Raw genomic sequence first — 114,440 nt, 5'->3', positions numbered from 1 at the left:
CCGCCGACGTAGGCCAGCACTGCCGGCAGTGCCTCCGCCGTAGCGGGCAGTTCGGCACCATGTGCATACCCATGGAACAGCGCGAAGCCGCCGACGATGGCCATGCCCGCCATCGCGGACAACTTCGCGCGTGCCGCCACCAACAGGCCGATCACCAGCAGCGATGCGGCAATCATCGGCTCCACGGCCGGCAGCGTCACGCCACCGAGACCGAGCGCGGCGCCAACCAGCATCATCGCGACGAACGCGAACGGCAGTCGCAGCAGATCCATCTTCGATGTGCTGTTATCGAACGATCCCTTCGGCGATGCAGCCAGGGCGCTCCACACGCCCACGGCGGCCATCGCCAGCAAGTGGTCGGCACCCGTGAACGGATGCGCGAGGCCCGCGAACAGGCTGGCGCTAACGGTGGCGCCATCATGGCCTGGATGGGCGAAGGCCGATGCAGTAGCGAGAGTCAGCGTGGCGCCTGCGGTCAGGTGCGAAAAAATCCGGCGCGAGGAAAGCATGCGGTGCATAGGGTTCAACCTCTTCTTGTTGGATGCGGTTCAGATAATCGGACAGTCGATCAATCAGACAATCGGGTGATGCACGGTGACGAGCTTGGTGCCGTCCGGGAACGTGGCTTCCACCTGGATTTCGGGAATCATTTCCGCCACGCCATCCATGACGTCTTCGAGCGCCAGCACCTTGGTGCCTTCGTGCATCAACTCGGCCACGGTGCGACCATCACGTGCGCCTTCCATGATCGCGGCGGTAATCAGCGCAATGGCTTCGGGATAGTTGAGCTTGAGTCCGCGCGCGCGGCGGCGTTCGGCCAGCAGCGCAGCGGTGAAAATCAGCAGCTTGTCTTTCTCGCGTGGCGTCAGTTCCATATCGGCTTCCGTTCGAGTGTTCTTGTTGTTTGCTTGTTTGGGGCTTCGTCGTGTTCAGGTGGCCCAAAGCCGCAGCGGCCGTGCAGGCACGCCGTGGATCGGCATGCGCAGCATTTGCCAGCTATCGATCATCAGATTTCGCACCGCTTCCATGTCGCGTCCCAGCACGCGCATCAGCAGCATCGGCATCGATGCGCCGCGTGCTGCCAGGCAGGTAACACCGGCGCGCAGATCGGGGCGATATGGCAGGCGCTCGGCCAATGATTCGGCGAGGTCTTGCGTAGCGCCCTGTCCCACCGCCCACAGCGTGCCAAGGATCGGCAATCCATCCATACCCGCCACGGCGCCGCGCAGCGGCGATGCCGCATCGAAATGCGATTGCTCGATCCACAGCGGGTGTTCGACACCGCCGATCCGTGTATCGAGCCAGAGCGAGCCGCTGGCCCATCGCTCACCGGACGCCAGGCGTCCCAGCACGACGGCATCCCAGCCAATGGCACTACCGCCCTGCGCAACAGTCACGTCCGTGGCAATGCGCGCGCGGGCATCGTCAAAGACGATGTTCTCCTGCGGCAGCCAGTCGATCTTGCCGCCTTCGGCCACGTCGATGCGCACCTGCTGCGCCGCATCGCGTCCCGCCGACTTGTACCACTTGGTGGCACCGGGCGTCGCCAGCACGGCGTGCGCGTTGGTGCCGACTGCAATGTCGATATCGAGCAGGTCACCACCCGCCACGCCAGCCGGCGGATGCAGCACCACGCCATGGCAGATATCCCCTTCGGGATACAGCGGCTTCTGCACGCGTAGCGGCCCCTCATGGCGACGCTCGACCATGGCGGTCCGGCCCGCACGCACGGCAAAGCGCAGGCACAGGCTGGCGTGCCAGGCCGATGGCAAGGCGAGCGAAGAAGGAAAGTCAGGGTGACGCATGAAGGGGGGCGTGAGTGCGAGAAGATACGCCGAGGCGTTGGCGCAGATCATAGCGCGCAGCCGCCCTCACCGGAAGGTGGCTGTGCGCTGTTCGACCTTGTCGTGCCTACACCGCAATCAGCTCGCGTACGCCGTCCTGTTCCATCGTCGCGCCCGCGCCCTTTGCCACCACTTCGCCACGGCTCATCACCACGTAGTGATCGGCCAGATGGCGCGCAAATTCGTAGTACTGCTCCACCAGCAGCACGGTCATGCCGTACTCATCCACCAACAGACGCAGCGCACGGCCAATGTCCTGGATGATCGATGGCTGGATGCCTTCGGTGGGCTCATCCAGAATCAGCAGCTTGGGTTCGCTCATCAGCGCGCGGCCAATGGCGAGTTGCTGCTGCTGGCCACCCGAGAGGTCGCCGCCACGACGTTGCCGCATCGTGCGCAGCACCGGGAACAATTGATAGATGCGGTCCGGCACGCCATTGGGCTTGCCGCGGCTCGCCGCGCCGATCAGCAGGTTCTCCTCGACCGTGAGACGCGGAAAAATCTCGCGCCCCTGCGGCACATACGCGAGCCCCGCCGAAACACGTTCGTAAGGCGCCTTCTTCTCCAGCGCCTTGCCGTCCCAGCTCACGCTGCCGCTGCGCGTGGGCACTACGCCCATCAGGCATTTCAGCAGCGTGCTCTTGCCTACGCCATTGCGGCCCAGCAGTGTGGTCAGCTTGCCATGCGGTACGTCGAACGAGACGTTGCGCAGGATGTGGCTGCCGCCGTAGTACTGATTCAGTGCATTGACCTGCAGCATCGTTATCTTCCCAGGTAGGATTCGATCACGCGTTCATCGCGCTTCACCGCATCGAGCGTGCCTTCCGCCAGCAGGCTGCCTTCGGCGAGTACCGTGACCTTGCCTTTCTCGCCAGCCAGCGCAGCCACGAACTCCATGTCGTGCTCGACCACCATCATCGAGCAGCTGCCGCGCAGGCTGTTCAGCAGCCCCGCCAATTGCATCGTTTCCTCATCGGTCATGCCGGCCACGGGTTCATCGAGCAACAGCAACTGCGGTTGCTGCATCAGCAGCATGCCGATCTCCAGCCGCTGCTTCTGACCATGCGAGAGCAACCCAGCCGGACGATAGGCCTCGTCTTCCAGACCCGTCAGCGCCAGCGTTTCCTCGATACGGCGATGGCCCTCACCCGTCAATCGTGCGCGCAGCGACGACCACCAGCGCTTGTCGCCTTTCATCGCCAGTTCCAGGTTTTCCCACACCTCGTGTTGCTCGAACACGGTGGGCTTCTGGAACTTGCGCCCGATGCCGGTCTGCGCGATCTTCGGCTCGGTCATGCGCATCAGGTCGATGGTCTGGCCCAGGAACACGCGGCCCGTGACGTTGGCGTTGCGCGGCCCGGTCTTGCCGGTGATGACGTCCATCATCGTCGTCTTGCCGGCACCGTTCGGCCCGATCACGCAGCGCAGTTCGCCGTGATCGATCGACAGCGACAGCTTGTTCAGTGCGCGGAAGCCGTCGAACTGGACAGTCAGGTCTTCCACGTAGAGGATCGGTCCGTGCGTCGTGTCGATGACGCCCGGTTCGAGGATGCGGCCCAGCCCGGTGGCATCGCCGCTCTCCGCTTGCTCCACTCCCAACGCGGCGTTCATGCCTTGCTCCCTTGTTGCGGTGCTGGTACGGACGCATCCGTGTCCGCATCGATTGGCTTCGCAGGCTTGCGCATCGCGCGCAGGCGGCGGACCAGACCCACCACGCCATCGGGCAGGTACAGCGTCACGAGCACGAACATCGCCCCGAGCAGGAACAACCAGTATTCGGCGAAGTAAGCGGTGAACATCGTCTTGGCACCGTTGACCAGGAACGCTCCAATGATCGGACCAATCAGCGTGCCGCGTCCGCCCACCGCTACCCACACGGCCATCTCGATCGAATTGGCCGGAGACATTTCGCCCGGGTTGATGATGCCCACCTGCGGCACGTACAGCGCGCCAGCAATACCGCACAGCACTGCCGAGAACGTCCACACGAACAGCTTGTAGCCGAGCGGGTTATAGCCCGAGAACATCACGCGCATCTCCGCATCGCGCACGGCCGTGACCACGCGACCGAGCTTCGACGTCACGATGTAGCGGCACGCGATGAAGCCGCCGATCAGCGCGAGGAACGTCAGCACGAACAGCGCGGTACGCGTTTCCGGCGCTGCCACTGCATAACCCGCAATGCGCTTGAAGTCCGTGAAGCCGTTGTTGCCGCCGAAGCCCGTCTCGTTACGGAAGAACAGCAGCATCGCCGCATACGTGAGCGCCTGCGTGATGATCGACAGGTACACGCCCTTGATGCGCGAGCGGAACGCAAAGAAGCCGAACAGCCACGCCAGCACGCCCGGCACCAGCACCACGAGCAGCAGCGCGTAAGGCAGATGCTCGGTGCCATGCCAGAACCACGGCAGTTCCTTCCAGTCGAGGAACACCATGAAGTCGGGCAGGTCGCTCTTGTACACGCCTTCGCGGCCAATCGACCGCATCAGGTACATGCCCATCGCATAGCCGCCCAGCGCGAAGAACAAACCATGGCCGAGGCTCAGGATGCCGCAGTAACCCCACACGAGGTCGAGTGCGATGGCTGCCAGCGCAAAACACATGATCTTGCCGATCAGCGTCAACGCGTAGGCCGAGAGATGCAGCGGATGGCCTTCCGGCAGCATCAGCGCGCAGATGGGCACACCAATGCCGACGATGATCGTGAACGCCACCAGCAGCGTCCAGATGCGGCCAGAGAACAGGGGCTGGCGCTCGGGAACGGCGAGCCGGAACGCCTTGCCGGATTTCGATTGGAAACTGGACATGTCAGGCCTCCGCGCTGCGCCCTTTGAGCGCGAAAAGTCCTTGCGGGCGCTTCTGGATGAAGAGCACGATCAGCACGAGGACAAAGATCTTGGCCAGCACCGCGCCGTAGAACGGCTCGATGAACTTGTTGATGATGCCGAGGCCGAACGCGCCGACGATGGTGCCGGCCAACTGGCCTACCCCGCCGAGCACCACGACCATGAACGAGTCGATGATGTACGCCTGCCCCAGGTCCGGCCCCACGTTGCCGATCTGCGAGAGCGCGCATCCGCCCAGCCCTGCAATACCGGCACCGAACGCGAACGCGTAGCTGTCCACCTTCCACGTACGCACGCCCACGCAGGCGGCCATCGTGCGGTTCTGCGTCGTCGCACGCACGAACAGACCCAGACGCGTGCGATTCAGTACAGCCCACGCCACAGCGACCACGCCCAGCGCGAACAGGATGATGACCACGCGGTTGTACGGAATCACGAGACCAGCCATGGCCTCGAATCCGCCGCTCATCCACGAAGGATTCGCCACCTCAACGTTCTGCGCACCGAAGATCGTGCGCACGGACTGCTGCAACAGCAGGCTGATACCGAACGTGGCGAGCAGCGTTTCCAGTGGACGGCCATACAGATGGCGCAGCACGATGCGCTCGATCGCAAAGCCGACCAGACCGGCCGCCAGGAACGATGCCGGAAGCGCCGCCACCAGATACCAGCCGAATGCCTCGGTCGGCATGAAGGCACGGAACAGCGTCTGCACCACATAGGTGGCATAAGCGCCGATCATCAGGAACTCGCCGTGCGCCATGTTGATGACGCCGATCAGGCCATACGTGATCGCCAGGCCCAGTGCAGCGAGCAGCAGCACGCTGCCGAGGCTCAGGCCCGCGAACAGGTTGCCCACCACTTCCGCGCGACGCTCGTTGCTGCGCAACTGATCGAGCGCCTGCTGCGCGGCCACGCGTACGCCTTCGTCGGGCTCCTTGTACTTGCCCGCCTCGTCCTTCTCAACGAAGGGCGTCAGCTTCTGGCGTGATTGCGGATTGCTGTCGGCAGCCAGGATGCGAATGGCTTCGATGCGTGCATCGCGCGTGGCACCTGGACCTTCGGCCAGCACCGTGCTGGCCCAGATCACGTCAAGGCGCGCACGCAGGCCCGCATCGGCCTCGGCCTTGCGCGCCGCTTCCACCGCTTCACGCGTGGCGCTTTCCGGTTGATCGAACAGCGTGTTGATGGCCTGCGTCCGCACGGCGATATCGGGCGACTGCAGCAGCAGGCTGCTCGACGCGCTATCGACAATCGAGCGCAGGCTGTTGTTCAGTGTCAGGGACTCCAGCTCATCGGGCTTGACCGTGACCGGTTGCCCCGTGATGGCGTCGAGCGTTTTGTCACCCTCGGTACGCACCATGCCGACCGACGGTGCAAACTGCAGCGCATCGTCCTGCAGCGCTTTGAGAATCGGTCCGGCCTGCGCTGCCGGCGCCTGCGTGATCCTGGTCAGCGCGGCGGTCTTGGCGTCGAAGTCGTCTTCGGCCAGCGGTTTCAGGTCGGCCTGCGTCAGCGGCGTGGCCGCCCATAGTGGGGCAGCGGCCAGCAGCAGCACAGCGAACATGGCGCGCAGCCATGAACGGATGTCGGGTCGGTGCATTCAGGAGCCTGTTGATAGCGCGATATGTCGCGTCTTGTGTGTAGAAGATGTCCCGCAGCGGCGGTTTGCTCCCCTCTCCCGCGAGCGGGAGAGGGGTTGGGGGTGAGGGCATGGCGGTGCAAGCTGCCGATATCGCGTCTTGAACTGCTGGCCCTCACCCCCACCCCTCTCCCACTTCATGGGAGAGGGGAGCGCATAGCAAAGGGCAACGTGTTAATTGCTAACCTTGTCCGCCTTGCCTTCGTTACCCGCGATGAACGGGCTCCACGGCTGGGCGCGGATCGGCTTGGCGGTCTTCCACACCACGTTGAACTGACCATCGCCCTTCACTTCGCCGATCATCACGGGCTTGTAAAGGTGGTGGTTGTCGCCCATCGTCAGCGTGAAGCCGTCCGGCGACTTGAAGGTCTGGCCGTACATGGCGGCGCGCACCTTGTCCGGGTCCGTGGTGCCGGCCTTCTTCACGGCCTGTGCCCACATATGGATGCCCACGTACGTGGCTTCCATCGGATCGTTGGTCACGCGCTTGTCAGCGCCGGGCAGGTTGTTGGCCTTGACCCATGCCGCCCATTGCTTCTTGAACGCATCGTTCTCCGGGTTCTTCACCGACATGAAGTAGTTCCATGCGGCCAGGTGGCCCACCAGCGGCTTGGTGTCGATACCGCGCAGTTCTTCCTCGCCCACGGAGAACGCCACCACCGGCACGTCCTTGGCCTTCAGGCCCGCGTTGCCCAGTTCCTTGTAGAACGGCACGTTCGAGTCGCCGTTGATCGTCGAGATCACGGCCGTCTTGCCGCCTTGCGAGAACTTCTTGATGTTGGCGACGATGGTCTGATAGTCGCTATGACCGAACGGCGTGTAGACCTCTTCGATATCCTTGTCGGCCACGCCCTTGCTCTTCAGGAACGCGCGCAGGATCTTGTTCGTGGTACGCGGGTACACGTAGTCGGTGCCCAGCAGGAAGTAGCGCTTGGCACCGCCGCCTTCCTTGCTCATCAGGTATTCCACGGCCGGGATGGCCTGCTGGTTCGGCGCGGCACCCGTGTAGAACACGTTCTTCGACATTTCCTCGCCCTCGTACTGCACCGGGTAGAACAGCAGCGAGTTCAGTTCTTCATAGACCGGCAGTACCGACTTGCGCGATACCGAGGTCCAGCAGCCGAACGTCACGGCAACCTTGTCCTTGGTGATCAGCTGGCGTGCCTTCTCGGCGAACAGCGGCCAGTTCGATGCGGGGTCCACCACAACGGGCTCGAGCTTGCGGCCCAGCACGCCACCGCTCTTGTTGATCTCGTCGATCGTCATGAGCGCCACGTCCTTCAGCGACGTCTCGGAAATGGCCATCGTGCCCGACAGCGAATGCAGGATGCCGACCTTGATCGGTTCCTTTGTCTGCGCCATCAGCGGGCTGGTACCGATCATCGCTGCGGCGGCTACGGCCGTCAGCTTCAGCATGTCACGTCGTTTCATTGCAGCTCCCAGTTCGTCCGGTTTATGTGTGTTGGCAGGGACTACGCACCCCGGGTGATGCTTCTGCAACTAGCGTGCCAATGCCGCGAACGCCGGCAATCCCTTGCCAGGCAACGCCTGCGTGACAAATCAGCAATGGGAAAACGGCCGCGCACCAGGACGGTGCCGGCGCGACGAAGCGGAAACGACGAGTGACTGCACCGGAACCGTGCAAGGCCCCGGGTGCGTGCATGGGCGCGTGCGCCCGGTGCCTGACGCACCAATGGGCACCATCGACACAAAAAAACGGGACCCGCTGGGGGTCCCGTTTCTCAAACAGCGGCGAGGATGCTTACTTGCTCATCCACGGCATCATGTTCGCGTTCATGTTGTGCATGATCCAGAGCGAACCGGCCAGCACGATGAACAGGATCAGGGCCGTGAACAGCAGGGCCATCACGTTCCACTTCTGTCCGTCCGAACCGTCCAGATGCAGGAAGTACTTCAGGTGCACGACGATCTGCACCACAGCCAGGCCCAGGATGACCCACAGCATGGTGGCGCGGTCCATCGTACCGTCCATCACGATCTTGAACGGGATGGCCGTCAGGATGACCGCCAGCACGAAGCCGATCACATACGACTTGACGCTGCTGTGGCCGTGCGAGGCGCCGTGGGCGCCGGTAGCGTGTTGCTGTGCCATTTACATTGCTCCCATCAGATAGACGACGGTGAACACACCAATCCAGACCACGTCCAGAAAGTGCCAGAACAGGCTGAGGCAGTTCAGGCGCTTGGTCACGGTAGGCGTCAGCCCCTTCTTCGACAGTTGGTACATGAGTACCAGCATCCACAGCATGCCGCTTGCAACGTGCAGACCGTGGGTGCCCACCAGCGTGAAGAACGAGGACAGGAATGCGCTACGGCTCGGACCGGCACCTTCATGAATCAGGTGCTTGAACTCGTAGATTTCCATGCTCATGAAGGCAGCGCCCAGCAGGAACGTCACGCCCAGCCAGAACATCACGCGGCCGCGCTGCTGGTTCTGCATCGACACCATGGCAAAGCCGTAGGTGATCGACGACACCAGCAGGATGCCGGTTTCCACCGCCACGAAGTTGAGATCGAACAGCTCCTTGCCCGACGGGCCACCCGCCACTTCGCCGCGCAGGACGGCGTAAGCGGCGAACAGGCACGCGAACAAGATGCAGTCGCTCATCAGGTACAGCCAGAAACCGAAGACGGTGTTCTCGCTGGTGTCGTGATGCGCGTGGTCGTGCGACTCGTCGTGCGAGTGCGCATGCGCGGGGGCTTGCGCCCCGAAGCGGTCAAGAACTTCTGTCGACATGGTTATCAGCCCTGCGCAGCGACGCGCTGCTGGTAGCGGGTTTCGATCTGCTCGACCTCGGCGGCCGGCACGTAGTAGTCGATGTGGTCATCGTTGGCGCGGCGGATGAAGGCCACGATCATGCCAACCAGACCCACGGCGGCGAGCCACCAGATATGCCACGTCAGCGCGAAGCCCAGTGCCAGGCTCCATGCACCCATGTAGAAACCGGCAGCCGTGTTCTTCGGCATGTGGATCTGTTCGAAGCCATCGGTGCGCATCGTTTCGCCACGGGCCTTCATGTCGGCAAACGCGTCCAGGTCACGCACCACCGGGGTGTGCGCGAAGTTGTAGAACGCGGGCGGCGACGACGTTGCCCATTCCAGCGTACGGCCACCCCACGGATCGCCCGTGACGTCGGCCAGCTTCTTGCGGTCGCGGATCGACACGATGATCTGCAGCACCTGGAAGCCGATACCCATGGCCACGAACACCACGCCCACCACGGCCAGATGCAGCCAGGGCGTCCATTCCGGATTGTCGGTGTGGTTCAGGCGACGGGTCATGCCCATCAGGCCCAGCACGTACAGCGGCATGAAGGCGAAGTAGAAGCCCACCAGCCAGCACCAGAAGGCGCACTTGCCCAGACGCTCGTTCAGCTTGAAGCCGAACGCCTTCGGCCACCAGTAGGTGACGCCGGCAAGGTAGCCGAACAGCACGCCGCCGATGATCACGTTGTGGAAGTGGGCAATCAGGAACAGCGAGTTGTGCAGCACGAAGTCGGCAGCCGGTACAGCCATCAGCACGCCGGTCATGCCGCCGATCACGAACGTGACCATGAAGCCCAGCGTCCACAGCACCGGCGACGTGAATTCCACGCGGCCACGGTACATCGTGAACAGCCAGTTGAAGATCTTCACGCCCGTCGGGATCGAGATGATCATCGTCGTGATGCCGAAGAACGCATTCACGTTCGCACCGGAACCCATCGTGAAGAAGTGGTGCAGCCACACGATGAACGACAGGACCATGATCGCGCTGGTGGCGTAGACCATGCCCTTGTAGCCGAACAGCTTCTTGCGCGAGAACGTGGCAATGATTTCCGAGAAGATACCGAATGCCGGCAGCACCAGGATGTAGACCTCGGGGTGGCCCCAGATCCAGATCAGGTTCACGTACATCATGGCGTTACCGCCACCGTCGTTCGTGAAGAAGTGCATGTCGAAGTAACGGTCCAGACCCAGCAGCGCCAGCGACACCGTCAGCACCGGGAAGGCTGCCACGATCAGCACGTTCGTGCACAGCACGGTCCACGTGAACACCGGCATGCGCATCAGGGTCATGCCCGGGGCGCGCATCTTCAGGATCGTCACCAGGAAGTTCACGCCGGTCAGCAGCGTGCCCAACCCTGATATCTGCAAGGACCAGAGGTAGTAGTCCACCCCCACGCCCGGGCTGTAATCCAGGCCCGACAGCGGCGGGTAAGCCAGCCAGCCGGTCTTGGCGAATTCGCCAACGCCCAGCGACACGTTCACCAGCATCGCGCCGGCCACGAACAGCCAGAAGCTCAGCGTGTTCAGGAACGGGAAGGCCACGTCGCGCGCACCGATCTGCAGCGGCACCACGAGGTTCATCAGGCCCGTCATCAGCGGCATGGCCACGAAGAAGATCATGATCACGCCGTGCGCCGTGAACACCTGGTCATAGTGTTCGGGCGGCAGGAAACCGGTGGAACCATTGGTTGCCACGGCCAGTTGGGTACGCATCATGACCGCGTCGGCAAAGCCGCGCAGCAGCATGATCAGCGCCACCAGCGAGTACATCACGCCAATGCGCTTGTGGTCGACCGAGGTAATCCACTCGGTCCACAGGTAACCCCACTTCTTGAAATACGAGATCGCACCGAGCAGCGCCAGCCCACCAAGGGCGACGCAGGTCAGTGTGACCATGATGATCGGCTCATGAAACGGAATCGCCGACAAACTCAATTTGCCAAACATCATTGCTCCTAGATTTGCGCGCCCACGGCCGGGGTGGCCGGCGTGGTCAGGGACACACGCTCTTCGCCGAGCGTGTTACGCGACGTGCAGACCGGACCGCCTTCAAAACCTTCGCGGGCGACCGCACGGCCGTCGTGGCCCATGTACTGATGCAGGATGTCGGTGAACAGACCGTCTTCGACGCGGCCGAAGTACGTCACCGGTTCTGCTTCGCTCGGCTTCGCCAGGACCTTGTAGTCCTCCGAGCCAAGCTGCTTGCTGGACGCGCGCACCTGCTCCACCCACTTGTCGAACTCGAAGTTCGACATGGCGATGGCCTTGAATTTCATGCCCGAGAAGCCGCCGCCGCTGTAGTTGGCGGACATGCCGTCGTACGTACCGGCTTCGTTGGCGATGAGGTGCAGCTTGGTTTCCATCCCGGCCATGGCGTAGATCTGGCTACCCAGGCGCGGGATGAAGAACGAATTCATGATCGAATCCGACGTGATCTTGAAGTTCACCGGCGTGTTGGCCGGAAACGCGAGCTGGTTCACCGTCGCGATCTTCAGTTCCGGATAGATGAACAGCCACTTCCAGTTCATTGCCACGGCTTCCACCTGGATCGGCTTGACGTTGGATTCCAGCGGCTTGTACGGGTCGAGGTCGTGCGACGACTTCCACGTGATGATGCCCAGCGCGATGATGATCAGGCAGGGGATCAGCCACACCACCACTTCGATGCGGGTGGAGTGCGACCAGTCGGGGTCATACGTGGCCGACGTGTTGCTGGCGCGGTACTTCCACGCGAACACGAAGATCAGGACGATGACCGGCACGACGACCAGGAGCATCAGCCAGGTGGCGATCAGGATGATGCCCTTGATGTCCACGCCGACTTGCCCCTTGGGGTTCATCAGTGCGAAGTCGCAGCCGGCCAGCAGGAGCAGGCCAAGGCAAGGCAGGAACCGCATCAGGCGCGGCAATGTTGGTGTCTTCATGTCACGACGGTCTGGTTGTGTCACGCCTGTGCACAAGCGTGGCACCGCCACCTATTGCACAGGGCAACAGGCAGGCTGGGCTGGGGAAAACCGGGGACGTGTCCAAAGCTGGCGCTGCGGATGGGGCGATGCAAACGCCGGCGGACCATGCGGCCGGGCAACGCCATGAGCGCGGCTGGACAGCAACTGACGACTGCGTGCGCGAAACGCCGGGGGCGGGATGCGTGCGCTGAGGTAACCGACTGCCTGAACTGCGATCGTTCCCGGTTCGGAGCAGCCACCGGGAGAAGCGTTGTTTAACGATGCCCACGCGATTTACGCCTGCTTTTGACCGCCTCGCCAGCGCAGCGGGAACGGTCTCCGAGCGGATATCGCATTACATAAAACATCGTTGGCCGCGAATGTACCGCAACGCAACATTCCGGGTAAACCCAAACACAACGGAAACACTGTTCTTTTTATCGGACAATGTTCACAGGTGTCGCACAGAGGAAACAGTCACGCCGTGATCCGATGTTTTGCTCGGAATCTTCTGGACAAATGAAACGGGCCGCGTTCTAGCGGCCCGTACTTTTCGATGCAGCGAGTGCTTACGAGTAGCGCCGGCTGATCGATTCTGCCACGCAGACCGGGCGGTCACTGCCCTCGCGCTCGATCGTGACTTCCCACGTCGATTGCGCGCCGGTCAGGCCGTTCGGCGTCGGATCGAGCCGCTCCACCTTCAGCAGCTTCACGCGACCGCGCAGGCGGCTACCCACCGGCACCGGCGCGGTAAAGCGCACGCGGTTCAGCCCATAGTTGACGCCCATCTTGACGCCTTCCATGTGGATGGCATTCGCCATCAGTTGCGGCAGCAGCGACAACGTCAGGAAGCCGTGCGCCACCGGCGCGCCGAATGGCGACTCCCGCTTGGCACGCTCCACATCCACGTGAATCCACTGATGGTCGCCGGTCGCTTCCGCAAACAGGTTGACCTGCTGCTGCGTGATCTCGAACCAGTCGCTGACGGCCACTTCCTGGCCCTGAAGACCCTCCAGCTCTTCCAGCGATGCAATGGTGCGCATATTCCTTGTCTCCTGATTTTGTTGATGGCCTGGGGCTTACGCCGGGCGGCGCTTGTACATGCCCATGCCCTTGACCGTGCAAACGACCTCGCCCTTCTGGTTGCTGCCGACCCACTGGGTCAGCACCACGCCGCGGTCCGGCTTCGAACCTGACGGGCGCGCTTCCAACACCTTCAGCACGGCGGTCAGCGTGTCGCCTGCGTAGACGGGCTTGAGCCAGCGGACCTCGTCCACACCGGGCGATCCCATGCTGGTCGAGCGGTCGCCCATCGACTGTACCAGCAGACGCATGATGATGCCGCACGTCATCCAGCCACTGGAAATCAGGCCGCCGTAGATACTCTGCTCGGCGGCGGCCTTGTCGATGTGGAACGGCTGGGGGTCATACTGCCTGGCAAACGCGACGATCTCTTCCTCGGTGACGTGATAGCTGCCGAGCGCGATCTCGCTGCCAACGACATAGTCTTCGAAATACATCTTGTCGGACATGGGGGCTCCAAAGCAAAAAACCGCGCTCGGGGTTTCCGGCGCGGTTCAGGGTCATGCTATCGATCAGGCGGCTTCCTGGAAGCCCGGCTGACTGGCGAAACGGCCCAGGTGATGGTCCACGTCGCCAAACGTCGTGTTGATGAACGTCAGCCGCTTGAACATGTGCGCGGCCGGCATTTCATCGGTCACGCCCATGCCGCCGTGAATCTGCACGGCCTCCTGGCCCACCGAGCGGGCCGCCTGCCCCACGCGTGCCTTGGCGGCGGACACGTAGCGACGGCGTTCTTCGGGGCTGGCCTCGTCGAAACGCGCTGCGGCCAGCAGCGTGATCGAACGCGACTGCTCGGCATGGATGAACATTTCCACCATGCGATGTTGCAGTGCCTGGAAGCGCGCGATGGGCACCCCGAACTGCTGGCGCGTCTTGGCGTAGTCCAGCGTCGTGGCGTTCAGCGTGTCGAGGATACCAACCGCTTCCGAGCACAGCAGCACTGCCGCATAGTCGGCCGTGGCTTCGAGTACATCCCAGCCCTTGCCTTCCGTGCCCAGCAGCGTGGCCGGTGCGTCCTGGAACGTCACGTCCGCGGCATGCAGGTTATCGAGCGTGCGATAGTCCTGCACGGTCACGCCAGCGCCGTTCGTATCGACGAGGTACAGCGAGATGCCGTCCTGATCGCGCTGCGCACCGCTGGTACGCGCCGACACCACGAGCTTGTCAGCCTGCGCGCCATGCACCACCACGGTCTTCTTGCCATTGAGCTTGCCGCCCTTGGCCGTCACGCGCACGTTGTTCAGTTCATAGCGCGACTGCTGCTCGCCGAATGCCGTGGCCAGCTTCACTTCGCCGCCTGCCACCTGTTCCAGCAGCGCTTCCTGGCCACCGGCCAGCTTCAGCGCCTGCGCGCCGACGACGGTTGCCTGGTACGGCTCCACCACCAGACCACGGCCCAGTTCCTGCAGCACCACCATCATGTCGACGGCCGTGCCCGAGAAACCGCCTTGTTCTTCCGGCACCGGCAGTGCCGTCAGGCCCAGTTCGACCAGTGCGCCCCATGCGTTGGCGCCGTAGCCCTGTTCGGACTTGATGTTCTTCTTGCGCGATTCGAAGTCGTAGCTTTTTTCGACGAAGCGGCGGATCGCATCGGCCAGTTGCTTCTGTTCGTCGCTGAGATTGAAGTTCATGTCGCGTGTCTCCTCACAGCCCCAGAATCATCTGGCTGATGATGTTCTTCTGAATTTCGTTGGAACCACCGTAGATCGACGTCTTGCGGTAGTTGAAGTAGTACGCTGCCAGCGGCGCGGCATCGTCGTAGCCGGTGACCGTATGGGCCTGCTCGCATTCGAGGTAGGCCGGGTCGAACGGCATGGCATACGGGCCGGCGGCTTCCACCATCAGCTCGGTCAGCATCTGCTGGATTTCGGTGCCCTTGATCTTGAGCATCGATGCCTCGGGACCGGGGCCCTTGCCAGCGGCTTCGCTCGACACCACGCGCAGCACGGTGATTTCCAGCGCCATCAATTCGATTTCCAGCGCGGCCACCTTGTTGGCGTACACCGGATCTTCGAGCAGCGGCTTGCCGTTCTTTTCCTGCTGGCGCGCCACGCGCTTCAGGAAGCCCAGTTCGCGCTTGGATGCGCCCACGCGGGCAATGCCGGTACGCTCGTGGCCGAGCAGGTACTTGGCGTACGTCCAGCCGCGGTTTTCCTCGCCAACGCGGTTTTCCACCGGAACCTTCACGTTGTCGAAGAACACTTCGTTCACTTCATGGTCTTCGTCGAGCATGATGATCGGACGCACCGTGATGCCCGGCGTCTTCATGTCGATCAGCAGGAACGAGATGCCTTCCTGCTTCTTGGCCTCGGGGTCCGTGCGTACCAGGCAGAAGATCATGTCGGCGTGCTGGCCCAGCGTCGTCCAGGTCTTCTGACCGTTGACGATGTAGTGCTTGCCATCCGAAGTCAGTTCCGCCTTCGTCTTGACCGAAGCCAGGTCCGAACCGGAGCCCGGCTCCGAATAGCCCTGGCACCACCAGTCGGTGCAATCCAGGATACGCGGCAGGTAATAGGACTTCTGCTCGGCGTTGCCGTACTTCATGATCACGGGCGCGACCATCGCCACGCCGAACGGCAGCACGCCGGGCGCGCCGACGCGGGCATTTTCCTCATCCCAGATATGGCGCTGCGTGGCGTTCCAGCCCGTGCCGCCGAAGTCCACCGGCCAGTGCGGCGCGGACCAGCCCTTCTTGGCCAGCGTCTTGTGCCAGAGCACGAGATCGTCGCGGCTGGGGCGGCGGTGGTTGAGAACCTTTTCGCGGATATCCGCAGGCAGGTTGGCCTCGAGCCAGCTGCGCACTTCCTGACGGAAGGCGTTGTCGGCTTCCGAGTAGTTGAGATCCATGCCCGTCTCCATGATGTGCCGGCGCTGGCGCCGGCCGTTTGTTTTACCTCGCGCATCGCTGCGCTGGATAAAACCGGGCACAGGATGCTTGTTCAGTGGGCCGTCTGCTTCAATGCGTCCGGCACGAGGAGCGGAAAGGTGTCGATGCCTTCGTCGGCCAGCGCCTGCGCATCCTCGGGAGTGGCCGAGCCGCGAATGCCGCGCTCGGGTGCCTCCTGATAGTGGATGCGCCGCGCTTCTTCCACGAATCGGTCGCCCACGTCCTCGGTCTGTGCCATCACCTGCCGCACGGCTTTCAGGTAGGTGGCCTGCAGCGCTTGCATCAACTGCTGCGCATCGGCCGGCCCTGCCTCGCCCTGGCGGGATTGCGTCGGCGCCGGCTTCGCGGTCGCACCCGAAAGATTCAGGCGCGGCGCGCTGGGCAGGCGGCTGACCGCATGGTCGCCACAGACCGGACATTGGACGAGATCGCGTGAAAGCTGCGATTGCGCATCTTCCTCCGAGGCAAACCAGCCCTCGAAACGATGGTCTTGCGCACAGCGCAGGTCTAGCACCTTCATGATCTTTCCAGCCCGTCGGGGCAATGTTAGCCGTGAATCGAAATTTTGTGAACGGTCGTGCTAATTTATTTCTCGACCGTTGTCGCCTGGCAGGACGTGTTCGCGACACATCTCCGCCTGCAGCAGCCTAACTGGGCGCCAGGCCTTGGAAAATCAAGGGAAAACCCTCCCCAGCCCTTCCTCAACCCGTCACCCGGTTCGATGAAGCAGGCGGCTCGGTCTGCTCGCCGGGCACCCACGTACCCGAGATGATCTTCTCCAGCCAGAACGCGCCGATGATCGTCTTCACATCGGTAATACGCCCCTGACGTACCCAGTCGATTACCTGACCGACCGGCGTGACGAATGTCTCCAGGAACTCGCCATCATCAAGCTTCGACTCGCCAGCAGACAGATCGCGCGCCAGGAAGATGTCTATGAATTCGGTGGAATAGGAAATCACGGGATGGATGCGCGTCAGGTAGTCCCAGCGCTTCGCCGTGTAGCCGGTTTCTTCCAGCAACTCCCGTTCCCCGCAGCGCTGCGCACCCTCTTCCGGGTCGAGCTTGCCAGCCGGGAATTCGAGCATGACCTCGCCCACCGGATAGCGGAACTGGCGCTCCATCAGCACGGTGCCGTCGTCGAACAGCGGGATCATCATCACCGCGCCCGGATGCAGCACGTACTCGCGCCCGGCCTGTTTGCCATCGGGCAGGCGGACGATGTCTTGTTTGAGCGTCAGGAATTTGCCGCGATGGATCGTCGCGGATGCGACGGCTGTTTCCCGAAGATGCGCATCAGCCGGCTCGGAAGCGTCGGACTGGTTGGCGGGAAATGCGGCGGAAGAAACTGCTGCGGATGTCTTGTCGGACATGGACGCTCCGGATAAGGCACGGTCCCGGAGCGTCAGGGTGTGGCCGCGTCAGGCCGTGCGATGTTTGACGAGGTATTGCCAGGTGAAGCCGGGAAAGGCAAACACCAGCATCATGCAGCCCGTGATCGCGTAGAACTGCCAGCCCTGCGGGAAGGTGTTGCCAAGGCTGGCTTCCACCGCAAGACCGGCGAGACCCGCCAGCACGTACCACGTGAAGAGTTCCACCAGGCGCAGCCACAGCGGCTTGCGGGCCCATTTCAGGCCAATCGCCGCGAACAGGCGCTGGTTGACGAACGGCAGGTTGGCACACACCAGTGCCAACAAGATGACAAACCAGCCGCCTGCCGAGGAACTCATTGCATCACCTTATAGCGTTACGTTGCTTACGACGCCAGTGTCGCACGGATGGCCTCGTAGCACAGGCTCATCAGTGCCGCCGGGAAGATACCCAGCAGGATCACGGCCAGCCCGTTGAGGCTCAGCATCGCACGCACGCCGCCCGACGCTTCCAGCGGCTCTTCGCCAGCCGGTGCATCGAAGTACATCAGCTTGACGATACGCAGGTAGTAGAACGCGCCGATCAGCGAGAACAGCACGGCCACCACGGCCAGCCAGCTCATGCCCGCCTTGACCACGGCCTGCAGCACGGCCAGCTTGGCGTAGAAGCCCACGGTCGGCGGAATGCCGGCCATCGAGAACATCATCACCAGCATCAGGAAGGCGAACCACGGATGACGGCGCGACATGCCCTTCAGGTCTTCCAGCGTTTCCGCCTCGAAGCCCTTGCGGGTGCGGATCAGGATCAGGCCGAACGTGCCGAGCGTGGTCAGCATGTACGTGATCGAGTAGAACATCGACGAGCTGTACGCGTTGGCCGCGCCATCCACCTTGTTCGCCACCACGCCGGACAGCATGCCCAGCAGGATGAAGCCCATGTGCGAGATGGTCGAGTACGCCAGCATCCGCTTCAGGTTGGTCTGCACGATCGCGGTCAGATTGCCGATCACCAGCGAGGCAATCGACAACACCACCAGCATCATCTGCCAGTCGGTGGCCAGCGGCAGCAGCCCTTCCACCAGCACGCGCAGGATCAGCGCGAATGCGGCAACCTTCGGACCCGCCGCGATCAGCAGCGTCACGGCGGTCGGCGAACCCTGATAGATGTCCGGAATCCACATGTGGAACGGTGCGGCACCGAGCTTGAACGACAGGCCAGCCACGATGAACACCACGCCGAAGGCCAGCATCGTCGTGTTGACGCGGCCCGACTCCACCACGCGGAACACTTCGCCCAGGTTCAGCGAACCCGTGGCGCCATACATCATCGACATGCCGTACAGCAGGAAGCCCGAAGCCAGCGCACCCAGCACGAAGTACTTGATGGCCGATTCCGACGTCACGCGCGAATCGCGGCGCAGCGCCACCAGTGCATACGACGACAGCGACAGCAGTTCCAGACCCAGGTACAGCGTCAGGAAGTTGTTGCCGGTAATCATCACGATCTGGCCGCCCAGCGTGAACAGCGCCAGCATGTAGAACTCGCCGGCGAACATGTCGCGGCTACCGAGGTAGTGGCGCGTGTAGACCAGCGTCAGGAACATGCCCAGCGCGCAGAACGCGGACAGCACGTTGGCCATCGGGTCGATCACGACCAGGTTGGCGAACGCGTAGTGCGTCTCGCCGTTGGCCGCGTTCAGGCCGAACCACACCGTCAGGACGAGTGTGACCAGCAGCGAAAGCGGGTACGCCAGGCTCGAGCGGTTCTTGCCGCGTGCGAGGTCGATCCAGTTGATCGCCGCGATGGCGACCGCCAGGAAAATGATTGGCGCCACCGGGGCCAGGCTAGAGGACGATTGCATGTTTATTCTCTCCCCCGCTTACAGCTTGGACTGTGCCACGTGGGACAGCAGGTTCACCACCGATGCGTGCATCACGTCGGTGAAGGGTTTCGGGTACAAGCCCATATACAGCGTCAGGATGGCCAGCAGACCCAGCATCACGAACTCACGCTTGTTCAGGTCCAGCAGTTCGCGCACATGCTCGTGGACGATGTCGCCGAAGATCACGCGCTTGACCATCCACAGCGAGTACGCCGCGCCCAGGATCAGGGCCGTGGCAGCCAGCAGGCCAATCCAGAAGTTGAACTTGACCGCGCCGAGGATAACCATGAACTCGCCCACGAAGCCCGACGTCGCCGGCAGGCCGCAGTTGGCCATGGCGAAGAACACCGAGAACGCCGCGAACTTCGGCATCACGTTCACCACACCGCCGTAATCGGCGATCTGGCGCGAGTGCACGCGGTCATACAGCACACCGATACACAGGAACATCGCGCCCGAAATGAAACCGTGCGAGATCATCTGCACGATACCGCCTTCGATACCGATGTCATTGAAGATGAAGAAACCGAGCGTCACGAAACCCATGTGGGCAATCGACGAGTACGCCACCAGCTTCTTCATGTCGGCCTGGACCAGCGCCACGAGACCGATGTAGATCACCGCGATCAGCGAGATCGTGATGATGAACGGTGCCATGTAGTGGCTGGCGTCCGGCGCGATCGGCAGCGAGAACCGCAGGAAACCGTATGCACCGAGCTTCAGCATGATCGCCGCCAGCACCACGGAACCGCCGGTCGGCGCTTCCACGTGGGCGTCCGGCAGCCAGGTGTGCACCGGCCACATCGGCACCTTCACGGCAAACGCCATGAAGAACGCCAGGAAGATCAGGATCTGCTCTTCGAACGACAGCTTGGCCTGGTGCCAGGTCAGGATGTCGAACGTACCGGTCTTGTTGTACAGGTACAGCAGCGCAACCAGCGTCAGCAGCGAGCCCAGCAGCGTATAGAGGAAGAACTTGAACGCAGCGTACACGCGGTTCGGACCACCCCACACACCGATGATGATGTACATCGGGATCAGCGTGGCTTCGAAGAACACGTAGAACAGCATGCCGTCCAGCGCGCAGAACACGCCGATCATCAGGCCGGACAGGATCAGGAACGCGGCCATGTACTCGGCCACGCGCTCGGTGATCACTTCCCAGGCCGAGATCACGACGATCACGGTGATGAACGCGGTCAGGACCACGAACCACATTGAGATGCCGTCCACCCCGAGGTGATAGGCGATGTTGAAGCGCTCGATCCAGTTCGCCTGCTCGACGAACTGCATCGCAGCCGTGGACGTATCGAAGTGAAGGACCAGCGGCAGCGTGACGACGAAGCTGGCGATGGCGCCGAACAACGACATCCAGCGCACGAAGCACTTGCTGTTGTCGGAGCCGAACATCAATACCAGCAGGCCGAAGAAGATAGGCAGCCAGATTGCGAAAGACAGAACCATTTCTTTGTTTTCCTTACTTGGTGCCTATCACTTGGTGCCTATCACGCCAGTGACCGTCAGCGTCAGGAGCACCAGCATGCCGAGGATCATCGCAAAAGCGTAATGGTAGATGTAGCCAGACTGGATGTAGCGGCTGGCTGCGGCAAACGATGCCACCACGCGGGCCGAACCATTGACGAACAGTCCGTCAATGAAGCTCTGGTCGCCGCCCTTCCACAGGCCCGTACCCAGCAGGCGTGCGCCACGGGCGAACACGGCCTGGTTGAATGCGTCCATGTAGTACTTGTTGTCCAGCAGCGTGTAGATGCCCGAGAAGCGTTGCTTGATGGCAGCCGGAATGTCCGGGCGCTTCATGTAGAAGAACCACGAGAGCACCACACCGGCAATGGCCAGCCACAGCACCGGGGTCTGCAGCGAGTGGATCGCCATCGGCACCCAGCCATGGAACATTTCTTCCAGTTCCTTCATGGCGTGATGGTTCTCGCCGACGAAGATCACGTCCTTGAACGCCACACCGTGTTTGAAGAACTCGCCGAACAGCATCGGCTCGATTGCGATGGCACCGATGATGACCGACGGAATGGCCAGCAGCACCAGCGGCAGCGTCACCACCCACGGCGACTCGTGCGGCTTTTCGCCAGCGGCCAGGCCATGGTGATGGTCGTCGTGCGCATCTTCCTCATCGTGATGATCGTCGTGACCGTGGCCGTGCGCGTCAGCCTTGCCCCAGCGCTCTTCCCCGTGGAACACCAGGAAGTACATGCGGAACGAGTAGAACGCGGTCACGAACACGCCAGCCAGCACGGCGAAGTACGCGAAGCCAGAACCCGCCAGATGCGACTCGGCCACGGCCTCGATGATCGAATCCTTCGAGTAGAAGCCCGAGAAGAACGGCGTACCGATCAGCGCTAGCGAACCCACCAGCGACGTGATCCACGTGATGGGCATGTACTTGCGCAGGCCGCCCATGTTGCGGATGTCCTGATCGTGGTGCATGCCGATGATCACCGAACCCGCGCCGAGGAACAGCAGCGCCTTGAAGAACGCGTGGGTCATCAGGTGGAACACGGCCACCGAGTAGGCCGAGGCGCCCAGCGCCACGGTCATGTAGCCCAGCTGCGACAGCGTGGAGTAAGCCACCACACGCTTGATGTCGTTCTGGATGACGCCCAGGAAGCCCATGAACAGCGCGGTGATCGCGCCGATGACCAGGATGAACGACAGCGCGGTGTCCGACAGTTCGAACAGCGGCGACATGCGCGACACCATGAAGATGCCGGCGGTCACCATGGTTGCCGCGTGAATCAGTGCCGAGATCGGGGTCGGGCCTTCCATCGAGTCAGGCAGCCAGACGTGCAGCGGGAACTGTGCCGACTTGCCCATCGCGCCGATGAACAGGCAGATGCAGGCAACGGTGATCATCAGCCAGTCGGTGCCCGGGAAGATCACTGCGGCCAGTTGCTCGCGCTGGGCGAACACGTCCGTGTAGTTCATGCTGCCGCTGTACGCCAGCAGCAGGCCAATACCGAGGATGAAGCCGAAGTCGCCCACGCGGTTGACCAGGAACGCCTTCATGTTCGCGAAGATCGCGGTCGGACGCGTGTACCAGAAACCGATCAGCAGGTACGAGACCAGGCCCACAGCTTCCCAGCCGAAGAACAGCTGCAGGAAGTTGTTGCTCATCACCAGCATCAGCATCGAGAAGGTGAACAGCGAGATGTAGGCGAAGAATCGGTTGTAGCCGGGGTCACCCTGCATGTAGCCGACGGTGTAGATGTGCACCATCAGCGAGACGAAGGTGACAACGACCATCATCATCGCGGTCAGCGAATCGACCAGGAAGCCGATTTCCAGCTTCAGCGTGCCGATCGTCATCCATTCGTACACGGTGGCGTTGTAGCCCGCGCCGTCCATGACGTCACGCAGCACCAGCAGCGAGAGCACGAACGCGATGGCCACGCCGAGGATGGTCGCCGTGTGAGCCGCGATCCGGCCGCCGCGCGTCTCGGATGAGAACGTGCCGAAAAACTTGGTACCGAACAGGCCGGCTATCGCAGCGCCGGCGAGCGGCGCCAGCGGAATCGCCAGCAGCAGGTTGGGGTTGAGCGTGGTTGCCATAGGACGCTTATTGGTGTGCGGTCAGGGAGCAGTCTTGGTTCTTGTCGAGGACGTTCATGTCAGCCCTTGAGGGTATCCATGTCGTCGACGTTGATCGTGTCCAGGTTACGGAACAGCACGACCAGGATTGCCAGACCGATTGCCGACTCGGCGGCGGCCACCGTAAGGATGAAGAAAACGAAAACCTGTCCGGCCAGGTCGCCCATGTAATGCGAGAAGGCGACAAAGTTCATGTTGACCGCAAGCAACATCAGTTCGAGTGCCATCAGCAGCACGATGACGTTCTTGCGGTTCAGGAAGATGCCAACGATGCTGATCGCAAACAGGATGGCACCGAGCACGAGGAAGTGGGCGAGAGACAACACAGCGAATTCTCCGGGCTTAGTTCTTGTTGGCGGAAGCCGCGGCGTCCGCTTCGGCCCGGCCCTCGGCCGGCATTTTCACCATGCGCACGCGCTCGTCGCGACGCACGCGCAGCTGGGCGCCCACGTCCTGCGCCTTCACGTCCTTGCGGCGGCGCAGCGTCAGGGCCACGGCGGCAATGATCGCCACCAGCAGGATGATGCCGGCCACTTCGAAAGCGTAGATGTAGTCGGTGTAGATCAGCTTGCCCAGTGCCGCAGTGTTCGAGTAGTTCGGGTCTTGCGAGCCGGCTGCCGCCACTGCGTTCGTGGTGCCGATGAAGTTGCGCACCAGCACGATCGCCATTTCGGCAATGATCAGCGCGCCCACGATCGAGGCCATCGGTACGTAGGTCCAGAAATCGCGGCGCAGGTGTTCGATGTCGATATCGATCATCATCACCACGAACAGGAACAGCACCATCACCGCGCCGACGTAGACCAGCACCAGCAGGATGGCAAGGAACTCTGCCTTCAGGATCATCCAGATCGCCGCGGCCGTGAAGAACGCGAGGACGAGGAACAGTGCCGAATGCACCGGGTTCTTCGCCGTGATGACTTTCAGTGCGGATAGCACCAGCACCAGGGCAAAGGCATAGAAGATGGCTGTCGTGAGTTCCATGGTCCTTATCGGATCCTCTCTGGGCCGCGCTGCCCGGGCTTCCCGTGACGGGTCGCCTGCATGCCGCGCGGCATCCTTCCGTTGGCCCCTTGCGGGACCGATTCAATGTCGTTGGCAGGGTGCATCGCCATTGGCGACTGCCCCGCCCTGCTTCAATCTGCTTAGCGGTACTTCGCGTCCGCAGCCTTGGCCGCCGCGATCTGCGGTTCGTAGCGGTCGCCCACGGCCAGCAGCATGTCCTTGGTGAAGTACAGGTCGCCGCGCTTCTCGCCGTGGTACTCGAGAATGTGCGTTTCGACGACCGCGTCCACCGGGCAGGCTTCCTCGCAGAAACCGCAGAAAATGCACTTGGTCAGATCGATGTCGTAGCGCGTGGTGCGGCGGGTGCCGTCGTTACGCACATCCGATTCGATCGTGATGGCCATGGCCGGGCACACCGCTTCGCACAGCTTGCATGCGATGCAACGCTCTTCCCCATTGGGATAGCGACGCAGTGCGTGCAGGCCGCGGAAACGCGGCGACATCGGCGTTTTCTCTTCCGGGAACTGGACGGTGATCTTCCGGGCGAAGAGATAGCGGCCGGTCAGTGCCATGCCCTTGAAGAGTTCCTTCAGGAGCAGGCTGTTGAAGAAGTCCTTGATGGCGAGCAGCATGACGATTGCTTCCTAAGTATTTCCGCGCGGCGCGCCCTGCCCCATCGGGCGGCGCGCCGTCGCCAGACCCATCAGGGCCAGATGTTCCACGGCGACTTGATCCAGATCGCCACAATGATCAGCCACGCCACGGTCAGCGGAATGAAGATCTTCCAGCCCAGACGCATGATCTGGTCATAGCGGTAACGCGGGAACGACGCACGGATCCAGATGAAGACCGACAGCAGCAGGAATACCTTGAACACGAGCCAGAAGAAGCCCGGGATCGCATTGGTGATCACGCTCGAGAACGGCGGTGCCCAGCCTCCGAGGAACATCAGCGAGGTCATCGTCGAGATGATGATCATGTTGATGTATTCGGCCAGGAAGAACAGCGCGAACGTCATGCCCGAGTACTCGATCATGTGCCCGGCCACGATTTCCGATTCGCCTTCCACCACGTCGAACGGGTGGCGGTTCGTTTCCGCCACGCCCGAGATGAAGTACACCAGGAACATCGGCAGCAGCGGCAGCCAGTTCCACGACAGCGCGTTGATGCCCATGTTCGCGAAGTAGCCGGTGTTCTGGCTGTTCACGATGGCCGACAGGTTCAGGCTGCCGGAGACCATCAGCACGGTCACCAGCGCGAAGCCCATCGCGATTTCGTACGACACCATCTGCGCAGCAGCGCGCATGGCACCGATGAACGCATACTTGGAATTCGACGCCCAGCCAGCCAGGATCACGCCATAGACGCCCACCGAGCTGATGGCCATCACGTACAGCAGACCGGCGTTCACGTCGGCCATCACCACTTCGGCCTGGAACGGAATCACGGCCCAGACTGCCACCGCGGGCATCAGCACCATCAGCGGCGCCACCAGGTACATGCCCCGGTTCACCATCGACGGGAACATGACTTCCTTGAGCAGCAGCTTCAGCACGTCGGCAATCGGCTGCAGCAGGCCCAGCGGACCCACGCGGTTCGGGCCGATACGGACGTGCATCCAGCCGATCAGCTTGCGTTCCCAGAGAATCAGGTAAGCCACGCACAGCAGCACCGGCACGACGATGACCACGGCACGGACCAGGATCCAGATCAGCGTCCAGGCGCTGCCGAAGATGGCCTGGCCTTGCGAGGTAATGAGATCGATCATGTAGCTCTCTCGCTCTTCTTATACGGTCGCCGTCGCGGGCGCATTCTGCCCGGCCGACAGGTCGATGGCTTTTTCCACGGCGACGTTGCCGAACAGCGCACCCAGCGTCGCGGCAGCCACGGTAGCGGCAGGCACGCGCACGGTGTTCGCCGGCAGCGTCTTTTCCAGCGCCGCGGGCAGCACCACACTGGCGCCATCCTGCGTCACGCGCACCGGGTCACCGGCCTGCACGCCCAGCTTATCGAACAGGTCCTGCGACAGCGCCACCTGCATCGCACGGCGCGCGGCCGCGGTCAGTTGCAGCGATTCGGCCCGACGCACGATCGGATCGGCGTGGTAGATCGGCACATCGGCAATGCGCTCGATACCGTTGGCGGCGGCTGCCGTCACGCGGATCGGTGCATCGGTGGCGTTATTCAGCTGATCCGCGACCAGCTTCGTCAGCGCGGCATCACGCACGGCTTCGGCGGTCTCGAATTCGAAACCCGGCACGTCCAGCAGGTTGCCCAGCACGCGCAGCACCTTCCAGCCCGGACGCGTTTCACCCAGCGCACGTACCACGCCGTTGAAGCTCTGGGCACGGCCCTCGGCATTCACGAACGTGCCAGCGGTTTCGCTGAACGGTGCGATCGGGAGAATCACGTCTGCATACTGCAGTGCGGCGTCCGAACGGAACGGCGACAGCACCACGACCGTACCGGCCTGCTGCAGCGCGGCCAGGGACTTGCGGGCATCGGCCGAATCAAATTCCGGCTCGGCGTTCAGCACGATGTAAGCGCGGCGCGGCGTATCCAGCATCGCCTGCGCATTGGCACCACCCTGCTGCGGCAGCGCACCGGCGATGTAACCGCCGACGGTGTTGGCAGCTTCGGTCAGGAAGCCCAGCGTTGCGCCCGTTTCCGTGGCGATCCACTGTGCCAGCGCGTGCAGCGCCGAGAATTGCGGGTGACGCACGGCTTCGTTGCCGAGGAACACGGCACGGCGCTCGCCCGACATCAGCGAATCGGCAGCCGCCTTGGCAGCGTCGCCACCATCGAAACCATCGGTGCCAGCCGGAGCGGCCACTCCCTTGGCGGTGGCCACGGCGCGGGCGATACCTGCCAGCGCGGCGGTCCAGCCCGACGGTGCCACGTCGATACGTGCGGCCGTCATCAGCAGATCTTCACCGCCAGCGCCCAGCACGGTAACGCGGGCACCCTTCTTGACAGCCTGACGCAGACGCGAGGCCAGCAGCGGCTGGTCCTTGCGCAGCGAGGCGCCGATAACCAGCGCGCGTTGCAGCGTGGTCACATCAGCGACCGGCATGCCGAGCCACGGCGCGCCCTTCACTGCTGCCGAGAAATCGGTCTGACGCAGGCGGAAGTCGATATTATCGCTGCCCAGGCCACGCACGAGCTTGCCCAGCAGGAACAGCTCTTCAAGCGTGCTGTGCGGGCTGGCGATGGCGGCGATCTGGTCGGCGCCATGGTCACGCTTGATGCTGGCGAGACCATTTGCCACGTATTCGAGCGCGGTCTGCCAATCCGTTTCCATCCACTGGTTGCCCTGCTTGAGCATCGGGCGGGTCAGACGGTCAGCGCTGTTCAGGCCTTCGTAGGCGAAGCGGTCCTTGTCCGAGATCCAGCATTCGTTGACCTCTTCGTTCTCCAGCGGCACCACACGCATCACACGTTGGTTCTTGGTCTGGATCACGAGGTTCGCACCCACGCCGTCGTGCGGGGACACCGACTTGCGGCGTGCCAGTTCCCACGTACGGGCCGAGTAGCGGAACGGCTTGCTGGTCAGCGCGCCAACCGGGCACAGGTCGATCATGTTGCCGGACAGTTCCGAATCCACGGTCTGACCGACGAACGTCGTGATTTCCGAGTGCTCGCCACGGTTCAGCATGCCCAGTTCCATCACGCCGGCCACTTCCTGGCCGAAACGCACGCAACGGGTGCAGTGGATGCAGCGGGTCATCTCCTCCATGGAGATCAGCGGGCCCACGTTCTTGTGGAACACCACGCGCTTTTCTTCCTTGTAGCGCGACTCCGATGCACCATAACCCACGGCCAGATCCTGCAACTGGCATTCGCCGCCCTGATCGCAGATCGGGCAGTCGAGCGGGTGGTTGATCAGAAGGAATTCCATCACGGACTTCTGGGCCTTGACGGCCTTTTCAGAGTTCGTGAACACCTTCATGCCTGGCGTCACCGGGGTGGCGCAGGCGGGCAGCGCCTTGGGCGCCTTTTCCACTTCGACCAGACACATGCGGCAGTTCGCCGCGATGGACAGTTTGCGGTGGTAGCAGAAGTGGGGGATGTACGTGCCCAGCTTGCGGGCCGCTTCCATCACGAGGCTGCCTTCCGCAACCTCTACCTTCTTGCCGTCGATCTCGAGTTCAACCATGTTCTGCCACGCTTCAGGAATGGGCCGGGACCATGCACTGCTTGTGTTCGACGTGATACTCGAACTCTTTCCAGTAGTGCTTGAGCATGCCGCGTACCGGCATCGCCGCGGCATCGCCGAGTGCGCAAATCGTGCGACCCATGATGTTTTCCGCGACGTTATTGAGCAGGTCCAGATCTTCCTGGCGGCCTTCTCCGTGTTCAATGCGATTGACCATGCGATAGAGCCAGCCGGTGCCTTCACGGCACGGCGTGCACTGGCCGCATGATTCTTCAAAATAGAAATACGACAGACGCAACAGCGACTTGACCATGCAGCGCGTCTCGTCCATGACGATCACGGCGCCCGAACCCAGCATCGAGCCGGCCTTGGCAATCGAATCGTAGTCCATGGTCGAGGCCATCATCAGGTCCGCCGGCACCACCGGCGCCGACGATCCACCCGGGATCACCGCCTTCAGTGCCTTGCCGCCGCGCATGCCGCCCGCGAGCTCCAGCAACGTGGAGAACGGCGTACCCAGCGGAATCTCGTAGTTGCCCGGACGCTCGACGTCACCGGAAATCGAGAAGATCTTGGTGCCGCCGTTGTTCGGCTTGCCGATCTTCAGGTACTCCTCGGGGCCGACTTCCAGCAGGAACGGCACCGCGGCGAACGTCTCGGTGTTGTTGATCGTGGTCGGCTTGCCATACAGGCCGAAGCTCGCCGGGAAAGGCGGCTTGAAGCGCGGCTGGCCTTTCTTGCCTTCCAGCGATTCGAGCAGCGCCGTTTCCTCGCCGCAGATGTACGCGCCATAGCCATGGTGCGCATGCAGCTGGAAGTCGAAGCCCGAACCCAGGATGTTGTCACCCAGGAAACCGGCGCGGCGCGCCTCTTCGAGGGCTTCCTCGAAGATCTTGTATTCGTTCCAGATCTCGCCGTGGATGTAGTTGTAACCCACGGTGATACCCATCGCATACGCGCCGATGGCCATGCCTTCGATCAGCGAATGCGGGTTGTAGCGGATGATGTCGCGATCCTTGAACGTGCCCGGCTCGCCCTCGTCGGTATTGCAAACGAGGTACTTCTGCCCCGGGAACGTACGCGGCATGAAGCTCCACTTCAGGCCGGTCGGGAAGCCCGCACCGCCGCGGCCACGCAGGCCCGATGCCTTGACGTCCGCGATGACCTGCTCGGGGGGCACCTTGCCCTCGAGAATGCGGCGCAGCTGCTTGTAGCCGCCGCGCGCGACGTAGTCCTCGAGGTGCCAGTTCTTGCCGTCCAGGCCAGCCAGGATCAGCGGCTTGATGTGACGGTCGTGCAGAGAGGTCATGTTACTTGTCCCCCTTGGCGGCGGCTTCTGCCTTGAGCTCGTCGACGAGTTCGTCGAGTTTTGCATCGCTCATGAAGCTGCACATGCGGGTGTTGTTGACGATCATCACCGGCGCATCGCCGCAAGCGCCCATGCACTCGCCTTCCTTCAGCGTGAAGCAGCCGTCGGCGGTCGTCTCGTTGTAGTCGATCCCGAGCTTGCGCTTCAGGTATTCGCCCGCCCGGTCGCCGCCAGACAGCGCGCAAGGCAGGTTCGTGCAGACGGTGAGCTTGTACTTGCCCACCGGCTTGGTGTCATACATGTTGTAGAACGTGGCCACCTCTTCCACCCACACGGGCGGCATGTCCAGGTAGCTGGCGACGAACTGCATGACATCGGGGGAAACCCAGCCCACTTCGCCCTGGGCCACGGCGAGTGCCGCCATCACGGCCGACTGTTTCTGGTCGGTCGGATATTTCGCGATCGCGCGATCGATTTCCTTGAGAGCTTCTGCTGATAGCATGGTCATTGCAGTAATACGGCAGAGCCGCGCGTTTGGCGCCACTCCACTGGTTTGCAGCCGTCGCTGCCATGTTCTGCCGGCCCGGACGCCTGAAGCGTCCTCGCCGATCCGTTGCAGGCACCGCCTGCCGCCACCGCTACCGCCGGGGCCGGCCGAACACGCCCGGATCGTCGTCCGGGCAACGGCCTGTGACGGGATACTTGCCGGTTACCGGGTATCCCTTAGCGGTCGATCTCGCCGAACACGATGTCCTGCGTACCGATGATCGTGACCGCGTCCGCAATCATGTGTCCCCTGGCCATCTCGTCGAGCGCGGCCAGGTGTGCATAGCCGGGAGCGCGGATCTTCAGGCGGTACGGCTTGTTCGCACCGTCGGAAATCGCATAGATCCCGAACTCGCCCTTCGGATGTTCCACCGCTGCGTAAGCCTCGCCCGGCGGCACGTGCATGCCTTCGGTAAAGAGCTTGAAGTGGTGGATCAACTCTTCCATGTTCGACTTCATGTCCACCCGCGACGGCGGTGCCACCTTGTGGTTCTCGGTGATCACCGGACCCGGGTTGCGACGCAGCCAGTCGATACACTGCTTGATGATCCGGTTCGACTGGCGCATCTCTTCCACGCGCACCAGGTAACGCGAATAGCAGTCACCGGTCGTGCCCACGGGGATGTCGAAGTCGAGCTGGTCGTACACTTCGTACGGCTGCTTCTTGCGCAGATCCCACTCGATACCCGAACCGCGCAGCATCGGACCGGTAAAGCCCATCTGCAGCGCACGCTCCGGCGTCACCACGCCGATATCCACTAGACGTTGCTTCCAGATACGGTTATCGGTCAGCAGCGTCTCATATTCATCGACATATGTCGGAAAACGGTTCGTGAAGTCCTCGATGAAGTCCAGCAACGAGCCCGAACGGGCGTCGTTCATCACCTTGATGGCCTTCTCGTTGTGCACCTTGGACGCACGATATTGCGGCATCGTGTCAGGCAGGTCACGGTAGACGCCGCCCGGACGGTAGTAGGCCGCGTGCATGCGCGCACCCGACACCGCCTCGTACATGTCGAACATGTCCTCGCGCTCGCGGAACGCGTAGAGGAACACCGCCATCGCGCCCACGTCGAGTGCGTGCGAGCCGATCCACATCAGGTGGTTCAGCAGGCGGGTGATTTCGTCGAACATCACGCGGATGTACTGCGCGCGAACCGGCACCTCGAGGCCCAGCAGGCGCTCGATTGCCATCACGTAGGCGTGTTCGTTGACCATCATCGACACGTAGTCGAGGCGGTCCATGTAGGGAACGTTCTGGATCCAGGTCTTCTGCTCGGCCAGCTTTTCAGTGGCACGGTGCAGCAGGCCGATGTGGGGATCGGCGCGCTGGATGACTTCGCCATCCAGCTCAAGCACCAGGCGCAGCACGCCGTGGGCTGCTGGGTGTTGGGGACCGAAGTTGAGTGTGTAGTTCTTGATATCTGCCATGACGCCGTTCTCAGTGCTGCGTGCCGCCGTATGCGTCCTCGCGAATCACGCGCGGCGTGATTTCGCGCGGTTCGATCGTCACCGGCTGGTAGATGACCCGCTTCTGTTCCGGGTCGTAACGCATTTCCACGTAACCCGAGACCGGGAAGTCCTTGCGGAACGGATGGCCGACGAAACCATAGTCGGTCAGGATGCGGCGCAAGTCGTTGTGGCCTTCGAACACGATGCCGTAGAAGTCGAACGCTTCGCGCTCGAACCAGTTCACGGAATTCCAGACATCGTTGAGCGACGGCAGCACCGGCATGTCATCGTCCGGCGCGAACACACGCAGGCGCAGACGCCAGTTGTGCGTCACCGAAAGCAGGTGCGTGACCGCGGCAAAGCGCGGGCCGGCCCAGGTGCCTTCGGCATATTCGGAATAGTCCACGCCGCACAGGTCGACGGCCTGTTCGAAGCGAAGCGACGGATCATCGCGCAGCATCAGGGCCGCTTCGAGATAGTCGGCAGCCTTCACGACCAGCGTCAGTTCGCCGACTGCCTCGCTCAGGCTCTGGATACGCTTGCCCAGCACCTTCTCGAGCGCAGCCTTGAGGGTATCGAGTTTCGCCATGTCAGCCCTTGCGCGCGATGGTGTTGGTGCGCTTGATCTTGTTCTGCAGCTGGATCACACCGTAGATCAGCGCTTCCGCCGTCGGCGGGCAGCCCGGAACATAGATATCGACCGGCACGATGCGATCGCAGCCACGCACCACCGAATACGAGTAGTGGTAGTAGCCGCCGCCATTGGCGCACGAGCCCATCGAGATTACCCAGCGCGGTTCCGCCATCTGGTCATAGACCTTGCGCAGCGCGGGCGCCATCTTGTTGCATAGCGTACCGGCCACGATCATCACGTCCGACTGACGCGGCGACGGGCGGAAGATCACGCCGAAACGGTCCATGTCGTAGCGGGCGGCGCCGGCGTGCATCATTTCCACTGCACAGCAGGCCAGACCGAAAGTCATGGGCCAAAGGGAACCCGTACGGGTCCAGTTGATCAGCTTGTCAGCGGTCGTCGTGACAAAGCCTTCATTGAGAACGCCTTCGATTGCCATTTCACATCACTCCCAATCGAGCGCGCCCTTTTTCCAGATGTAGACGAAGCCCACGATGAATTCCAGCAGAAACACGCCCATGGCGATGAATCCCGGCCAGCCGATGTCCTTGAGGGCAACGCCCCAGGGAAACAGGAAGGCAGTTTCGAGATCGAACAGGATAAACAGGATGGCGATGAGGTAATAGCGCACGTCGAACTTCATGCGCGCATCCTCGAACGCTTCGAAACCGCACTCGTAGGGAGAGAGCTTCGCTGCGTCAGGCTTGTAGGGACCGAGGATCCGACCGATGGACATCAGTACTCCACCGAGCACGATGCCAAAGAGGATAAAGACGAGGACGGGGAAGTAGGCTTCGAGAGTCAAGGTACGGCCAGCCTTATCTGGAATGTTGTCAACAGCACCAGCTAGCGGCGACCTGTTGCCCACCCCAGGCGCCATCCCGTCATAGCTACGGCGCCGCCTTGCGGACTGCCGGACAGTCCATGCAATCCCTCCGCATTGCTGCATCAATGGGAATGCACGAACTTCCGATCAAGTTTTTTGGTGCCGACGGCGAGACTCGAACTCGCACAGCTTTCGCCACTACCCCCTCAAGATAGCGTGTCTACCAATTTCACCACGTCGGCTGGGGGAGAAACAATATTGCCTTGCGCCGGGTTTTTCAGGCCCTACGAAGCTGGGTCAGAAGAGTCTTTCTTCTGGCTTTCGCCCCGCGCTGGGGAATCGTTTCAAGCCTTGCATTCTAACTCATGATTCCTGATTTGTTCAATGCACAACCACAAATAAAATCAGGAATCCGCGAACTCAGTGTTCGATTATTGCGCAGACTTAGCGCTTACTTCGGTACTGCGGGACCAGCGGGTGCCGACGCGCCATTGGCTGCCGGTGCCGAGGCAGCAGGCGCGGACGCCGCTGCCGGTTGTTGTGCCGCGCCCATGACGCCAAGCGAGGCCTGCGGCTTGTAGTTGCCAAGCAACGTCAGTCCCAGCGTACACACGAAAAACAGCGCCGCGAGGACGGCCGTGGTACGCGACAGGAAGTTGGCCGAGCCCGAGGCGCCGAACAGACTGCCCGACGCACCGGAACCGAACGCCGCGCCGACGTCCGCACCCTTGCCATGCTGCAGCAGGACGAGGCCGATCACGCCTAGCGCGGACAGGACCTGCACAACGACCAACAAAGTCTTGAAGATTGCCATTTGGTTAAATTCGTTTCGTACTTGCCTGATCAGACAGTCGCATCCGGCATTCAGGCTTTGCCGATAGCGAGGAAATCATCCGCCTTCAGCGAGGCACCCCCAATGAGGCCCCCGTCGATATCGGACATCGAAAACAGTTCGACGGCATTGTCGGGCTTCACGCTGCCGCCGTACAGGATGGCCATACGCTCGGCCACAGCCACGTTCTTCGCCGCCACCTGGGCGCGCAGCGCCGCGTGTACGGCCTGCGCCTGGTCGCTCGAAGCGGTCTTGCCCGTGCCGATCGCCCAGACAGGCTCATAGGCCAGAACGATCTTGCCAAGCTGGTCGATAGACAACGCATCGAGCACAGCCTGCAGTTGACGACCCACTACCGCTTCGGTCTGGCCGGCTTCGCGCTCGGCCAGCGTCTCACCGACACAGACCACAGGCACGATGCCCGATTCCAGCGCACGCAGCGCCTTGGCAGCAACGGCCGCATCGGATTCGCCGTGATACGTGCGGCGCTCCGAATGGCCCACCAGCACATAGGTGCAACCGAACTCGCTCAGCATCGGTGCCGCGACTTCGCCAGTAAAGGCGCCGCGCGTCTCGGCCGACACATCCTGAGCACCCCAGGCCACCTGGGAACCCGTGAGCAGCGACTGGCACTGGGCAAGATAGGGGAACGGTGCGCAAACCGCCAGTTTCGCCTTGGCGGGTGCTGCCTTGATACCTTCGAGCAAAGCCGCGTTGGCGGCCAGGCTGCCGTGCATCTTCCAATTGCCGATGACCAGCTTTTGTCTCACAACGGTCTCCCCCTTGAATCAAACCCGCTATTGTAGCGTGGTCAAGGGGGTGCCGCCAGCAGCGGGCAGACAATTGCGGAAGACGCCACGCCGGGCAGCACCGCCGGCGTGGCACCGCACGCTTACCAGGTAAGCACGATCTTGCCGATATGCTCGCTCGACTCCATCAGCCGATGGGCGTCGGCCGCCTGCTCCGCAGGGAACACCTTGTGGATGACGGGCTTGATCTTGCCGGCAGCCAGCAGCGGCCAGACGTTATGGTGCAACGCTTGCGCAATGGCGCCCTTGAACGAAGCCGGACGCGGACGCAGCGTGGAACCCGTGATCGTGATCCGGCGACGCAGGATATCGCCCAGCGGAATCTCGGCCTTGCTGCCACCGAGCAGCGCGATGATGACGATGCGGCCGTCGTCGGCAATGCACGACAGTTCGCGCGCCAGATACGAGCCCGCCACCATGTCGAGGATCACGTCAACGCCCTTGCCTTCGGTCAACGCCTTGACCTCGGCCACGAAATCCTGCGTCTTGTAGTTGATCGCGTGGTCGGCACCCAGGTCTACGCATGCCTTGCACTTGTCATCGCTGCCTGCCGTGACCAGGACCTTGAAGCCCATCGCCTTGGCAACCTGGATGGCCGTTGTGCCGATGCCGCTCGAACCGCCCTGGATCAGCAGCGTCTCGGCCGCGCCGCGCGGACCCTTGCCGAGCAGGCCACGATCGAACACGTTGCTCCATACCGTGAAAAACGTCTCGGGCAATGCGGCAGCCTCGATATCGCTGAGTCCTTCAGGTACGGGCAGGCACTGCTCGATCGGCGCGGTGCACAGCTCGGCGTAACCGCCGCCCTGGACCAGCGCGCACACGCGATCACCCACCTTGAGGCCAAAACGATTGGCGGGATTCGACAGGTCACCGCCCACCACTACGCCTGCCACCTCCAGGCCCGGCAGATCGGATGCGCCCGGCGGCACGGGATAGTTGCCAGTGCGCTGGAACACATCGGGGCGATTGATACCCGCCGCCGCAACGCGGATCAGGATCTCGCCTGCCTTCGGCTCCGGGTCGGGGCGCTGGGCGGGTTGCAGGACCTCTGGGCCGCCGTATTCGCGGATCTCGATGGCTTTCATGATGACTCCTCATTAATGGCGATGTCGATGCACGCGCGAACCTCTGCGCGCGGCATGCAGGAAATGGCTGAGCGGCAGTGTAAACAAAAAAGCGGCTGGACATCGCCAGCCGCTTTCATGGGTACTGCTACCTCGGGATCAGCTTACTGCTGCTGTTCCGGCGAAGCCGGCGCATCGCCTTGCGGGTTGATCGGGCTGATGCTGCCACCCTCTTCCGCCAGTGCCGCCTTCAGCGACAGACGCAGACGACCCTTCTCGTCAGCCTGGATCAGCTTCACGCGAACCTGCTGGCCTTCCTTCAGCCAGTCCTTGATGTCCTTCACGCGCTCGTTGACGATCTCCGAGATATGGAGCAGACCGTCCTTGCCCGGCAGGATGTTCACGATGGCGCCGAAGTCCAGCAGCTTCAGCACGGTGCCCGGGTAGATCTTGCCCACTTCAGCTTCCGCGGTGATGCCTTCGATGCGACGCTTGGCTTCCGCCATGCCTTCGTTCGAGGTCGACGCGATGGTGATCGTGCCGTCTTCCTGGATGTCGATGGACGTGCCTGTTTCCTTGGTCAGCGCCTGGATCGTCGAACCACCCTTGCCGATCACTTCGCGGATCTTGTCCGGATGGATCTTCATCGTGATCATGCGCGGTGCGTGCGCCGACAGTTCCGTGCGAGCATGGCCCATGGCGTCCTGCATCTTGCCCAGGATGTGCATGCGGCCTTCGCGCGCCTGCGCCAGTGCCACCTGCATGATTTCCTTGGTGATGCCCTGCACCTTGATGTCCATCTGCAGCGCGGTGATACCAGCATCGGTACCTGCAACCTTGAAGTCCATGTCGCCCAGGTGATCTTCGTCGCCCAGGATGTCGGTCAGCACGGCAAACTTGTTGCCTTCCAGGATCAGGCCCATGGCCACACCAGCCACGTGCGCCTTCACCGGAACGCCGGCGTCCATCAGTGCCAGGCAGCCGCCGCAGACCGAAGCCATCGACGACGAACCGTTCGACTCGGTGATTTCCGAGACCAGGCGGATCGTGTACGCGAACTCGTCTTCCTTCGGCAGCACCGGGATCAGTGCGCGCTTGGCCAGACGGCCGTGACCGATTTCGCGGCGCTTCGGGCTACCCACGCGACCCGTTTCGCCGGTGGCGAACGGAGGCATGTTGTAGTGAAGCATGAAGCGGTCGCGGTACTCGCCAGCCAGCGCGTCGATGATCTGCTCGTCGCTGCGGGTGCCCAGCGTGGCCACTGCCAGTGCCTGGGTTTCGCCACGCGTGAACAGCGACGAACCGTGGGCGCGCGGCAGCACCGACGAGCGAATCTCGATCGGGCGCACCGTGCGCGTGTCGCGGCCGTCGATACGCGGCTCGCCGGCCAGGATCTGGCCACGGACGATCTTCGCTTCGAGGTCGAACAGGATGTTGCCGACTTCCACCTTCTCGGCCTCCACACCGGCTTCGGCCAGCTTCGTCTGCACCGAGGCGTAGATTTCCTTGAGCTTGGCGCTGCGTGCCGACTTCTGGCGCAGTTGATAGGCTTCCTGCAGCAGCGGCAGGCCGATCTCGCCGACCTTGGCGATCAGGGCTTCGTTCTTGGCTGCCGGAGCCCAGTCCCACTCGGGACGGCCGCCTTCGCGCACGAGTTCGTGGATCGCGTTGATGGCGATCTGCGATTGCTCATGGCCGTACACCACACCACCCAGCATGATCTCTTCCGACAGCTGGTTGGCTTCCGATTCCACCATCAGCACGGCGCGCTCGGTGCCGGCGACGATGAGGTCCATTTCCGACGTGGCGATCTGCGGGCGGGTCGGGTTCAGCAGGTACTGGCCGTCCTTGTAACCGACACGGGCGGCGCCCACCGGGCCATTGAACGGAATGCCCGACACGGCCAGCGCGGCCGACGAAGCGATCAGGGCCGGGATGTCGGCCGGCACTTCCGGGTTGATCGACAGCACATGGATCACCACCTGCACGTCGTTGTAGAAACCTTCCGGGAACAGCGGACGCAGCGGACGGTCGATCAGGCGCGACGTCAGCGTTTCGTTTTCCGACGGACGGCCTTCACGCTTGAAGAAACCACCGGGGATCTTGCCGGCTGCGTAGGTCTTCTCGATGTAGTCGACGGTCAGCGGGAAGAAGTCCTGGCCCACCTTCGGGCTCTTGGCTGCCACCACGGTGGCCAGCACCACGGTGTCTTCGATGTCGACGATCACTGCGCCAGACGCCTGGCGGGCGATTTCGCCAGTTTCCATGCGGACCTTGTGCTGGCCCCACTGGAATTCCTTGACGATCTTGTTGAACATGGTCATGAGCGTTCCTTGATTACTTGCTTTGCCGGCCGTCAATACTGATACGGCCAGCTGGCGCCTGCGCTCGCAGCGGCAGGCGAACTGCCGGAGTCGCTCCGGACCTCAGTCTCAGGGAAGTGCTATGCCATTCCATCGCGCCACCGTCCGCATTCTGACGATGTACTACGCGATGGAATGACACAAAACCCCGTTTCCTTGGCCGGCTCCGGTGTCACGATGCTTGGAAAAGCACGATAAAGAGCGAGGTAACTTACTCCGTCGCACCGTGGGATGCAACGGCGCCAGGCCCTGTCGCCCAGCCAAATAGTGCAGCAAAGATTACATCAACACTCGCCGGGCACCAGCAAACGCCCGACCAGAAAAGCAAAATGCCTGCCTCAGCATTGCTGACGCAGGCATTGCGGCCTCACGTGAAATCGTGCGCAAACAGCTTTCGCAGGATTCGTGCTGCCATCCGCAGACCTTACTTGCGCAGGCCCAGGGCTTCGATCAGGGCGCGGTAACGATCAGCGTCGTTGGCCTTGAGGTAGTCCAGCAGACGGCGACGACGGCTCACCATGCGCAGCAGACCGCGGCGGCTGTGGTGATCCTTCATGTTGGCCTTGAAGTGGGGGGTCAGTTCGTTGATGCGGGTGGTCAGCAGAGCGACCTGGACTTCGGGGCTACCCGTGTCGTTGGCGCCGCGGGCGAACTTCTGAATGACTTCAGTCTTGTTGATGTTGGCAAATGCCATGATGATTTCCCTTGACTTGCGAACGCTGCAGCGCGGGATGCGCCACTTGCGTCGTGCCTTGTAAAAACTTGGCAACCGCCGCCCTGCCCCCGCACATGGCCGGGATCGAACGACAGCCGCGCATTATAGCTGAAAACCGCCGCCCGGCGAGCATCCAATGTGCCGGGGCCTGTCAGCGGGCCGGCGGGCGCTCCATGCGGCACGTGGTCGGCAGCGTGGTCTGCGCCGATTTGAGCCGCTTCACCGTGCGGAATCCATAGCCCGAGCCTTCGTTGTCGAACCGCACCTCGCCGCCCTGCTTCGCCATGACGGACACGTAGAGCGGTTGCAGCACCTGATGGTCGTCGGCGCGGATCGTCGCCTCATGGAAGCCGTTGGTGAAACGCATGTTCTCCAGCGCATATGCCACGGCCACGGCATCGGTGGTGCCGGCCTGCTCGATGGCGCGCGCCAGCATCTCCACCATCATCTGCATCCGCAGATGCACGTAGTCGTCGCGCGGATCGGGATAGCGCTTATGGAAAGACTGGTAGAACGCATCGGACGCGGCACCACCCACGTTCGGGTGCCACTCGGCCACGGCCAGCACGCGGCCCACGCCGGCATCGCCCATGGCCGCAGGCGCGCCGAGGCCGTTGCCATAGAACGTGTAGAAGCGCGCACTCAGGCCGCCTTCGCGTGCGGCCTTCACCATCAACGTCAGGTCGTTACCCCAATTGCCCGTGATGACCGCGTCGGCGCCGCTGGCCTTGATCTTGGCGATATACGGCGCGAAGTCCTTGATCTTGCCGATCGGGTGGAATTCATCGCCCACGATCTGGATGTCCGGGCGCTTGGCCGCCAGCATCTCGCGCGCCGAGCGCGCTACCTGATGGCCGAAGCTGTAGTCCTGATCGATCAGATAAATCTTGCGCACCGCGTGCTCGGTACGAATGGTATCGGTCAGCGCCTGCATGCGCATGTCTGCGCTGGCGTCGAACCGGAAGTGCCAGAAGCTGCAGTTCTCGTTGGTGAGCGAGGGATCGACGGCGGAATAGTTCAGGAACAGCACCCGCGCATCGGGCTGGCGCTGATTGTGGCGGTTGATCGCCGAGACCAGTGCGCCGGCCACGGCCGAGCTGTTTCCCTGCAAGACGAACGGAATACGCTTGTCCACGAGACTGCGGAACTGGATCAGGCTTTCATCGACGTTTCCCTTGCTGTCGAATGTCACCAGTTCCAGCGGATGACGGCCATCGGGTAGCTTCACGCCACCCTTTTCGTTGATACGCTCGATGGCCAGCCGCAGGTTGCGCACCACGGCTTCGCCGGCGTTGGCAAACGAGCCGGACAGGCCATCGATCATCCCGAGCTGGATCGGTTTGCCCTGGCTCCCCGACGCAGGCACCTGCGCGTGAACACCCGCCGCCAGGCAGATGAGCGCTGCCCCAACCCAGGCACCCAGCCCGCGCTTCCCAAATCCGACCATCGACATACTCGCCATACTCCAGTGTTGCCGTGCAATCCCCAACCAAGACGCGCGATGTTACGGCAGTTGGCACCGATGCCGCAACGACACGGAAATCGACGAATTCCTATGTGATTGCGAGAGTTTGCGAGATTTAAAACGGAAAAACCGCCCTGCCACGCTCGATAAGCGCCGGGGGCGGTCCATGATGGACGGGCTTTCTGGGCCCGGCCATCCCATCGCAAGATTCCGAATCAGATCTGCGGATTGATCTTCTGCACAGCCTTGTCGTGCAGCTTGTTCAGTGCAGCCAGGTAAGCCTTGGCCGACGCCGCCACGATATCGGGGTCGGTGCCCACGCCGTTGACGATGCGGCCCGCCTTCGACAGTCGCACCGTGACTTCGCCCTGTGCTTGCGTACCGGCGGTGATGGCGTTCACCGAGTACAGCACGAGTTCTGCGCCGCTGCCGACCTTGCCTTCGATCGCATGCAGCGTGGCATCCACCGGACCATTGCCCTCGGCCTCGCCAACCTGCTCGGTGCCATCGGCGTTGAACACCACGCGGGCATGCGGACGCTCGCCGGTTTCCGAGCGCTGCGACAGCGACACGAAGCGGTAGTGCTCGTTGGCATGCTCCTGCTCTTCGTCGGACACGATGGCCATGATGTCTTCGTCGAAGATCTCGGCCTTCTGGTCCGCCAGTTCCTTGAAGCGCGTGAACGCGGCATTGATCTCGGCTTCGCTTTCCAGTTCGATACCGAGTTCGTGCAGGCGCTGCTTGAACGCATTGCGGCCCGAGAGCTTGCCCAGCACGATCTTGTTGGCAGTCCAGCCCACGTCTTCCGCACGCATAATTTCGTAGGTATCGCGCGCCTTGAGCACGCCGTCCTGGTGGATGCCGGACGCGTGTGCAAACGCGTTGGCGCCTACCACGGCCTTGTTCGGCTGCACCACGAAGCCGGTCACTTGCGACACGAGCTTCGATGCCGGCACGATCTGCGTGGTGTCGATGCCAACATCCATGTTGAAGTAGTCGCGGCGCGTCTTGACGGCCATCACGACCTCTTCAAGGCTGGTATTGCCGGCGCGTTCGCCCAGGCCATTGATCGTGCATTCGATCTGGCGCGCACCGCCGAGCTTCACGGCAGCCAGCGAGTTGGCCACGGCCATGCCGAGGTCGTTATGGCAATGTACCGACCACACCGCCTTGTCCGAATTCGGAATGCGCTCGCGCACCGAGCGGATCAGTTCCGCATAGCCTTCCGGCACGGCGTAGCCCACGGTGTCCGGCAGATTGATCGTGGTGGCGCCTTCGGCGATCACACCTTCCAGCACACGGCACAGGAAATCCATGTCCGAGCGGCTGCCGTCTTCCGGCGAGAACTCGATGTCGTCGGTGAACTGGCGTGCGAAGCGCACGGCCAGGCGGGCCTGTTCGTACACCTGGTCCGGCGTCATGCGCAACTTCTTTTCCATGTGCAGCGCCGACGTGGCGATGAACGTATGGATTCGGAACGAGTTGGCCGGCTTCAATGCCTCGGCGGCACGGGCGATGTCCTTGTCGTTGGCGCGAGCCAGCGAGCAGATCGTCGAGTCCTTGACGACCTGGGCGATCGAGCGGATCGCCTCGAAGTCGCCGTTGGAACTGGCAGCAAAGCCGGCCTCGATCACATCGACCTTCAGGCGTTCCAGCTGACGCGCAATGCGAATCTTTTCTTCGCGGGTCATGGATGCGCCGGGCGACTGCTCGCCATCGCGCAAGGTGGTGTCGAAAATGATGAGTTTGTCAGACATTTGTGGAGCTCCTGGGCTGTGCCTTATGTGCTGCTGTATCCGTACCACCGCGTGCCGCATTCCGTACACCGGGCATTCGGTCAGAATGCAAAACGCCCCGGCGTGCATCGATGCAGGCCGGGGCGTTTGAAAATCCTGGTGATTTCCGCGCTAGGGCGAACTGACGATCCCTTAGCGCGCGCGCGACCCGACCTGACGGCCTAGTAGGCCACCTAGAACGGTGCGAGCGATGAGGATCTGGCGCGAAATCATGTCGGCGACTATAGCCGGTTTGCAGCGAGCTTGCAACCAGCGCGTTAACCGAACCAGATTCACTTCGGCGGGATGCGCAACTTCTGGCCCGGGTAGATCTTGTCCGGATGCGACAGCATCGGCCTGTTCGCTTCGAAGATCTTGTTGTACTCGGCGCCATTCCCGTAGGCCGCCTGCGAGATCGCCCACAGCGTATCGCCCTTCACCACCGTGTGCCATTGCGACTCGGCCGTTTCCACGTTGACAGACATCTTGTCTTCCACTGACTCGACGCCCTCGACGTTACCCGCGCACAGAATGATCTTCTCGCGCGTGGCCTGGTCCGGCGCCACGCCAAACACGGTGACCTTGCCCTGCGACCCATCGACGGTCACCGTCAATCCAGTCGCACTCAGGCCCATCTGCGCGATATACGCCTCGATGGCGTCACCGGCTGCCCGATTGGCAGCTTCTGCCTTCTCGGCTGCACCGGGATCTGCCTTTGCCGCTTCCTGCGCCGCCTTGGCCTCGCCCTTGCCGAACAGCTTCTCGCCAGCTTCCTTGATGAAGTCAAACATGCCCATGACGTTCTCCTTGATGTGGAACGGACTACGAACTAGTGAAACAGCCATCAAAACAAAAAAGGGCGCTCAAGAGCGCCCTTCATCGAAACAACTTAATCATCCTTGCCGACGTTGCCACCAACCCCTGCCGTCCGCGACTTGCGAACACCCCCGGGATCGCCATGGATCGAACGCCAGGCCCACAGGATATAGCCCGAGATCGCATACGCAACGAACAGGCCGAACAGCGCCACGGGCGGGTCCGACGAGACCACCACGAACAGCACCAGCACGAGCACCATCATGCCGAACGGCACGCGAAACCGCACATCGAGTGCCTTGCCGCTGTAGAACGGTGCGTTGGACACCATCGACAACCCGGCATACATCGTGATCGCGAACGCCGCCCATGGCATCCACAACTCCTTGACGGGCAGTTTGTTGTCGATCGCCAGCCAGACGAAACCCGCGATCAGCGCGGCAGCCGCCGGGCTCGGCAGTCCCTGGAAGAATCGCTTGTCGACCACGCCGATATTCGCATTGAAGCGCGCCAGGCGCAGCGCCGCGCAGGTGCAGTAGACGAAGGCCGCAATCCAGCCCCATTTACCCAGGTCATGCAGGATCCACTCGTACATGACCAGCGCCGGCGCCACGCCGAACGATGTCATGTCGGACAAGGAATCGTACTGCTCGCCGAAGGCACTCTGGGTGTTCGTGATACGTGCCACGCGGCCGTCCATGCCGTCGAGCACCATGGCCGCGAAAATGGCGATGGCCGCCACGTCGAAGCGCATGTTCATCGCCTGCACGATGGCGAAGAATCCGGCGAACAGCGCCGCGGTAGTGAACGCGTTGGGCAACAGGTAGATGCCGCGCCGGCGCGGTCGCACGTACTCGATGTCGTGTTCGTCGTCGGCGTCCGCGTCGTAGCCTTCGGCCTCGTTGCGTAGCTGGTTATGACGGAACGGACGCAGATGCGTCACGTTGCCGTTGCTGACGCGTTTGTTGCGTCGATTGAAGGCACCCATGCGAGGTCTCCTGTGCGGACGTGTCCGTGGCCGTTCAGGCCTGGACGTCCAGCTCGGCCAACACGGTCGAGGACGCCGACACCTTCTCGCCGATCGTCACGCGCGGGCGCGCATCCACGGGCAGGTACACGTCAACGCGCGAACCGAAACGGATGAAGCCGTAACGCTGGCCGCGCGACAGCGTATCGCCAACCTTCGTATAGCAGAGGATGCGGCGCGCCACCAGGCCGGCAACTTGCACCAGCGTGACGAGCTGGCCGTCGGCTGCGCGCCGAATGACCACGGCGTTGCGTTCGTTTTCGAGCGAAGCCTTGTCCAGATCGGCGTTCACGAACTTGCCCGGGAAATATTCGAGCTTCTCGACCTTGCCGTCGAGCGAGGCGCGATTCGAATGCACGTTGAATACGTTCATGAACACGCTGATCTTCAGCGCCTCGCGGCCAGCGTACGGATCCATGGTCTTCTCGACCACCACGATACGGCCATCGGCCGGTGCCAGGATCGCGTTGGGCGCCGAGGGAATCGGGCGCGGCGGGTCCCGGAAGAACTGCAGCACGAAGACCGTGATGATCCACAGCGGCAACGCCCACCAGAAACCCGCGCTGACCTGGACCAGCAGCGAGATGATGAATGCGCCGGCCAGGAATGGCCAGCCTTCACGGGCGATCAGCGGATGAGGATAGTTCATGCAAGCATTGTTCTGTTGGTCGCGCGGTTTTTGCAAACCCTGTCGACAGACCCGGTGCGGATTGCTGCACGCACGCGGAATCGGGCTGTCGATGCGAAATATAAGAAAGTTTCAGGCCAGCGCCTGAAAAAGTCCGACAAGGATAACAAAAAGCCGCCCGGTCTCCGCCGAAATGTCTCCCTGATATCAGGGGACTGGCGGCGAACCGGGCGGCTGAGGCGTTCCGCAAGGCACCCGGCCGTCCGGCCAGGGCCCGCTTTCTGCCTGTCCTGCTTAGTTCTTCGACTGGTCGACCAGCTTGTTCTTGGCGATCCACGGCATCATCGCGCGCAGCTTGCCACCCACTTCTTCGATCTGGTGCTCGGCCGTCAGGCGACGACGCGAGATCAGCGTCGGGGCGCCTGCCTTGTTTTCCAGCAGGAAGCTCTTGGCGTATTCGCCGGTCTGAATGTCCTTCAGGCACTGCTTCATGGCCTTCTTGGTCTCTTCGGTCACGACGCGCGGGCCGGTGACGTACTCGCCGTATTCGGCGTTGTTCGAGATCGAGTAGTTCATGTTGGCGATGCCGCCTTCGTAGATCAGGTCGACGATCAGCTTCAGTTCGTGCAGGCACTCGAAGTACGCCATTTCCGGCGCGTAGCCGGCTTCCACCAGCGTCTCGAAACCAGCCTTGATCAGCTCGACGGTGCCGCCGCACAGCACGGCCTGCTCGCCGAACAGGTCAGTTTCGGTTTCTTCGCGGAAGTTCGTCTCGATGATGCCGGCACGGCCGCCGCCGTTGGCGGTGGCGTACGACAGGGCGATGTCACGGGCAGCGCCGGACTTGTCCTGATGCACGGCGATCAGGTGCGGCACGCCGCCGCCTTGCGCGTACGTCGAGCGCACCTTGTGGCCCGGGGCCTTCGGGGCGATCATGATCACGTCCAGGTCGGCACGCGGGATCACGGCACCGTAGTGCACGTTGAAGCCGTGGGCGAAGGCCAGTGCTGCGCCTTCCTTGGCGTTGTCGTGCACTTCGTTCTTGTACACGTCGGCGATCTGCTCGTCCGGCAGCAGGATCATGACCACGTCGGCGCCCTTCACTGCCTCGGCCACTTCCTTCACTTGCAGGCCAGCATTGACGGCCTTGTTCCACGACGCGCCGCTCTTGCGCAGACCGACCGTCACGTTGACGCCCGAATCCTTCAGGTTCAGTGCGTGGGCATGGCCTTGCGAGCCGTAGCCGATGATGGTGACGTTCTTGCCCTTGATGAGGGAGAGGTCAGCGTCCTTGTCGTAAAACACTTTCATGATGGTTCCTTCAATTTCTCAAATCTTCGTATTAGGTGGCGGCGGGACGCAACGGCTGTTCGATAACGTGGCGCCGCGCCGCTTCGGGATACTGCTGTCGGCTTGTGGCCGTGCTCTGTTGCCGGGGGCGCCGGTCAGACCTTCAGGATGCGCTCGCCACGGCCGATGCCGGACCCGCCCGTACGGACGGTTTCCAGGATCGCGGTGCGGTCGATGGCATCGAGGAACGCATCCAGCTTGCCGCCGTTACCGGTCAGCTCGATGGTGTACGTCTTTTCAGTCACATCGATGATGCGGCCACGGAAGATGTCGGCAGTGCGCTTCAATTCCTCGCGCTCCTTGCCCACGGCACGCACCTTGACGAGCATGAGCTCGCGTTCGATGTGCGCACCTTCGGTCAGGTCGACAACCTTGACCACTTCGACCAGCCGGTTCAGATGCTTCGTGATCTGTTCGATCACATCATCCGAGCCAGTGGTGACGATGGTCATCCGGGACAGCGACGCATCTTCGGTGGGCGCCACCGTCAGCGTCTCGATGTTATAGCCGCGTGCAGAGAACAGGCCCACCACGCGCGACAGCGCGCCGGGTTCGTTTTCCAGCAGGACCGAGATAATGTGTCGCATCACAGGTCCTCCACGCCAAGCAGCATTTCGGAGATACCCTTGCCGGCCTGGACCATCGGCCACACGTTTTCCGTGGGGTCCGTCTGGAAGTCCAGGAACACGGTGCGATCCTTGAGTCGGAAGGCTTCGCGCAGCGCCGGTTCGACGTCAGACGTCTTCTCGATACGCATGCCGATGTGGCCATAGGCCTCCGCCAGTTTCACGAAGTCCGGCAGCGCAGTCATGTAGGAATGCGAGTAACGGTTGTCGTACTCGATTTCCTGCCACTGGCGCACCATGCCGAGGTAGCCGTTGTTGAGCGAGCAGATCTTCACCGGGGTGTCGTACTGCAGGCAGGTCGACAGTTCCTGGATACACATCTGGATCGAGCCTTCACCGGTGATGGTGACCACTTCCTTGTCCGGAAACGCCTTCTTGATGCCCATGGCGTACGGCAGGCCCACGCCCATCGTGCCCAGGCCACCGGAGTTGATCCAGCGGCGCGGCTCGTTGAACTTGTAGAACTGTGCAGCCCACATCTGGTGCTGACCCACGTCCGAGCAGATGAATGCATCGCCCTTCGTCAGTTCCCAGATCTTTTCCACCACGTATTGCGGCTTGATGATCTCGGAATTGCGGTCGTACTTGAGGCAGTCCACCGAACGCCATTGCTCGATCTGGTCCCACCACTTCGCCAGCGCCTCGCGCTTCGGCTTGGCGTCGCTGGCCTTGATCTGGGCGATCAGTTCCTGCAGCACGTCCTTGACGTTGCCGACGATGGGAATATCCACCTTGACGCGCTTCGAGATCGACGACGGGTCGATGTCGATATGAATGATCTTGCGTGCCTGCGACGTGAAGTGCGCCGGGTTGCCGATCACGCGGTCATCGAAGCGTGCGCCGATGGCAATCAGCACATCGCAGTTCTGCATGGCCATGTTGGCTTCATACGTGCCGTGCATGCCGAGCATGCCGACGAACTGCTTGTGCGAACCCGGGAACGCGCCCAGGCCCATCAGCGTGTTGGTCACCGGGTGGCCCGTCAGGGCTGCCAGCTCGCGCAACTCTTCGCTGGCGTTGGCCAGTACCACGCCGCCGCCCGAGTAGATGTACGGACGCTCGGCGCCTTGCAGCAGCGCCACGGCCTTGCGGATCTGGCCCGAGTGACCCTTGTTGACCGGGTTGTAGGACCGCATGTCCACGGCCTTCGGGTACTCGTAGTTGCAGGCGTTGCGCGACACGTCCTTCGGAATGTCGACGACCACGGGGCCGGGACGGCCCGTTGCGGCGATGAAGAACGCCTTCTTGATCGTCGCGGCCAGATCGCGCACATCCTTCACGAGGAAGTTGTGCTTGACGATCGGACGCGTGATGCCGACGGTATCGCATTCCTGGAAGGCGTCCTGGCCAATGGCGTGGGTCGGCACGTTGCCGGTGATCACCACCATCGGGATCGAGTCCAGGTAGGCCGTGGCAATACCGGTCACGGCATTGGTCACGCCCGGACCCGAAGTCACCAGGGCAACGCCGACCTTGCCGGTCGCGCGGGCATAGCCGTCAGCGGCATGCACGGCGGCCTGCTCGTGGCGGACCAGGATGTGTTCGAATTTCGTTTGCTTGTGGAGCTCGTCGTAGATATACAGCACTGCGCCGCCGGGGTAGCCCCAGACGTACTCGACGCCTTCTTCGGCAAGTGCATTGACGAGGATTTCCGCTCCGATCATTTCTCGGGCGGAGGATGAATTGCTATCTGCGTGGGAAGTTTCCGCGCTGTGCATGTTCATTTTCCTTTGCAATTTTCGGCAAAAAATTGTTTGGATGCTCTCTGCCGGGCTTGTGGCTCGGGTTCAAGCGGTGCGCGTCTGCATGAGAAGACCGCCTTATAAGCGGTCTGATGAGACAACCACTGATGTCGTGTGAACCGCCGATGATACTGCAAGGCTGCGACGCAATAAAAGAACTTTTTGCACTGCCGCACCAGCGCGGCGCATGAACGCCACACCGGCGCCCGCTGCGGAGGCAGCCTTCATGTCTGCACTTGAATACAGCAGTGGCCGAAACGACCTGTTTTTTGCTAGCATCGCAGACATCTTCGGTGTGCCAAAGGACTTGGACGGCACATTCGACCCGGCATCCCCGCCCAACTGCTGTTTCTGCCTGCATGGCCACCGACAAGGAACTCTCCGATTTTCTCGCCAGTGTGGAGCGCCGCGCCTTCAAGCAGGCCGTATTCGCCGTGCGGGATGACGAAGCTGCACTGGACATCGTGCAGGACGCCATGATCAAGCTGGCGGAGAAGTACGCCGACAAAAGTGCCGCGGAGCTGCCGCCCCTGTTCCAGCGCATCTTGCAGAACACCATCCACGACTGGTTCCGCCGCCAGAAGGTGCGCAATACCTGGGTGACCTTGTTCTCCAACCTTCGCGACGAGCGCGAAGGCGACGACAGCGACCTGCTGGAGACGCTCGAGGCCGAATCCGGCACCCAGATGTCCGAGAGCAGCGCCGACAAGGTGGAGCGCGCCCAGGTCATGCACATCATCGAACAGGAAATACAGCGACTCCCCACGCGTCAACGCGAGGCTTTCCTGATGCGTTACTGGGAGGATATGGACGTGGCCGAAACGGCAGCCGTGATGGGCTGCTCGGAGGGCAGCGTCAAGACGCACTGTTCCCGTGCAACTCACACACTGGCGCAAGCCTTGCGTGCGCGGGGGGTCCGACTATGAGCAGAAACGAACGAGATATTCACGAACGGCGCATTGCGCACCAGATCCGCCTGGCACTCGATGCCTCTGCGGATGCCGTGCCGCAAGACATTTCCGACCGGCTGGCCGCCGCGCGGCGGATGGCGCTGGCCGCCCGAAAGACCGAGGCACCTGCCCATGCACCGCAACTGGCCATGCCGGGCGCGCCGCGCGGCTTCGCCTTCGAAGACGAGGGCGACACGCCCCTGCACCGTGCTGGCGCATGGATGCGCAAGCTTGCACTGGTCTGGACACTGGTGGCGCTGGGCGCGGGCCTGCTGGGTATCTATCGCTGGCAGGAACAGAAACGCGTCGAGGAACTGGCCGATGTGGACGCCGCGATGCTGCTCGACGACCTGCCGCCCTCGGCCTATGCCGACCAGGGCTTCCACGTGTTCCTGAAGCGCGACCGCGACCAATAGGATGGCGCGCATGATTCTCCGGACCGCCGCGCTCCGTCGCCGGCTTGCCGCACTTTGCGTAGCAGGCACGGCGATGGCTGCACTTGGCATCGATGCCGTGGTCGACACCGCGCGTGCACAGGGGCCCGCCGCCAGCCAGCCTGCAGCGCGCCCCGTCGTCAATGCCCATCCGACGTGGGCCGAGCTGACCCCGTCGCACCAGAAGGTCCTTGCCCCGCTGCAACCACTCTGGGACACGATTCCCGAACTGAACCGCCGCAAATGGCAACGCATTGCGGACCTGTATCCCCGGCTCAAACCCGAGGAACAGGCCAGGCTGCAGGAGCGCATGACCGAATGGGTCAAGATGACACCGCAGCAGCGTCGCCTGGCGCGCGAGAACTACCAGATCACGCGTACCTTGCCGCAGGAGAAGAAGTCCGAGGCATGGGATCGCTACCAGCAGTTGCCTGACGACCAGAAGAAGAAGCTGGCCGCCGCCGAGAAAGTACCGGGCCGTCCTGGCGCGGTGAGTGCCCTGCCCTCCGGCAAGCGCCCGTTGCCGGAGTCGGCACGCGCATCGCAGCATCACGGCAGGAAGGCAGCGAGCACGCCCGAGGCCGCGCCCGCATCGGTGCCGGCCGCCGATGCGGTGGCCGCCGCGTCGGCGCCAGTGGCCCCGGCCCCCGTGTTGCCGGCATCGGCTGCCACGGCGGCCGTCGCACCGCCGCAGTCCGAAGGGCTTGCCCCGCCCGTCACGGGCGAGGCCTCCACTGACTTCAACCGGTCAGAACCGACGCGTTAACTTTCCGGTTGCCCGGCCAGGATTTCCGAACGGTTCCGCAGCACCGGCTAGCCGTACTGGCTTGCCGCGATTCCGCCATCCACGCACGCTTGGCATAATGGCCGCTTACCCTGCTGCCTAGCGCCATGCCTGCCGCCACTCCAACCGTGTCCCACCCCTCGCCCGCCGCCACGCCGCGTACACCGCCGGTGCGCCGCCGCCTGTTCTGCATGCTCTACGACGGCGTGCTGCTGTTCGGTGTCCTGATGGCCGCCAGCGCGCTATACGTGGCTGTCCAGCCCGCCCTGCATCGGATCGGCATCGATCACCCCTACGTGCGGCAGGCTTGGGTCTTTGCCGTGCTGGCGTTCTATTTCTCCTGGTTCTGGCAGCGCAGTGGTCAGACGCTGGCGATGCAGACATGGCGTATCCGCGTGGAAAACGCATCGGGTCTGCCGCCGCGCTGGCCGCAGGCATTGCTGCGCTTCGTACTGGCGTGGCTGTGGCTGCCGCCCGCCGCCGCCGTGGGTCACGCCCTCGGTCTGACCAAGGGGCCGTTCGTCGGTGCGCTGGCAGTGGGCCTGCTGATCTGGTTGTCGCTGGCGTGGCTCGATCCGCGACGCCAACTGCTGCATGACCGACTGGCTGGCACGCGCCTGATCGACCTTCGGCCGCAACAGCCGTGAGCCTCACGGCCGCCGCCCTGCGACGCGTTGCCGTGACCTTGCAGGTAGCTGCCATGGCCTCACTGGCCGCGTGGCTGATCCTTTCGGCCGGCTGGACCGTCCCTGTGGCCCTGGTGACAGCCGTCCTTGCCGTGCTCGGGGCATTCGGCCTCAGCATCGCCTTGGCATTCGCGGCCACGCTCGCTGGCGTAGGTATTGCACCGGAACAACGTCCCCCGCTTCCGACCGATGCGCCGCATTGCCAGCCGCTTGGCATCCCCGCGGCGATGCGCGGATATCTGACCGAGTACCGCGCAGTCTTCCGCATGTTCAACTGGCTGCAGCCGTTCCGCTCGCGCCTGGACTTTGCACAGCCGGCCCGCCCCCTGCCTGACGCACCGCACGTGCTGATGGTGCATGGATACGGTTGCAATCACGCGATCTGGCTGGACATGGCCCCCGCGCTCGCGGCGGCGGGATATCAATGTGAGGGCATCGACCTGACGCCCGTGCTGGGCGATATCGACGACTATGCGGCGCCGTTGCTGGCCCGCATGCGAGAGATGGCCGCACGTACGGGACATCCACCGCTGCTGGTCTGCCACAGCATGGGCGGACTCGCCGCGCGGGCCGCGCTGGTGCTGGCGGCGCGCGATGGTTCCACACCGCCCAGCACAGGCATCGTCACACTGGGCAGCCCTCACCATGGTTGCGCGCTGGCGCGCTTTGCCGGTGGCCGCAACGCCTGGCAGATGCGCTGGCAGAGTCCATGGCTGGCCGCGCTGGCTGCCGCCGAAACGCCCGCGATGCGCGCGCATATCGTTTCGGTCTTCAGCTGGCACGATTCGATTGCGGGTCCACCTGGCACCTCGTGGCTGGAAGGCGCTCACCATGTTGCGCTCGACGGCATCGGGCATGTTGCACTACTGCGCCATCCCCGTGCAATCGAAGCCACGCTCGCAGCACTGGCCCAATTGCGCGCGCAAAACGCCCCGGTCCAGCAAGCCTGATTTCCCCCGACGATTTCATGTGACATTCATGTTTCCGTCACGGCTCCGTCATGCCGCGCTGGCTCAATGCAGCCATCGCCGACACCGGGGCCGCCATGCAAGCCATCCGATCTACACGCGGTAGTGTTTCGCGGCTCGCGCAACGCCTGCGCGGCAAGCCCGACGTGGCACTCCCGATATCTGCCCAGATGTCCGCCGCCTTTGCGGCCTTCATGCCGCCGCCCGTAGACCTGCCTGCCGACACCCCCACCGCACACGCCGCGCTGCATCCGGGCGATAGCGCCGCCTGCCGCTCCACCGCCGACAACGAATCGCCGATGCATCGCTACCGGGCGATCTGGCTGTCCGACATCCACCTCGGCACGCCAGGCTGCCAGGCCACCTACCTGCTCGACTTCCTGAAGCACAACGACTCCGACGTGCTGTACCTCGTGGGTGACATCATCGACGGCTGGCAGTTGCGCCGAGGGTGGTACTGGCCGCAAAGCCACAACGACGTGGTGCAGAAGCTGCTGCGCAAGGCACGCAAGGGCACCGAGGTCATCTACGTGCCGGGCAACCACGACGAAGCCGCGCGCCAGTTCGACGGCATGGCGTTTGGCGATATCACCGTGCGCGAGGATACGGTCCACGTGACCGCCACCGGCAAGCGGCTCTGGGTGGTGCACGGCGACCTGTTCGACGGGGTGGTACAGCATGCCAAGTGGCTCGCCCATCTGGGTGACTCGCTCTACACGATGATCCTGGCGCTGAACCGGCACTTCAACCGCGTGCGCGCCCGGCTCGGCTTCGAGTACTGGTCGCTTTCGCAATACCTGAAGCATCAGGTCAAGAACGCAGTGAGCTACATCAACTCGTTCGAACACGCGATGGTGGACGAAGCGCGCCGACGCGGCTGCGATGGCGTGGTCTGCGGCCACATCCACAAGGCCGAGATCCGCGAGGTGGACGGCCAGCTCTACTGCAACGACGGCGACTGGGTGGAAAGCCTCTCCGCACTGGTGGAGACCATGGAGGGCGAGCTGAAGATCATCTACTGGACAACGCTGATCGATCCGCCCGAGCCGGTCAGCCGTCGTCGCCGCCGCAGCGCAACAGTCGCCGCCTGAGCGGCATCCCTTCCGTGGTACCGCTGCGATGGCCAACGTGCGCAGCGATACCACGCACCCCACGCATCCCCAACATCCGGCCTGAACCGCCGCAAGGAGTCTCCCGATGAGAGTCATGATCGTCACCGATGCCTGGGAACCGCAGGTCAACGGCGTGGTGCGCACCCTGAAGTCCACGCGCCGCGAACTCGAGGCCATGGGCCACACGGTGGACCTGCTCACACCGCTGGAATTCCGCACGGTGCCCTGCCCCACCTATCCCGAAATCCGCCTCTCGATCCTGCCATCGGGCCGGGTGCGCCAACGCATCGAACAATTTCGCCCCGAGGCGCTCCACATCGCCACGGAAGGCCCGCTCGGCCTGGCGGCACGCGCATATGCGATGAAGCACCGCCTGCCATTCACCACGGCCTACCACACACGCTTTCCGGAGTATGTGCAGGCACGCTTCGGCATTCCGCTGGCATGGACCTACCGCTTCCTGCGCTGGTTCCATGGACCGGCGCGCGCGGTCATGGCACCCACGCCGGTCGTGCTTGACGACCTGCAGCACTACGGCATCACCAACGGGGTGCTGTGGACACGCGGCGTGGATCTCGATGTCTTTACCGCGCAGCGAGCAAACGTTTTAAACACGGCGCATCCGATCTTCCTCTACGTGGGTCGCGTGGCAGTGGAGAAGAACGTCGAGGCCTTCCTGCAACTCGACCTCCCCGGCTCCAAATGGGTCGTGGGGGATGGGCCGGCCCTGGCGGCACTGAAGTCGCGGTATCCGTCTGCAAACTATCTGGGCGTGCTCAAACAGCCAGAACTGGCAAAGGTGTATGCTTCCGCAGATATTTTCGTGTTCCCAAGCCGGACCGATACGTTTGGGTTGGTTCTACTCGAAGCGCTGGCCAGCGGCCTGCCCGTGGCGGCTTATCCGGTGACGGGGCCGATCGACGTGCTCGGCGACAGCCCGGCTGGCGTCATGCACGAAGACCTGCGGGAAGCCTGCCTGGAAGCCCTGCGCATCGACCGCGCAACGGCCCGCGCGCATGCCGAGAAATTCTCCTGGCGCGCGGCATCCGAGCAGTTCCTCGCGCACCTGCGTCCGCTGGCACCCCAGGCGGGCGGCACCGACAACCCGGTACAACCCGTCGCACCCGATCATGGCCAAGTCTCACCCCACGCAACCGCGAGATCCGTCGCTGCCTCGGCCGACCACCGCCCGAACGGCGGCTGAAGTGGACGCCGACTACTCCGTAGAAAAGAATCCCCACAAGGGCAATCGCGGCTTGAGCCGGGCGTGGCATGCGGGTATCAACTCGCTGTCGGGCCTGCGCTTCGCCGTGCTGGAAGAAAGTGCGTTTCGCCAGGAACTGACGCTGGTGGTCATCCTGGCGCCGTGCGCGTTTTTGCTGCCGGTATCGATCGTGGAGCGCGTGCTGCTGCTCGGTACGCTGCTGCTGGTACTGATCGTGGAACTGCTGAACTCCAGCGTAGAGGCAGCCATCGACCGGATCTCGCTGGAACGCCACAGTCTCTCGAAGCGCGCCAAGGATTTCGGCAGTGCGGCGGTGATGCTGGCGCTGGTGCTGTGTGGCGGGACGTGGCTGGCGATTGGCGGACCACACCTGGTGCACTGGGTGGGAGCGCTGCTGAAATAGGATCAGCAGCGCCGCGTCAGGGCGCCGTCAGGTTTTCTCGCGCCCCGCCTGCCATTTGTCGACGTGTACGCGCGGCGCCGCCGCGAGCTTGCCGATCAGGTCTTCGGCGCGATCCGATACATGCAGCATGTCGGCGTGTACCTGTTTCAGGAATCCCTCGCCCACGGCGTGGTTCAGGAAGGCCAGCATCCCATCGTAGAAACCCGCCACGTTGAGGAGCCCCACGGGCTTGTCGTGATAGCCGAGCTGGGCCCACGTAAAGGTCTCGAACAGTTCCTCGAAGGTACCGACTCCCCCCGGCATGGCGATGAAGGCATCGGAGCGGTCGGCCATCATCTGCTTGCGCTCGTGCATATTGCGCACGACGTGCAGTTCGGTCAGGCCGCGATGGCCCACCTCTTTCTGCATCAGCGCATCGGGGATCACGCCGATGGCCGTACCGCCGTGTGCCATCACGCTATCCGCCACGATCCCCATCAGGCCGACCTTGCCACCGCCGTAGACCAGTGCCAGACCTTGCTCGGCCATGCGCTGGCCCAGCGTTCGGGCGGCCTCGGCATACTCCGGCCGGAATCCCGGGCTGGAGCCGCAATAGACGCAGATCGATGTCATCGTGCTCGTGCTCACTTGCGCTCCTTGTCGGCACGGGCCTTGTCGTCAGCGGCCTTCTGCGTGGCGTAGTCGCGCGCCAACTGGTCGAACGCCTCGCGCGCCTTGCCGCGCAGGTAGGGCGCGAGGATCGAGAAGATGTGATAGCTGGAGCCGTGCAGATAGCCGCGAATCTGTTCGGGATCGTTGTACTGGCGCGGGTGCTGCACGAACTGGAAAGACAGCCAGTACGTGGCGATCACGACGATATTGGTGCAGACCGCATCCACCTGTTCCGGCGTGGCATCCATGTCGCCGTCTTCCTGGAACTGGCGGCAGATCTCCAGCGCGAAGCGCTTCTTCTGCTCGACGATGCGCTTGAAGTTGGTCTCCAGCATCCGGTTGCGCGCCAGCAGGTCGTTGATGTCGCGGTACAGGAAGCGGTAATTCCACAGGAACTCGGACATGTACTGCAGGTAGTCCCAGCTCTCGCCCAGCGTAGCCTTGTGGTCCTCCGGCATCCTCAGGCGGCGCTCCATCTCCTGCTCGAAGCGCACGAAGATGGAATTGATGATGTCGTCCTTGTTGCGGAAGTGATAGTAGAGGTTGCCGGGACTGATCTCCATGGCCTCCGCGATCGTCGTGGTGGTGACGTTCGGTTCGCCCAGTTCGTTGAACAGGCGCAGCGAAACATCGAGAATGCGGTCCCGGGTACGACGCGGGCCAGTTTGCGGCTTGGCTTCCATGGATATCTGGACAGAACTTCGATCGGCAGGATTGGGATTATAAGCACAGCGGCCCACCCGCCCCGATTGGGCGGCGCCAAAGGCACGCGGCACTGCGCAGCTAGAAACGCGACCCCGGCTGCTTCAGGAAAGCCGCTTCCTCTTCCGAGGTTGCACGCCCGACCACCGCGTTGCGGTGCGGGAACCGCCCGAAACGGGCGACGAAGTCCCGATGCTTCTCGGCCCACTCCACCACATCGACGGCACCCGCCGTGTCCTCCCGCAGTGCCGTAAATTCCCGTACCGAGATGTTCTGCTGCGCCATGTCCTCTGCATGCTCGAACGGCAGATAGCAGAACATGCGGTGCCATGGCGTGGGCATTTGCCGATCCCGGCCATCGGCCAGCAGGCGTTGTGCCAGCGTCAGCGCCTGGGCGTCCGTGGCAAAGCTGCGCGCGTCGCCGCGGAACATGTTGCGCGGGAACTGGTCGAGCAGCACGATCCGCGCGCAAGCGCCGGCCGGGGTCACAGACCAGTCATCCGGGGCGCCGTCATGCGCGGCCTGCCAGTCGGCAAGAAACCTTGTGCGGATTTCCGCATCGAACGCATCGGACTTGATGAACCACTCGCGCCGCGTCTGATTCCACACATTGGAGCCGGGCAAGCCGAACCAGAAATCGAGGACGGCTTGCGCGGCGGCGGGAATCCTCGACGTTTCAGCGCTGGACATTGCGCATCCAGTCGGCCGTCTGAAACAGCGCCTGCATCAGCCGCATCTGCAGCGTCTCGGGCACGTTGACATCCTGCATCGCCAGCGCCATGCAGCGCATCCACTGGTCGCGCTCGCTCGTGCCGATCTCGAAGGGTAAATGGCGTGCGCGCAGCTTCGGGTGGCCAAAGCGGTCGATGAAGTAGTTCGGGCCGCCCAGCCAGCCGCACAGGAACCAGAACAGCTTGTCGCGCGAACCGTCGAGCGTCGGCGGATGCAGCGCCCGCAGGCCGGCGAACTCCGTCTCCAGGTCCATCAGGTCGTAGAAACGGTCCACGAGTTCGCGCACGCGCGCCTCGCCGCCCAGCAGTTCGTAGGCGGTGATTTCCTCGCGCTGTTCGTTGTTGTCGTTATTGTCGTTGTTGTCGTTGTTGGTGGTGTCGTCACTCATGGCTGGCTCAATTCACATCGCGCAGCGTGGCCAGTGCCGGTTGGCGCAGCACCTCGCGCAAACCCAGCCAGCCGCCCGCAAAAGCGCACAGCATGCCAGAAACCACGCCCACGGGCAGAATCCACGCGTTGAAACGGTAGGGGAAGTCGAACACGAACTGGGACAGGCCCCAGCCCACGGCGACGGCGCCCAGGCTGGCCAGCAGCCCGGCCAGGCCGCCCACAACGAGAAACTCCGCGTACTGGGTCTGCCGCACCATCGCCGCGGACGCGCCCAGCGCCTTGAGCAGGCCCGCGTCGCGCTTGCGTTCGTCGCGCGCACCGGACAGTGCTGCGTACAGCACGGTGACACCGGCCAGCAGCGTGAAGATGAACAGGAACTCCACGGCGGCGATGACCTGATCGAGCACGCCCTGAACCTGACGCAGGATCAGGTCCGTATTGACCACAGTGATATTCGGAAAGGCCGCAGTGAGCTTGTTGCCGAGTGCCGCCTGGGCAGGCGGCAGATGGAACGCCGTGATGTACGTGGCTGGCATGTCATGCATCCGGGCCGTGGGCAGGATGACGAAGAAATTGACGCGCATCGAACCCCATTCGAGCTTGCGCAACGACGTGACCGGCGCTTCCACGGTCTGGCCCGCTATGTCGAAGCGCAGCGTATCGCCCAGCCGAATGTTCAGGGTCTTGGCGATGCCCTCTTCCACCGAGGCCCCACCATTGCCCTGACCCAGATCCCATTTACCCGCCACCACCTCGTTGCCTTCCGGCAGCGCGTCCATATACGAAAGATTGAACTCGCGCTCCACCAGTCTGCGCGCACGGTCCTCGCGATAGCTATCGGCCTGCACCGCGCGCTCGCCAATCTGGATCAGGCGGCCGCGCACCATCGGGAACAGCCTGTCGTCCACGCCGCTACTGGCCAGCATGTCGCGCAGCGGCTCGCGCTGGTCGGGCTGGATGTTGATGATGAAGCGGTTCGGCGCATCGGCCGGCGTGGCGTTGCGCCACGAATCGATCAGGTCGTTGCGCGTCATGCCGAGCAGCAGCAGCGCCATCAGTCCCACCGCCAGCGCCACCGTCTGCAGCACCGTTACCCCCCGGCGCCGCTCCAGCACGGCCAGCGCAAAGCGCCATCCCACGCTGCCGCGCGCCCGGCCACGCATGGCGCGCGAGAATGCCAGCAGCAGCACCAGCGCCAATACGGCGAACACCGCGCCCGCGCCCACGAAGCCGCCTGCCGTGGTGATGCCGAGTTTCACATCGCGCGCGGCCACCAGCAGCAGCGCCACGAAGGCGACCAGCCCCAGCGCATAGGCGATCCACGCCGAAACGGGCGGCGGACCGATGTCACGCCGTAAGACGCGCAGCGGCGCGACGCGCGTGAGCGCAAGCAGCGGCGGCAGCGCAAACCCCACCAACAGCACCAGCCCGGCCGCCATGCCGACAAGCGCCGGCACCAGCGAAGGATGCGGCAGCGAAACCTGCAGCACGCCGCCCAGCGACTTGAGCAGCCCATAGTGCGCGGCGTAACCAATCGCCACCCCGACCAGTGCACCGCCCAGTCCCAGTAGCAGGAACTCGATGCCGAACGCAGCCAGGATCTGTCGCCGCGACAGGCCCATGCACTTGTAGACCGCGCAGGCGTCGGTGTGGCGCTGCATGTACCGGCGCGCGGACATTGCGATGGCCACGGCGGCGATCATCGCCGACAACACCGCCACCAGCGACAGGAACCGCTCGGCGCGGTCCAGCGTGGCACGCATCTGCGGCTGACCCGATTCGAGCGATTCCACATGCATGTTGCGCAAATGCTTCTGCTCGATCTCGTCGGCGGCCCACTTCTGGTACGCCTGCCCTGCGGCATCGGGGCCCGCCACCAGCAGGCGGTACGTCACGCGGCTGCCCCAGCCGATTAGCCTGGTCGCTTCCAGATCGCTCATCGGGAAGATCACGCGCGGCGCAAAGTTCATGAAGCCGGCGCCCCGATCGAGTTCCTGCGTGATGATGCGTTCGATGCGGAACGTCTGGCTGCCCAGCTGGATGCTGTCGCCCATGCGCAGGTTCAGCGATCCCAGCAGCGCCTCGTCCACCCAGGCCGTGCCGGGGGCCGGGATGCCGTTCGCCGCCGCTTCGTCGCCGCCGGGTGCCTGCGCCAGCTTGAGGCCGCCGCGCAGCGGGTAGCCGTCGCTGACGGCCTTGAGCGCGGCCAGTTGGCTGGCGGCCTCCCCTCCTTCCGGTGCCCCGGCCGGACGCGCCGTGGCCATGCTAGGGAACGTCACGGTCTGCGCCACCTGCAATCCATCGCGCTTCGCCCGGTCGATAAAGGCCGTGTCGAAGGGTTGATCGGCGCTCAGGCGAACATCGGCACCGATCATTTGCCGCGCATCGCGCTCCAGCCCCAGCCGCATGCGGTCGGCCAGGAAACCCACGCTGGAGAGCGCCGCCACGGCCAGCACCAGCGCAAACAGCAGCAGCGTCAGTTCACCAGCCAGCCAGTCGCGGCGGGCCATGCGCAGGGCCTGGCGCCACGCGGAGAATCGGACGGGGGGATCGACGGAAACGGTCTCGGCTGGCATCGGCAGTTGGCTATCGGGAAATCTGTATTCAGGAAGTAAAAAGGGATATCGCAGTCACGGCCGGCGGGGCGGCCCCTCTGCGGAACCACGCCCCACACCGCGCAGCCCCGCGTGCAGCCGCTTGACCCCGCGCCAAAGCCTGGGCAGCAACCAGATGGCCACCAGCAGGAACACGCCCAGCAGCACGAAGAACACCACCGGCAGGAAGATCGCCAGCAGCAGGCCGCCTATCGTGCCCACATCTTCGGTGAATGAGGCCACCCAGTTGGAAAAAGGTTCGGGCGAGACATTGATCAGCGCCCGCGTACCGGCCTTGGTGGCATGGGCGGTGCCTGCCAGCGTACCGCCCACCAGGCCGGCCGCCACGGTCCATTGCGGGTCCATGTGGCCGAACGCGGCGGCAGCCAGGATGGCCCCGGCGGGAATACGGATGAATGTCTGGATGCCGTCCCAGGCGGTGTCGAAACCGGGCACCTTGTCCGCCACGAACTCGGTCACGGTCAGGATGGCGGCTACGCCGATCACCCACCACGATGCCAGCACCTGGAGTCCGGACGGGAGATCGAGCCAGCCAAGACGCGCCAGCACCCCGGCAGTCAGCACGGCCAGATAGAGACGGAAGCCGCTGGCCCAGGACATGCCGGCGGCCAGCGCGGCGGTTTCGAGCATGGGAGTCCTCGTTTGCAGCGCATTGGCGCAATGCGCTTCGAGGCAGTGTAATCCCGTCGCCGCCAGCCTGCGCCTTTGACGCGATTATGCCCCTATCGGCACTCCCCCACCCGATTCAGCCTTGGTTGGCTGGCACGGGTTCGAGGCGCGGCAATTGCGGCAGGTCGGACGCCACTTCGGCAATCATGCGACGCAGCCACATCACGTCCGGCGCGGCGTGGCAGCGCTCGTGCCAGAGCTGGTAGAAGCGCATGCGCGGGAACGACACCGGCGAAGGCACCATCCGGATGGGCAGGTACTGGGCATAGTGAGCGGCAAACTGGCGGCCCGTGGTGAACACCATGTCGGTTTTCATCAGCACGTAAGGCACCAGCCCGAAATACGGCAGCGTAACCTGGATATTGCGCTTGTAGCCCTGCTCGGCCAGCGCCTGGTCGATCATGCTGCGCTGCATCGACGCGTACGGCGCCGGGGCGAGGTGCGGCATTTCCAGGTAGTGCCGCAGCGTCAGCCCGTGGCGGGCCAGCGGGTGCTGGGCGCCGAGCATGCAGACCACTTCATCGTCGAACAGCGGCGAGATGTGCAGATGCTCGGGCGGCGACAGCCAGTTGCCCACCACGATATCGAGATGGCCCTGCTCCAGCGCATCGAGAAAGTCCGCCGACTGCGTCATCGGATGGATGAACAGCTTGGCGCCCGGCGCCAGCCGGCGCACGCGTTCAACGATATTCGGCAGGAAGAAGGCGTCGAGGTAGTCCGGCGCGCCCAGGTGAAACGTGCGCGTCGTCGTGGCCGGATCGAACTGCTGCGGCGGACGCGCGATGCGGTCCATCGCCGCCAGACTCTGCTCGGCCAGCAGCAACAACTCGCGGCCTCGCTCGGTGGGCACCATGCCGCTCTTGCCGCGCACCAGGATGGCGTCGCCAGTAATTTCGCGCAGGCGCTTCAGCGTATTGCTGATGGCCGGCTGCGACTGGCCCAGCCGGACGGCGGTGCGGGTCACGCTCTGCTCGGTGAGCAGGGTGTGCAGTACCCGCAGCAGGTAAGTATCGAGATGGTCGCGTCCGTGCATGGCAGATGCCGCCACGCGCCTGCGCTCTCTCGGGCGGGGCGTGGCTGGCGTGGGGGAAGGGAACGGCGCATAGTGTATGACAGCCACCCCCGATGCGGTCAATTCGGACGCCCACAGCGCCCCAACTACGGGAAGACCCGGAGAAACGCCGCCAGGCCGCCATGGGGCTGGAGTTCCGGCGCAGGCGCGTCGCCTTGGGCGCGCCTTGATGGGGCATATCACATGGGCCGAATATTGCATCAAAGGGCCAATGCTATGTTTGCAACCATCCCCGAAAGAGAGAAGACCATGGAGACGCAAACCATCCGCTTTTTCCACCGCGGCCAGGTCCAGGAAGTGGCAGACGCCCCCGTCACCCGCACTGTCCTGCAGTACCTGCGTCAAGACGTGCGCTGCACCGGCACCAAGGAAGGCTGTGCCGAAGGCGACTGCGGTGCCTGCACCGTCGTGCTGGGCGAGCTCAAACAGGACGGCGATGTCGAGTTCAAGGCCGTCAACGCCTGCATCCAGTTCCTGCCCACGCTCGACGGCAAGGCGCTGATCACGGTGGAAGACCTGCGCCAGGCCGACGGCGCGCTGCACCCGGTGCAGGAAGCGATGGTGGAGTGTCATGGCTCGCAATGCGGCTTCTGCACGCCCGGCTTCGTCATGTCGCTGTGGGCGCTGTACCAGCAGCACACGCCCGGCGCCGCCCCGCCCCCTCGGCAGGAAATCTGCGATGCGCTGACCGGCAACCTGTGCCGCTGCACCGGCTATCGCCCGATCGTCGATGCCGGCCAGCGCATGATGGCCCTGCCCGCGCCGACGGCCAGCCGCCTGAATCCGAAGCAGATTGCCGATACGCTGCGTAACCTCAAGCGCGGCGAGACCTTCCACTACAGCGTGCGCGGCCAGCATTTCTACGCCCCGCGCACCGCCGCCGAGTTCGGCGCGATCAAGGCCGCCGAGCCTGGCATCCGCATCCTGGCTGGCAGCACGGACGTGGGCCTGTGGGTGACCAAGCAGTTCCGTGAACTGGGCAACCTGCTTTACGTCGGCCAGGTGGAAGACCTGACCGGCATGGCCAAGCGCGATGGCGTTATCGAGATCGGCGCGGCCGTGACGCTGGAAAAGGCTTACGCCGCGCTGGCCGAAACGCACCCCGATCTGACCGAACTGTGGAAGCGCTTTGCGTCGCTGCCAATCCGCAACGCGGGCACGCTGGGCGGCAACATCGCCAACGGCTCGCCGATCGGTGACTCGATGCCGGCCCTGATTGCGCTGGGCACAGAGGTGGTGCTGCAGCGTGGCGAGACCCGTCGTACGATGCCGCTGGAAGACCTGTACCTCGCCTATCAGAAGACTGCCATGGTCGAAGGCGAGTTCGTGGCGGGCCTGCGCGTGCCGGTGAAGGGACCGCAGCATTTCCGCACGTACAAGCTGTCCAAGCGTTTCGACGAGGACATCTCGGCCGTGTGCGCAGCGTTCGGCATCGATGTCGAAGATGGCATCGTCAAGTCTGCCTGCATCGCCTTTGGCGGCATGGCCGCCACACCCAAGCGTGCCCCGCTGGCGGAAGCCGCCCTGACGGGCCAGCCGTGGAACGAAACCACGGTGCGCGCCGGCATGGCTGCACTGGGTCAGGACTACACGCCGCTTTCCGATATGCGCGCTACCGCGGCCTACCGCTCGCGCGGCGCCGCCAACCTGCTCTATCGCTTCTGGCTGGAGACGCGCGATGGCGCCCTCCCCGCTGCCATGGTCAATGTCCGCGCGCTGGGCGCTGGCGAGGCCGTGGGTGCTGGTGAAACCGCAAGCGTCTGAGGAGAGTCAGCATGAACAAGCAAACCGAACCCTTCCTGCTCGACGCCAGCGTGGCCGCAGAGTCCACGCCGCAAGTGGGCATCTCGCGCCCGCACGAATCGGCCCATCTGCACGTGGCGGGCACCGCCACCTATACCGACGACATTCCCGAACTGGCCGGCACGCTGCACGCCGCGCTCGGCATGAGCACCAAGGCGCATGCGCGACTGAAATCGGTCGGCCTCGACCGCGTGCGCAAGGCGCCGGGTGTGGTGACCGTGCTGACCGTCGATGACATCCCCGGTGTCAATGACTGCGGCCCGATCATCCACGACGATCCGATCCTGGTGAAAGACACCGTGCAGTTCATCGGCCAGCCGATCTTTATCGTCGTGGCCACCTCGCATGACGCCGCGCGCCGTGCCGCACGTCTGGCCGACATCGATTACGAAGACCTGCCGCCGGTGCTGTCGCCCGAGGCCGCGCACGCGGCGGGCAGCTACGTGTTGGCGCCGATGCACCTGACGCGTGGCGAGCCCGCCGCGCATCTGGCGTCGGCAGCGCATCGCGACAGCGGCCACATCCGCCTGGGCGGACAGGAGCAGTTCTACCTCGAAGGGCAGATCGCCTACGCCGCGCCGCGCGAGAACGATGGCATGCACGTGTGGTGCTCCACGCAGCATCCCACCGAAATGCAGCACGCCGTGGCCCACATGCTCGGCTGGCACGCGCACCAGGTGCTGGTGGAATGCCGGCGCATGGGCGGCGGCTTCGGCGGCAAGGAATCGCAATCGGCCATGTTCGCGTGCTGCGCCGCGCTGGCGGCATGGAAGCTGCTGTGCCCGGTCAAGCTGCGTCCGGACCGCGACGACGACATGATGATCACCGGCAAGCGCCACGACTTCACGTTCGACTTCGACGTGGGCCATGACGACGAAGGCCGCCTCGAAGGCGTGCGCGTGGAGATGGTGTCGCGCGCCGGTTTCTCGGCCGACCTGTCGGGCCCGGTGATGACCCGCGCGATCTGCCACTTCGACAACGCCTACTGGTTGCCGAACGTGCAGATCGACGGCTACTGCGGCAAGACCAACACGCAGAGCAATACGGCCTTCCGCGGCTTCGGCGGTCCGCAGGGCGCGTTTGCCATCGAGTACATCCTCGACAACGTGGCGCGCAATGTTGGCAAGGATTCGCTTGAGGTCCGCCGCGCCAACTTCTACGGCAAGGGCGAGCGCAACGTCACGCCGTACGGCCAGACCGTGGAAGACAACGTCATCCATGAACTGATCGACGAACTGGTGGTGTCCAGCGAGTACCAGGCACGCCGCGAGGCCACGCGAGCGTTCAACGCGACGAGTCCGATCCTCAAGAAGGGCATCGCCATCACGCCCGTGAAGTTCGGTATCTCGTTCAACGTGGCGCACTACAACCAGGCCGGCGCGCTGGTGCATGTCTACAACGATGGCTCGGTGCTCGTGAATCACGGCGGCACCGAGATGGGGCAGGGCCTGAACACCAAGGTGGCGATGGTGGTGGCGCACGAGTTGGGTATCCGCATGGAACGCGTGCGCGTGACCGCGACCGACACCAGCAAGGTTGCCAACACCTCGGCCACGGCGGCCTCGACCGGCGCCGACCTGAACGGCAAGGCCGCGCAGGACGCCGCGCGCCAGATCCGCGAACGCCTGTCCGAGTTTGCCGCGCGCAAGGCCGGCGTGGAAGTCTCCACCGTGCGCTTCAACGACGATCTGGTGATCGCCGGCGAACTGCGCATGCCGTTCGGCGACCTCGTGCGTGAAGCCTACGTGTCGCGCGTGCAGTTGTGGTCCGATGGTTTCTACACCACGCCCAAACTGTACTGGGACCAGAAAGCACTGCATGGCCGGCCGTTCTACTACTTCGCGTACGGTGCTGCGTGCTCGGAAGTGCTCGTCGATACGCTGACTGGCGAGTGGAAGCTGCTGCGCGCCGATGCGCTGCACGACGCAGGCAAATCGCTGAATCCGGCCATCGACATCGGCCAGGTGGAAGGCGCGTTCGTGCAGGGCATGGGCTGGCTGACCACCGAGGAACTGTGGTGGAACGCGGCGGGCAAGCTGATGACGCACGCACCGTCCACGTACAAGATCCCGACGATCAACGACGTGCCGGAAGGCTTCCACGTGCGGCTGTTCCAGAACGAGAACGTCGAGGATAGCATTCACCGTTCGAAGGCCGTCGGCGAGCCGCCGCTGTTGCTGCCGTTCTCGGTGTTCTTCGCGATCCGTGATGCGATTGCTGCCGTGGGTGACTACCAGGTCAACCCGCCGCTGCGCGCCCCGGCCACGAGCGAAGCGATTCTGGACGCCGTGGAAGCCGTGCAGGCAACCACCGGCGCCACCGCCTGACGCGAGCAAGGAAACATCATGCAGGACGCCCCGCTCAAGCCATTCCGATTCGCCGATGCCGCCCGCTGGCTGCGGGCCGGCGTGCCCGTGGCCATGGTCACGATTGCCGAGGTCAAGGGTTCCGCGCCGCGCGAAGCCGGCATCCGGATGCTGGTGACGGCCGACGACCTCGTCGGCACGATCGGCGGCGGCCATCTGGAATGGCGCGGCATGGACATCGCGCGGGCCATGCTGGCCAATCGCCATGTCCGGGGCAATCCGCACCGCCGCATCGAGCGGATTCCGCTTGGGCCCGCGCTGGGCCAGTGCTGCGGCGGCGTGGTGAAACTCGCGTTCGAGGTGCTCGGCACAGCGGATCTGGCGTGGCTCGACGCGCTCGAAGCATCGTTCGCCGAAGGCAAGTCGCTGCAACGGACGGTGGCACTGTCCGGCGACGTTACCGTGTCGGAAAGCCGCGCACTGCTGCCATCGGTGACGCTGCATGCCGACGATACGTGGATCGACACGCTCGTGCCCTCGCCCATGCACATGGTGCTGTTCGGCGCGGGTCACGTGGGCCACGCACTGGTCAAGGTGCTCGCCACGCTGCCGTGTACCGTGCATTGGGTGGATGAGCGCGACACGCTGTTTCCGGGCGGCCTGCCCGCCAACGTCGAGGCGGAAGCCACCGACTCACCGGAAGCCGTGGTGGATCAAGCACCTGCCGGCACGTATTTCCTGGTCATGACGCACAGCCATGCGCTCGATCAGAGCTTGTGCGAGCGGATCTTCCGTCGCAACGACTTTGCGTACTTCGGACTGATCGGCTCGAAAACCAAGCGTGCCAAGTTCGAGCACCGCATGGTGGAGCACGGTATCGACCCCGCGCGCTTCCCCGAAATGACATGCCCGATGGGTGTGGCAGGCATCACAGACAAGGCACCGGCTATGATTGCGGTAGCCATCGTCGCCCAGCTGCTTCAGGTTCGCGACCAGCGCATTGCTGCGCTGTCCGCTCACCGGCTGGAGGCGATGCATCCGTAACAAGACGGCCGCGATCCGGCCGTCGTCATAGAAAAATGAGGCCCCATGACCATTGATGCCGCGCTGGCGGACAAGATCCGCCGTACCCCCAAGGCCGAATTGCACGTGCATATCGAAGGCACGCTCGAACCCGAGCGCATCTTCCGGCTGGCCCAGCGCAACAACGTCAAGCTGGCCTATGCCGATGTGGAAGCGTTGCGCGCCGCCTACGCCTTTACGGACCTGCAGTCGTTCCTGGATATCTACTACGCCGGTGCCAGCGTGCTGCTGACCGAGGAAGATTTCTTCGACATGACGATGGACTACGTGAAGCGCGCCGCCGCCGACAACGTGCGCCATGCCGAGATCTTTTTCGATCCGCAAACCCACACCGAACGTGGCGTGCCGATGGGCACCGTGATCGACGGTATTTCCGACGCGCTGGCGCAGGCCAGCACCGAATACGATTTTTCGAGCAGCCTGATTCTCTGCTTCCTGCGCCATCTTTCCGAGGAAGACGCGTTCGCCACGCTCGAAGCCGCGCTGCCGTATCGCGACCGCTTCGTCGGCGTGGGACTCGATTCGTCCGAGCGTGGCAACCCGCCCGAGAAATTCGCTCGCGTGTTTGCCCGTGCGAAGGAACTGGGCCTGCGGCTGGTGGCCCACGCTGGCGAGGAAGGCCCGGCGCAATACGTGACGGATGCCCTGGACATCCTCAAGGTGGAGCGCATCGACCACGGCGTGCGTGCCATCGACGACGACGCACTGGTGCAGCGCCTCGCTCGCGAACGCATCGCGCTGACCGTGTGCCCGCTGTCGAACCAGAAGCTGAAGGTGTACCCGGACCTGGCCGATCATTCGCTGAAAAAGCTGCTGGATGCTGGCGTGGCCGTGACGCTGCACTCGGACGATCCTGCGTATTTCGGCGGCTACATGAACGCCAACTGGGAAGCCACGTTCGATGCGCTGCCGCTGGATGCTGCAGACGCCTACAAGCTGGCCCGCAACAGTTTCGAAGCGGCCTTCCTGCCGGACGCGCGGAAAGCCGATTTCCTGGCCGAAGTCGACCACTTCTGGTCGGCCACGCCCACCCACCCGCCTGCAACGGCCAACGTGAACCCCACGACCTGACCGGGCACATACGAAGAATGCCGGCGCCGCGCCCGCTGCAAGATCGCAAGATCCGCGCGGGCGCTGGCTCCGGCCGCCCCTGAGACAAGACGATGACGACGACCGCCCCCTCCTTCCCGAACACCTCCGGCACCCGCGCCGTGCGCGGCCGCATCCTCCATTTCCTGCGCGATCCGCAGTTTCATGAGGATGCCTACGAGTATTGGGAAGACGGCCTGCTGATCGTCACGAACGGCCACATCGCTGCGGCCGGTGCCTACGCAGACCTGTCGCACGACATCCCGGTTGGCGCCGAAGTCATCGATCATCGCGGCAAGCTGATCGTGCCGGGCTTTATCGACACGCACGTCCACTATCCGCAGACCGATATCATCGCGTCGCCGTCGCCGGGCCTGCTGCACTGGCTCGACACGTACACCTTCCCCGAGGAGCGCCGCTTCAGCGACGCCACCTACGCGCGCGGCGTGGCCGACTTCTTCACCGACGAACTGCTGCGCAACGGCACCACGACGGCGATGGTGTGGAGCACCGTGCACGCTGCGTCCGCCGATGCGCTGTTCGCCGCCAGCCAGGCGCGCAACCTGCGCATGATCACCGGCAAGGTGATGATGGACCGCAACTGCCCCGAATTCCTGCGCGACACCGCCGAGACCGGTGCGCGCGATTCGGCGGACCTGATCTCGAAGTGGCATGGCAAGGACCGTCTGGCCTATGCCATCACGCCGCGCTTCGCCCCGACCTCCACCGAGGCCCAACTGGCCGCCTGCGGCGAACTCGCGCGCGCCCATTCGGATGTTTTCATCCAGACTCACGTTGCCGAAAACCGCGACGAAGTGAAATGGGTGGCGGAGTTGTTCCCCGATGCGCGCAGCTACCTCGACGTCTATGACCGCTACAGCCTGCTGCGCCCTGGCGCGTTCTACGGCCACGCGATCTACCTCGACCCCGAGGACCGCGTTCGCCTGGCCGACAGCGGCGCAGCCGTGGCACATTGCCCGACGTCGAACCTGTTCCTGGGCAGCGGCTTCTACGACTTCCACCAATCCGATGCCAATCGCCTCAACGTGACACTGGCCACCGACGTGGGCGGCGGCACGTCGTTCTCGATGTTCCGCACGATGAATGCCGCACACAAGGTGGCGCGCATGGGCGGCTATCACCTGACCGCGCTGCGGATGTTCTACCTGGCCACGCGCGCGGCGGCCGATGCGCTCGGCTGGCAGGACCGCGTGGGCAGTTTCGAGACAGGTTGCGAAGCCGACTTCATCGTGCTGGACCCGGAGGCCACGCCGCTGATCGGACGCCGCAGCAGCCGCTGCGAAACGCTGGAAGAGCAACTCTTCGCGTTCGCCATGCTGGGCGACGACCGCGTGATCGACAACGTCTATGTGATGGGCGAAGCCACCCGCACAATGGCGTCCTGAAAGGTGTCCGAGCGCAAACAACCTTCCGATTCCTGACCAGAAATATCCCTAATAGCCCAAGTGTCTTGATTGGGATCAACACAACAGTCATCAAACCCTTCTAGCCTGTCGGATTCATGCGCCCCTCCGCTTTTGCCGTATAGGATGGGCGCAGCCTCGACTCCGACAAGCCTGACACATCGATGACTGCCCGATCCGACACCCTATCTGCTGCCGACGCCTCGGCCGACGCTGGGGCCAGCAATCCCGGCCAGCCGCATACACGCGGCAACCTTCCCCTGCCCGAACCCATCGCGTTCGAAGCCCCCTTTCCCAATCGCAAGACCATCCGCAGCTGGCTGATCCCGCTCGGGGACCGCAGCACGCCGCGCGCGCTGATGCTGTTCGCGTTCGACTATCTGCTGTTCGCGGCAGTGCTGGCCGGCGTGGTACTGGTGCCGGCATGGTGGGCCAAGGTCGGTCTGGGTGTGCTGGCCGGCCTGATCATCGCCCGCCTGTTCATCATCGGCCATGACGCCTGCCACCAGAGCCTGACCGACAACCGCGGCCTGAACAAATGGCTCGGCCGGCTGACCTTCCTGCCGTCGCTCACGCCGTACAGCCTGTGGGAAGTGGGCCACAACGTGGTCCATCACGGCTATACCAATCTCAAGGGCTTCGACTTCGTGTGGGCGCCCTACTCGCTGGAAGAATTCCGCGCGCTGCCGCGCCGCCGCCGCGTGATGGAGCGGATCTACCGTAATGGATTCGGCGCCGGCCTGTACTACCTCATCGAAATCTGGTGGTTCAAGCTGTTTTTCCCGAGCAAGCGCCAGATGGCAACCCGTCGTGCAATCTTCATGTGGGATTGCGCACTGGTCGCCGCCTTCGGCGCGCTGTGGATCGGTGCGTTGGCAGTGCTGGCGATGGCCACGGAGCAGTCGGTCCTGTTGATGATCGGCACGGGTTTCGTGCTGCCGTTCCTGATCTGGAACACCACGGTCGGCTTCGTGCTGTACGTGCACCACACCCATACGAGCGTGGCGTGGTACGACACCAAGCCGATGTGGTCCAAGGCGCAGCCGTTCGTCTCGACCACGGTCCACCTGCGCTTCGGCATGGGTATCGGCGCCGCGCTGCATCACATCATGGAGCACACCGCGCACCACGTGGACATGAGCGTGCCGCTGTACCGGCTCAAGAAGGCCCAGGCACTGCTCGAACACGCACTGCCGGGCCGCATCATCATCGAGAACTTCTCGTGGCGCTGGTACTTCCGCACGGCGCGCCGCTGCAAACTCTACGATTTCAAGGCACTTTGCTGGACCGATTTCCGCGGTCGCCAGACCAGCGAGAACTCGCCGGTCCCCGTCTGATACGCACCATCTACTGAGAACCGTTCTCAAAAACTAGCATTTACGCCGGATTGGTGGACATCATCCACCGCTCTGGCTACAATGCGGCCTTCCATTGGGGAGTAGCCGCCCTGATCTCACCGCGCCGCGCAATGCGGCATCCGGAAGACAGGGGCGTACGTCAACAGACTTGACTGCCACCGCAGTTATGGCGTGCGCAGCTCTGGACCTTGCGTCCGGCGCCTGGCGAGACCGATGACCATACCTTTCTGGCCGGGCCGGGAAAGGCATGCGTCATTGGCATCTCGCAGATGCGCCTTCGGCCCGGTTATTCGACCTATAAGAAATGGCATCCTCATTCCTCGTCTCCACAGGGATCGTCGCGCTCGCGGAAATGGGCGACAAGACGCAATTGCTTTCGCTCGTCCTCGCAGCACGGTATCGCAAACCCATCCCCATCATTCTCGGCATCCTGATCGCCACACTGGTCAACCACGGTTTTGCCGGGGCACTGGGTGGATGGCTGACCGATGTGCTGGGCGCGAATCTCCTGCGGTGGATCCTGGGCCTGGGCTTTATCGCCATGGCGGCATGGATGCTGATCCCGGACAAGCTGGACGACGCCGAAGACACCAAGCCTGCCAAGACCACGCTCGGCATCCTGGGTACAACCATCGTGGCATTCTTCTTTGCCGAAATGGGCGACAAGACGCAGATCGCCACCGTGGCGCTGGCTGCGCGTTTCCATGGTGAAGTCCTGGCCGTGGTAGCAGGCACGACGCTCGGGATGATGCTCGCCAATGCCCCTGCCGTGCTGCTTGGCGACAAGTTCGCCAACAAGATGCCCATCGCCCTGGTGCACAAGATCGCCGCTGCGATCTTCCTGGTACTGGGCCTGCTGGCGCTGTTCAATGTCGGCGGCTGAGGCACCGACGCAATAATAAAAAAACGGGGCACGAAGCCCCGTTCAAACCCTCGCCGGTTCGGTACAGCCGACTGCCAACTGCGCAGCCTCCGAACCGTCGATCACCGATGCCCGGTCAGATTCAGTTGGTGTTCAGTTGGTCGTCTTGGCGCCGCCTTCGAACCATTGGCCCAGCAATGCGCGCTCGTCGTCCGTGATCTGCGTGACGTTGCCCAGCGGCATCGCCTTCTGCTGCACAGCCTGCTGATAGATCAGCTGGGCATGCGACTTGATGTCATCCACGGTATCGAGCTTGATGCCCTTGGCAGCCGTCGGCATCATCTTCGGCTGCTCGGCATGACACTGCACGCAGCGCGAGTTCATGATCTCCTGCACCTTGACGAAGCTCACCGCGTTGGCGGCAGCGCCATCGGCCTTGGCCACTTGCGGACGCGGCTGCGGTGCGATCAGGAACGCCACCACGCCCAGGCACGCCACACCGGCGGCCGGCCACGCGATGTTGATCTTGCCCTTGTGCTTCAGGATGAAGAACTGACGGATGAACACGCCGGCCAGCATGATCGCGATCAGCACGGCCCAGTTGTTCTTGGCCGCGTACGTCATGCTGTAGTGGTTCGACAGCATCGCGAACAGCACCGGCAGCGTGAAGTACGTGTTGTGCACGCTGCGCTGCTTGGCACGCTTGCCGTGGATCGGATCCACCGGCTTGCCGGCCCGCAGGGCTGCCACCACCTTGCGCTGGCCCGGAATGATCCAGAACAGCACGTTCGCGCTCATGATCGTGGCGATCATCGCGCCGGTCAGCAGGAATGCCGCGCGACCCGAGAAGATATGGCACGCCACGTATGCGGCCACACCCACGTAAATCGCCACGAGGATACCAACCGTCTTGTCGCTCTTGCCGAAGATGCGGCAGATGGCGTCATAGACCACCCAGCCGGCGATCAGGTATGACACCGCGAACCCGACTGCCGCGCCCGGCGACATGTCGAAGACGTTCTTGTCGATCAGGAACGTGCTCGCGTTGAACAGGTACAGCACCACGAACAGCGCGAAGCCGCTCATCCACGTGGAATACGACTCCCAGTAGAACCAGTGCAGATGCTCGGGCAGTTTGGCCGGCGACGAGAGGTACTTCTGCGGGTTGTAGAAGCCGCCGCCGTGCACGGCCCAGAGTTCGCCGCCGACACCTTTCTCCTTCAGGTTCTCGTCGGTGGGGGGCGTCAGGCTGTTGTCGAGCCAGACGAAGTAGAACGATGAGCCGATCCAGGCGATTGCGGTGATGACGTGCAGCCAGCGCAACAGCAGATTGGCCCAGTCGAGAATGTAGCCTTCCATGACTTGTCTCCTTTCCCTTCCGACCGCTTCAGCTACCGCGATAGGTCGAGTACGACCACGGCGAGACCAGCAGCGGCACGTGGTAGTGGCCGCTCGTATCGGCAATGCCGAAACGCAGGGTTACCACGTCGAGGAATGCGGGCTCGGGCAGCCTGGTGCCCTGCGCGCGGAAGTAGTCGCCGGCGCCGAAATCGAGTTCGTAGACGCCAACCTGCAGGTCGGCACCTTCCAGCAGGGGCTGGTCTGCACGGCCGTCGTGGTTGGTCTGGATCGACTTCAGGGTCTCGCGACGATTGTCGACAATTTTATGCAGGGTAACCGACATGCCGGCGCCGGGCGTGCCGGCTGCGGTGTCGAGAACGTGAGTGGTCAAGCGTCCCATCCTGTTCTTCCTTTGGAGTGTGGGTTGTGAGGGGCGCCGCTGCCTTCACTAGCACCATTTGTGGGGAATGGTGCCCGCTCGGTACGTATTTCAACGCATCCCGGCGCTAGGTTGGTGCGTGGCGACAATGCGCCTGCACCGACCCGGTGACAACTCGGTAGATACCCGCGGTTGTCAAAAACCGTACTCGGTTTTGTTGACAATGGTGCTTGCATATCCAAATAATTGTCAACAATTTTTAGATCCATGCAGCCGTATGACCAATATCAAGACGCTTGATGTCGATCTGATGACCGGTCGCTACGATCACTGACCATCGCCCCTTCAGCTTTTTTGCGAGTGTCCAGGATGTCCAAGAATCTCAAGCTCATTGCCCCCACCGCCGCCGACGTACTGCCTGCGTCCCTCGACAACAAGCCTGCCCGCAAGGGATCGGTGGAAGAGCGCATGTATCACGAGATCTACGACGCGATCATGGAGCACCGCCTGCCGCCGCGCACCAAGCTGACGGAGCACTCGCTTTGCGAGATCTATGCCACCGCGCGCCACACCGTGCGCAAGGTGCTGTCGCGTCTGGCCGCCGACGGCATGGTGGATCTGGAACCGAACCGTGGCGCGTTCATCGCCAGCCCGTCCACGGACGAGGCCCATGACATGTTCGAACTGCGCCAGATGCTCGAGCGTGCCGTGCTCGACAAGCTGGCTTCCCTGCCGAACGTGCGTGCCGTGATCGCCCCGCTGCGCAAGATGGTGAACGACGAGCGCCAGGCGTTCCTGACTCACGAGCGTCCGCGCTGGATTCGCTTGTCCGCCGAATTCCATACCGCACTGGCCGAGCTGTCCGGCAACGAACTATTGGTAACGATGATGCGTCGCCTGGTGTCGCGCACGACGCTGATGATCGCCAGCGTGGAAGCCCCCGGCCACAACGCGTGTTCGTTCGACGAGCACGACGAGATTCTCGACGCACTGGAACAGGGCGACGCTGCCCTCGCCAAGTCGCGCATGGCGCACCACCTTGGCGCGTGCGCCGATCGCGTGCAACCCGATGAACCAGGCAATTTCGATCTTCGCAGCGTGCTGGGCCGCTCCACCTAGCGCAATGTTCCCGCCGCCGGGCAACAGCCATCCCCTGTTGCCGATGCAGACCCACCGGTTTAGCCACCACATTCGCCCGTCAGAGGCACGGCAGGAAACCGGACAAGAACCGTCAACAAGTGCCCACGACAAGAGGCGCCGACAAAACGGTCAAGGGTAAAACCCGGCGCGCGTTCCCATCCAAAACCAAAGGAGAGGAGACACACCCATGAATTCCGCAAGCACCACGGTCCCCACGGATCTCACAAACGAGCGGCTGCCCTCCGGGCGGTTGCTGGCGCTGGGCCTGCAGCATGTACTGGTGATGTATGCCGGCACGGTGGCGGTTCCGCTGATCGTCGGCGGTGCGCTCAGGCTCCCCAAGGATCAGCTCGCCTTCCTGATCAATGCCGACCTCTTCGCAGCGGGCCTGGCTACGCTGATCCAGGCCATCGGTTTCTGGAAGTTCGGCATCCGGCTGCCGGTGATGATGGGCGTCACGTTCGCATCGGTGGCACCGATGATCGCCATCGGCAACGATCCCAACGTCGGCTTGCTCGGCATCTATGGCGCGGTGATCGCGTCAGGACTGTTCGGCATCCTGATCGCGCCGATGATGGGGCGCATGCTGGGACTCTTCCCACCCGTGGTGACCGGCACCGTGATCACGCTGATCGGTGTGTCGCTGATGCGGGTGGGCATCAACTGGGCCGGTGGCGGACAACCCACCACCCGCGCCGTGATCGATGGCGTGGTCAAGGAAGTACCCAACCTTGCCTACGGCGATCTGACCAACCTCGGCATCGCCGGGCTGGTGCTGCTGGTGATCCTCGTGCTGAGCAAGTACGGCCGCGGACTGGTATCGAACTGCGCGGTGCTGCTCGGCATCATCGTCGGCACGCTGGTGGCCATGGCCTTTGGCAAGGTGTCGTTCGACGGCCTGCATGACGCGAGCTACGTGGCCGTCATCACGCCGTTCCACTTCGGCATGCCGACATTCGAGATCACCGCCATCCTGTCGATGTGCATCGTCATGCTGATCACACTGGTGGAGTCCACCGGCATGTTCCTGGCGCTGTCCGACATCACGGGCCGCAAGCTGAGCCGCAGCGACCTGACGGCCGGCCTGCGCGCCGATGGCCTGGGCACGGTGATCGGCGGCGTGTTCAACACCTTCCCGTACACCTCGTTCTCGCAGAACGTGGGTCTGGTCACGGTAACCGGCGTGCGCTCACGCTACGTGGCGGCAGCCGGCGGCCTGATCCTGATCGCGTTCGGCCTGTTCCCGAAGATGGCCCACGTGGTGGCTTCGGTGCCGCAGTTCGTGCTCGGCGGCGCCGGCATCGTGATGTTCGGCATGGTGGCGGCCACGGGTATCCGCATCCTGGGTTCGTGCGACTTCAACAAGAACCGCCACAACCTGTTCATCGTGGCGATCTCGATCGGCTTCGGCATGATTCCCACGCTGTCGCCCACGCTGTTCCAGTATCTGCCCAAGTGGACCGACCCGTTCACGCACAGCGGCATCGTGCTCGGCACCATCGTCGCAGTGGCGTTGAACCTGTTCTTCAACGGCATCCAGTCTGCCGATGAAGCCATGCGCAACGCCGCGGCAAACTCGCACGGCACGGAGTAACGCCGCCGACGATTGACCGCCAACAATCTCGAACGACAATCGGGCGGCAACAATTTGTGGCCACGTTGCCGCCACGATGTCAAGCCCGCCGGAGTCTTTCTGGCACGCGCTTTGCATAAGTGAAGCCGCTGCCAGGGACGCCGGACGAGCAAACGTTTTTTTGATTTCTCCGAGTTTTCTCCTGAGGCACCTGAAGCAAACATAACCAGATGAAACACGATAACTATCCACGCGATCTCATCGGCTACGGCGCCCAGCCGCCGCACGCCCGCTGGCCGGGCGGCGCACGCATCGCGCTGCAGTTCGTGCTCAATTACGAGGAGGGCGGCGAGAACTGCGTGCTGCACGGCGACGCCGCTTCCGAGCAGTTCCTGTCCGAGATCATCGGTGCCGCGGCCTACCCCGCGCGGCACATGAGCATGGAAGGCGTCTACGAGTACGGTTCGCGTGCCGGCGTCTGGCGCATCCTGCGCGAGTTCGAGCAACGCAAGCTGCCGCTCACCATCTTCGGCGTATCGATGGCACTGCAGCGCCATCCCGAACTCACGCGCGCGTTCGTCGAACTCGGTCACGAGATCGCCTGCCACGGCTGGCGCTGGATCCACTACCAAGGCATGGACGAAGCCACCGAGCGCGAGCACATGCGCATCGGCATGCAGATCATCAAGGACCTGACCGGCGAGATGCCGCTCGGCTGGTACACGGGCCGCGACAGCCCCAACACACGCCGCCTCGTCGTGGAACACGGCGGGCTGCTCTACGACGCCGACTACTACGGCGACGACCTGCCTTTCTGGACCGAAGTGGAAGTCACCGGTGGCGAGAAGAAGCCGCACCTGGTGGTGCCGTATACGCTCGACTCCAACGACATGCGCTTCGCCACGCCGCAGGGCTTCAATACCGGCGATCAATTCTTCCAGTACCTGAAGGACGCGTTCGACGTGCTGTATGCCGAGGGCGACCCGAGCGGACTCGACGCGCCAAAGATGCTGTCGGTAGGCATGCATTGCCGACTGCTGGGCCGCCCGGGCCGCTTCCGCGCGCTCCAGAAATTCCTGGACTACGTGCAGTCGCACGACAAGGTGTGGATCTGTCGGCGTGTCGATATCGCACGCCACTGGATCGAAACCCATCCCCACCGGAGCCAGGCATGAGCACAACGACCCACAACCCATACACCATCGCGCAGATCAATGGACTGCCCGAAGCAGAATTCGTCAAAGTCCTCGGCGGCATCTACGAGCACTCGCCGTGGTTTGCCGAAGCCGCATCGAAGCAGCGACCTTTCGCCAACACGGCGGAACTCGCCACCGCATTGCGCGGTGCCGTGGATGCAGCCGGCAAGGAGGCCCAACTGAAGCTCGTACGCGCTCACCCGGAACTTGCGGGCAAGGCTGCGGTGCGCGGCGAACTGACCGCGGAGTCCACGCGGGAACAGGCCGGTGCCGGACTGGATCAATGCACGCCGGAGGAATTCCAGCGCCTCCAGAATCTGAATGCGGCCTACAACCAGAAGTTTGGATTCCCCTTCATCCTGGCTGTTCGTGGCTACGATCGCCACGGCATCATCGACGCTTTTGCAAGGCGTTTGGAGAACGCACCCGATGTCGAGTTGCAAACTTGCATCAACCAGATCCATCGCATTGCGCAGTTCCGGTTGAACGACTTAGTATCCGCCTGAAATCAAAACCATAACGGTAGAAGAGAGAGAGAAATTCAGGGACGTTCAGCGAGCCATGCCTGCTGTCAAACAACGTCCCCGGCCGCGCCGGTCCCCAATGCACAGTCAGACTTCCGAGCGCGGCCGAGGGACGTAGTACCAAAGAAACCCTGAAGGGTTCCGGCACACAAGAAAAAACGTTCTGAGCAGCATTACAACCACGGAGGTCTTAAACATGAAGAAGCAGTACAAGCCGGCTTTCAAGCTGGCGGCAATCGCGGCTACCCTTTTCTCCGGCGCGGCCATGGCCCAATCCAGCGTCACGCTGTATGGCCAGGCTGACATGTTCGTCGGTGGCATCAAGAGCGTGGGCGGCGCGGACCGCGCCTACGTTGCCAACTCGGGTGGCATGCAAACGTCGTACTGGGGGATCAAGGGTACGGAAGACCTGGGCCTGGGCACGAAGGCAATCTTCGACCTGAACGGTTTCTTCCGCACCGACTCCGGCAGCATGGGCCGCTTCAACGGCGACTCGATGTTCAGCCGCAATGCGTATGTCGGCCTGCAGAACGATCGCTATGGTTCGGTGAAGCTGGGCCGCAACACCACGCCCTACTTCGTCTCCACGATCCTGTTCAATCCGCTGGTTGACTCGTACGTCTTCAGCCCGATGATTTTCCACACGTACTTCGGCGCGAACAATGGCCGCGTGTACGACCCGGGCATCATCGGCGATTCGGGCTGGAACAACTCGATCGTCTACTCGACGCCGAACTTTGGTGGCCTGACCGCCAACTTCATCTACAGCGCGGGTGAGTCGGCCGGCAACGCCAGCAAGGCCAAGTGGGGCGGCAACGTGACCTACTTCTCGGGTCCTGTGGCAGCCACGGTGGCATTCCAGCAGGTCAAGTTCGACAACACGCCGTTCGACCTGACCAACGCACCGACCACGCCAAACGCCAACACGCCGTACATCGTCGGCTTCGACAAGCAGACGGCAGTGCAGGCCGGCGCCTCGTACGACTTCAAGGTCGTCAAGGTGTTCCTGCAAGGCCAGTACATCAAGACCGACGTGAACAACAATGTGAACGGCGACATCAAGCACATCGACGGTCAGGGTGGCGTGTCGATTCCCGTGGGCGCCGGCAACATCCTGGCGTCGTACACGTATGGCCGTGTGCTGAACGAGCTGTCGAGCTTCAAGCGCAACACGATGGCAGTGGCCTACGACTACAACCTGTCGAAGCGTACCGACGTCTACGCCGCGTACTACTACGACAAGATCACGGGCCTCGAGCACGGCGACAGCTTCGGCGTGGGCGTGCGTCACAAGTTCTGATCGCAAGGTAGTACAGCAGCCCTGAAAGCCTGCCCTCGCGGCAGGCTTTTTTCATGCGCGGAACCCGCCGCTTTTCGCAGAATGCTGCGCACAACATGCTGCGACGCAGCAAGACGTTGCGCAACGACGGCAGGATGGGAAACGGCTGCTTCATAGTCGCTTTCAATTGGCGACTATGTTCTCTTCTACCTAGATTGGTTTTCCGGACTGTGTGCCGGACCACGTAAATCAGGACGAGAGAGGTGACGCATGCGGCGCTATGTGAAGTCCCGATCGGAACTCATGGCCATATTGAGCCAATGCCTGGACAACAACCCGGAGTGCGGCGAGATGGAATTGCACGCGATGCGTGTGCATCAGCCGGACCATACGGGTTGCAACTGGAGTGCTGAGGTCGATCTCCGCCAGGAGTGCTTCGATGACTTGTCGCAGCAAATGGCCGCCGCCCGTTCGATCATCGTGGTGATGCGGGAGCAGTACAACGTGCTGCAGTGAGCGGGCACGACTGTGCGTACTGACTCGCCGACGCGCTGACACCCCGGCAGAAGTGCCAGCGCACCGACAAAAAAAACCGGGCCGCATATGCGGCCCGGTTTTTTTTCGACTACTCGGATCAGCGGATCAGCGGATCGCGTTGGCTTCCGCCACGGCCACGGCCGTCATGTTGACGATGCGGCGGGTGGTGGCCTGCGGGTTCAGGATGTGAACCGGCTTGGCCGCGCCCAGCAGGATCGGACCCACCGTCACGCCCTGGCCGCCCGTCATCTTGAGCAGGTTGAACGCGATGTTGGCCGCATCCAGCGTCGGCATGACCAGCAGGTTGGCGCTGCCAGCCAGCTTCGTGCTCGGCAGGAAGTGGCGGCGCACGTCTTCGTCGAGTGCGGCATCGCCCTGCATTTCGCCTTCGACTTCCAGTTCCGGCGCCACGCGGGCCAGGATCGCTGCGGCTTCACGCATCTTCTGCGCCGACGGACGGTTCGACGAACCGAACATCGAGTGCGACATCATCGCTGCCTTCGGATGCAGACCGAAACGCGCGATTTCCTGCGCGGCCAGTTGCGCGATTGCCGCCAGTTCCTCGGCGCTCGGATCGTCGTTGACGAAGGTGTCGGTGATGAACAGCGTGTGCTTCTCCAGCATCAGCGCGTTCATCGCCGCAAATACCTTGGCATCCGGCGCCAGACCGATCACGTCGCGCACATGTTCCAGGTGTGCTTCGAAACGGCCTACCGTACCGCACAGCAGCGCGTCCGCATCGCCCATGTGCATCAGCATCGTGCCGATCAGCGTGTTCGAGCGGCGCAGTGCCACCTTGGCCATGTCCGGCGTCACGCCATCGCGGCCACGCAGCGCGTGGTAAGCCTCGTGGTAGGCGCGGTAACGCGGATCGTCTTCCGGATTGATGAGTTCGAAATCGACACCCGAACGCAGGCGCAGGCCAGCCTTCTCGATACGCATCTGGATCACGTGCGGACGACCGATCAGGATCGGACGTGCCAGGCCTTCATCGACCACGCTTTGCACGGCGCGCAGCACGCGCTCTTCTTCGCCCTCGGCATAGGCCACGCGCTTCGGCGCTGCCTTGGCGGCGGAGAACACGGGCTTCATGATCAGGCCCGTGTGATACACGTAGCTCGACAGTTGCTGACGATAGGCGTCGAGATCCTGGATCGGACGCGTTGCCACGCCCGACTCTTCGGCAGCCTTGGCCACGGCCGGTGCGATCTTCTCGATCAGGCGCTGGTCGAACGGCGTCGGGATGATGTAGTCGGGGCCGAACTTCAGTTCACGGCCACCGTAGGCTGCGGCCACGGCATCGTTGAGTTCGGCTTCGGCCAGTTCGGCAATCGCCTTCACGCAGGCCAGCTTCATTTCTTCCGTGATCTTCGTCGCGCCGCAATCGAGCGCGCCACGGAAGATGTACGGGAAGCACAGCACGTTGTTGACCTGATTCGGATAGTCCGAGCGGCCCGTGGCGATGATGCAGTCCGGACGCGCGGCCTTGGCCACTTCCGGGCGGATTTCCGGTTCCGGATTCGCCAGTGCCAGGATGATGGGCTTGTCGGCCATCGTCTTGACCATGTCGCCCGTCAGCACGCCTGCGGTGGAGCAACCCAGGAACACGTCGGCGCCATCGACGATATCGGCCAGCGTACGGGCCGTGGTGTCCTGTGCATAGCGGGCCTTGTTGGCCTCCATGTTGGCATCGCGCCCCTGGAAGATCACGCCCTTCGAATCCACCACGAAGACGTTCTCGCGCTTCACGCCGAGGCTGACCATGGTGTCCAGGCAAGCGATAGCTGCGGCGCCCGCACCCGAGACCGCCAGCTTGACCTTGCCGATTTCCTTGCCCACGACTTTCAGGCCGTTCAGCAGTGCGGCGGCGGAGATGATCGCGGTGCCGTGCTGGTCGTCGTGGAAGACGGGAATATTCATGCGCTCGCGCAGTTGCTTCTCGATGTAGAAGCACTCGGGCGCCTTGATGTCTTCAAGGTTCACGCCGCCGAGCGTGGGCTCCAGCGCGGCGACGATTTCCACGATCTTGTCCGGATCGCGTGCATCGAGTTCGATGTCGAACACGTCGATGCCCGCGAACTTCTTGAACAGGCAACCCTTGCCTTCCATCACCGGCTTGCCGGCCAGCGGGCCGATGTCGCCCAGACCCAGCACCGCCGTACCGTTCGTGATCACGGCCACCAGGTTGCCGCGCGAGGTGTACTCGGCAGCCATCGCCGGGTCCTTGTGGATCTCCTCGCACGCATACGCCACGCCAGGCGAGTAGGCCAGCGACAGATCGCGCTGGTTCGACAGCGCCTTCGTGGCCGTTACCTGAATCTTGCCCTTGGTCGGGCTGCGGTGATATTCGAGTGCCGCCAGGCGCAGTTGCGCTTCGGGGCTGTTCGGAACATGTTGCGGTGCATCACTGCGGGTGTTGCTGCTCATCTGCGTGTCCAGGAGAGAAGGCGAAAAAAATCGAGGGGCCATTCTAGCCCAGTCAATACGTGCTGGCGGCCCTTTGCAATGCGCAAATCAAGGTTTTTCACGGGGCTGCGCGCAAAAATCGTGTTGCCGAGTGGCAGGCACTGCGCGTCGTCTCATCAGTGGACGAATGTCGACGAATGCATGCGGCACGCATCCCCTCTGACTTGGCTGCCTTACGGCTTCTTTTCCTTCTCCACTTCGAGCGTGACGCGACGCGGTCTTCCGCTTTCGGCCGGGAAATCCAGGAACGCGCTGCGGATCATGTACGGCATGACACCGGTCAGGCTGCCGCCTTCGGTGGTGTTGCGTGCCGTCACCTGATAGACGCGCTTGCCGCTGGCCGCGTCCTTGAAATAGACGCGGAGGTTCGAGAATGTCACTGGCACGTCGCGTACCACGGTCTGCGGCGGCCAGTATCCCGGCCCCCAGCCATAGGGGCCGTAGGGGCGATACCAGCCATACGGTCCCCAGTAGGGACCCCACGGGCCGTACCAGGGATCGGGGTAGTAGGTTTCCGCCACGCGCACGAAGCCCGGCGTCGCGTCATAGTCCATCGTCACCCGGTAGCGGGCCTGCGCGGCGGGCGTCTGCTCGAAACCAAGGCCGGACAGCGCCTGCGCCAGCCAGAGTTCGTAGGTTTGCCGATCGAGCTGGCCTTCCTGCTGGGGCGCGCGATCAAAGGCATAGGTGCGCGGCGCATCGTTCTGCCAAGTGGCTTCGCGGAATGCGGTCACCTCGGTTGTGATCGTGCTTGCGCACCCCGACAGCCACAGCGCGCCGAGCGCCACCAGGCCCCAGCGTCCCCATCTCAACACGTCTTGCCACATCGCAATACCTCACCCCTGTTGGTCGACCCGTTTCCTCAGACACGAACCGGCTGTGCGAATTCCCATGCAGAAGCTGCCTCAGCGCAAGCCGGCGACCCCTTGGCTACAATGAGGACTTCCCGGACCGTTCCGCACGGCCCTCCGCCCCCGGTCACTCCGAAGACAGGATTTCCCCATGCTGCGCACCGATACGCCCGTTACCGTCTATCGCAAGGACTATACTCCGCCCGCGTTCGCCATCGACCACGTCGAGCTGGTGCTCGACCTCGATCCGCAGCGGACCATCGTCACCAGCACGCTGACCCTGCAACGTACCGCCTCCACGGACGTGCCGCTGGTGCTCACGGGCGAAGCGCTCGAACTGGTTGGCATCCGCCTGGACGGCCACCCGTTCACCGCTTTCAGCCACGAAGACGACACGCTGACGCTGACCGGCCTGCCCGCGCAGGGCACGCTGGAAATCACCGTCGCGTGCAATCCTTCCGCCAACACCACGCTGTCCGGCCTCTATGTGTCGAACGGCAACTTCTTCACGCAGTGCGAGGCCGAAGGCTTCCGCCGCATCACCTACTTCCTCGACCGCCCCGACGTGATGGCCACCTATCGCGTCACGCTGCGCGCGAGCCGTGACGCATGCCCCGTGCTGCTGTCGAACGGCAACCTGCTGTCCGAGCGCGAACTGCCCGATGGGCGTCACGAGGCCGTGTGGGAGGACCCGTTCCGCAAGCCGTCGTATTTGTTCGCGCTGGTAGCCGGCAAGCTCGAACGCATCGAGAAGACGATCCAGAGCGCATCGGGCAAGGAGAAGCTGCTGCAGGTCTGGGTGGAGCCGCAGGATCTGGACAAGACACAGCACGCGATGGATTCGCTGGTGCATTCGATCCGCTGGGACGAACGGCGCTTTGGACTGGAACTCGATCTCGACCGCTTCATGATTGTCGCCGTGAGCGACTTCAACATGGGGGCGATGGAGAACAAGGGCCTGAACATCTTCAATACGAAGTACGTGCTGGCCAATGCGGAGACCGCCACCGACGTGGACTTCGCCAATATCGAATCGGTGGTGGCGCACGAGTACTTCCACAACTGGACCGGCAACCGCGTGACGTGCCGCGACTGGTTCCAGCTCTCGCTCAAGGAAGGACTGACCGTGTTCCGCGATCAGGAATTCTCCGCGGACATGATGGGTTCGGAATCGGGCCGCGCCGTGAAGCGTATCGAGGATGTGCGCGTACTGCGTCAGGTGCAGTTCCCCGAGGATGCGGGCCCGATGGCACATCCGGTGCGCCCGGACAGCTTCGAGGAAATCAACAACTTCTACACGGTCACCGTCTACGAGAAAGGCGCCGAAGTCGTGCGGATGTACCAGACGCTGCTGGGCCGCGATGGTTTCCGGCGCGGCATGGATCTGTACTTCAAACGCCATGACGGTCAGGCTGTGACGTGCGACGATTTCCGCGCAGCGATGGCCGATGCCAACGGCCGCGATCTCACACAGTTCGGCCTGTGGTACAGCCAGGCGGGTACGCCCGTGGTCACCGCGAAGACGCACTGGGATGGCAAGGCTGGCGTGTTGACGCTGACGTTGTCGCAGCGCTGCCCGAAGGTCGGCATCGAAACGCGCGCGGGCTCGCCCGACAAGCAACCGTTCCACATTCCGTTCGCCGTCGGACTGCTCGACGCCGAAGGCAACGACCTGCCGCTGCAACTCGATGGCGAATCACAGCCAACCGTCACCACGCGGGTGCTCGATTTCACGCAGGCCGAGCAGACGTTCCGCTTCGTGGGCCTGCCCACTGGCGACAAGGCTCCCCTGCCCTCGCTGCTGCGCAACTTCTCGGCACCGGTCATCGTCGACTATGAGTACAGCGACAACGAACTGACGTTCCTGCTCGCGCACGATAGCGATGCCTTCAACCGCTGGGAAGCCGGCCAGCGACTGGCCACGCGCGCATTGCTGCAACTGGTGCAGGACGTGCAGGCGAATCGCGAACTGAAGCTCGATCCCGCACTGGTCTCCGCTTTCCGCACGGTGCTGACAGATGGTTCGCTGAACCCGGCGTTCCGCGAGCAGGCGTTGATGCTGCCTGCCGAAGCCTATCTGGCCGAACGCATGAGCGTGGCCGATCCCGCTGCGATCCATCACGCCCGATTGTTCATGCGCGAGGGCCTGGCCCGCGCGCTCAAGAACGAATGGCTGGCGGCTTATCAATCCAACGCCACGCCGGGCGAGTACAGCCCCGATGCCGACTCGATGGCCAAGCGCGCGCTGCGCAACCTCGCGCTCGGCTACCTGGCGGATTCGGGCGACGCCGACATGCAGGCACTGGCCGATGAACACTATCGCCAGAGCGGCAACATGACCGACCGCTTTGCCGCGCTGTCGGCACTGGTGAACAGCTTTGCGCCGGGTCGCGAGCATGCCCTGACCGATTACTACGAGCGTTTCGAGAACGACGCGCTGGTCATCGACAAGTGGTTCTCGCTGCAAGGCATGCAGCGCGGCGAAGTGGGTCCGCACGCGGGCAAGCGCACCATCGATACCGTGCGCGCGCTGATGGAGCATCCGGCCTTCAACCTTCGCAATCCGAACCGCGCCCGCTCGCTGATTTTCAGCTTCTGCTCGGGCAATCCGGCACAGTTCCACGCGCAGGACGGCTCCGGCTACGCGTTCTGGGCCGAACAGGTGCTGGCGCTCGATGCGATCAACCCGCAGGTGGCGGCGCGCCTTGCCCGTGTGATGGATCGTTGGCAAAAATACGAAGCGCCGCTGCGCGAGCAGATGCGCAGCGCGCTGGAACGGGTGGCGGCTGCATCGACGCTGTCGCGCGATGTACGCGAGATCGTGGGCAAGGCACTGGCCAGTTAAGCGCCCCAGGGCGACCGAAAACGGGCTGTCCTTAGCGGCAGCCCTGTAGAATGGCGGCCATCCAAGGAGAACGCACCATGTCACGCATCAGCCTCACCCGCTATCTGGTCGAGGAGCAGCGCAAACACAACACGATCCAGCCGGAACTGCGGTTGCTGATCGAAGTGGTTGCCCGTTCCTGCAAGGCCATTTCCAACGCCGTCAGCAAGGGCGCCCTCGCCGGCGTGCTCGGCTCGGCCGGCACTGGCAACGTCCAGGGCGAGACCCAGCAGAAGCTCGACGTCATCGCCAATGAAGTGCTGCTCGACGCCAATGAATGGGGCGGCCACCTGGCAGCGATGGCATCCGAGGAAATGGACTCGTTCTACGAGATCCCGAATCGTTACCCGAAGGGCGAATACCTGCTGCTGTTCGATCCGCTCGACGGGTCGTCGAACATCGACGTCAACGTGTCGATCGGCACGATCTTCTCGGTGCTGCACATGCCCAAGCCGGGCGAGACCGTGACCGAGGCCGATTTCATGCAGCCGGGCACGCAGCAGGTGGCCGCCGGCTACGCAGTCTATGGTCCGCAGACCACGCTGGTGCTGACGGTTGGCAATGGCGTGCACATGTTCACGCTCGATCGCGAGGCTGGCAGCTTCGTGCTGACGCAATCGGACGTGAAGATCCCGGAAGACACCAAGGAATTCGCGATCAACATGTCCAACATGCGCCACTGGGCTCCGCCTGTGCGCAAGTACATCGACGAATGCCTGGCCGGCGAGGATGGCGAGCGCGGCAAGAACTTCAACATGCGCTGGATTGCCTCGATGGTGGCAGACGTGCACCGCATCCTGACCCGTGGCGGCGTGTTCCTGTATCCGTGGGACAAGCGTGAACCCGAGAAGCCAGGCAAGCTGCGCCTGATGTACGAAGCCAATCCGATGGCGTTCCTCGTCGAGCAGGCTGGCGGCGCGGCCACGAACGGCCACGAACGCATCCTCGACGTGCAGCCGACCAAGCTGCACCAGCGGGTATCGGTGATCCTCGGTTCGAAGAACGAAGTGGATCGCGTGACCCGCTATCACCAGGAAGACGGTTCGAAGCCGGTGGTCTGATCACTGGCAATCGAATGAAAACAAGCGGGGCGCCTTCGGGCGCCCCGCTTCATTTCAGGCGCCAATGTCCCACTGCATGCGCCACGTCACCGACGCATCCGGCTCCAGCCGCCGCAGGCCCGTGCCCTCCCAACCGCGCGCCGCAAGATTCACGGCATCGGCCACATGCGACACCGGTTCCACGCAAAAGAAGTCAGCGCCTGACGGGGCATGCAGCACGAGATGATCGAGCCCTTCGCCGGCACGGATCGTCAGCGCTGCGCCATCGCGGCGCTTCAGTGTGGCCGCGCGCTTCCATGCGCCGTAGTAGCGACTGAAATCACCCTCCGGCAAATCGCGTTCGCGCAGGAAACGCTCGCGCTCCGCCACGGTGGTACGCGCAGTGGCCACGCCTCCGGCGTCCGCAGGCCAGACGTGCGCGGCATCGAACTGCAATCGCATCCCTGGCACGCGGGCAAAGAATGGGTGGAAGCCACCGCCTACAGGCATCGCGTCGTCGCCATCGTTTCGCAAGCTCAGTTCGATTTCGAGTCCTCGTTCGGTGAGTCGCAGGGTCTGCCGCGCACGGAGGGGCCATGGCCAGTCTTCACCGGCCGGTGTGTGGGCGAGCGTCATGACGAGGGTGTCTTCGCTGTCTTCTTCCACGGTCCATGGCCGCGCATGACCGAAGCCGTGCATCGCGTGGGCCTGACCCGGATGAGCGGGCAATTCGATATCGCGGCCGTTCCAGCGAAAGCGGCCCAGACGGATGCGGTTGGAGAACGGCAGCAAAGGATAGCTGCCAGTTTTGGGCCACTGGTGGGCGTCGAAGCCTTGGGTTACGTCGAGTGGAGCCAGCCAGTCGATGACGACGCCGTTGGCACGCGTGGTTTGAAACGATGCCATGCGGCCGCCAAGTGAGGGGGCGATGACGAGGGTGTGGGGGCCGGCCCGGAGGGTGTGGATGGGGCCAGCGGAGAGCAATGGCATGTTCAACATTCCACTTGTTTTTGCTCCCCTCTCCCGCTTGCGGGAGAGGGGAGAACTACAGCGGCAGATTCAACCGCGCTCTTGATACTTACTTCAACAACATCTCCGGCAACCACAGCGAGAACGCCGGCACAAACGTCACCAGCATCAGCGCCGCGAGCAACGCGCCGTAGAACGGCCAGATCGTGCGCATCACCTGCCCCACCGACACACCACCAATCGCGCAGCCGACGAACTGCGTGGTCCCTACAGGCGGCGTATTCAAGCCCAGCGCACAGTTGATCAGCATCATCATCCCGAACTGAACGGGACTCATGCCGTAGTGGATGCAGATCGGCAGGAAGATCGGCGTGCAGATCAGGATCGTCGCGGCCATGTCCAGGAACGTGCCCAGGATGAACAGCATCACGTTGACCATGAGGAAGATCATCCACGGCGTGGTGGACATCGAACTCAGGAACTCGCCGGTCAGCGCAGCCACGCCGTACAGGCTGATCATGTAGCCGAACGTGGCCGAGATGCCGATCAGCAGCAGGACCACGCCCGTGGTCTTCACTGCCTTGGCAGCAGCCTTGATGAACTGTTCACGCGTCAGCGAGCGATAGAGGAACACGGTCAGCGTCAGCGCATACAGCACGGCCACCGCAGCGGATTCCGTTGCCGTGAACACGCCCGACAGGATGCCCGCGATGATCAGCACGACGACGAACAGACCCGGCAATGCCGCCGCCAGCGAATGGCCCACGATTTCCCAGCCCGGGAACGAGCCAGCGGGATAACCACGCTTGCGCGCCACGAAGTACGCAGCCGCCAGGTTGCAGATCGTCAGGATCAGCGCCGGCAGCAGGCCCGCGAGAATCAGCGCGGCGATCGACACCTTGCCGCCTGCGGCCAGCGTGAAGATGATCATGTTGTGGCTGGTCGGCATCAGCGCGCCCACCAGCGAGGCATGCGTGGTCACGTTGACCGCGTAGTCCGCGTGATAGCCCTCTTTCTTCATCATCGGGATCATCACCGCGCCCATGGCCGATACGTCGGCCACCGGCGAACCCGACACGCCGCCGAACAGCGTACATGCCACCACGTTCGACATACCCAGCCCGCCGCGCACATGGCCGGTCAGCGACTTGGCGAAATCGACGATGCGGTTGGCGATGCCGCCGTACAGCATCAGTTCGCCCGCAAATATGAAGAACGGAATCGCCAGGAACGAAAACGCGTTCATGCCTGAGGTCATCTGCTGGAACACCACGGCCAGCGGCAGGCCCTCGTACAGAATCGTTGCCACGGCCGACAGGCCGATGGCAAATGCAACCGGCACTCCGAGAATCAGGAAGCCGAAAAAGCTGATGGTGAGAATGATCAGTGCCATGCCGGCTCCACTTCCGTGCCTTTCAGCACGGCAATCAGGTGTTCGATCGAAAACAGCACGATCAGCACGCCGGCGATGACCGGCGGCAGATAGCGCCAGCCTTCGGAGATGCCGAGCGTCGGCAGCTTGTAGTCGGCCACGGACAGCGCCAGCAGCGCGCAGTTGTAAGCCATGATGGCGCCGAAGCTGCCCACCAGTACGTGGATCAGCAGTTCGATCTTGATACGCACGCTATCGGGCAGCAGCACGAGCAGCGACTCCAGCCCGATATGGCCCGAATCGCGCACGCCCACGGCGCAACCGAACATCGTCACGTAGAGCACCAGCAGCATGGCGATGGATTCGGCCCAGGTCGGCGTGTCGTTCAGCACGTAGCGGCCGAAGACTTGCGTGAGCACGGCCACGACGAGCAGCACCAGTCCGAGGACACCGAGCGCGAGGCAGGTGCGTGCGAGCGTGGCGCAGAGGCGAGTGTAGAAGTTGGCGTGTACGACCGGCGCCTCGATGGCGTCGCCGCGCACGCCCTCCGCCGGGGTGGCCGGCGTAGGGGATGGCGAAAGCATGATGATGGATTCCTGCAGCGATACGACAGCAAAGGGACTGCCCGCGACCCCGCTTGCTCAAGGGCCGCGGCCACTACGATGAGGCTTACTTCGTGTCCTGCGCGCGCTTCACCAGATCCTTCATCTGGGCACTGGTGATGAAGCGGTCGTACACGGGCTTCATCGCGGCCTGGAACGATGCCTTGTCCACCTGGATGATCTGCACGCCCGACGCTTCCACCATCTTGCGCGACTTCAGTTCGCGCTCGTCCCACAGCTTCCGCATGAACGGCACCGAATCCTTGGCGGCCTGGCGCACCATCGCCTGGTCGTCCTTCGAGAGGCGATCCCATGCCACCTTCGAGAACAGCAGGATTTCTGGTGCCATCGAGTGCTCGGTCAGCGAGTAGTACTTGGCCACTTCAAACTGGCGCGAGCTTTCATAGCTGGGCCAGTTGTTCTCGGCGCCGTCGACCAGACCGGTTTTCAGCGCGGTGTAGACCTCGCCCCACGGCATCGGCGTAGCGTTGGCATGCATGGCTTCGAGCAGCGAGACCCACAGGTCCGATTGCTGCACGCGAATCTTCATGCCCTTGGCATCGGCCAGCGACTTGATCGGACGCTTGGTCGTGTACATCGATCGCGAGCCGCTGTCGTACCAGGCCAGGCCGATGAAGCCGTTCTTCTCGCACGACTTCAGGATGTCGTCGCCCACCGGGCCGTCCAGCACATGGCGCATGTGTTCGGTGGAGCGGAACAGGAACGGCATCGTCGGCACGATGGTAGCTTCGCAGATGTTGTTCATCGCCGCCGAGTTCACGCGCACCATCGACAGCGCGCCAATCTTGGTCTGCTCGATAGCATCCTTCTCGCTGCCCAGCGAACCCTGCGCAAAGACCTTGACCGTCATCTTGCCGTTGGAGCGTTGCTTGAGCAGCTCGCCCATCTGGCGCACGGCCTGCACCGTGGGATAGTCCTCCGGATGGATGTCGGCGGAGCGGAATTCCACGGCCTGAGCGGCCAGCGGCAGGGCCATCGCGGTGGCGAAAGCGGCCATCAGGGTACGCAGGCGAGGGGGCGAAATGCGGGTCATCAGTGTCTCCAGTGTTGTAGTTCTTCGTTCAAAATCAGTCGCGCATGGAATCGCGCAATACCGGCTCCGCAAGGCCACGCACACCAGGGCGTAGCGCGACCACGGCGCCGGACAGCGGATCGGTGTCGTCGGTGCGGATCGACGTGACATACAGCGTGTCCAGCCCCGCGCCGCCAAACGCGCACATCGCGGGCTTGGCGAACGGCACGGCCACGCTGCGGTCAAGCCGGCCATCGGGCGTGAAACGATGCACCTGCCCGGCGTCGTTGCCGCAGATCCAGTAGCAGCCGTCCTCGTCCACCGCCGCACCATCGGGTCGGCCCGGGTACTTGTTCATGTCGATGAACAGGCGGCCATTCGATGGCGTGCCGGTATCGGTGTCGAAGTCGTAGGCCCACACGGCCTGCCGCGCGGGATGCGAATCGGAGACGTACATCGTGCGGCCATCGGGGCTGAACGCCAGCCCGTTCGGCGTGATCATTTCTTCGCGGACGACATCCAGCGCACCAGTGCGCGCGTCGAAGCGATACAGCTTGCCGTCGGTGGCCGCCAGCGACATGTCCATCACCATCGTGCCGGCCCAGAAACGCCCCTGCCGATCGCAACGGCCATCGTTAAAGCGCATGCCGCCGTGGCTGTGCTGCACCGTCGCCACGCGTTCGATGGCCGATACCGGTTGCCCCGCCGTCAGCTTGCCGATGCGGAACAGTCCCGTCTCCATCGCCAGCAGCCAGCCACCATCGGCCGTCATCGCCATGCACCCCGCCATCTCGGGCACGGCCCATTGATGGGTCTGTCCGCTCGACGGATCGAAGCGCCACAGTGTGCGATTGGGGATATCGGTCCAGTACAGCGCCGCATCGCCGGCGTGCCAGACGGGGCTTTCGCCCACGCCGCAGCGCATGTCGCCGATGCGTTCGAATTCGGTGTGGCCTGCCATGGCGGTCAGTCTCCGAACGGTCCGGCCTTCACGAAGGCGCCGCCCTGGTACCAGCCTGCCGGATCATCGGCCGGCAGCGGCGGCACCGACTCCACCTTGGCGCGGAACTGCTCGGACGATTCCACGGGCTTGAAGCCCAGCTTCGCCGCCTTGCTGTTGTCCCACCAGCTATCGCGGTTGGCCGACGCGCCATAGACAATCAGGAAGCCGACTTCCGGCACGAAGATCGCGCGCTTGATCAACTGTTCCAGGTCTTCGTAACCCAGCCACGTCACCATCATGCGGCGATCCTTGGCCTCCGGGAACGACGAGCCAATGCGCAGCGCCACGGTCTCGATGCCATAGCGATCGCTGTAGAAGCTGCCCATCTGCTCGCCGAATGCCTTGCTGATACCGTAGTAGCCATCGGCGCGCGCTGGCGTATCGGCATCAAGCACCTCGCCCTGCCGGTAATAACCGATCACGTGGTTCGAACTGGCAAACACCACGCGGCGCACGCCATGACGACGCGCCGCTTCGTACAGGTGATAGGTGCCCTGGATGTTGGCCGGCAGGATTTCCTCGAACGGGCGCTCCACGGAGACACCGCCCAGGTGGACGATGGCATCGACACCTTCCACCAGCGCGTGCACAGCCTTGGCATCGGAAAGGTCGCAGGTCAAGACTTCTTCCTGCTCGCCCGCCGGGCCAAGGTTGGCGATGTCGGAAACGCGCACCACATCGGCATAACGCTTCAGCCGGTCGCGCAGGACACGGCCAAGGTTGCCGGCCGCACCGGTCAGCAGGATGCGGTGGCAGCGGGTGGCGACGCCATCCAGCGGGTCTTTGAAAGTCTGGGACATGGATTTCGGCTTGCATGGCGCGCGGGTCCTGTTACAGGCGCACTCATGACTAAATTGAGAGTTATTGATCTGTCGTCATACAACGTCACTGGAATCTAATCGCGCCCCGTATTCAGGTCAAGATCACTCTGTCTCAGTGAATTCCCTAGAAGTTTTAAGTTGCAGACATCCAGACTTTAATTGCTGCAATGCGATATTTCTAACTCAAACGAGTGAATTCCCTATTTTGGTGAATGGCGAAATACAGTCGGATAAAAACCCTGTAACCCTTATGAATAATGGGATACAGGCTTATTAAGCGATTAGCTAATAAAGCCGATGACAGTCATTTCTTTACTTCGACTTCACATCGGCAGACGTGGGATTTCCGCTCTGCATCAAGGGCTGGCGGCTGCTGGAATGATTGAACTGGTGTGATTCCACAACGCAATGTCTCATCCCATGTCTTGCGCCGTTATTTTTTTGTAAGGTACGATGTCATCGGACATCAGATCACATGAATTGCCTTTCCCAATTCCATGTTTCGGACGTCCCGGCGCGCGGCGCGCCTTAAATACCGCGCGCCTCCCATGCCCGCCGGTGAAGGAAATGCCTGAGCCAGACGCAGCAGAAGTCAAAGCATTCGCCACCGGCAATTCCACAACAAACGAAATAACAAGCCAGGATGGAGACTCAAACCATGAAGCGAGCCCTTGCGCCCTTCTTCACCACCGCAGCACTCGCGACACTAGGCGTCTCGGCTTCGGCCCAGGCCCAGTCCAATGTCACGCTCTACGGCATTGTCGACACCACGATCCGCTACACCACGAATGAAAACGCCGCTGGCAACGCCAAGGTGCAGATGACCGACGGCGTGCTGACCGGCAGCCGTTGGGGCATGTACGGCGTGGAAGACCTGGGCCGTGGCTATCAGGCGCTCTTCGTGCTGGAATCCGGTTTCTCGCCTGACGCGGGCCAGAGCCTGCAGGGCAACCGCCTGTTCGGTCGCAAGGCGTACGTCGGGATGCAGGGTGATTTCGGCACGGTCACGCTGGGCCGCCAGTTCACGGTGATCCACGAAGTCATTGCCAGCTATGACGCATACGCGCTGGCCAACCTCGCCATCGTCGGCTTCCAGGGTGGCAACTACACGGGCGGCGTGCGCCAGGACAACATGATCAAGTACGCCGGCAAGTTCGGCGGCCTGACCATCGCAGCCCAGCATGCATTCGGCGAGCAGCCGGGCAGCGTGGCGAAGTCGTCCTCGACGGGCGGCAGCCTGACCTACGCGGCCGGTCCGTTCATGGTGGCAGGCGGCTACCAGATCATGAAGGACACCACCACGTACTACGGCGTCACGGTACCGAACAGTGATCAGAAGGTCTGGACTCTCGGCGGCACATACACCGCAGGCCCGGCCACGGTCTATCTCGGCTACACGAACAGCAACGTGGACAACGCTGGCTACAAGAACCAGGCCGGCTACCTGGGCTTCAAGTACCAGTTCAATCCGGCATGGTCGGTCATCGCGAGCGGCACCTATGACCACCTGAAGACCGGCAGCGATTCGGGCAACCGCTTCACGGGCGCCATGATGCTCGACTACGCATTCAGCAAGCGCACCGACGTCTACCTCGAAGCCGACTACACCACGCTGTCCGACGCCTGGCGCACCCTCGGCGCGCAGCCGACGTTCCAGACGCCGTTCTACGGCCACGGCAGCCGCGTGGGCGTGATGGCCGGCCTGCGCCACAAGTTCTGATGCGGTAATCGACACAAGCAGGTCAACGAGAAAAAGGGGGCGACATCGCCCCCTTTTTCTTGGAACGTGGCAGCAAAGCCCATGCGATGATTACGCCTGTTGTGACGCGTTGCCCCAGCAAGCTTTGCGAAAAAAATTGCAGGAGGGGCTTCACAAATCCGAGGGTCGCTGCTAAGATTGCTGGCTCTGTTGGACGCGATGCCAGAAGCAACAAACGCAGCAAATCCAGCAAGAAAACAGGTTTCAGACAAGTTTAAGGTTTCGCCGGTGTAGCTCAGTTGGTAGAGCAGCGCATTCGTAATGCGAAGGTCGTAGGTTCGACTCCTATCTCCGGCACCACTTGAAGTAGAAAGGGCAACCCACTCGGGTTGCCCTTTTTGCTTTGGGGGGCCCGGCTTGTGGCGCCCCCTCTTGCAAGCGTCCCGCCCTACCCGTTCACGCGATGGCGCGATGGCGCGGTTTCGCCATTACGACAACGCGGAGTGATGTTGATAGGCCGGACGCCAGCCATCCCTCGCAGCGGGCATGGGGACAAAGCCATCGTGACCGAGCATCTGGTAGACCACCGCCTCGATACGCTCGATCGATGCCGACTTCGGCAACTGCTCGATCACGCCGCACGACGTGTTCGTCTCCGGTATGCGCAGCCACATGTTGTCCGACAGCAGCAGGATGCGCGCGCTAGGCATGACGTGGTGCAGCCGGCGTAGCAGGTACCAGTTGTCGGCGGTGTCGGCGGACATGCCGAAGACCACGATGGCGGGTTCCGTGGTGTGTTGCAGCGAGACGATGGCAGCGGGTTCCATCACCCGCACCGCACCGATCCCGGCCATGCGCTCCAGCATCCGTTGCATGCCCAGTCGGATCAGCGGCTGGCTTTCGATCACGATCGTGTCCATGGCAATCTCCCCGTATGTGTTTTGAGTGCAGGAGACACCGCAAACCCCGTGCCAGCGGAAAGCCGCTCATCCGATCAGCGTGCACGGCCACACGCGTAACGCCCGCAACCCTTGAAAACCCGGGCTTTACGGGCAGTTGGGGCGCCGCGCCATGCGACTTCCTGGCTGCCACGGCCGGTCACTCCCAACGTTACGCGTGACGTAACGCGTCACCCTCCCCGGCGTAACGCGTGACGCGGAATACACGAAGCGCACGGCGGGGGTCAGCTTACCGTGATGCGATCCTCGACCACGCGCACCTGGCCGCCGGACTTGTCCTCCATGACCTTCAGCACCTTGTGGCCCACCTGCAGCGTCACGCCACCGTGGATACGTCGGCTGGCCGCGATCACGGCATCGTCGGTCGGCTTGATCTGCTCGTTGAGCTTGGCGATTTCCGCATCGAGCTCGAACAGTTCCCGATTGATCTTGTACATCGTGGCCCGAGCCTTCTCACGGACGTCGCCCTGTGCGCGCTCGGGATGCTTGGCAAAGAACGCCACCAGCTGCTGCAGCTTCGCCTGATCGTCGAGTACATGGCGGCGGCGCGCTTCCAGATCTGCCTTCTGCTCGTCAGCGAACGGATTCAGCCCAACATGCACGGCGGTGGCACTGCCGGCGGGCGCGCCCAGGATGGCGGCACTGACCGCCTGCAACGCACGCGTGCGTCCGCCACTGATACTGCCCTGCCCCGTCGGCGTGCCGACCGCCACGCGCTCGCCCGCCGAGACATCGCTCTGGCGGATACCGCTTTCGACAATGACCTCGGTGGCCGCCTCGACAATCGCGTTCTGGATGAAGCGCGCATGCACGGCACCCTTGCTGCGCACGCTGGCGATTTCACTCGGGGCACCGCCATGGGCGGCTTCCGCCTTGCCGATGATACCGCCCTTGACGATCACATCGCCGCCCGCTTCCACATGGGCAGCCTCGATCGTGCCTTGCACCACCACATCGCCGGTCACGCGTACGGTCATGCCCGTGCGGATGTCGCCCGATACCCGCAGCGAGCCATCGAACGTGACATTGCCCGAATGCAGGTCCACGGCCTCCACGTCCACCACCGGGCTGACGATCACGCCATTGGGCAGCACGCGGGGCGAGCCAGCGATCACCGCCAGCAACAGGTTCGGATCATTGGGATCGACGGCCACGCCGGTCATGTCCGCAGCGAACGGGGTGTCCACCACCGCGTCGGCGGCAATCGGCTTGCCGAGCACGTCCATGCCGTCCTTGCCCATCCGCGCAGGTGTGCGGCGCATCAGCGCAGTACCCGGATTGACCAGCAGCAGGCTGCCCAGATCGCGCAGGTCCACGCGATCGTCTTCGTTCTCCACCTGGGCAGGACGAGGTTGCTGCACGAGGCTGTCGAAACGCGCCGCCTCGCCTTGCACAGGTGCCACGCCACGCGCAATCTCGCGGCCTTCGCAACTGCCCGCTTCCAGCGCCACGCCAATGGCGGCGGAGTCGAGCAGTGCCACGATCTTCATCGATGCTGCCGCTGCCGCGATATCTTCTTCCGCAATCGGACGTCCACCCTCGGGCGGCATCAGCGTCAGCAACAGTTGCAGCTTGTCTGCGGTGATTTCCAGTTCGAACGCGCCGTCCAGCACGCTGCCGATCACGGCATCGATCTCGCGATCGGTCAACTGGCATTGGGTCAGGAAACCCGTCACGGCAGACGGGTCGAGGCGCGCCCCCTCCCAGCCATGGTCGGCCAGTTCGGCGTCCAGCGCCGCCCGGTCGGGCGGCAGGCGCCCCGGCTCGGGCGCAAAGCATGCTCTAACCTGATCGCCGGGTTGGCTCAGCTCCAGGCGCAATCCCATGTCCGCTGTCATGGCTCCCCACTTTCTCGTTCTAAAGTGGCGACAGCCGGCCAGGGTCGATGCCCCGAAGGTTTTCCGCAAAACCCGCCGCAACCGCGCCAACTCTGCTTGTCGTGATCCACAGATCAACGGCAGGAAGCGAAGTGAACTTTAGCCCACAAAAGTAGGGGGCCCTGGTTTTCGGTAAACTGTCGCCCTTTCCAGCATCACCCCCACACCCTGATGTCCAGCCAGAACGAAGTCCGCCCGGGACAATCCATCGAACTGCTCAAGGAGCTTCATATCCTGACGCGCGATGGCAAGATGAACCAGGACAGCCGCCGCAAGCTCAAGCAGGTCTACCACCTGTTCCAGTTCATCGAACCGCTGCTGCGCGAAGTGAAGGACGCCCGCGGCGCCGTCTCGCTGGTGGACCACGGCGCCGGCAAGTCGTACCTCGGCTTCATCCTCTACGACCTGTTCTTCAAGGATCTGAAGGACACCTCCCACATCTACGGGATCGAAACCCGCGAGGAACTGGTGGCCAGTTCCGAGGCGCTGGCAAAACGTCTGGGTTTTCCGGGGATGTCTTTCCTGAACCTGTCGGTCGCCGATTCGATCGAATCGTCGGTGCTGCCGGAGACGGTCGATGTCGTCACGGCACTGCATGCATGCAACACCGCCACCGACGATGCCATCCGCTTTGCACTAGGCAAGCGCGCGCAGCATATCGTGCTGGTGCCGTGCTGCCAGGCCGAGGTGGCTTCCGTTCTGCGCAAGCACAAGGGCCGCATGCTGGCGGGCAATCCGATGACGGAAATCTGGCGACATCCGCTGCACACGCGCGAGTTTGGCAGCCAGTTGACCAATGTGCTGCGCTGCCTGCAACTGGAGGCGCACGGCTATCAGGTCAGCGTGACGGAACTGGTGGGCTGGGAACACTCGATGAAAAACGAACTGATCATCGCCCAGTACAAGGACCTGCCGCGCCGCCGTCCGGCCGAGCGCCTGCAGCAAGTGCTGGAATCAGTGGGACTGGAAGAACTGCACGAGCGGTTCTTTACGGATACCGCTGCGGCGTAGCATCCCTCCCTCAATGGCGGGTCAGAGATCGCTCTTGCCCGCCATCCATTCGAGCCAGCCGGCATGGCCCAGCCGGCGAACCGTCTCCATGTTCCGCTCGTAGATATCTTCAGCTTCGGGAAATACCTCCGCCGCACGCGCGATGCTGTCTTCGCGCAGCAGATGGAAGATCGGATACGGCGCGCGATTCGTATAGTTCTCGATATCGTCCGGCCCGGTCCCCTCGAACCGATACTGCGGATGGAAGCTCGCGATCTGCAGCGTGCCATCCAAACGCAGGCTCTGCAGCAATTGGTCCGCCACGTAGAGAAAGTCGTTGTAGGCGAGGAAGTCCGACAGTGCATGCGGCACGATCAGCAGCGTGGTGTCGATGGCCTCCGGATCGGATTCCACCAGCAGCGTCAGCTCGCGCTCCAGTTCATCGAGCAGGTCCTCGTCGCGCGTGGCATCGCTGACCACGTAGCGCACCTGCCCTTTCACATGCACGCTCTTGGCAAACGGACACAGGTTCAGGCCGATCACGGCACGCGTGAGCCAGTGCCGTACCTCGCCCTTGATGCGAGCGACGTCGACATTATCGTGATCGTCCCCGTCGCCCTTCTGCGTCATCGTCACTGTCCGTTGGTGATGTGCAGCGCCACGGCTTCGGCCACTTCGATGCCGTCGATCGCCGCCGAGTAGATGCCGCCGGCATAGCCCGCGCCTTCGCCCGCCGGATACAGGCCACGCACGTTGATGCTCTGGCAGTCGTCACGGTTACGGCGAATCCGCAGCGGCGACGACGTGCGCGTCTCCACGCCCGTCAGCACTGCATCGTGCATCGCAAACCCGGCAATCTTCTTGTCGAGTTCCGGCAGCGCTTCGCGAATGGCATCGATCACGTAGTCCGGCAGCGACGTACTCAGGTCGGTCGGCGTCACGCCCGGCTTGTACGACGGCTCCACCGAACCCAACGCGGTCGATGCGCGGCCCGCCACAAAGTCGCCGACCAGTTGGGCCGGTGCGCGATAGTCGGCGCCGCCCAGTTCAAACGCGCGCTCTTCCCACTTGCGCTGGAAGGCGATACCCGCCAGCGGGCCACCCGGGAAATCCTCGTCGGGGGTGATGCCCACGACGATGCCGGCGTTGGCATTGCGCTCGGCACGGTAATACTGGCTCATGCCGTTCGTCACCAGCCGGCCCGGCTCCGATGCCGCCGCCACCACCGTACCGCCCGGGCACATACAGAAGCTGTATACGGCGCGGCCGTTGCTCGCGTGATGCACGACCTTGTAGTCGGCAGCGCCCAGCAGTTTGTTGCCGGCGAACTTGCCGAAGCGGCTACGGTTGATCAGGCCCTGCGGATGTTCGATGCGGAAGCCCAGCGAGAACGGCTTGGCCTCCATGAACACGCCACGGTCATGCAGCATGTGGAAGGTATCGCGCGCGCTATGGCCCACGGCCAGGATCACGTGATCGCACGCCAGGTAGTCCCCATTCGACAGCTTCAGGCCGCGCACATGGCCATTGTCGATATCGATATCGTCGACGCGTGTCTCGAAGCGGATTTCAGCACCCAGTTCCAGCATCTCCGCGCGCATCTTCTCGACCATGCTGACCAGCCGGAACGTGCCGATGTGCGGACGCGCCTTGTACAGGATGTCTTCGGGCGCGCCTGCGCGCACGAATTCCTCCAGCACCTTGCGGCCATAGTGCTTGGGGTCCTTGATCTGGCTATAGAGCTTGCCGTCCGAGAACGTGCCCGCACCGCCTTCGCCGAACTGCACGTTCGACTCGGGGTTCAGCACATTCTTGCGCCAGAGGCCGAACGTATCCTTGGTGCGCTCGCGCACTTCCTTGCCACGTTCGAGAATGATCGGGCGAAAACCCATCTGGGCCAGGATCAAACCGGCCAGCAGGCCGCACGGCCCAAGCCCGATCACCACGGGGCGCAGCTTCGGGCCGCCTTCGGGTGCCTTCGCCACGAAGTGGTACGCCATGTCGGGCGTCACGCTCCAGTTCGGCTTGCGGAACATCCGCTTGATCGCCGCGGCTTCGTCCTTGACCTCGATGTCGATGATGTAGGTCAGCTTGATATCGTCGCGCTTGCGCGCATCGTGCGCGCGGCGGAAGACGGTGAACTTGACGAGGCCGTCGCCCTTGACACCGATTTGAGCGAGATGGCTGCGCACGGCAGCCTCCAGGTCGCCCTCGGCATGGTCGAGCGGGAGTTTGACTTCACTGAGACGTAGCATGGGGTACCGATTGTTCTGCGGCCTTGTCGTCTGGTGGCCGGGCGTTACCCAGCAGGAGGCCAGAACGGCCGAGCCGGGATTTTATCAGCCGCCACAGGCTTGGGCGCGGCGGCAGCGCCATGATCTGCAACTGCGCAGCAGAATGCGCCTCGATCCGATACCAGCCCGCCTCTTCGATCACCTGCACACCCTCTCCATCGAGTTCGCTCCCGACAGTGAAGATGCCGCCCGCCAGCCAGCGCGGCGCGGTGTGCAGGGCAATGCGCCCCGCATTCACGCGCACCACCACGCCCGAGGTCAGGTGAATCATGAGACTTTGCCCGGCTGCAAGACGAAGGATCCGGGTGACGATATCGGGGGCTGGCATGTGTTTCTCCTGGCAACATTTCGAGCCTCCAGACTATCGGCCGGCCTTTCCCCTCAACAGGCACAAGCGTTTGAGCACGATGCCAGAACAGATACGATGATTTTGCTCTGTTACGATACAGAACCCCTGAATCTGTATCTGTTCCGGACATCGCCCGCGCGCGATGATGCCTCCCATGTCTGCCGTACCCTCCGCCCTTCGTGCTGCATCCGCCCCGCTCTACCAGCAGGTGGCGGGACACTATCGCCAGGCCATTGCGGCCGGCACGCTGACCACGGGCGATCGCATGCCGTCCGTGCGGACGCTGATGGGACTCCACAACGTCAGTTTGTCCACCGCCCTGCAAGCGTGCCGGGAACTGGAAGCGGCCGGTTTGCTGGAAGCGCGCCCGCGCTCCGGCTACTTCGTGGCGGCCCCGCAGCGCCCTGCGCTAGCCCCGATCGAGGAGCCCGCCCCAGGGCTGCCCGACCCGGCACAGTATGTGGGCATTCACCAGCGTATTTCCGCAATCCTTGCCCGCAGCCGCCACCACCAGGTCAACCTCGGCGGTGCGTGTGGCGCGCCGGAGTTGTATCCGGCCGACGACCTGCGCCACGCCGCCATCCGCGCGCTGCGCAAGCAGCCCGACCTCTTCGGCAGTTCCGTCGAGGCTGACGGCCATCCGGCCTTCCGCGCCGCACTTGCCCGGCATGCGCTGCGCCACAAGATCCATGTATCGCCGGAAGAGATCGTCGTCACCCATGGCGCCACCGAGGCGCTGACGCTCGCGCTGCGCGCCGTGGCCGTGCCAGGCGACATCATCGCGGTGGAGTCGCCCACCTACTACGGCCTGCTGCAGATCCTGGAGAGCCTCGGCATGCAGGCACTCGAAATCCCTTGCAGCCCGCAGACCGGGATCTCGCTCGAAGCACTGGAACTGGCCGCGCAGACCTACGACAACATCAAGGCGGTCTGCGTCGTGCCCAACCTGCAGAACCCGCTGGGCTGCGTGATGCCCGACGCCCACAAGCAGCGGCTTGTGGCATGGTGTGCCGCGCGTGGCATCGCCATGATCGAGGACGACTGCTGCTCGGCCACGTTCGATGACGATGTGCCGCTGACCGCCGCCAAGTCCTGGGATACGACCGGCACCGTCATCCACTGCGCGTCGCTGCACAAAATCCTCGCGCCCGGCATGCGGCTCGGCTGGATCACCGGTGGCCGGTGGCAGGCGCGCGTGGAGATGTTGAAGTTCGGGCTGTCTCGCCCCAACGAGATGCTGACCCAGATCGCCGTGGCCGAGTACATGGGCACCGGCGCGTTCGAGCGGCACCTGCGGCGTCTGCGCACGCAGCTCCGCATGCAGCGCGAGTGGGTAGCGCAAAAGGTAGCCGCGACATTCCCATCCGGCACGCGGCTCACGCTGCCGCGCGGCGGGCTGCACATCTGGCTGGAGATGCCCGCCAATGTCTCGTCGGAAGCCCTTTTCGAACAGGTGCTGCGCGACGGTATCCGCGTGATGCCCGGCGCGATGTTTTCGAACTCCAACCGTTTCAATCACTACCTGCGACTCAACTGCGGCAACCTCCGCACACCTCAGCTAGAGGCCGCGCTCGACACCGTGGCCGCCGCCGCACGCCGCCTGGCGGCCTGACCAGCGTGGCGCGGACGCCAACAGGCGTTTCGCTCCCGCAAGATTTCTCCCCAAGTGAGGCGCGCTCGCCTATCCTAATGCGCGATATGCCATCCATCACAACAAGGGAGAAGAACTTGGGGCACGCATCGGTCGCCGCACGGCTCGACAACGACTATCAGACCCTGTTTCAGCTCGCGCCCGTCTCGCTCTGGCTGGAAGACTTCAGCGCAGTGCGCCAGGCGTTCGACGCGCTACGGGCCGATGGCGTCTCCGACCTGCGGGGATACCTGCGCGAGCATCCGTCCGAAGTGGCCCGCTGCTCGGCGCTGATCCGCGTGCTCGACGTCAATCGCCGCACGCTGGACCTGTTCCGCGCCAGTGACCTGGCCGACCTCGTCGCCAACCTCGACACGGTGTTCCGCGACGACATGTTCGACCAGCACGTGGAGGAACTCGGCCAACTCTGGGATGGCGGCCAGCACTTCGAGAGCCAGACCGTCAACTACACGCTCGATGGCGACCGGCTCGACATCCGCCTGGAAGCCAGCGTCATGCCAGGCCACGAGCATGACTGGTCGCGCGTGCTGCTGTCGATCGAGGACATCACGGCACGTGTACGCGCCGATCGCGAGCTGCGCCGCAGCCAGCAATACGCGCGCGGACTGTTCGAACATTCGCCGGTATCGCTATGGGTGGAAGACTTCAGCGTCGTGAAGATGCTGCTCGACGAAGTGCGGGCTGCGGGCATCACGGACTTCCGCACCTTCCTGAACGTCCACCCCGATTTCGTCTCGCGCTGCATGCAGGAAATCCGCGTGCTCGACGTGAACCAGCAAACGCTGTCGATGTTCGGCGCGCCGAGCAAGGACATCCTGCTGTCGCGCCTCGGCGACGTGTTCCGCGACGACATGCGCATCCACTTCGCCGAGCAACTCGTCGATCTCTGGCACGAGAAACTCTGGCAGCAACGCGAAGTCATCAACTACGCGCTCGACGGCCGCGCGGTCGATGTCTTCATGCAATGGTCGGTCTTCCCCGGCTGCGAATCCGACTGGGATCAGGTGCTCGTATCGCTGACCGATATCACCGCGCGCAAGAAGGCTGAAGCCTACGTAGAGTTCCTGGGCAAGCACGACGTGCTGACCAAACTCTACAACCGTGCGTACTACGAGGACGAACTGGCCCGCCTGGGCCGCAAGGGCCCCTGGCCCGTCAGCGTGATTGCCGTAGACCTGAACGGCCTGAAGATCATCAACGACCAGTTCGGACACAGCGATGGCGACGCCCTGCTGCGCCGCACCGGCGAAGTCCTCAAGAAGGCCGTGGGCGAACAAGCCTGCATCGCCCGCATCGGCGGCGACGAATTCATGGTCCTGCTGGCCGGCCGCGACGAACGTGGCGCCGCCACCGTGGTCGAGCAGATCGAGGAAGTCGTGGGTCTCAACAACCAGTTCTATCCCGGTGCGCGACTGTCTTTCTCCATCGGCGCGGCAACCTGTTCGCAAGGGGACCGGCTGACGGACACGGTGAAGCTATCGGACAGCCGGATGTACGAAGCCAAGCGTGCGCACTATGAAGCGTTGGGCAATGAGCGGCGAGGATAGTACTGCTCGATCGCCCAACAAAAAAGCCGGCAATTCAGCCGGCTTTTTTAATACAACGTCCCGTTCGATCAGAGGAAGACGATCAACGCCACCCCACCGATGATCAGACCGAACTTCGTCATCTTGTACACGGTCTTGTTCCATGCCTTGAAGCGGCGACGGTACTGGCCGCCGAGCCAGACAAAGCGGAACAGCTTGTTGATCATGCCGGTCTGGTCGGTATCGTCATTCGGCGAGCTGGCTGCCGTCATGACCTTGCGGCCCATCCAGTGGTTAACGGCCGCGGCCCAGCGGTAGCGCATCGGACGTTCGATGTCGCAGAAGAGGATCAGGCGATCGGTCTCGCTGCGGTTCTCGGCCCAGTGCAGGTAGGTCTCGTCGAAGACCACGCCATGACCATCGCGCCAGCTATGACGCTCGCCATCAACCTCGATAAAACAGCGGTCGTCGTTCGGCGTGGAGAGACCCAGGTGATAGCGCAGCGAACCGGCAAACGGATCACGGTGCGGATTGAGTTTGCCGCCCGGCGGCAGTTCGGCAAACATCGCCGCCTTGACCGTCGGCATCTCGCGCAGCAGCGCTACGGTATTGGGGCACAGCTGCTCGGCGGACGGATGCTGGGCTTCGTACCACTTGAGGTAAAAACGCTTCCAGCCGTACTTGAAGAACGAGTTGAAACCGGCGTCATCGTTCTTGTCCGCGGCCTTGATCTTGCGCATCGCGATCAGCGCCAGGCCTTCGTCGCGAATCTGCGGCCAGGCAGCGCGCAGCTTTTCGAGATCAGGAAAACGCTCGACGGGAATATACGGCGTGCGCGGTACCCCCGAGAACAGATACATAAAGCAATTCACGGGCGCAACCAATGCCGAATGGTCGAGCATCTGGCGCATGAACGGCAACCTGACCTTGCCGCGGAAATGCACATACAAGATGGCACCTACGTAAGCCGCGACGATAATCCACTTGATCACCCGAATTCTCCAAGACAAACCCACCCAACGGATCGTCCGAACGGGTAGAAACGCCGTATTTTAGCGAATTGGCGCGCTTCGCGCAGTGTGTGCGCAAGTCACCACATCGATAATCGATGCGGGATTATCCCCGCGATTGCCGGGAAATCCGGTCGATCAGCACCCGGGCATCTTCGGCCTTGCCCATCAAGGTCAGCAGGCGCGCATTGAGCACGATGTTTTCGAGCACGAGCTTGGCGGTGGAGACCCAGAGTGTTGCCAACAAGGCATCCTGCGACATGCCCGACGACTCCAGTTCGATGGACCGCTCGGCAATCAGCTTGCACGCCAGCGCCCGCAGCTTGACGTCGTCGAACGGCAGGTTGGCGTAGTCGATGGGATCGGCCTTCTCCACTTCGATGATCAGTTGCAGCAGCATGTCTTCAGTCATCCCGGACTCCTGGAGATGGGCAGATCAAACTCGGAAATCGGCGGCCATATCGGTATCGGTGCGCGCCTCGAGACGCCCCGAGCGGCAGGCATCGACAAAGATCTCGTAATCGCGCTCCACCTGATCAGCATAGGCATTGGCGTAGATCACCAGCGCATCGGCTATGCGGTCACTGGTACCAAGATAGCCGCTGATCTCGGCGGCGAGCCCGCCTGCCTTGGCATGCGCACGCGCCAGCACCCACCCGCACACTCGCGCGTAGAAGTTGAGCAGGTTGGTATCCATCAGCTCCAGATCGGCCGAGAACTTCATGTCGCGCAACTGGCGGATATAGAAGTGCCGGCCGAATGGGCCCTTGGACCAGCCCAGGAACAGATCGCTTGCCGCCTGCATCAGTCGCTGCCCGTCCACTACCCGGCGCCCTTCATGCGCCACTGACGGCGATTCGAAATACCGCGCGACAACGGACTTCGATGCTTCCTTGACCTGCAGGAACAACGGCTTGCCATGGGTATCGATCATCAACTGGATCAGGCACCGCGTACCGACACTGCCGACGCCCACCACCTTGAACGCCATGTCGTGCAGCTTGAAATGCGAGAGCAACTGGCGGCGATCCGGTGCCAGCGTGGCCGTGTAGTCACCGAAACACTTGTTGACGATGGCGGCGGGATCATCGACGCCGAGCCAGTCATCGTCGGGGTCGAACAAGGTTTGCTCACCGCGCACATGGAAGATGGCCGGTGGCGCATCAAGAATGCGCCACCGGTCGCCTTCACCCTCTCGTATGCCGAGCTTTGGCAATAACGCCTCGTGCGTGCGCTCGGCAGCGCGATCCATGGCGCGACGGATACGCTTCTGAACGTCGGGGTCCGACGCATTGTCGAGCAGCCGCTCGAATGTGATGCGGTCATACCAGGTATCCAGGATACCCATCTCCGCATATTCGGCCATACGGTCGCGATAACTGGAGACGACATGACGAACCATCTCGTCCGCAGCCACTGAACCGTGCCGAAAATGCCGGGCCGCAACCACGAAGCTCGCCACCAGCCGCTTGACATCCCACTCCCAGGGGCCGGGACTTGTCTCATCGAAATCGTTGACGTCGAACAGCAGCGCACGCTCGGGTGTAGCAAATCCACCGAAGTTCGAAAGGTGGCAATCGCCGCAGATCTGGTGGATCACGCCTGAATGCCGGGTGCCGGCCAGGTCATGTGCCTGGATAATCGCGCTGCCTCGGAAGAATGTGAAGGGCGACGCAATCATTCGCCCGTATCGAAGCGGAATCAGCTTGGGCACGCGCCCCTCGCTACTCTGCTTGAGCAACGCGACGGGGTCGCGATCGATGTTGCCGATCACTTCATGTTCGCGCCGGGGCACCATCTGCCGCAGAGCCCTGCCTCGTTCGCGCCGTTCCTGCAACTCCGCTTGAGTTTCCACAATGCCTCCACGGCTCACCGAGCCAATGACAACATTTGTGCAGCAATGTAACCACGCTAAGACAGCAGCGTCACATTGTCAATTTGCTGGTTCACACAGCATTCCAGCAACGGCTGGCGCACTTTCTGCGCCGCCGCGGCGCCCATGACATGCGATGCCACAAATATCAGACGCTTCCCTACAAAAACGTCACACCCAAGCGTGTAAGCTGTGGTCTCTGTTTCGCATTGCCAACGAGAAGAACAGCAATCATGACAAAGAGTTTTCTTGCAGCCATGCGTCAATACGTGTGGTTCAGAGGGGTGAAGCACCATGTGGTCCAGGGCGTGGAAGCGCTCGGAGATCTTCTGAAGTCGCCGTCCGTCGCCGCGCGTGCCGTTGCCGCCATCGTGTCCGAGACGGAGCATGGCGTCCAGGTATGGGTGTCCTACTTCGGCAAGCCGATGGATCCGCATACCAACTACGTACTATGGCCGCAGCGCGCGCTGAAACCGGCCCGACGACGCGTAGCCATCCCACCGCAATTGTCGCGGCGCGACTAAGCGCCGTTGCTCCCGCATTCCTGATATTCGACAGCCAAGGAGACGCCATGCCCGAGCCGCAACACGACGAAGCATTGGTCAACAATCTTCTGGAGCGCATTTCCGCGCTGTCGGTCAGCGCGTTCGATGGCGCCGACATCGACCAGGAACTCAAGCAACTGATGAAGGACGCCGCGCAACAATGTGGCAGCGGCGGCAATCTTGCCGTGCTGGCATCGCGCCTGAAGGATCGCGCCGAGGCAGCGGAACGCGAAGGTCAGCCACAGGTGCGCGATACGTTCGCACAAGCTGCATCATTGCTGAAAGCGTGACGACACTCTGTGCGCTGAAGCGGTACTGATCGAAGTTTGAGAAGGTTGGCCGAACGGCCTGGGAACTGCTGGGAAACTACTCGATGACTGCCGAGACTCTCAGGGGTTCCAATACAAGGTACTGGTTGCGGGGGCAGGATTTGAACCTGCGACCTTCGGGTTATGAGCCCGACGAGCTGCCAGACTGCTCCACCCCGCGTCTGAGAAAAAAGATTATGCAGTAATGTGACGGATCTGGCAAGCACTTCATGCACCAAAATGAAAAAAGCCTCAGGCATGCCTGAGGCTTTTTCAATGAGGCCGGGCGTTACGCACGGCGCCGTCGATCATTTTCCGCCTCACCTTCGAGACGCGCTACGGTCTCCGACACGTATCGATTGACATGTTCCAGCGCCTCTAGCTTTGTATCGAACGGCTGACGTGGAAATGGATTGTGTCGCGCCATCAAGACCTCACCACCGTGCCGCCGAATAATTTCGATCATGATCGCCCACTTATCCTTGGGCATGGCAAGCACTTCATAGACGATCCTGAAGCCTTCGTACTCGGGCATCGCACCTCCTGTTTTCTGCAGCTGGCACGCACCGCGGCGCGCCTTATCTGCAGACTAGGAGTGATACCCCAAACCAAAAATGATCTCGATCAAATCGACCTTGATGACAGCCTTTTCGCGTCGATATGGACCGTTGCACGCATCGCAAGGAACTTAGTCTCTTATCTACCGAGCGTCACCCAGCAGCTTGTCGATCCACGCATAAGCCGCGGCAAACGCAGCCACCTCGGCCGCATGCCGTGTGGCAAACACATGCGCGCCGCTCGACAGGATTTCCGTATCGCCTGCATCGGCAGGATCCGCACCCTCCTGGCCCACGCGCACTTCGTAGCCCCAGGTCTGTGTATCGCCAACACTGCCGGCCACGGCATCGCGATGCGATGTCACCAGAACGTATGCATCCATGCCGCGATAGCCTTCCACGCGCCACTCTTCTTGCTGCATGTGCGTCCCCTCGATGGGTTGTCGATAAGGGTTCGAGCCTTGCAACGCGGCGCCGTTCCCGACTCGACACAAAACAAATCCCGAGCGCCCAATGCAAAAAGGGCTTCCATTTCTGGAAGCCCTTCTCACGTATTGGTTGGCGCGGCTGGCAGGATTCGAACCCACGACCCCTTGGTTCGTAGCCAAGTACTCTATCCAACTGAGCTACAGCCGCAACCGAGAAAAGAGATTGTATAGAAGTTTTCAGTTTTGTGAAACCCCTTGCGCGCATTTTTTCTTCCGAGGCGTCCGGCGCGAGCAACTTCCTATAATGAGAGCCCGATGAAGTGATCCGGACCATGAACAAGGCATTTGTCAAAGAGTCGTCCAACGATGACGACGATGATCTTCCCGAAGGCGCCACACCGCTGCCTGCCGGCACCAAGAACTACATCACCGCGACTGGCTATCAACGGCTGCGCGATGAGCTGATGCACCTGATCGATGTGGATCGCCCTGACGTCGTGCAGATCGTGTCGTGGGCAGCATCGAACGGCGACCGCTCCGAGAATGGCGACTATCTCTACGGCAAGAAGCGCCTGCGCGAAATCGACCGACGCATCCGCTTCCTTACACGCCGGCTGGACAAGGCCGAAGTCGTCGATCCCTCGCTGCAGGGCGACAATGACCAGATCTTCTTCGGTGCCACGGTCACTTACGCGAACCAGTCGGGCGAAGAAACGACCATCACCATCGTCGGCATGGACGAGGTCGATCTCGACAGCAATCACGTAAGCTGGATCTCACCGATCGCCAAGGCACTGATCAAGGCGCGCGAAGGGGACACGGTGCCACTACGCACGCCGGTCGGCGTTGAACAGATCGATATCCTGGAAGTGCGCTACCCCGCGAAAGGCACAGCCGAAGGATAGCGGTCAGCCGTCGTTCCGGTCGCGGAAGATACGGATGACGTCCGGATTGCGACGCAGTGCCCGCATGACGTTGGCGAGATGCAGGCGGTTCTGCACCTGGATCACGAATTGCATATAGGTGGCCTCCTGATGGCCGCCCTGCTGCTGTTCCATCGCCACGTGCGCCACATTGGCGTCGGCAGAGGTCAGGTCCGCCGCCACGCGTGCGACGATACCCTTGACGTTGTGGACCATGATCTTGATCGACACGTCGAACGCACGCGTCGTCTTCTTGGCCCACATTACCTCGATCCAGTGCTCGGGGTCCTTGCTGTGCAGGCGCTTGGCCACCTTGCAGTCCTGTACGTGGATCTGCAGCCCTTCGCCCTTGCCCAGATAACCAACGATGGAGTCGCCAGGGATCGGACGGCAGCATGCCGAGAAGATCATCGACATACCCTCGTCGCCGGTGATCGGCACCGCCGGGGCTTCCTCGCCAGCAAACGTCTGCACGGCCGCCAGCAGCGCGCTGTCGACATCGCCGGAGAGTTCCTGCAGCAGGATTTCCATGCGGCGCGCCACAACTGCAGGCACGCGCCGGCCCAGCGCCAGGTCCGCGAAGATATCTTCGCGCGCCTTGTTGCCGGTCCACTGGATCATCCGCTCCCACACCGACTGCGGCACCGCCTTGAGTTCGATACCAAGCTGGCGCGCGGACTGGTCCAGCAGGCGCTCGCCAAGCTGGATGGCCTCGTCGAGCTTCGTCGTCTTCAGGAAATGGCGAATCGCCGCACGCGCCTTGCCGGTGCGCACGAAGGCCAGCCAAGCAGGATTCGGCTTCGAGTATGGCGCTGTGACCACCTCGACGATATCGCCACTCTTGAGCTCCGTGCGCAGCGGCAGCATTTCGTTGTTGATCTTGACCGCAACGCACTGGTTACCCAGGTCGCTGTGCACCGCGTACGCAAAGTCCAGCGCCGTGGCACCACGCGGCAGCGCACGGATATGGCCCTTCGGCGTGAAGACATAGACGGCATCCGGGAACAGGTCGATCTTGACGTGCTCCAGGAACTCCTGCGAATCACCAGTCTGACTCTGGATATCGAGCAGCGACTGCAGCCACTGGTGGGCCTGATGCTGGATATCGTTGGCGTGGTCGGCCTGGTGCTTGTACATCCAGTGCGCAGCCACGCCGGCCTCGGCGATCTGGTGCATCCCGCGTGTACGGATCTGGAACTCCACCGGCGTGCCGAACGGTCCCACCAGAGTCGTATGCAGCGACTGATAGCCGTTGATCTTCGGAATCGCGATGTAGTCCTTGAACTTGCCAGGCATAGGCTTGTACAAGCCGTGCAGCGCGCCCATTGCCATGTAGCAGTGCATCTGCGTTTCCACGACCACGCGGAAACCATAGACATCAAGCACTTGCGAGAACGACAACTGCTTGTCGTGCATCTTGCGATAGATGCTGTACAGCGTCTTCTCGCGCCCCGAGAGTTCGGCCACGATGCCCGCCTGCGCCAGCGACGCCTGCGCGGCTTCGAGAATCCGCTTCACCACTTCGCGCCGATTGCCGCGCGCGGCCTTGACGGCTTTCTCCAGCGTGGCATAACGGAACGGCGAGCCTACCTTGAACGACAACTCCTGCAGTTCGCGGTAGATCGTGTTGAGACCCAGCCGGTGCGCGATCGGCGCATAGATCTCCATTGTTTCCAGCGCGATCCGGCGCCGCTTCTCGGGCGGCACGAAATCGAGCGTGCGCATGTTGTGCGTGCGATCAGCCAGCTTGACCAGGATCACCCGCACATCGCGCGCCATCGCCAGCAGCATCTTGCGGAAGCTCTCCGCCTGCGCCTGCTCGCGGCTCTGGAATTCGAGCTTGTCCAGCTTGGTCAGACCATCGACGAGTTCGGCGACCTTCGGACCGAATTTCTCGGCCAGTTCGCTCTTCGTGATGCCCTGATCTTCCATCACGTCATGCAGCAATGCCGCCATGATGGATTGCACATCGAGCTTCCAGTCCGCGCACAACTCCGCCACGGCAACCGGATGCGTAATGTACGGCTCGCCGCTCTGCCGGTACTGTCCGAGATGCGCCTCGTCCGAGAACTGGAACGCCTCGCGCACTAATGTCTGGTCAGCCGGCTTCAGATAGGCCAGCTTCTCCATCAGGCGCGTGATGGAGATAACCTGCTGGCGCGGCGGCACCGCCGGCTGCGAGGTCGGCCCGAAGAAGTGCCGGTATGACTGCGCCAGCACCGCGTCGATGAACAGATCACCACCCGGCGGCGCAGGCACGGTACCGGCCACGGGCTCCGCTACCAGATCATTCGCCAGTGCAGCACGCGACTTGCCCTGCTGCATCGGCGGGACAACGGCACGTTCCCCGACGACGTTGTCGCCGAGCGGATCGGGAAGATTGGGAGCACCAGTTCGGGCAGTCACAGAAGGAGATTGTCCGGAGCGCTTACGTCCTGGGACGGTAGCTGACGGTGCGGCAGTCAAGGAGGGAGAGACCGGAACGGCCTCTGGAGACGGCGTACCAGGCGCCACCGAAGTGGCGGATGCGCCGCCCAAAACAGATGAAGCCTTCGTTGCCGGCGCTCCACGCGAGTCGTCCGCGCCGGAGGTTTCCGGCGGCGCGATGGCGGGTTCGGTCGGCAATGAAGGCATGGCGGCGGCCCCTGGAATTCGGCTGGATGCGCGGCTGGATGCGTACGCACGCGAAGCAAGGATGAACCACGGGCCACCCTGGCAATCAGGTCGGGACCTTCTTCAGCATCTCGATGCCGACCTGGCCCGACGCGATTTCGCGCAGCGCCACAACGGTGGGCTTGTCCTTGGCCTCTACCTTGGGCGTATGGCCCTGCACGAGCTGACGTGCGCGGTAAGTCGCGGCCAGCGCGAGCTCAAAGCGGTTCGGAATGTGTTTCAGACAATCTTCGACGGTAATACGCGCCATATGAAATCCACCTTGGGATGAAACCTGTTCGACAGGCCGTCATTTTACAGCACGCGGCCGAAACCTTGCCGGCCGCCCCTTGCATCAGTGAATGCCGAGCTCGATAAACAGCTCTGCATGCCGCGCCTTTTGCGACGAAAAGCGCAGACGGGTCGCGTGAACGACGTTTTGCAACTGTCGCAGCGCATCCTCGAAGACCTCGTTGATGATCACGTAGTCCGACTCCGATGCATGCGCCATTTCGCTACCCGCGGCCAGCAGGCGCCGAGTGATCACGTTCGGCTCGTCCTGGCCGCGCTTCTTCAACCGTTCCTCCAGCGCCGTCAGCGACGGCGGCAGGATGAAGATCTCCATGGCGTTGGAGAAACGCGTGTGCACCTGCTGGGCGCCCTGCCAGTCGATCTCCAGCAGCACGTCGTTGCCTTGCGCCATCTGCTGCTCGATCCATACGCGCGACGTGGCGTAGTAATTGCCGTGCACCTCGGCCCATTCCAGGAATTCACCGCGGTCACGTGCGGCGCGGAACTCGTCGACGGTCGTGAAATGGTATTCGCGGCCATTCTCCTCGCCCGGACGCGGCTTGCGCGTGGTATGCGAGATAGACAGGCGAATGGACTGATCCTGCGCCAGCAGCGCGTTGACCAGCGTAGACTTGCCGGCCCCTGACGGTGCCACCACCATGAACAGGTTGCCGGGATAGACGGTGTCGATGGCGGTGTGGGTCGTTTCGCTCATGATCTTATTCGAGGTTTTGAATCTGCTCGCGCATCTGCTCGATCAGGAGCTTGAGCTCCATCGAGGCATCGGCGAGTTCCTTGGCAGCGGCCTTTGAGCCGAGCGTGTTCGCTTCGCGGTTGAGTTCCTGCATCATGAAATCCAGCCGCTTGCCCACCTGGCCGCCCTTCTTCAGGATATGCCGCGTTTCGACGAGGTGCGCCTGCAGCCGCGACAGCTCTTCAGCGATATCGATGCGGATGCCATACACCGTGGCTTCCTGGCGGATACGCTCGCCAATCTCGTCACGGGTCATGTTCGGCATGCCGTTCGGCGCGGCCAGGTTGAAGGCTTCCTGCAGGCGCTCGGTCAGTTTTTCTTGATGATGTGCAATGAGTTGCGGAATCGTCGGCGTCAGGCGCTCGACGATGGCCAGCATGGCGTCGATGCGTTCCTCAAGCGTTGCCTTGAGTGCTGCGCCTTCACGGCGGCGGGCTTCCAGCAGTTGCTTGAGCGCCTCGCGAGCGGCACCAGTCACGGCGTCACGCAGCGCCTCCTGGGACAGCTCGGGCTCCACCAGCACGCCGGGCCAGCGCAGCAGTTCGCCCATGCGCATGGTGCCGGCGTTGGCAAAGGTGGCCGACACCGTGGATTCCAGTGCGCGGATCTGGTCCAGCAGACCCTGGTTCAATGCCAGCGTGGCGCCACCGGCATCGGTGCGCTGCAGATTGATGCGGCACTCGAGCTTGCCGCGCGAGAGTTCGCCCATGAGCATTTCGCGCAGGGCGGGTTCGAACGCGCGGCACTCTTCGGGCGCACGGAACAGCAGGTCGAGAAAACGCGAATTGACAGTGCGGAATTCCACCGAAACCGAGGCGGTGCGGCCGCTGGGCTCGCCCTGAGCGTTGGTCAGCGGTGCCTGGCCGGTAGCCAGGCCATAGCCTGTCATGCTGTGGATCATTGTCGTTTATCTCGCGAAAGAGTCGAAAAATAAGGGATCGGCTATAGACGGCGCGATGTACCCGAGCGGACGGCAGAGCGCCCACAAAATCAAGGGAAATCGGTCGTGGAAAAGCGCGGAGTTTTGGCAACACACCCCGCTACGGATTTCTTTACAAGTGACCGATTAGACCGGAGAATCCGGGAGCAAATGAGGTCCCGAATCCTATGACAGAGTCCAAGGGCGCCAATACACCCAAGAGCGCGCCGCTTCCTATCGGCACGCTGCTTGCCAACTACCGTATTGTAAAGAAGTTGGCCAGCGGGGGGTTCAGTTTCGTCTACCTTGCCACGGACGACACCGGCACTCCGGTCGCCATCAAGGAATACCTGCCGTCGTCGCTGGCGCGCCGCAGCCCCGGCGAACTGATTCCTGTCGTTCCCGATGAAAATGCCGCATCGTTCCGGCTCGGCCTGAAGTACTTCTTCGAGG

The 114,440-nt window shown here is 63.0% G+C and carries 108 protein-coding genes, 4 tRNA genes and 1 riboswitch (2 of these 113 cut by a window edge); of the genes, 32 read left to right on the top strand and 80 right to left on the bottom strand.

Annotated elements, in window-relative coordinates:
* The 47 genes from FFS21_RS00855 to FFS21_RS00625 form a co-directional block, all read right to left on the bottom strand.
* Nucleotides 1–518, bottom strand: partial view of a HupE/UreJ family protein gene (locus tag FFS21_RS00855; protein ID WP_137923043.1) — the 5' portion only. Its footprint begins 136 nt before the window's first position; only the first 518 of its 654 coding nucleotides appear in the window; the start codon lies at nt 516–518; the stop codon falls past the left edge of the window.
* Between the two features lie 54 nt (nt 519–572).
* Nucleotides 573–875 (bottom strand): urease subunit gamma, encoded by a 303-nt coding sequence (locus FFS21_RS00850; protein WP_137923042.1) that lies wholly within the window; start codon nt 873–875, stop codon nt 573–575.
* 54 nt (nt 876–929) lie between these two features.
* Nucleotides 930–1,805, bottom strand: a complete 876-nt coding sequence (locus tag FFS21_RS00845) for an urease accessory protein UreD (RefSeq protein ID WP_137923041.1) — start codon at nt 1,803–1,805, stop codon at nt 930–932.
* A 106-nt stretch (nt 1,806–1,911) separates the two neighbouring features.
* A complete protein-coding gene (urtE, locus tag FFS21_RS00840; RefSeq protein WP_137923040.1) occupies nt 1,912–2,604 on the bottom strand; it encodes an urea ABC transporter ATP-binding subunit UrtE in 693 nt (230 codons plus the stop codon).
* Between the two features lie 2 nt (nt 2,605–2,606).
* Nucleotides 2,607–3,455 carry an urea ABC transporter ATP-binding protein UrtD gene (urtD, locus tag FFS21_RS00835; protein WP_137923039.1) on the bottom strand — a complete coding sequence of 283 codons (849 nt, stop codon included), beginning with the start codon at nt 3,453–3,455 and terminating at the stop codon, nt 2,607–2,609.
* Nucleotides 3,452–4,651, bottom strand: a complete 1,200-nt coding sequence (urtC, locus tag FFS21_RS00830; protein WP_137923038.1) for an urea ABC transporter permease subunit UrtC — start codon at nt 4,649–4,651, stop codon at nt 3,452–3,454. The genes urtD and urtC overlap by 4 nt, the downstream gene beginning before the upstream one ends.
* A 1-nt stretch (nt 4,652) precedes the next feature.
* Complete coding sequence (gene urtB, locus FFS21_RS00825) at nt 4,653–6,293, bottom strand: urea ABC transporter permease subunit UrtB (protein ID WP_137923037.1); 1,641 nt, start codon at nt 6,291–6,293, stop codon at nt 4,653–4,655.
* Nucleotides 6,294–6,506: 213 nt separating this feature from the next.
* Entirely contained in the window at nt 6,507–7,763 is a 1,257-nt protein-coding gene (gene urtA, locus FFS21_RS00820; RefSeq protein WP_137923036.1) for an urea ABC transporter substrate-binding protein, read from the bottom strand.
* 331 nt (nt 7,764–8,094) lie between these two features.
* Entirely contained in the window at nt 8,095–8,445 is a 351-nt protein-coding gene (gene cyoD / locus FFS21_RS00815; RefSeq protein WP_137923035.1) for a cytochrome o ubiquinol oxidase subunit IV, read from the bottom strand.
* Entirely contained in the window at nt 8,446–9,090 is a 645-nt protein-coding gene (gene cyoC, locus FFS21_RS00810) for a cytochrome o ubiquinol oxidase subunit III (RefSeq protein ID WP_137923034.1), read from the bottom strand. It abuts the gene before it with no gap.
* 5 nt (nt 9,091–9,095) lie between these two features.
* A complete protein-coding gene (gene cyoB / locus FFS21_RS00805; RefSeq protein ID WP_137923074.1) occupies nt 9,096–11,069 on the bottom strand; it encodes a cytochrome o ubiquinol oxidase subunit I in 1,974 nt (657 codons plus the stop codon).
* Between the two features lie 8 nt (nt 11,070–11,077).
* A complete protein-coding gene (cyoA, locus tag FFS21_RS00800) occupies nt 11,078–12,046 on the bottom strand; it encodes a ubiquinol oxidase subunit II (RefSeq protein ID WP_137923033.1) in 969 nt (322 codons plus the stop codon).
* Nucleotides 12,047–12,636: 590 nt separating this feature from the next.
* Nucleotides 12,637–13,110: a MaoC family dehydratase gene (locus FFS21_RS00795; protein ID WP_137923032.1), complete on the bottom strand. Its 474-nt coding sequence runs from the start codon at nt 13,108–13,110 to the stop codon at nt 12,637–12,639.
* 36 nt (nt 13,111–13,146) lie between these two features.
* Nucleotides 13,147–13,599 carry a MaoC family dehydratase gene (locus FFS21_RS00790; protein ID WP_137923031.1) on the bottom strand — a complete coding sequence of 151 codons (453 nt, stop codon included), beginning with the start codon at nt 13,597–13,599 and terminating at the stop codon, nt 13,147–13,149.
* Between the two features lie 63 nt (nt 13,600–13,662).
* On the bottom strand, nt 13,663–14,781 hold the full coding sequence (locus FFS21_RS00785; RefSeq protein ID WP_137923030.1) for an acyl-CoA dehydrogenase family protein: 1,119 nt from the start codon (nt 14,779–14,781) through the stop codon (nt 13,663–13,665).
* A 13-nt stretch (nt 14,782–14,794) separates the two neighbouring features.
* Nucleotides 14,795–15,997: an acyl-CoA dehydrogenase family protein gene (locus FFS21_RS00780; protein ID WP_137923029.1), complete on the bottom strand. Its 1,203-nt coding sequence runs from the start codon at nt 15,995–15,997 to the stop codon at nt 14,795–14,797.
* 92 nt (nt 15,998–16,089) lie between these two features.
* Nucleotides 16,090–16,557 (bottom strand): DUF1178 family protein, encoded by a 468-nt coding sequence (locus FFS21_RS00775; RefSeq protein WP_137923028.1) that lies wholly within the window; start codon nt 16,555–16,557, stop codon nt 16,090–16,092.
* Between the two features lie 181 nt (nt 16,558–16,738).
* Nucleotides 16,739–17,410 carry an NUDIX domain-containing protein gene (locus FFS21_RS00770; protein ID WP_137923027.1) on the bottom strand — a complete coding sequence of 224 codons (672 nt, stop codon included), beginning with the start codon at nt 17,408–17,410 and terminating at the stop codon, nt 16,739–16,741.
* Between the two features lie 48 nt (nt 17,411–17,458).
* A complete protein-coding gene (locus FFS21_RS00765) occupies nt 17,459–17,767 on the bottom strand; it encodes a DUF2818 family protein (protein ID WP_137923026.1) in 309 nt (102 codons plus the stop codon).
* Nucleotides 17,768–17,793: 26 nt separating this feature from the next.
* Nucleotides 17,794–19,269, bottom strand: coding sequence for an NADH-quinone oxidoreductase subunit NuoN (nuoN, locus tag FFS21_RS00760; protein ID WP_137923025.1), 1,476 nt, complete (start codon nt 19,267–19,269; stop codon nt 17,794–17,796).
* Nucleotides 19,270–19,287: 18 nt separating this feature from the next.
* Complete coding sequence (locus tag FFS21_RS00755; protein ID WP_137923024.1) at nt 19,288–20,754, bottom strand: NADH-quinone oxidoreductase subunit M; 1,467 nt, start codon at nt 20,752–20,754, stop codon at nt 19,288–19,290.
* Nucleotides 20,755–20,781: 27 nt separating this feature from the next.
* Complete coding sequence (gene nuoL, locus FFS21_RS00750; RefSeq protein WP_137923023.1) at nt 20,782–22,872, bottom strand: NADH-quinone oxidoreductase subunit L; 2,091 nt, start codon at nt 22,870–22,872, stop codon at nt 20,782–20,784.
* A gap of 59 nt (nt 22,873–22,931) precedes the next feature.
* Nucleotides 22,932–23,237, bottom strand: a complete 306-nt coding sequence (gene nuoK, locus FFS21_RS00745) for an NADH-quinone oxidoreductase subunit NuoK (protein ID WP_029050842.1) — start codon at nt 23,235–23,237, stop codon at nt 22,932–22,934.
* A 16-nt stretch (nt 23,238–23,253) separates the two neighbouring features.
* Nucleotides 23,254–23,895 (bottom strand): NADH-quinone oxidoreductase subunit J, encoded by a 642-nt coding sequence (locus FFS21_RS00740; RefSeq protein ID WP_137923022.1) that lies wholly within the window; start codon nt 23,893–23,895, stop codon nt 23,254–23,256.
* Nucleotides 23,896–24,056: 161 nt separating this feature from the next.
* On the bottom strand, nt 24,057–24,548 hold the full coding sequence (gene nuoI, locus FFS21_RS00735) for an NADH-quinone oxidoreductase subunit NuoI (RefSeq protein WP_137923021.1): 492 nt from the start codon (nt 24,546–24,548) through the stop codon (nt 24,057–24,059).
* A gap of 71 nt (nt 24,549–24,619) precedes the next feature.
* Nucleotides 24,620–25,684, bottom strand: coding sequence for an NADH-quinone oxidoreductase subunit NuoH (nuoH, locus tag FFS21_RS00730; protein ID WP_137923020.1), 1,065 nt, complete (start codon nt 25,682–25,684; stop codon nt 24,620–24,622).
* 18 nt (nt 25,685–25,702) lie between these two features.
* Complete coding sequence (nuoG, locus tag FFS21_RS00725; RefSeq protein ID WP_137923019.1) at nt 25,703–28,072, bottom strand: NADH-quinone oxidoreductase subunit NuoG; 2,370 nt, start codon at nt 28,070–28,072, stop codon at nt 25,703–25,705.
* Nucleotides 28,073–28,085: 13 nt separating this feature from the next.
* The gene (gene nuoF, locus FFS21_RS00720; RefSeq protein WP_137923018.1) at nt 28,086–29,381 is read right to left on the bottom strand and encodes an NADH-quinone oxidoreductase subunit NuoF; all 1,296 of its coding nucleotides are present in this window, start codon (nt 29,379–29,381) and stop codon (nt 28,086–28,088) included.
* Between the two features lies 1 nt (nt 29,382).
* Complete coding sequence (gene nuoE, locus FFS21_RS00715) at nt 29,383–29,883, bottom strand: NADH-quinone oxidoreductase subunit NuoE (RefSeq protein ID WP_137923017.1); 501 nt, start codon at nt 29,881–29,883, stop codon at nt 29,383–29,385.
* Between the two features lie 221 nt (nt 29,884–30,104).
* Nucleotides 30,105–31,358: an NADH-quinone oxidoreductase subunit D gene (locus FFS21_RS00710; RefSeq protein ID WP_137923016.1), complete on the bottom strand. Its 1,254-nt coding sequence runs from the start codon at nt 31,356–31,358 to the stop codon at nt 30,105–30,107.
* Between the two features lie 10 nt (nt 31,359–31,368).
* Entirely contained in the window at nt 31,369–31,968 is a 600-nt protein-coding gene (locus FFS21_RS00705; RefSeq protein WP_137923015.1) for an NADH-quinone oxidoreductase subunit C, read from the bottom strand.
* 1 nt (nt 31,969) lies between these two features.
* Nucleotides 31,970–32,452 carry a NuoB/complex I 20 kDa subunit family protein gene (locus FFS21_RS00700; RefSeq protein WP_008643342.1) on the bottom strand — a complete coding sequence of 161 codons (483 nt, stop codon included), beginning with the start codon at nt 32,450–32,452 and terminating at the stop codon, nt 31,970–31,972.
* Between the two features lie 6 nt (nt 32,453–32,458).
* Nucleotides 32,459–32,818: an NADH-quinone oxidoreductase subunit A gene (locus FFS21_RS00695; protein WP_137923014.1), complete on the bottom strand. Its 360-nt coding sequence runs from the start codon at nt 32,816–32,818 to the stop codon at nt 32,459–32,461.
* Between the two features lie 178 nt (nt 32,819–32,996).
* Nucleotides 32,997–33,081, bottom strand: a tRNA-Leu gene (locus FFS21_RS00690).
* A gap of 209 nt (nt 33,082–33,290) precedes the next feature.
* Nucleotides 33,291–33,653 carry a preprotein translocase subunit SecG gene (secG, locus tag FFS21_RS00685; protein WP_137923013.1) on the bottom strand — a complete coding sequence of 121 codons (363 nt, stop codon included), beginning with the start codon at nt 33,651–33,653 and terminating at the stop codon, nt 33,291–33,293.
* Between the two features lie 50 nt (nt 33,654–33,703).
* Nucleotides 33,704–34,441, bottom strand: a complete 738-nt coding sequence (gene tpiA, locus FFS21_RS00680; protein WP_137923012.1) for a triose-phosphate isomerase — start codon at nt 34,439–34,441, stop codon at nt 33,704–33,706.
* 122 nt (nt 34,442–34,563) lie between these two features.
* A complete protein-coding gene (locus FFS21_RS00675) occupies nt 34,564–35,568 on the bottom strand; it encodes an NAD(P)H-quinone oxidoreductase (RefSeq protein ID WP_137923011.1) in 1,005 nt (334 codons plus the stop codon).
* A gap of 143 nt (nt 35,569–35,711) precedes the next feature.
* Complete coding sequence (pnp, locus tag FFS21_RS00670) at nt 35,712–37,871, bottom strand: polyribonucleotide nucleotidyltransferase (RefSeq protein ID WP_137923010.1); 2,160 nt, start codon at nt 37,869–37,871, stop codon at nt 35,712–35,714.
* A gap of 463 nt (nt 37,872–38,334) precedes the next feature.
* Nucleotides 38,335–38,604 (bottom strand): 30S ribosomal protein S15, encoded by a 270-nt coding sequence (rpsO, locus tag FFS21_RS00665; RefSeq protein ID WP_137923009.1) that lies wholly within the window; start codon nt 38,602–38,604, stop codon nt 38,335–38,337.
* A gap of 172 nt (nt 38,605–38,776) precedes the next feature.
* Complete coding sequence (locus FFS21_RS00660) at nt 38,777–40,072, bottom strand: branched-chain amino acid ABC transporter substrate-binding protein (protein WP_137923073.1); 1,296 nt, start codon at nt 40,070–40,072, stop codon at nt 38,777–38,779.
* A gap of 233 nt (nt 40,073–40,305) precedes the next feature.
* A complete protein-coding gene (locus FFS21_RS00655) occupies nt 40,306–41,847 on the bottom strand; it encodes a 2-isopropylmalate synthase (RefSeq protein ID WP_137923008.1) in 1,542 nt (513 codons plus the stop codon).
* 311 nt (nt 41,848–42,158) lie between these two features.
* On the bottom strand, nt 42,159–42,662 hold the full coding sequence (lysM, locus tag FFS21_RS00650) for a peptidoglycan-binding protein LysM (RefSeq protein ID WP_137923007.1): 504 nt from the start codon (nt 42,660–42,662) through the stop codon (nt 42,159–42,161).
* Between the two features lie 92 nt (nt 42,663–42,754).
* The gene (gene pssA / locus FFS21_RS00645) at nt 42,755–43,669 is read right to left on the bottom strand and encodes a CDP-diacylglycerol--serine O-phosphatidyltransferase (protein ID WP_137923006.1); all 915 of its coding nucleotides are present in this window, start codon (nt 43,667–43,669) and stop codon (nt 42,755–42,757) included.
* A 34-nt stretch (nt 43,670–43,703) separates the two neighbouring features.
* Complete coding sequence (locus FFS21_RS00640; protein WP_137923005.1) at nt 43,704–44,357, bottom strand: phosphatidylserine decarboxylase; 654 nt, start codon at nt 44,355–44,357, stop codon at nt 43,704–43,706.
* 273 nt (nt 44,358–44,630) lie between these two features.
* On the bottom strand, nt 44,631–45,647 hold the full coding sequence (ilvC, locus tag FFS21_RS00635) for a ketol-acid reductoisomerase (protein WP_137923004.1): 1,017 nt from the start codon (nt 45,645–45,647) through the stop codon (nt 44,631–44,633).
* Nucleotides 45,648–45,781: 134 nt separating this feature from the next.
* Entirely contained in the window at nt 45,782–46,273 is a 492-nt protein-coding gene (gene ilvN, locus FFS21_RS00630; protein WP_137923003.1) for an acetolactate synthase small subunit, read from the bottom strand.
* Nucleotides 46,273–48,036, bottom strand: a complete 1,764-nt coding sequence (locus FFS21_RS00625) for an acetolactate synthase 3 catalytic subunit (protein WP_137923002.1) — start codon at nt 48,034–48,036, stop codon at nt 46,273–46,275. The genes ilvN and FFS21_RS00625 overlap by 1 nt, the downstream gene beginning before the upstream one ends.
* A gap of 377 nt (nt 48,037–48,413) precedes the next feature.
* Here FFS21_RS00625 and FFS21_RS00620 point away from each other — a divergent pair, with 377 nt between their 5' ends.
* The 8 genes from FFS21_RS00620 to FFS21_RS00585 all read left to right on the top strand — a co-directional run bounded on the left by FFS21_RS00620 (nt 48,414) and on the right by FFS21_RS00585 (nt 54,616).
* Nucleotides 48,414–48,980, top strand: coding sequence for an RNA polymerase sigma factor (locus tag FFS21_RS00620; RefSeq protein ID WP_137923001.1), 567 nt, complete (start codon nt 48,414–48,416; stop codon nt 48,978–48,980).
* Nucleotides 48,977–49,420: a DUF3619 family protein gene (locus FFS21_RS00615; protein WP_137923000.1), complete on the top strand. Its 444-nt coding sequence runs from the start codon at nt 48,977–48,979 to the stop codon at nt 49,418–49,420. The genes FFS21_RS00620 and FFS21_RS00615 overlap by 4 nt, the downstream gene beginning before the upstream one ends.
* Nucleotides 49,421–49,430: 10 nt before the next feature.
* Complete coding sequence (locus tag FFS21_RS00610; protein WP_370459265.1) at nt 49,431–50,204, top strand: DUF3106 domain-containing protein; 774 nt, start codon at nt 49,431–49,433, stop codon at nt 50,202–50,204.
* A 125-nt stretch (nt 50,205–50,329) separates the two neighbouring features.
* Entirely contained in the window at nt 50,330–50,869 is a 540-nt protein-coding gene (locus FFS21_RS00605) for an RDD family protein (protein WP_137922998.1), read from the top strand.
* The gene (locus FFS21_RS00600) at nt 50,866–51,858 is read left to right on the top strand and encodes an esterase/lipase family protein (protein WP_137922997.1); all 993 of its coding nucleotides are present in this window, start codon (nt 50,866–50,868) and stop codon (nt 51,856–51,858) included. Before FFS21_RS00605 ends, FFS21_RS00600 begins: the two co-directional genes overlap by 4 nt.
* A gap of 50 nt (nt 51,859–51,908) precedes the next feature.
* Nucleotides 51,909–52,967, top strand: coding sequence for a UDP-2,3-diacylglucosamine diphosphatase (locus FFS21_RS00595; RefSeq protein WP_137922996.1), 1,059 nt, complete (start codon nt 51,909–51,911; stop codon nt 52,965–52,967).
* 106 nt (nt 52,968–53,073) lie between these two features.
* Nucleotides 53,074–54,192 (top strand): glycosyltransferase family 4 protein, encoded by a 1,119-nt coding sequence (locus FFS21_RS00590; RefSeq protein ID WP_137922995.1) that lies wholly within the window; start codon nt 53,074–53,076, stop codon nt 54,190–54,192.
* Nucleotides 54,119–54,616 (top strand): diacylglycerol kinase, encoded by a 498-nt coding sequence (locus FFS21_RS00585; RefSeq protein ID WP_137922994.1) that lies wholly within the window; start codon nt 54,119–54,121, stop codon nt 54,614–54,616. The genes FFS21_RS00590 and FFS21_RS00585 overlap by 74 nt, the downstream gene beginning before the upstream one ends.
* A gap of 27 nt (nt 54,617–54,643) precedes the next feature.
* Here the strand turns inward: FFS21_RS00585 and FFS21_RS00580 are convergent, their stop codons facing one another.
* From FFS21_RS00580 to FFS21_RS00550, 7 genes are all read right to left on the bottom strand, one after another.
* Nucleotides 54,644–55,228 carry an LOG family protein gene (locus tag FFS21_RS00580; protein ID WP_137923072.1) on the bottom strand — a complete coding sequence of 195 codons (585 nt, stop codon included), beginning with the start codon at nt 55,226–55,228 and terminating at the stop codon, nt 54,644–54,646.
* A gap of 11 nt (nt 55,229–55,239) precedes the next feature.
* Nucleotides 55,240–55,950: a TetR/AcrR family transcriptional regulator gene (locus FFS21_RS00575; protein WP_137922993.1), complete on the bottom strand. Its 711-nt coding sequence runs from the start codon at nt 55,948–55,950 to the stop codon at nt 55,240–55,242.
* Between the two features lie 100 nt (nt 55,951–56,050).
* Nucleotides 56,051–56,659: a DUF924 family protein gene (locus FFS21_RS00570; RefSeq protein WP_137922992.1), complete on the bottom strand. Its 609-nt coding sequence runs from the start codon at nt 56,657–56,659 to the stop codon at nt 56,051–56,053.
* Nucleotides 56,646–57,089, bottom strand: a complete 444-nt coding sequence (locus FFS21_RS00565) for a group II truncated hemoglobin (RefSeq protein ID WP_249359022.1) — start codon at nt 57,087–57,089, stop codon at nt 56,646–56,648. The genes FFS21_RS00570 and FFS21_RS00565 overlap by 14 nt, the downstream gene beginning before the upstream one ends.
* Before the next feature lie 7 nt (nt 57,090–57,096).
* Entirely contained in the window at nt 57,097–59,667 is a 2,571-nt protein-coding gene (locus FFS21_RS00560) for an ABC transporter permease (RefSeq protein ID WP_137922991.1), read from the bottom strand.
* A gap of 54 nt (nt 59,668–59,721) precedes the next feature.
* On the bottom strand, nt 59,722–60,336 hold the full coding sequence (locus FFS21_RS00555; protein WP_137922990.1) for a DUF4126 domain-containing protein: 615 nt from the start codon (nt 60,334–60,336) through the stop codon (nt 59,722–59,724).
* Nucleotides 60,337–60,451: 115 nt separating this feature from the next.
* Entirely contained in the window at nt 60,452–61,408 is a 957-nt protein-coding gene (locus FFS21_RS00550; RefSeq protein ID WP_137922989.1) for a LysR substrate-binding domain-containing protein, read from the bottom strand.
* Nucleotides 61,409–61,696: 288 nt separating this feature from the next.
* On the opposite strand from FFS21_RS00550, the gene xdhA reads away from it, so the two are divergent.
* From xdhA to FFS21_RS00515, 7 genes are all read left to right on the top strand, one after another.
* Nucleotides 61,697–63,211 (top strand): xanthine dehydrogenase small subunit, encoded by a 1,515-nt coding sequence (gene xdhA / locus FFS21_RS00545; RefSeq protein ID WP_137922988.1) that lies wholly within the window; start codon nt 61,697–61,699, stop codon nt 63,209–63,211.
* Nucleotides 63,212–63,222: 11 nt separating this feature from the next.
* The gene (gene xdhB / locus FFS21_RS00540) at nt 63,223–65,577 is read left to right on the top strand and encodes a xanthine dehydrogenase molybdopterin binding subunit (RefSeq protein ID WP_137922987.1); all 2,355 of its coding nucleotides are present in this window, start codon (nt 63,223–63,225) and stop codon (nt 65,575–65,577) included.
* Between the two features lie 18 nt (nt 65,578–65,595).
* A complete protein-coding gene (xdhC, locus tag FFS21_RS00535) occupies nt 65,596–66,600 on the top strand; it encodes a xanthine dehydrogenase accessory protein XdhC (RefSeq protein ID WP_137922986.1) in 1,005 nt (334 codons plus the stop codon).
* Nucleotides 66,601–66,645: 45 nt separating this feature from the next.
* Complete coding sequence (locus FFS21_RS00530; protein ID WP_137922985.1) at nt 66,646–67,710, top strand: adenosine deaminase; 1,065 nt, start codon at nt 66,646–66,648, stop codon at nt 67,708–67,710.
* A 92-nt stretch (nt 67,711–67,802) separates the two neighbouring features.
* Nucleotides 67,803–69,134, top strand: a complete 1,332-nt coding sequence (gene guaD / locus FFS21_RS00525) for a guanine deaminase (RefSeq protein ID WP_137922984.1) — start codon at nt 67,803–67,805, stop codon at nt 69,132–69,134.
* A gap of 182 nt (nt 69,135–69,316) precedes the next feature.
* Nucleotides 69,317–70,489: a fatty acid desaturase gene (locus FFS21_RS00520; protein ID WP_137922983.1), complete on the top strand. Its 1,173-nt coding sequence runs from the start codon at nt 69,317–69,319 to the stop codon at nt 70,487–70,489.
* Between the two features lie 84 nt (nt 70,490–70,573).
* A riboswitch (yybP-ykoY riboswitch) is annotated at nt 70,574–70,713 on the top strand.
* Between the two features lie 101 nt (nt 70,714–70,814).
* Complete coding sequence (locus FFS21_RS00515; protein WP_137922982.1) at nt 70,815–71,393, top strand: TMEM165/GDT1 family protein; 579 nt, start codon at nt 70,815–70,817, stop codon at nt 71,391–71,393.
* A 132-nt stretch (nt 71,394–71,525) separates the two neighbouring features.
* Here the strand turns inward: FFS21_RS00515 and FFS21_RS00510 are convergent, their stop codons facing one another.
* Both FFS21_RS00510 and uraH read right to left on the bottom strand, forming a co-directional pair.
* Nucleotides 71,526–72,731, bottom strand: coding sequence for a urate hydroxylase PuuD (locus FFS21_RS00510; protein WP_137922981.1), 1,206 nt, complete (start codon nt 72,729–72,731; stop codon nt 71,526–71,528).
* 28 nt (nt 72,732–72,759) lie between these two features.
* The gene (gene uraH / locus FFS21_RS00505) at nt 72,760–73,113 is read right to left on the bottom strand and encodes a hydroxyisourate hydrolase (RefSeq protein ID WP_137922980.1); all 354 of its coding nucleotides are present in this window, start codon (nt 73,111–73,113) and stop codon (nt 72,760–72,762) included.
* A gap of 348 nt (nt 73,114–73,461) precedes the next feature.
* Between uraH and FFS21_RS00500 the strand changes: the two genes are divergently transcribed.
* The 6 genes from FFS21_RS00500 (at nt 73,462) to FFS21_RS00475 (ending at nt 79,320) form a co-directional block, all read left to right on the top strand.
* Complete coding sequence (locus FFS21_RS00500; RefSeq protein WP_137922979.1) at nt 73,462–74,211, top strand: GntR family transcriptional regulator; 750 nt, start codon at nt 73,462–73,464, stop codon at nt 74,209–74,211.
* Nucleotides 74,212–74,419: 208 nt separating this feature from the next.
* Complete coding sequence (locus FFS21_RS00495; protein WP_137922978.1) at nt 74,420–75,826, top strand: nucleobase:cation symporter-2 family protein; 1,407 nt, start codon at nt 74,420–74,422, stop codon at nt 75,824–75,826.
* Between the two features lie 209 nt (nt 75,827–76,035).
* Nucleotides 76,036–76,980 carry an allantoinase PuuE gene (gene puuE / locus FFS21_RS00490; protein WP_137922977.1) on the top strand — a complete coding sequence of 315 codons (945 nt, stop codon included), beginning with the start codon at nt 76,036–76,038 and terminating at the stop codon, nt 76,978–76,980.
* Nucleotides 76,977–77,507: a 2-oxo-4-hydroxy-4-carboxy-5-ureidoimidazoline decarboxylase gene (gene uraD, locus FFS21_RS00485; protein WP_137922976.1), complete on the top strand. Its 531-nt coding sequence runs from the start codon at nt 76,977–76,979 to the stop codon at nt 77,505–77,507. The genes puuE and uraD overlap by 4 nt, the downstream gene beginning before the upstream one ends.
* A gap of 214 nt (nt 77,508–77,721) precedes the next feature.
* Nucleotides 77,722–78,825: a porin gene (locus FFS21_RS00480; RefSeq protein WP_137922975.1), complete on the top strand. Its 1,104-nt coding sequence runs from the start codon at nt 77,722–77,724 to the stop codon at nt 78,823–78,825.
* Nucleotides 78,826–79,074: 249 nt separating this feature from the next.
* Entirely contained in the window at nt 79,075–79,320 is a 246-nt protein-coding gene (locus tag FFS21_RS00475; protein ID WP_137922974.1) for a hypothetical protein, read from the top strand.
* A 126-nt stretch (nt 79,321–79,446) separates the two neighbouring features.
* Here the strand turns inward: FFS21_RS00475 and FFS21_RS00470 are convergent, their stop codons facing one another.
* A complete protein-coding gene (locus FFS21_RS00470; RefSeq protein WP_137922973.1) occupies nt 79,447–81,768 on the bottom strand; it encodes an NADP-dependent malic enzyme in 2,322 nt (773 codons plus the stop codon).
* A gap of 212 nt (nt 81,769–81,980) precedes the next feature.
* Complete coding sequence (locus FFS21_RS00465) at nt 81,981–82,634, bottom strand: DUF4136 domain-containing protein (RefSeq protein ID WP_137922972.1); 654 nt, start codon at nt 82,632–82,634, stop codon at nt 81,981–81,983.
* 175 nt (nt 82,635–82,809) lie between these two features.
* Between FFS21_RS00465 and pepN the strand changes: the two genes are divergently transcribed.
* Both pepN and FFS21_RS00455 read left to right on the top strand, forming a co-directional pair.
* Entirely contained in the window at nt 82,810–85,503 is a 2,694-nt protein-coding gene (pepN, locus tag FFS21_RS00460) for an aminopeptidase N (protein ID WP_137922971.1), read from the top strand.
* Between the two features lie 77 nt (nt 85,504–85,580).
* On the top strand, nt 85,581–86,603 hold the full coding sequence (locus tag FFS21_RS00455) for a class 1 fructose-bisphosphatase (protein WP_137922970.1): 1,023 nt from the start codon (nt 85,581–85,583) through the stop codon (nt 86,601–86,603).
* A 54-nt stretch (nt 86,604–86,657) separates the two neighbouring features.
* Here the strand turns inward: FFS21_RS00455 and FFS21_RS00450 are convergent, their stop codons facing one another.
* From FFS21_RS00450 to FFS21_RS00425, 6 genes are all read right to left on the bottom strand, one after another.
* The gene (locus tag FFS21_RS00450; protein WP_349304708.1) at nt 86,658–87,572 is read right to left on the bottom strand and encodes an aldose 1-epimerase; all 915 of its coding nucleotides are present in this window, start codon (nt 87,570–87,572) and stop codon (nt 86,658–86,660) included.
* Nucleotides 87,573–87,660: 88 nt separating this feature from the next.
* Nucleotides 87,661–88,944, bottom strand: coding sequence for a TRAP transporter large permease (locus FFS21_RS00445; protein ID WP_137922968.1), 1,284 nt, complete (start codon nt 88,942–88,944; stop codon nt 87,661–87,663).
* Complete coding sequence (locus FFS21_RS00440) at nt 88,935–89,507, bottom strand: TRAP transporter small permease (RefSeq protein WP_137922967.1); 573 nt, start codon at nt 89,505–89,507, stop codon at nt 88,935–88,937. The genes FFS21_RS00445 and FFS21_RS00440 overlap by 10 nt, the downstream gene beginning before the upstream one ends.
* A gap of 85 nt (nt 89,508–89,592) precedes the next feature.
* On the bottom strand, nt 89,593–90,579 hold the full coding sequence (locus FFS21_RS00435) for a TRAP transporter substrate-binding protein (protein ID WP_137922966.1): 987 nt from the start codon (nt 90,577–90,579) through the stop codon (nt 89,593–89,595).
* Between the two features lie 34 nt (nt 90,580–90,613).
* The gene (locus tag FFS21_RS00430) at nt 90,614–91,519 is read right to left on the bottom strand and encodes an SMP-30/gluconolactonase/LRE family protein (RefSeq protein ID WP_249359019.1); all 906 of its coding nucleotides are present in this window, start codon (nt 91,517–91,519) and stop codon (nt 90,614–90,616) included.
* A 5-nt stretch (nt 91,520–91,524) separates the two neighbouring features.
* Nucleotides 91,525–92,361, bottom strand: coding sequence for an NAD-dependent epimerase/dehydratase family protein (locus FFS21_RS00425; RefSeq protein WP_137922965.1), 837 nt, complete (start codon nt 92,359–92,361; stop codon nt 91,525–91,527).
* 679 nt (nt 92,362–93,040) lie between these two features.
* Between FFS21_RS00425 and FFS21_RS00420 the strand changes: the two genes are divergently transcribed.
* Together FFS21_RS00420 and FFS21_RS00415 are read left to right on the top strand one after the other, a co-directional pair.
* Nucleotides 93,041–94,102 (top strand): porin, encoded by a 1,062-nt coding sequence (locus FFS21_RS00420; protein ID WP_137922964.1) that lies wholly within the window; start codon nt 93,041–93,043, stop codon nt 94,100–94,102.
* Between the two features lie 263 nt (nt 94,103–94,365).
* Nucleotides 94,366–94,441: transfer RNA gene (locus FFS21_RS00415), tRNA-Thr, on the top strand.
* Nucleotides 94,442–94,569: 128 nt separating this feature from the next.
* Here the strand turns inward: FFS21_RS00415 and FFS21_RS00410 are convergent.
* Nucleotides 94,570–95,001, bottom strand: a complete 432-nt coding sequence (locus tag FFS21_RS00410) for a response regulator (RefSeq protein WP_212745206.1) — start codon at nt 94,999–95,001, stop codon at nt 94,570–94,572.
* Nucleotides 95,002–95,264: 263 nt separating this feature from the next.
* The gene (locus tag FFS21_RS00405; RefSeq protein ID WP_137922963.1) at nt 95,265–96,878 is read right to left on the bottom strand and encodes a flagellar assembly protein A; all 1,614 of its coding nucleotides are present in this window, start codon (nt 96,876–96,878) and stop codon (nt 95,265–95,267) included.
* A gap of 210 nt (nt 96,879–97,088) precedes the next feature.
* Between FFS21_RS00405 and FFS21_RS00400 the strand changes: the two genes are divergently transcribed.
* Nucleotides 97,089–97,928: a class I SAM-dependent methyltransferase gene (locus tag FFS21_RS00400; RefSeq protein WP_137922962.1), complete on the top strand. Its 840-nt coding sequence runs from the start codon at nt 97,089–97,091 to the stop codon at nt 97,926–97,928.
* Between the two features lie 21 nt (nt 97,929–97,949).
* On the opposite strand, the gene FFS21_RS00395 is transcribed toward FFS21_RS00400, so the two are convergent.
* The 3 genes from FFS21_RS00395 to FFS21_RS00385 are packed head-to-tail and all read right to left on the bottom strand — an operon-like array spanning nt 97,950 to nt 100,529.
* On the bottom strand, nt 97,950–98,537 hold the full coding sequence (locus tag FFS21_RS00395) for a DUF1415 domain-containing protein (protein ID WP_137922961.1): 588 nt from the start codon (nt 98,535–98,537) through the stop codon (nt 97,950–97,952).
* A 2-nt stretch (nt 98,538–98,539) separates the two neighbouring features.
* Complete coding sequence (locus tag FFS21_RS00390; RefSeq protein WP_137922960.1) at nt 98,540–100,162, bottom strand: NAD(P)/FAD-dependent oxidoreductase; 1,623 nt, start codon at nt 100,160–100,162, stop codon at nt 98,540–98,542.
* The gene (locus tag FFS21_RS00385; protein WP_137922959.1) at nt 100,146–100,529 is read right to left on the bottom strand and encodes a hypothetical protein; all 384 of its coding nucleotides are present in this window, start codon (nt 100,527–100,529) and stop codon (nt 100,146–100,148) included. Before FFS21_RS00385 ends, FFS21_RS00390 begins: the two co-directional genes overlap by 17 nt.
* Before the next feature lie 175 nt (nt 100,530–100,704).
* On the opposite strand from FFS21_RS00385, the gene FFS21_RS00380 reads away from it, so the two are divergent.
* Nucleotides 100,705–102,162 carry an aminotransferase-like domain-containing protein gene (locus tag FFS21_RS00380; protein ID WP_137922958.1) on the top strand — a complete coding sequence of 486 codons (1,458 nt, stop codon included), beginning with the start codon at nt 100,705–100,707 and terminating at the stop codon, nt 102,160–102,162.
* Nucleotides 102,163–102,248: 86 nt separating this feature from the next.
* On the top strand, nt 102,249–103,748 hold the full coding sequence (locus tag FFS21_RS00375) for a sensor domain-containing diguanylate cyclase (RefSeq protein WP_137922957.1): 1,500 nt from the start codon (nt 102,249–102,251) through the stop codon (nt 103,746–103,748).
* 68 nt (nt 103,749–103,816) lie between these two features.
* Here FFS21_RS00375 and lpxO read toward each other — a convergent pair whose 3' ends face one another.
* The 3 genes from lpxO to FFS21_RS00360 form a co-directional block, all read right to left on the bottom strand.
* Entirely contained in the window at nt 103,817–104,719 is a 903-nt protein-coding gene (gene lpxO / locus FFS21_RS00370) for a lipid A hydroxylase LpxO (RefSeq protein WP_137922956.1), read from the bottom strand.
* Nucleotides 104,720–104,843: 124 nt separating this feature from the next.
* Nucleotides 104,844–105,149 carry a hypothetical protein gene (locus FFS21_RS00365; RefSeq protein ID WP_137922955.1) on the bottom strand — a complete coding sequence of 102 codons (306 nt, stop codon included), beginning with the start codon at nt 105,147–105,149 and terminating at the stop codon, nt 104,844–104,846.
* Nucleotides 105,150–105,173: 24 nt separating this feature from the next.
* Nucleotides 105,174–106,592 (bottom strand): DUF2252 domain-containing protein, encoded by a 1,419-nt coding sequence (locus FFS21_RS00360; RefSeq protein ID WP_502705145.1) that lies wholly within the window; start codon nt 106,590–106,592, stop codon nt 105,174–105,176.
* A 251-nt stretch (nt 106,593–106,843) separates the two neighbouring features.
* Here FFS21_RS00360 and FFS21_RS00355 point away from each other — a divergent pair, with 251 nt between their 5' ends.
* Nucleotides 106,844–107,134, top strand: coding sequence for a hypothetical protein (locus tag FFS21_RS00355; RefSeq protein ID WP_137922954.1), 291 nt, complete (start codon nt 106,844–106,846; stop codon nt 107,132–107,134).
* Between the two features lie 47 nt (nt 107,135–107,181).
* Nucleotides 107,182–107,445: a hypothetical protein gene (locus FFS21_RS00350; RefSeq protein WP_137922953.1), complete on the top strand. Its 264-nt coding sequence runs from the start codon at nt 107,182–107,184 to the stop codon at nt 107,443–107,445.
* A gap of 122 nt (nt 107,446–107,567) precedes the next feature.
* On the opposite strand, the gene FFS21_RS00345 is transcribed toward FFS21_RS00350, so the two are convergent.
* The 4 genes from FFS21_RS00345 to FFS21_RS00330 form a co-directional block, all read right to left on the bottom strand.
* Nucleotides 107,568–107,644 (bottom strand) — tRNA-Met (locus tag FFS21_RS00345).
* Nucleotides 107,645–107,752: 108 nt separating this feature from the next.
* Nucleotides 107,753–107,998: a hypothetical protein gene (locus FFS21_RS00340; RefSeq protein ID WP_137922952.1), complete on the bottom strand. Its 246-nt coding sequence runs from the start codon at nt 107,996–107,998 to the stop codon at nt 107,753–107,755.
* Between the two features lie 165 nt (nt 107,999–108,163).
* Nucleotides 108,164–108,442 (bottom strand): hypothetical protein, encoded by a 279-nt coding sequence (locus tag FFS21_RS00335; protein ID WP_137922951.1) that lies wholly within the window; start codon nt 108,440–108,442, stop codon nt 108,164–108,166.
* A 137-nt stretch (nt 108,443–108,579) separates the two neighbouring features.
* A tRNA-Arg gene (locus tag FFS21_RS00330) sits at nt 108,580–108,656 on the bottom strand.
* A 124-nt stretch (nt 108,657–108,780) separates the two neighbouring features.
* On the opposite strand from FFS21_RS00330, the gene greB reads away from it, so the two are divergent.
* Nucleotides 108,781–109,353 (top strand): transcription elongation factor GreB, encoded by a 573-nt coding sequence (gene greB, locus FFS21_RS00325; RefSeq protein WP_137922950.1) that lies wholly within the window; start codon nt 108,781–108,783, stop codon nt 109,351–109,353.
* A 3-nt stretch (nt 109,354–109,356) separates the two neighbouring features.
* Here the strand turns inward: greB and FFS21_RS00320 are convergent, their stop codons facing one another.
* From FFS21_RS00320 to FFS21_RS00305, 4 genes are all read right to left on the bottom strand, one after another.
* Complete coding sequence (locus tag FFS21_RS00320) at nt 109,357–111,777, bottom strand: RelA/SpoT family protein (protein WP_137922949.1); 2,421 nt, start codon at nt 111,775–111,777, stop codon at nt 109,357–109,359.
* A gap of 313 nt (nt 111,778–112,090) precedes the next feature.
* On the bottom strand, nt 112,091–112,294 hold the full coding sequence (gene rpoZ, locus FFS21_RS00315; RefSeq protein WP_006578656.1) for a DNA-directed RNA polymerase subunit omega: 204 nt from the start codon (nt 112,292–112,294) through the stop codon (nt 112,091–112,093).
* 84 nt (nt 112,295–112,378) lie between these two features.
* Nucleotides 112,379–113,029 carry a guanylate kinase gene (gene gmk / locus FFS21_RS00310; protein ID WP_137922948.1) on the bottom strand — a complete coding sequence of 217 codons (651 nt, stop codon included), beginning with the start codon at nt 113,027–113,029 and terminating at the stop codon, nt 112,379–112,381.
* Between the two features lie 4 nt (nt 113,030–113,033).
* Nucleotides 113,034–113,969 carry a YicC/YloC family endoribonuclease gene (locus FFS21_RS00305; protein ID WP_137922947.1) on the bottom strand — a complete coding sequence of 312 codons (936 nt, stop codon included), beginning with the start codon at nt 113,967–113,969 and terminating at the stop codon, nt 113,034–113,036.
* 206 nt (nt 113,970–114,175) lie between these two features.
* Between FFS21_RS00305 and FFS21_RS00300 the strand changes: the two genes are divergently transcribed.
* Nucleotides 114,176–114,440: the 5' portion of a serine/threonine protein kinase gene (locus FFS21_RS00300; RefSeq protein ID WP_137922946.1), read on the top strand. Its footprint extends 812 nt past the window's final position; the window shows 265 of its 1,077 coding nt (coding positions 1–265); the start codon lies at nt 114,176–114,178; its stop codon lies off the right edge, out of view.

Origin of the sequence: Cupriavidus sp. 2SB, from assembly GCF_005503625.1 — a bacterium.
Lineage (GTDB): Bacteria > Pseudomonadota > Gammaproteobacteria > Burkholderiales > Burkholderiaceae > Cupriavidus.
The sequence above is the reverse complement of the archived record's forward strand: the minus strand, read 5'-3'. Positions and strand labels throughout refer to the sequence as shown.

Excerpts from the sequence above, each read along its gene's own strand:
- FFS21_RS00495 (WP_137922978.1), top strand. The coding sequence starts at position 74,420 with ATGAATTCCGCAAGCACCACGGTCCCCACGGATCTCACAAACGAGCGG.
- nuoL (WP_137923023.1), bottom strand. The coding sequence starts at position 22,872 with ATGGCAACCACGCTCAACCCCAACCTGCTGCTGGCGATTCCGCTGGCG.
- FFS21_RS00785 (WP_137923030.1), bottom strand. The coding sequence starts at position 14,781 with ATGAACTTCAATCTCAGCGACGAACAGAAGCAACTGGCCGATGCGATC.
- FFS21_RS00605 (WP_137922998.1), top strand. The coding sequence starts at position 50,330 with ATGCCTGCCGCCACTCCAACCGTGTCCCACCCCTCGCCCGCCGCCACG.
- FFS21_RS00710 (WP_137923016.1), bottom strand. The coding sequence starts at position 31,358 with ATGGCAGATATCAAGAACTACACACTCAACTTCGGTCCCCAACACCCA.
- FFS21_RS00520 (WP_137922983.1), top strand. The coding sequence starts at position 69,317 with ATGACTGCCCGATCCGACACCCTATCTGCTGCCGACGCCTCGGCCGAC.
- ilvN (WP_137923003.1), bottom strand. The coding sequence starts at position 46,273 with ATGCGACACATTATCTCGGTCCTGCTGGAAAACGAACCCGGCGCGCTG.
- cyoC (WP_137923034.1), bottom strand. The coding sequence starts at position 9,090 with ATGTCGACAGAAGTTCTTGACCGCTTCGGGGCGCAAGCCCCCGCGCAT.
- urtC (WP_137923038.1), bottom strand. The coding sequence starts at position 4,651 with ATGTCCAGTTTCCAATCGAAATCCGGCAAGGCGTTCCGGCTCGCCGTT.
- FFS21_RS00790 (WP_137923031.1), bottom strand. The coding sequence starts at position 13,599 with ATGTCCGACAAGATGTATTTCGAAGACTATGTCGTTGGCAGCGAGATC.
- FFS21_RS00350 (WP_137922953.1), top strand. The coding sequence starts at position 107,182 with ATGCCCGAGCCGCAACACGACGAAGCATTGGTCAACAATCTTCTGGAG.
- xdhB (WP_137922987.1), top strand. The coding sequence starts at position 63,223 with ATGAACAAGCAAACCGAACCCTTCCTGCTCGACGCCAGCGTGGCCGCA.
- FFS21_RS00425 (WP_137922965.1), bottom strand. The coding sequence starts at position 92,361 with ATGTCCCAGACTTTCAAAGACCCGCTGGATGGCGTCGCCACCCGCTGC.
- FFS21_RS00420 (WP_137922964.1), top strand. The coding sequence starts at position 93,041 with ATGAAGCGAGCCCTTGCGCCCTTCTTCACCACCGCAGCACTCGCGACA.
- FFS21_RS00400 (WP_137922962.1), top strand. The coding sequence starts at position 97,089 with ATGTCCAGCCAGAACGAAGTCCGCCCGGGACAATCCATCGAACTGCTC.
- FFS21_RS00395 (WP_137922961.1), bottom strand. The coding sequence starts at position 98,537 with ATGACGCAGAAGGGCGACGGGGACGATCACGATAATGTCGACGTCGCT.
- FFS21_RS00375 (WP_137922957.1), top strand. The coding sequence starts at position 102,249 with ATGCCATCCATCACAACAAGGGAGAAGAACTTGGGGCACGCATCGGTC.
- nuoG (WP_137923019.1), bottom strand. The coding sequence starts at position 28,072 with ATGGTTGAACTCGAGATCGACGGCAAGAAGGTAGAGGTTGCGGAAGGC.
- rpsO (WP_137923009.1), bottom strand. The coding sequence starts at position 38,604 with ATGGCATTTGCCAACATCAACAAGACTGAAGTCATTCAGAAGTTCGCC.
- FFS21_RS00440 (WP_137922967.1), bottom strand. The coding sequence starts at position 89,507 with ATGCTTTCGCCATCCCCTACGCCGGCCACCCCGGCGGAGGGCGTGCGC.
- FFS21_RS00705 (WP_137923015.1), bottom strand. The coding sequence starts at position 31,968 with ATGGCGAAACTCGATACCCTCAAGGCTGCGCTCGAGAAGGTGCTGGGC.
- uraH (WP_137922980.1), bottom strand. The coding sequence starts at position 73,113 with ATGGGACGCTTGACCACTCACGTTCTCGACACCGCAGCCGGCACGCCC.
- urtE (WP_137923040.1), bottom strand. The coding sequence starts at position 2,604 with ATGCTGCAGGTCAATGCACTGAATCAGTACTACGGCGGCAGCCACATC.
- FFS21_RS00365 (WP_137922955.1), bottom strand. The coding sequence starts at position 105,149 with ATGACTGAAGACATGCTGCTGCAACTGATCATCGAAGTGGAGAAGGCC.
- FFS21_RS00615 (WP_137923000.1), top strand. The coding sequence starts at position 48,977 with ATGAGCAGAAACGAACGAGATATTCACGAACGGCGCATTGCGCACCAG.
- FFS21_RS00450 (WP_349304708.1), bottom strand. The coding sequence starts at position 87,572 with ATGCCATTGCTCTCCGCTGGCCCCATCCACACCCTCCGGGCCGGCCCC.
- guaD (WP_137922984.1), top strand. The coding sequence starts at position 67,803 with ATGACGACGACCGCCCCCTCCTTCCCGAACACCTCCGGCACCCGCGCC.
- FFS21_RS00455 (WP_137922970.1), top strand. The coding sequence starts at position 85,581 with ATGTCACGCATCAGCCTCACCCGCTATCTGGTCGAGGAGCAGCGCAAA.
- FFS21_RS00405 (WP_137922963.1), bottom strand. The coding sequence starts at position 96,878 with ATGACAGCGGACATGGGATTGCGCCTGGAGCTGAGCCAACCCGGCGAT.
- FFS21_RS00625 (WP_137923002.1), bottom strand. The coding sequence starts at position 48,036 with ATGAACATGCACAGCGCGGAAACTTCCCACGCAGATAGCAATTCATCC.
- urtA (WP_137923036.1), bottom strand. The coding sequence starts at position 7,763 with ATGAAACGACGTGACATGCTGAAGCTGACGGCCGTAGCCGCCGCAGCG.
- ilvC (WP_137923004.1), bottom strand. The coding sequence starts at position 45,647 with ATGAAAGTGTTTTACGACAAGGACGCTGACCTCTCCCTCATCAAGGGC.
- lysM (WP_137923007.1), bottom strand. The coding sequence starts at position 42,662 with ATGGGCATGTTTGACTTCATCAAGGAAGCTGGCGAGAAGCTGTTCGGC.
- gmk (WP_137922948.1), bottom strand. The coding sequence starts at position 113,029 with ATGAGCGAAACGACCCACACCGCCATCGACACCGTCTATCCCGGCAAC.
- FFS21_RS00620 (WP_137923001.1), top strand. The coding sequence starts at position 48,414 with ATGGCCACCGACAAGGAACTCTCCGATTTTCTCGCCAGTGTGGAGCGC.
- cyoD (WP_137923035.1), bottom strand. The coding sequence starts at position 8,445 with ATGGCACAGCAACACGCTACCGGCGCCCACGGCGCCTCGCACGGCCAC.
- FFS21_RS00765 (WP_137923026.1), bottom strand. The coding sequence starts at position 17,767 with ATGAGTTCCTCGGCAGGCGGCTGGTTTGTCATCTTGTTGGCACTGGTG.
- FFS21_RS00595 (WP_137922996.1), top strand. The coding sequence starts at position 51,909 with ATGCCGCGCTGGCTCAATGCAGCCATCGCCGACACCGGGGCCGCCATG.
- nuoI (WP_137923021.1), bottom strand. The coding sequence starts at position 24,548 with ATGCTGCTCGCCATCAAGGACTTCTTCAACAGCCTGCTCCTGAAGGAA.
- FFS21_RS00655 (WP_137923008.1), bottom strand. The coding sequence starts at position 41,847 with ATGTCTGACAAACTCATCATTTTCGACACCACCTTGCGCGATGGCGAG.
- FFS21_RS00795 (WP_137923032.1), bottom strand. The coding sequence starts at position 13,110 with ATGCGCACCATTGCATCGCTGGAAGAGCTGGAGGGTCTTCAGGGCCAG.
- rpoZ (WP_006578656.1), bottom strand. The coding sequence starts at position 112,294 with ATGGCGCGTATTACCGTCGAAGATTGTCTGAAACACATTCCGAACCGC.
- FFS21_RS00585 (WP_137922994.1), top strand. The coding sequence starts at position 54,119 with ATGGCCAAGTCTCACCCCACGCAACCGCGAGATCCGTCGCTGCCTCGG.
- FFS21_RS00480 (WP_137922975.1), top strand. The coding sequence starts at position 77,722 with ATGAAGAAGCAGTACAAGCCGGCTTTCAAGCTGGCGGCAATCGCGGCT.
- FFS21_RS00555 (WP_137922990.1), bottom strand. The coding sequence starts at position 60,336 with ATGCTCGAAACCGCCGCGCTGGCCGCCGGCATGTCCTGGGCCAGCGGC.
- cyoA (WP_137923033.1), bottom strand. The coding sequence starts at position 12,046 with ATGAAGACACCAACATTGCCGCGCCTGATGCGGTTCCTGCCTTGCCTT.
- FFS21_RS00465 (WP_137922972.1), bottom strand. The coding sequence starts at position 82,634 with ATGTGGCAAGACGTGTTGAGATGGGGACGCTGGGGCCTGGTGGCGCTC.
- secG (WP_137923013.1), bottom strand. The coding sequence starts at position 33,653 with ATGGCAATCTTCAAGACTTTGTTGGTCGTTGTGCAGGTCCTGTCCGCG.
- FFS21_RS00640 (WP_137923005.1), bottom strand. The coding sequence starts at position 44,357 with ATGAACTATCCTCATCCGCTGATCGCCCGTGAAGGCTGGCCATTCCTG.
- urtB (WP_137923037.1), bottom strand. The coding sequence starts at position 6,293 with ATGCACCGACCCGACATCCGTTCATGGCTGCGCGCCATGTTCGCTGTG.
- nuoN (WP_137923025.1), bottom strand. The coding sequence starts at position 19,269 with ATGCAATCGTCCTCTAGCCTGGCCCCGGTGGCGCCAATCATTTTCCTG.
- FFS21_RS00560 (WP_137922991.1), bottom strand. The coding sequence starts at position 59,667 with ATGCCAGCCGAGACCGTTTCCGTCGATCCCCCCGTCCGATTCTCCGCG.
- FFS21_RS00610 (WP_370459265.1), top strand. The coding sequence starts at position 49,431 with ATGATTCTCCGGACCGCCGCGCTCCGTCGCCGGCTTGCCGCACTTTGC.
- FFS21_RS00470 (WP_137922973.1), bottom strand. The coding sequence starts at position 81,768 with ATGAGCAGCAACACCCGCAGTGATGCACCGCAACATGTTCCGAACAGC.
- FFS21_RS00780 (WP_137923029.1), bottom strand. The coding sequence starts at position 15,997 with ATGGATCTCAACTACTCGGAAGCCGACAACGCCTTCCGTCAGGAAGTG.
- FFS21_RS00390 (WP_137922960.1), bottom strand. The coding sequence starts at position 100,162 with ATGCTACGTCTCAGTGAAGTCAAACTCCCGCTCGACCATGCCGAGGGC.
- FFS21_RS00435 (WP_137922966.1), bottom strand. The coding sequence starts at position 90,579 with ATGACCCGCATTTCGCCCCCTCGCCTGCGTACCCTGATGGCCGCTTTC.
- nuoH (WP_137923020.1), bottom strand. The coding sequence starts at position 25,684 with ATGATCGATCTCATTACCTCGCAAGGCCAGGCCATCTTCGGCAGCGCC.
- FFS21_RS00590 (WP_137922995.1), top strand. The coding sequence starts at position 53,074 with ATGAGAGTCATGATCGTCACCGATGCCTGGGAACCGCAGGTCAACGGC.
- FFS21_RS00675 (WP_137923011.1), bottom strand. The coding sequence starts at position 35,568 with ATGAAAGCCATCGAGATCCGCGAATACGGCGGCCCAGAGGTCCTGCAA.
- FFS21_RS00335 (WP_137922951.1), bottom strand. The coding sequence starts at position 108,442 with ATGCAGCAAGAAGAGTGGCGCGTGGAAGGCTATCGCGGCATGGATGCA.
- pepN (WP_137922971.1), top strand. The coding sequence starts at position 82,810 with ATGCTGCGCACCGATACGCCCGTTACCGTCTATCGCAAGGACTATACT.
- FFS21_RS00845 (WP_137923041.1), bottom strand. The coding sequence starts at position 1,805 with ATGCGTCACCCTGACTTTCCTTCTTCGCTCGCCTTGCCATCGGCCTGG.
- FFS21_RS00700 (WP_008643342.1), bottom strand. The coding sequence starts at position 32,452 with ATGGCAATCGAAGGCGTTCTCAATGAAGGCTTTGTCACGACGACCGCT.
- FFS21_RS00570 (WP_137922992.1), bottom strand. The coding sequence starts at position 56,659 with ATGTCCAGCGCTGAAACGTCGAGGATTCCCGCCGCCGCGCAAGCCGTC.
- FFS21_RS00305 (WP_137922947.1), bottom strand. The coding sequence starts at position 113,969 with ATGATCCACAGCATGACAGGCTATGGCCTGGCTACCGGCCAGGCACCG.
- FFS21_RS00775 (WP_137923028.1), bottom strand. The coding sequence starts at position 16,557 with ATGAAGGTGCTAGACCTGCGCTGTGCGCAAGACCATCGTTTCGAGGGC.
- FFS21_RS00380 (WP_137922958.1), top strand. The coding sequence starts at position 100,705 with ATGTCTGCCGTACCCTCCGCCCTTCGTGCTGCATCCGCCCCGCTCTAC.
- pssA (WP_137923006.1), bottom strand. The coding sequence starts at position 43,669 with ATGGGTGCCTTCAATCGACGCAACAAACGCGTCAGCAACGGCAACGTG.
- FFS21_RS00385 (WP_137922959.1), bottom strand. The coding sequence starts at position 100,529 with ATGCCAGCCCCCGATATCGTCACCCGGATCCTTCGTCTTGCAGCCGGG.
- FFS21_RS00340 (WP_137922952.1), bottom strand. The coding sequence starts at position 107,998 with ATGCCCGAGTACGAAGGCTTCAGGATCGTCTATGAAGTGCTTGCCATG.
- FFS21_RS00515 (WP_137922982.1), top strand. The coding sequence starts at position 70,815 with ATGGCATCCTCATTCCTCGTCTCCACAGGGATCGTCGCGCTCGCGGAA.
- greB (WP_137922950.1), top strand. The coding sequence starts at position 108,781 with ATGAACAAGGCATTTGTCAAAGAGTCGTCCAACGATGACGACGATGAT.
- cyoB (WP_137923074.1), bottom strand. The coding sequence starts at position 11,069 with ATGTTTGGCAAATTGAGTTTGTCGGCGATTCCGTTTCATGAGCCGATC.
- uraD (WP_137922976.1), top strand. The coding sequence starts at position 76,977 with ATGAGCACAACGACCCACAACCCATACACCATCGCGCAGATCAATGGA.
- FFS21_RS00430 (WP_249359019.1), bottom strand. The coding sequence starts at position 91,519 with ATGGCAGGCCACACCGAATTCGAACGCATCGGCGACATGCGCTGCGGC.
- puuE (WP_137922977.1), top strand. The coding sequence starts at position 76,036 with ATGAAACACGATAACTATCCACGCGATCTCATCGGCTACGGCGCCCAG.
- FFS21_RS00565 (WP_249359022.1), bottom strand. The coding sequence starts at position 57,089 with ATGAGTGACGACACCACCAACAACGACAACAACGACAATAACGACAAC.
- urtD (WP_137923039.1), bottom strand. The coding sequence starts at position 3,455 with ATGAACGCCGCGTTGGGAGTGGAGCAAGCGGAGAGCGGCGATGCCACC.
- FFS21_RS00575 (WP_137922993.1), bottom strand. The coding sequence starts at position 55,950 with ATGGAAGCCAAGCCGCAAACTGGCCCGCGTCGTACCCGGGACCGCATT.
- FFS21_RS00445 (WP_137922968.1), bottom strand. The coding sequence starts at position 88,944 with ATGGCACTGATCATTCTCACCATCAGCTTTTTCGGCTTCCTGATTCTC.
- FFS21_RS00740 (WP_137923022.1), bottom strand. The coding sequence starts at position 23,895 with ATGGAACTCACGACAGCCATCTTCTATGCCTTTGCCCTGGTGCTGGTG.
- FFS21_RS00660 (WP_137923073.1), bottom strand. The coding sequence starts at position 40,072 with ATGGTCGGATTTGGGAAGCGCGGGCTGGGTGCCTGGGTTGGGGCAGCG.
- nuoF (WP_137923018.1), bottom strand. The coding sequence starts at position 29,381 with ATGACCTCTCTGCACGACCGTCACATCAAGCCGCTGATCCTGGCTGGC.
- FFS21_RS00475 (WP_137922974.1), top strand. The coding sequence starts at position 79,075 with ATGCGGCGCTATGTGAAGTCCCGATCGGAACTCATGGCCATATTGAGC.
- xdhC (WP_137922986.1), top strand. The coding sequence starts at position 65,596 with ATGCAGGACGCCCCGCTCAAGCCATTCCGATTCGCCGATGCCGCCCGC.
- pnp (WP_137923010.1), bottom strand. The coding sequence starts at position 37,871 with ATGACCATGTTCAACAAGATCGTCAAGGAATTCCAGTGGGGCCAGCAC.
- FFS21_RS00510 (WP_137922981.1), bottom strand. The coding sequence starts at position 72,731 with ATGGAAGGCTACATTCTCGACTGGGCCAATCTGCTGTTGCGCTGGCTG.
- FFS21_RS00580 (WP_137923072.1), bottom strand. The coding sequence starts at position 55,228 with ATGACATCGATCTGCGTCTATTGCGGCTCCAGCCCGGGATTCCGGCCG.
- FFS21_RS00850 (WP_137923042.1), bottom strand. The coding sequence starts at position 875 with ATGGAACTGACGCCACGCGAGAAAGACAAGCTGCTGATTTTCACCGCT.
- FFS21_RS00550 (WP_137922989.1), bottom strand. The coding sequence starts at position 61,408 with ATGCACGGACGCGACCATCTCGATACTTACCTGCTGCGGGTACTGCAC.
- FFS21_RS00530 (WP_137922985.1), top strand. The coding sequence starts at position 66,646 with ATGACCATTGATGCCGCGCTGGCGGACAAGATCCGCCGTACCCCCAAG.
- FFS21_RS00770 (WP_137923027.1), bottom strand. The coding sequence starts at position 17,410 with ATGTCCGACAAGACATCCGCAGCAGTTTCTTCCGCCGCATTTCCCGCC.
- FFS21_RS00500 (WP_137922979.1), top strand. The coding sequence starts at position 73,462 with ATGTCCAAGAATCTCAAGCTCATTGCCCCCACCGCCGCCGACGTACTG.
- FFS21_RS00355 (WP_137922954.1), top strand. The coding sequence starts at position 106,844 with ATGACAAAGAGTTTTCTTGCAGCCATGCGTCAATACGTGTGGTTCAGA.
- nuoE (WP_137923017.1), bottom strand. The coding sequence starts at position 29,883 with ATGCTATCAGCAGAAGCTCTCAAGGAAATCGATCGCGCGATCGCGAAA.
- xdhA (WP_137922988.1), top strand. The coding sequence starts at position 61,697 with ATGGAGACGCAAACCATCCGCTTTTTCCACCGCGGCCAGGTCCAGGAA.
- FFS21_RS00755 (WP_137923024.1), bottom strand. The coding sequence starts at position 20,754 with ATGGTTCTGTCTTTCGCAATCTGGCTGCCTATCTTCTTCGGCCTGCTG.
- FFS21_RS00410 (WP_212745206.1), bottom strand. The coding sequence starts at position 95,001 with ATGGACACGATCGTGATCGAAAGCCAGCCGCTGATCCGACTGGGCATG.